General features: G+C 70.2%; 87 protein-coding genes (1 of these 87 running past the window's edge). 44 read left to right on the top strand and 43 right to left on the bottom strand.

All coding sequences use genetic code 11. The features are described from left to right. A partial coding sequence (locus tag BIU99_RS07230) for a hypothetical protein (protein WP_217634978.1) occupies positions 1 to 750 on the bottom strand: 750 nt, incomplete at its 3' end. Positions 751 to 1,014: 264 nt separating this feature from the next. Between BIU99_RS07230 and BIU99_RS07225 the strand changes: the two genes are divergently transcribed. Further along, on the top strand, positions 1,015 to 1,350 hold the full coding sequence (locus tag BIU99_RS07225) for a nuclear transport factor 2 family protein (protein ID WP_071260485.1): 336 nt from the start codon (positions 1,015 to 1,017) through the stop codon (positions 1,348 to 1,350). A 133-nt stretch (positions 1,351 to 1,483) separates the two neighbouring features. Next, positions 1,484 to 2,086 (top strand): hypothetical protein, encoded by a 603-nt coding sequence (locus tag BIU99_RS07220; protein ID WP_064294942.1) that lies wholly within the window; start codon positions 1,484 to 1,486, stop codon positions 2,084 to 2,086. A gap of 129 nt (positions 2,087 to 2,215) precedes the next feature. Here the strand turns inward: BIU99_RS07220 and BIU99_RS07215 are convergent, their stop codons facing one another. The 3 genes from BIU99_RS07215 to BIU99_RS07205 all read right to left on the bottom strand — a co-directional run bounded on the left by BIU99_RS07215 (position 2,216) and on the right by BIU99_RS07205 (position 7,818). Further along, positions 2,216 to 4,468: a leucine-rich repeat domain-containing protein gene (locus tag BIU99_RS07215; protein WP_064294941.1), complete on the bottom strand. Its 2,253-nt coding sequence runs from the start codon at positions 4,466 to 4,468 to the stop codon at positions 2,216 to 2,218. Positions 4,469 to 4,648: 180 nt separating this feature from the next. Further along, on the bottom strand, positions 4,649 to 5,314 hold the full coding sequence (locus BIU99_RS07210; RefSeq protein ID WP_071260484.1) for a hypothetical protein: 666 nt from the start codon (positions 5,312 to 5,314) through the stop codon (positions 4,649 to 4,651). Positions 5,315 to 5,430: 116 nt separating this feature from the next. After that, positions 5,431 to 7,818, bottom strand: coding sequence for an immunoglobulin-like domain-containing protein (locus BIU99_RS07205; protein ID WP_071260483.1), 2,388 nt, complete (start codon positions 7,816 to 7,818; stop codon positions 5,431 to 5,433). 242 nt (positions 7,819 to 8,060) lie between these two features. Between BIU99_RS07205 and BIU99_RS07200 the strand changes: the two genes are divergently transcribed. Continuing rightward, the gene (locus BIU99_RS07200) at positions 8,061 to 8,711 is read left to right on the top strand and encodes a GntR family transcriptional regulator (protein ID WP_064294938.1); all 651 of its coding nucleotides are present in this window, start codon (positions 8,061 to 8,063) and stop codon (positions 8,709 to 8,711) included. Positions 8,712 to 8,799: 88 nt separating this feature from the next. On the opposite strand, the gene BIU99_RS07195 is transcribed toward BIU99_RS07200, so the two are convergent. Beyond that, positions 8,800 to 10,047 carry an APC family permease gene (locus BIU99_RS07195; RefSeq protein WP_071260481.1) on the bottom strand — a complete coding sequence of 416 codons (1,248 nt, stop codon included), beginning with the start codon at positions 10,045 to 10,047 and terminating at the stop codon, positions 8,800 to 8,802. Between the two features lie 43 nt (positions 10,048 to 10,090). After that, positions 10,091 to 12,091, bottom strand: coding sequence for an AarF/ABC1/UbiB kinase family protein (locus tag BIU99_RS07190; RefSeq protein ID WP_071260480.1), 2,001 nt, complete (start codon positions 12,089 to 12,091; stop codon positions 10,091 to 10,093). Positions 12,092 to 12,249: 158 nt separating this feature from the next. Here BIU99_RS07190 and BIU99_RS07185 point away from each other — a divergent pair, with 158 nt between their 5' ends. Continuing rightward, complete coding sequence (locus tag BIU99_RS07185; protein ID WP_071260478.1) at positions 12,250 to 13,080, top strand: hypothetical protein; 831 nt, start codon at positions 12,250 to 12,252, stop codon at positions 13,078 to 13,080. Positions 13,081 to 13,114: 34 nt separating this feature from the next. On the opposite strand, the gene BIU99_RS07180 is transcribed toward BIU99_RS07185, so the two are convergent. From BIU99_RS07180 to BIU99_RS07165, 4 genes are read right to left on the bottom strand one after another with little or no spacing between them, the layout of a single operon-like run. After that, positions 13,115 to 13,609 carry an NUDIX domain-containing protein gene (locus BIU99_RS07180; protein WP_071260477.1) on the bottom strand — a complete coding sequence of 165 codons (495 nt, stop codon included), beginning with the start codon at positions 13,607 to 13,609 and terminating at the stop codon, positions 13,115 to 13,117. Between the two features lie 39 nt (positions 13,610 to 13,648). Further along, the gene (locus tag BIU99_RS07175; RefSeq protein WP_139205364.1) at positions 13,649 to 14,629 is read right to left on the bottom strand and encodes a hypothetical protein; all 981 of its coding nucleotides are present in this window, start codon (positions 14,627 to 14,629) and stop codon (positions 13,649 to 13,651) included. A gap of 54 nt (positions 14,630 to 14,683) precedes the next feature. Continuing rightward, the gene (locus BIU99_RS07170) at positions 14,684 to 15,910 is read right to left on the bottom strand and encodes an MFS transporter (RefSeq protein WP_254773592.1); all 1,227 of its coding nucleotides are present in this window, start codon (positions 15,908 to 15,910) and stop codon (positions 14,684 to 14,686) included. Beyond that, complete coding sequence (locus BIU99_RS07165) at positions 15,907 to 16,932, bottom strand: zinc-dependent alcohol dehydrogenase family protein (protein ID WP_071260475.1); 1,026 nt, start codon at positions 16,930 to 16,932, stop codon at positions 15,907 to 15,909. The genes BIU99_RS07170 and BIU99_RS07165 overlap by 4 nt, the downstream gene beginning before the upstream one ends. A 128-nt stretch (positions 16,933 to 17,060) precedes the next feature. Here BIU99_RS07165 and BIU99_RS07160 point away from each other — a divergent pair, with 128 nt between their 5' ends. Further along, a complete protein-coding gene (locus BIU99_RS07160) occupies positions 17,061 to 17,993 on the top strand; it encodes a helix-turn-helix transcriptional regulator (protein ID WP_071260473.1) in 933 nt (310 codons plus the stop codon). Beyond that, positions 17,993 to 18,715 (top strand): SDR family NAD(P)-dependent oxidoreductase, encoded by a 723-nt coding sequence (locus tag BIU99_RS07155; RefSeq protein ID WP_071260471.1) that lies wholly within the window; start codon positions 17,993 to 17,995, stop codon positions 18,713 to 18,715. The genes BIU99_RS07160 and BIU99_RS07155 overlap by 1 nt, the downstream gene beginning before the upstream one ends. A 78-nt stretch (positions 18,716 to 18,793) precedes the next feature. Here the strand turns inward: BIU99_RS07155 and BIU99_RS07150 are convergent, their stop codons facing one another. The 9 genes from BIU99_RS07150 to BIU99_RS07110 all read right to left on the bottom strand — a co-directional run bounded on the left by BIU99_RS07150 (position 18,794) and on the right by BIU99_RS07110 (position 28,046). Beyond that, positions 18,794 to 19,663: a MurR/RpiR family transcriptional regulator gene (locus tag BIU99_RS07150; RefSeq protein WP_071260469.1), complete on the bottom strand. Its 870-nt coding sequence runs from the start codon at positions 19,661 to 19,663 to the stop codon at positions 18,794 to 18,796. Continuing rightward, on the bottom strand, positions 19,653 to 20,666 hold the full coding sequence (gene murQ, locus BIU99_RS07145) for an N-acetylmuramic acid 6-phosphate etherase (RefSeq protein WP_083397235.1): 1,014 nt from the start codon (positions 20,664 to 20,666) through the stop codon (positions 19,653 to 19,655). Before murQ ends, BIU99_RS07150 begins: the two co-directional genes overlap by 11 nt. Then, entirely contained in the window at positions 20,650 to 21,591 is a 942-nt protein-coding gene (locus tag BIU99_RS07140) for an N-acetylglucosamine kinase (protein ID WP_071260468.1), read from the bottom strand. The genes murQ and BIU99_RS07140 overlap by 17 nt, the downstream gene beginning before the upstream one ends. Next, positions 21,588 to 23,216 carry a glycoside hydrolase family 3 protein gene (locus BIU99_RS07135; protein WP_071260466.1) on the bottom strand — a complete coding sequence of 543 codons (1,629 nt, stop codon included), beginning with the start codon at positions 23,214 to 23,216 and terminating at the stop codon, positions 21,588 to 21,590. The genes BIU99_RS07140 and BIU99_RS07135 overlap by 4 nt, the downstream gene beginning before the upstream one ends. After that, entirely contained in the window at positions 23,213 to 24,055 is an 843-nt protein-coding gene (locus BIU99_RS07130) for a carbohydrate ABC transporter permease (RefSeq protein WP_064294955.1), read from the bottom strand. The genes BIU99_RS07135 and BIU99_RS07130 overlap by 4 nt, the downstream gene beginning before the upstream one ends. Positions 24,056 to 24,138: 83 nt before the next feature. Then, positions 24,139 to 25,110 (bottom strand): carbohydrate ABC transporter permease, encoded by a 972-nt coding sequence (locus BIU99_RS07125; protein WP_369808448.1) that lies wholly within the window; start codon positions 25,108 to 25,110, stop codon positions 24,139 to 24,141. A gap of 6 nt (positions 25,111 to 25,116) precedes the next feature. After that, positions 25,117 to 26,403: a sugar ABC transporter substrate-binding protein gene (locus BIU99_RS07120; RefSeq protein WP_064294926.1), complete on the bottom strand. Its 1,287-nt coding sequence runs from the start codon at positions 26,401 to 26,403 to the stop codon at positions 25,117 to 25,119. Between the two features lie 240 nt (positions 26,404 to 26,643). After that, positions 26,644 to 27,321 (bottom strand): FadR/GntR family transcriptional regulator, encoded by a 678-nt coding sequence (locus tag BIU99_RS07115; RefSeq protein WP_064294925.1) that lies wholly within the window; start codon positions 27,319 to 27,321, stop codon positions 26,644 to 26,646. Continuing rightward, positions 27,318 to 28,046, bottom strand: coding sequence for an SDR family oxidoreductase (locus BIU99_RS07110; RefSeq protein ID WP_064294924.1), 729 nt, complete (start codon positions 28,044 to 28,046; stop codon positions 27,318 to 27,320). Before BIU99_RS07110 ends, BIU99_RS07115 begins: the two co-directional genes overlap by 4 nt. 116 nt (positions 28,047 to 28,162) lie before the next feature. On the opposite strand from BIU99_RS07110, the gene BIU99_RS07105 reads away from it, so the two are divergent. Together BIU99_RS07105 and BIU99_RS07100 are read left to right on the top strand one after the other, a co-directional pair. Further along, positions 28,163 to 28,933 carry an SDR family NAD(P)-dependent oxidoreductase gene (locus tag BIU99_RS07105; RefSeq protein WP_071260465.1) on the top strand — a complete coding sequence of 257 codons (771 nt, stop codon included), beginning with the start codon at positions 28,163 to 28,165 and terminating at the stop codon, positions 28,931 to 28,933. 268 nt (positions 28,934 to 29,201) lie between these two features. Beyond that, on the top strand, positions 29,202 to 30,107 hold the full coding sequence (locus tag BIU99_RS07100; protein ID WP_064294922.1) for a serine hydrolase: 906 nt from the start codon (positions 29,202 to 29,204) through the stop codon (positions 30,105 to 30,107). A 98-nt stretch (positions 30,108 to 30,205) separates the two neighbouring features. Here the strand turns inward: BIU99_RS07100 and BIU99_RS07095 are convergent, their stop codons facing one another. Together BIU99_RS07095 and BIU99_RS07090 are read right to left on the bottom strand one after the other, a co-directional pair. Then, on the bottom strand, positions 30,206 to 30,637 hold the full coding sequence (locus BIU99_RS07095) for an NUDIX domain-containing protein (RefSeq protein ID WP_071260463.1): 432 nt from the start codon (positions 30,635 to 30,637) through the stop codon (positions 30,206 to 30,208). Continuing rightward, on the bottom strand, positions 30,634 to 31,434 hold the full coding sequence (locus BIU99_RS07090; RefSeq protein ID WP_139205363.1) for a triacylglycerol lipase: 801 nt from the start codon (positions 31,432 to 31,434) through the stop codon (positions 30,634 to 30,636). The genes BIU99_RS07095 and BIU99_RS07090 overlap by 4 nt, the downstream gene beginning before the upstream one ends. Before the next feature lie 154 nt (positions 31,435 to 31,588). Here BIU99_RS07090 and BIU99_RS07085 point away from each other — a divergent pair, with 154 nt between their 5' ends. Continuing rightward, positions 31,589 to 32,182 (top strand): DUF4190 domain-containing protein, encoded by a 594-nt coding sequence (locus BIU99_RS07085; protein ID WP_064294920.1) that lies wholly within the window; start codon positions 31,589 to 31,591, stop codon positions 32,180 to 32,182. Between the two features lie 118 nt (positions 32,183 to 32,300). On the opposite strand, the gene BIU99_RS07080 is transcribed toward BIU99_RS07085, so the two are convergent. Beyond that, on the bottom strand, positions 32,301 to 33,761 hold the full coding sequence (locus BIU99_RS07080; RefSeq protein WP_071260461.1) for a glutamyl-tRNA reductase: 1,461 nt from the start codon (positions 33,759 to 33,761) through the stop codon (positions 32,301 to 32,303). 114 nt (positions 33,762 to 33,875) lie between these two features. Between BIU99_RS07080 and hemE the strand changes: the two genes are divergently transcribed. From hemE to BIU99_RS07055, 5 genes are all read left to right on the top strand, one after another. Next, positions 33,876 to 34,967 (top strand): uroporphyrinogen decarboxylase, encoded by a 1,092-nt coding sequence (gene hemE / locus BIU99_RS07075; RefSeq protein ID WP_064294918.1) that lies wholly within the window; start codon positions 33,876 to 33,878, stop codon positions 34,965 to 34,967. Next, positions 34,964 to 36,508: an NAD(P)/FAD-dependent oxidoreductase gene (locus BIU99_RS07070; protein WP_071260460.1), complete on the top strand. Its 1,545-nt coding sequence runs from the start codon at positions 34,964 to 34,966 to the stop codon at positions 36,506 to 36,508. The genes hemE and BIU99_RS07070 overlap by 4 nt, the downstream gene beginning before the upstream one ends. A gap of 132 nt (positions 36,509 to 36,640) precedes the next feature. Beyond that, on the top strand, positions 36,641 to 37,063 hold the full coding sequence (locus BIU99_RS07065; RefSeq protein ID WP_064294916.1) for a hypothetical protein: 423 nt from the start codon (positions 36,641 to 36,643) through the stop codon (positions 37,061 to 37,063). Positions 37,064 to 37,080: 17 nt separating this feature from the next. Continuing rightward, entirely contained in the window at positions 37,081 to 37,503 is a 423-nt protein-coding gene (locus BIU99_RS07060; protein WP_064294953.1) for a phage holin family protein, read from the top strand. Continuing rightward, complete coding sequence (locus BIU99_RS07055; protein ID WP_064294915.1) at positions 37,493 to 37,744, top strand: DUF3618 domain-containing protein; 252 nt, start codon at positions 37,493 to 37,495, stop codon at positions 37,742 to 37,744. Before BIU99_RS07060 ends, BIU99_RS07055 begins: the two co-directional genes overlap by 11 nt. A 16-nt stretch (positions 37,745 to 37,760) precedes the next feature. Here the strand turns inward: BIU99_RS07055 and BIU99_RS07050 are convergent, their stop codons facing one another. After that, the gene (locus BIU99_RS07050) at positions 37,761 to 38,222 is read right to left on the bottom strand and encodes a GNAT family N-acetyltransferase (protein ID WP_071260458.1); all 462 of its coding nucleotides are present in this window, start codon (positions 38,220 to 38,222) and stop codon (positions 37,761 to 37,763) included. Between the two features lie 91 nt (positions 38,223 to 38,313). On the opposite strand from BIU99_RS07050, the gene hemQ reads away from it, so the two are divergent. From hemQ to BIU99_RS07005, 9 genes are all read left to right on the top strand, one after another. After that, positions 38,314 to 39,036, top strand: coding sequence for a hydrogen peroxide-dependent heme synthase (hemQ, locus tag BIU99_RS07045; protein ID WP_064294913.1), 723 nt, complete (start codon positions 38,314 to 38,316; stop codon positions 39,034 to 39,036). Then, on the top strand, positions 39,036 to 40,286 hold the full coding sequence (locus BIU99_RS07040) for a ferrochelatase (protein ID WP_064294912.1): 1,251 nt from the start codon (positions 39,036 to 39,038) through the stop codon (positions 40,284 to 40,286). Before hemQ ends, BIU99_RS07040 begins: the two co-directional genes overlap by 1 nt. After that, positions 40,283 to 41,230: a hydroxymethylbilane synthase gene (gene hemC / locus BIU99_RS07035; RefSeq protein ID WP_071260456.1), complete on the top strand. Its 948-nt coding sequence runs from the start codon at positions 40,283 to 40,285 to the stop codon at positions 41,228 to 41,230. The genes BIU99_RS07040 and hemC overlap by 4 nt, the downstream gene beginning before the upstream one ends. Further along, a complete protein-coding gene (locus BIU99_RS07030) occupies positions 41,227 to 42,051 on the top strand; it encodes a uroporphyrinogen-III synthase (protein WP_071260454.1) in 825 nt (274 codons plus the stop codon). The genes hemC and BIU99_RS07030 overlap by 4 nt, the downstream gene beginning before the upstream one ends. 61 nt (positions 42,052 to 42,112) lie before the next feature. Continuing rightward, positions 42,113 to 43,120, top strand: coding sequence for a porphobilinogen synthase (gene hemB / locus BIU99_RS07025; RefSeq protein WP_071260453.1), 1,008 nt, complete (start codon positions 42,113 to 42,115; stop codon positions 43,118 to 43,120). Beyond that, positions 43,117 to 44,532: a glutamate-1-semialdehyde 2,1-aminomutase gene (locus tag BIU99_RS07020; RefSeq protein WP_071260452.1), complete on the top strand. Its 1,416-nt coding sequence runs from the start codon at positions 43,117 to 43,119 to the stop codon at positions 44,530 to 44,532. Before hemB ends, BIU99_RS07020 begins: the two co-directional genes overlap by 4 nt. 108 nt (positions 44,533 to 44,640) lie before the next feature. After that, on the top strand, positions 44,641 to 44,988 hold the full coding sequence (locus tag BIU99_RS07015) for a hypothetical protein (RefSeq protein WP_064294907.1): 348 nt from the start codon (positions 44,641 to 44,643) through the stop codon (positions 44,986 to 44,988). Between the two features lie 197 nt (positions 44,989 to 45,185). Then, positions 45,186 to 45,596 carry a DUF4190 domain-containing protein gene (locus BIU99_RS07010; RefSeq protein ID WP_071260451.1) on the top strand — a complete coding sequence of 137 codons (411 nt, stop codon included), beginning with the start codon at positions 45,186 to 45,188 and terminating at the stop codon, positions 45,594 to 45,596. A 111-nt stretch (positions 45,597 to 45,707) separates the two neighbouring features. Next, positions 45,708 to 45,998, top strand: a complete 291-nt coding sequence (locus BIU99_RS07005) for a hypothetical protein (RefSeq protein WP_064294905.1) — start codon at positions 45,708 to 45,710, stop codon at positions 45,996 to 45,998. 269 nt (positions 45,999 to 46,267) lie between these two features. Here BIU99_RS07005 and BIU99_RS07000 read toward each other — a convergent pair whose 3' ends face one another. From BIU99_RS07000 to BIU99_RS06975, 6 genes are all read right to left on the bottom strand, one after another. Next, positions 46,268 to 47,284: an MDR family oxidoreductase gene (locus tag BIU99_RS07000; protein ID WP_071260450.1), complete on the bottom strand. Its 1,017-nt coding sequence runs from the start codon at positions 47,282 to 47,284 to the stop codon at positions 46,268 to 46,270. Between the two features lie 100 nt (positions 47,285 to 47,384). Beyond that, positions 47,385 to 48,209, bottom strand: coding sequence for an ABC transporter permease subunit (locus BIU99_RS06995; protein ID WP_071260449.1), 825 nt, complete (start codon positions 48,207 to 48,209; stop codon positions 47,385 to 47,387). Next, positions 48,206 to 49,111 (bottom strand): ATP-binding cassette domain-containing protein, encoded by a 906-nt coding sequence (locus BIU99_RS06990; RefSeq protein WP_071260448.1) that lies wholly within the window; start codon positions 49,109 to 49,111, stop codon positions 48,206 to 48,208. Before BIU99_RS06990 ends, BIU99_RS06995 begins: the two co-directional genes overlap by 4 nt. 214 nt (positions 49,112 to 49,325) lie before the next feature. Then, positions 49,326 to 50,279 (bottom strand): L-lactate dehydrogenase, encoded by a 954-nt coding sequence (locus BIU99_RS06985; protein ID WP_064294901.1) that lies wholly within the window; start codon positions 50,277 to 50,279, stop codon positions 49,326 to 49,328. Between the two features lie 165 nt (positions 50,280 to 50,444). After that, positions 50,445 to 50,918: an SRPBCC family protein gene (locus BIU99_RS06980; protein ID WP_071260447.1), complete on the bottom strand. Its 474-nt coding sequence runs from the start codon at positions 50,916 to 50,918 to the stop codon at positions 50,445 to 50,447. Positions 50,919 to 50,930: 12 nt separating this feature from the next. Continuing rightward, positions 50,931 to 51,914, bottom strand: a complete 984-nt coding sequence (locus tag BIU99_RS06975) for a rhodanese-related sulfurtransferase (protein WP_082915982.1) — start codon at positions 51,912 to 51,914, stop codon at positions 50,931 to 50,933. Between the two features lie 150 nt (positions 51,915 to 52,064). On the opposite strand from BIU99_RS06975, the gene BIU99_RS06970 reads away from it, so the two are divergent. The 5 genes from BIU99_RS06970 to BIU99_RS06950 all read left to right on the top strand — a co-directional run bounded on the left by BIU99_RS06970 (position 52,065) and on the right by BIU99_RS06950 (position 56,214). Then, complete coding sequence (locus BIU99_RS06970) at positions 52,065 to 53,246, top strand: thiolase family protein (protein ID WP_175484363.1); 1,182 nt, start codon at positions 52,065 to 52,067, stop codon at positions 53,244 to 53,246. 33 nt (positions 53,247 to 53,279) lie between these two features. Further along, positions 53,280 to 54,059 carry a 3-hydroxyacyl-CoA dehydrogenase gene (locus BIU99_RS06965; protein WP_071260445.1) on the top strand — a complete coding sequence of 260 codons (780 nt, stop codon included), beginning with the start codon at positions 53,280 to 53,282 and terminating at the stop codon, positions 54,057 to 54,059. A gap of 49 nt (positions 54,060 to 54,108) precedes the next feature. Continuing rightward, entirely contained in the window at positions 54,109 to 54,942 is an 834-nt protein-coding gene (locus tag BIU99_RS06960; RefSeq protein WP_064294897.1) for an enoyl-CoA hydratase/isomerase family protein, read from the top strand. After that, the gene (locus tag BIU99_RS06955) at positions 54,939 to 55,763 is read left to right on the top strand and encodes an NAD(P)-dependent oxidoreductase (RefSeq protein ID WP_064294896.1); all 825 of its coding nucleotides are present in this window, start codon (positions 54,939 to 54,941) and stop codon (positions 55,761 to 55,763) included. The genes BIU99_RS06960 and BIU99_RS06955 overlap by 4 nt, the downstream gene beginning before the upstream one ends. A 118-nt stretch (positions 55,764 to 55,881) precedes the next feature. After that, entirely contained in the window at positions 55,882 to 56,214 is a 333-nt protein-coding gene (locus tag BIU99_RS06950) for a helix-turn-helix domain-containing protein (protein WP_064294895.1), read from the top strand. Between the two features lie 85 nt (positions 56,215 to 56,299). On the opposite strand, the gene BIU99_RS06945 is transcribed toward BIU99_RS06950, so the two are convergent. Beyond that, positions 56,300 to 56,761 carry a hypothetical protein gene (locus BIU99_RS06945; RefSeq protein WP_139205362.1) on the bottom strand — a complete coding sequence of 154 codons (462 nt, stop codon included), beginning with the start codon at positions 56,759 to 56,761 and terminating at the stop codon, positions 56,300 to 56,302. 270 nt (positions 56,762 to 57,031) lie between these two features. On the opposite strand from BIU99_RS06945, the gene BIU99_RS06940 reads away from it, so the two are divergent. From BIU99_RS06940 to BIU99_RS06905, 8 genes are all read left to right on the top strand, one after another. Then, positions 57,032 to 58,555: an MmgE/PrpD family protein gene (locus BIU99_RS06940; RefSeq protein ID WP_254773591.1), complete on the top strand. Its 1,524-nt coding sequence runs from the start codon at positions 57,032 to 57,034 to the stop codon at positions 58,553 to 58,555. Positions 58,556 to 58,586: 31 nt separating this feature from the next. Next, positions 58,587 to 59,486, top strand: coding sequence for a methylisocitrate lyase (prpB, locus tag BIU99_RS06935; protein ID WP_064294892.1), 900 nt, complete (start codon positions 58,587 to 58,589; stop codon positions 59,484 to 59,486). Positions 59,487 to 59,610: 124 nt separating this feature from the next. Continuing rightward, a complete protein-coding gene (locus BIU99_RS06930; protein WP_071260442.1) occupies positions 59,611 to 60,735 on the top strand; it encodes a bifunctional 2-methylcitrate synthase/citrate synthase in 1,125 nt (374 codons plus the stop codon). Between the two features lie 69 nt (positions 60,736 to 60,804). After that, positions 60,805 to 62,631, top strand: coding sequence for a hypothetical protein (locus BIU99_RS06925; protein WP_139205361.1), 1,827 nt, complete (start codon positions 60,805 to 60,807; stop codon positions 62,629 to 62,631). Between the two features lie 85 nt (positions 62,632 to 62,716). Then, on the top strand, positions 62,717 to 63,151 hold the full coding sequence (locus BIU99_RS06920) for a hypothetical protein (protein WP_071260440.1): 435 nt from the start codon (positions 62,717 to 62,719) through the stop codon (positions 63,149 to 63,151). A gap of 124 nt (positions 63,152 to 63,275) precedes the next feature. Then, the gene (locus BIU99_RS06915; RefSeq protein WP_071260439.1) at positions 63,276 to 63,827 is read left to right on the top strand and encodes a thioesterase family protein; all 552 of its coding nucleotides are present in this window, start codon (positions 63,276 to 63,278) and stop codon (positions 63,825 to 63,827) included. A 138-nt stretch (positions 63,828 to 63,965) separates the two neighbouring features. Continuing rightward, positions 63,966 to 65,915 carry a hypothetical protein gene (locus BIU99_RS06910; RefSeq protein WP_071260438.1) on the top strand — a complete coding sequence of 650 codons (1,950 nt, stop codon included), beginning with the start codon at positions 63,966 to 63,968 and terminating at the stop codon, positions 65,913 to 65,915. A 91-nt stretch (positions 65,916 to 66,006) separates the two neighbouring features. Continuing rightward, positions 66,007 to 67,002 (top strand): DNA-3-methyladenine glycosylase, encoded by a 996-nt coding sequence (locus tag BIU99_RS06905; protein WP_240555582.1) that lies wholly within the window; start codon positions 66,007 to 66,009, stop codon positions 67,000 to 67,002. A 29-nt stretch (positions 67,003 to 67,031) separates the two neighbouring features. Here the strand turns inward: BIU99_RS06905 and BIU99_RS06900 are convergent, their stop codons facing one another. Further along, on the bottom strand, positions 67,032 to 68,819 hold the full coding sequence (locus tag BIU99_RS06900; RefSeq protein ID WP_071260500.1) for an NAD(P)/FAD-dependent oxidoreductase: 1,788 nt from the start codon (positions 68,817 to 68,819) through the stop codon (positions 67,032 to 67,034). A 139-nt stretch (positions 68,820 to 68,958) separates the two neighbouring features. Here BIU99_RS06900 and BIU99_RS06895 point away from each other — a divergent pair, with 139 nt between their 5' ends. Continuing rightward, the gene (locus BIU99_RS06895) at positions 68,959 to 72,711 is read left to right on the top strand and encodes a bifunctional proline dehydrogenase/L-glutamate gamma-semialdehyde dehydrogenase (RefSeq protein WP_071260437.1); all 3,753 of its coding nucleotides are present in this window, start codon (positions 68,959 to 68,961) and stop codon (positions 72,709 to 72,711) included. Positions 72,712 to 72,780: 69 nt separating this feature from the next. Here BIU99_RS06895 and BIU99_RS06890 read toward each other — a convergent pair whose 3' ends face one another. Then, on the bottom strand, positions 72,781 to 73,131 hold the full coding sequence (locus tag BIU99_RS06890) for a GntR family transcriptional regulator (protein ID WP_071260436.1): 351 nt from the start codon (positions 73,129 to 73,131) through the stop codon (positions 72,781 to 72,783). Positions 73,132 to 73,220: 89 nt separating this feature from the next. Beyond that, positions 73,221 to 73,658: an Lrp/AsnC family transcriptional regulator gene (locus BIU99_RS06885; protein ID WP_064294884.1), complete on the bottom strand. Its 438-nt coding sequence runs from the start codon at positions 73,656 to 73,658 to the stop codon at positions 73,221 to 73,223. Between the two features lie 162 nt (positions 73,659 to 73,820). Between BIU99_RS06885 and ddaH the strand changes: the two genes are divergently transcribed. The 3 genes from ddaH (at position 73,821) to BIU99_RS06870 (ending at position 75,940) form a co-directional block, all read left to right on the top strand. Beyond that, a complete protein-coding gene (gene ddaH, locus BIU99_RS06880; protein ID WP_064294950.1) occupies positions 73,821 to 74,702 on the top strand; it encodes a dimethylargininase in 882 nt (293 codons plus the stop codon). Positions 74,703 to 74,833: 131 nt separating this feature from the next. After that, positions 74,834 to 75,067, top strand: a complete 234-nt coding sequence (locus tag BIU99_RS06875; protein WP_064294883.1) for a hypothetical protein — start codon at positions 74,834 to 74,836, stop codon at positions 75,065 to 75,067. Positions 75,068 to 75,181: 114 nt separating this feature from the next. Continuing rightward, on the top strand, positions 75,182 to 75,940 hold the full coding sequence (locus tag BIU99_RS06870; protein WP_071260435.1) for a polyprenol monophosphomannose synthase: 759 nt from the start codon (positions 75,182 to 75,184) through the stop codon (positions 75,938 to 75,940). Between the two features lie 32 nt (positions 75,941 to 75,972). Here BIU99_RS06870 and BIU99_RS06865 read toward each other — a convergent pair whose 3' ends face one another. Next, positions 75,973 to 76,641: an NAD(P)-dependent oxidoreductase gene (locus tag BIU99_RS06865; RefSeq protein ID WP_064294949.1), complete on the bottom strand. Its 669-nt coding sequence runs from the start codon at positions 76,639 to 76,641 to the stop codon at positions 75,973 to 75,975. 328 nt (positions 76,642 to 76,969) lie between these two features. On the opposite strand from BIU99_RS06865, the gene BIU99_RS06860 reads away from it, so the two are divergent. From BIU99_RS06860 to BIU99_RS06850, 3 genes are all read left to right on the top strand, one after another. Continuing rightward, positions 76,970 to 78,697 carry a putative Ig domain-containing protein gene (locus BIU99_RS06860; RefSeq protein WP_071260434.1) on the top strand — a complete coding sequence of 576 codons (1,728 nt, stop codon included), beginning with the start codon at positions 76,970 to 76,972 and terminating at the stop codon, positions 78,695 to 78,697. A gap of 182 nt (positions 78,698 to 78,879) precedes the next feature. Then, positions 78,880 to 79,254 carry a DUF3060 domain-containing protein gene (locus BIU99_RS06855; RefSeq protein ID WP_071260433.1) on the top strand — a complete coding sequence of 125 codons (375 nt, stop codon included), beginning with the start codon at positions 78,880 to 78,882 and terminating at the stop codon, positions 79,252 to 79,254. 67 nt (positions 79,255 to 79,321) lie between these two features. Further along, positions 79,322 to 84,532 carry an SdrD B-like domain-containing protein gene (locus BIU99_RS06850; protein WP_071260432.1) on the top strand — a complete coding sequence of 1,737 codons (5,211 nt, stop codon included), beginning with the start codon at positions 79,322 to 79,324 and terminating at the stop codon, positions 84,530 to 84,532. A 234-nt stretch (positions 84,533 to 84,766) separates the two neighbouring features. Here the strand turns inward: BIU99_RS06850 and BIU99_RS06845 are convergent, their stop codons facing one another. From BIU99_RS06845 to BIU99_RS06815, 7 genes are all read right to left on the bottom strand, one after another. Beyond that, positions 84,767 to 86,107 (bottom strand): alpha-hydroxy acid oxidase, encoded by a 1,341-nt coding sequence (locus BIU99_RS06845; protein WP_083397233.1) that lies wholly within the window; start codon positions 86,105 to 86,107, stop codon positions 84,767 to 84,769. After that, a complete protein-coding gene (locus BIU99_RS06840) occupies positions 86,100 to 86,936 on the bottom strand; it encodes a FadR/GntR family transcriptional regulator (protein WP_071260431.1) in 837 nt (278 codons plus the stop codon). The genes BIU99_RS06845 and BIU99_RS06840 overlap by 8 nt, the downstream gene beginning before the upstream one ends. A gap of 121 nt (positions 86,937 to 87,057) precedes the next feature. Beyond that, positions 87,058 to 87,990 (bottom strand): 2-hydroxyacid dehydrogenase, encoded by a 933-nt coding sequence (locus tag BIU99_RS06835; protein ID WP_071260430.1) that lies wholly within the window; start codon positions 87,988 to 87,990, stop codon positions 87,058 to 87,060. Positions 87,991 to 87,999: 9 nt separating this feature from the next. Further along, complete coding sequence (locus BIU99_RS06830) at positions 88,000 to 89,463, bottom strand: rhamnulokinase family protein (RefSeq protein ID WP_064294876.1); 1,464 nt, start codon at positions 89,461 to 89,463, stop codon at positions 88,000 to 88,002. Next, positions 89,460 to 91,499 (bottom strand): bifunctional rhamnulose-1-phosphate aldolase/short-chain dehydrogenase, encoded by a 2,040-nt coding sequence (locus BIU99_RS06825; RefSeq protein ID WP_064294875.1) that lies wholly within the window; start codon positions 91,497 to 91,499, stop codon positions 89,460 to 89,462. The genes BIU99_RS06830 and BIU99_RS06825 overlap by 4 nt, the downstream gene beginning before the upstream one ends. Positions 91,500 to 91,677: 178 nt before the next feature. Beyond that, the gene (locus BIU99_RS06820) at positions 91,678 to 92,436 is read right to left on the bottom strand and encodes a DeoR/GlpR family DNA-binding transcription regulator (protein ID WP_071260429.1); all 759 of its coding nucleotides are present in this window, start codon (positions 92,434 to 92,436) and stop codon (positions 91,678 to 91,680) included. Positions 92,437 to 92,631: 195 nt separating this feature from the next. Beyond that, on the bottom strand, positions 92,632 to 93,222 hold the full coding sequence (locus BIU99_RS06815; RefSeq protein ID WP_071260499.1) for a TetR/AcrR family transcriptional regulator: 591 nt from the start codon (positions 93,220 to 93,222) through the stop codon (positions 92,632 to 92,634). A 148-nt stretch (positions 93,223 to 93,370) separates the two neighbouring features. Here BIU99_RS06815 and BIU99_RS06810 point away from each other — a divergent pair, with 148 nt between their 5' ends. Then, positions 93,371 to 94,204, top strand: a complete 834-nt coding sequence (locus BIU99_RS06810; protein ID WP_071260428.1) for an alpha/beta fold hydrolase — start codon at positions 93,371 to 93,373, stop codon at positions 94,202 to 94,204. Positions 94,205 to 94,367: 163 nt separating this feature from the next. Here BIU99_RS06810 and rhaI read toward each other — a convergent pair whose 3' ends face one another. Both rhaI and BIU99_RS06800 read right to left on the bottom strand, forming a co-directional pair. Further along, entirely contained in the window at positions 94,368 to 95,534 is a 1,167-nt protein-coding gene (rhaI, locus tag BIU99_RS06805) for an L-rhamnose isomerase (RefSeq protein ID WP_175118044.1), read from the bottom strand. 82 nt (positions 95,535 to 95,616) lie between these two features. After that, positions 95,617 to 95,951, bottom strand: the 3' portion of a protein-coding gene (locus BIU99_RS06800) for an L-rhamnose mutarotase (protein WP_197479032.1). It continues 25 nt past the right edge of the window; only the last 335 of its 360 coding nucleotides appear in the window; its start codon lies beyond the right edge, outside the window; it ends in the stop codon at positions 95,617 to 95,619.

Raw genomic sequence — 95,951 nt, 5'->3', positions numbered from 1 at the left:
TTCGTGGATGGTGCAGCGTTCGGCGCGGCGGAGGAGTTCGTCGCGGGGTTCGCGGCCGTCTTGGTCGAGGCGGGTGCGGACGAGTTTCGCGATGCGGGTGACGTCCTGCAGGGGCGCGTGGGCGGCGTGCTCGATGGCGATGACCGACGCCGCCTCGAGTTCGCTTCTGGTGCAGATGCGGCCGGCGTTGCGGAGCTCCCGGACGATGACCGCGGCACCGTCGACGCTCAGGGGTGCTCTGGGTGTGCCGGTGCTGGTTGACGGGTTGGGGTCGTCCGAGACTACGTCGGGGTTCGATGACTCGAGACTGGCGGCCGGTTCGAGTGCTGCCGCGACTGCGGGGAACGGACATTCCTCCAGCTCGCCGAGCAACCCGCGCGGCCGCGTGATGGCGGCACCGACCTCCGCGATCACCGCGCCTCGGGCGCGCGCCACCCGCCACCGCTCGGACACCATGACACCCGGGTTCGCGTAACCGGCGGCGCGCACCAGGGTGCCGTCACGGCGGGAAGGCGACGGGCGCAACGCGATCGCGCCGGTGACGCGTGCGGCGAGGACCTCGACCGCATGCTGCACGGCACCGAGCTCGTCGAGGACGCGGAGGATCGCCTCGTCGTTCATGTTCTCGAGCTGCTCCGCGACACCGGAGCCTGGACGGATCGCATCGAGCGCGCTCTGCCAGACCGCATCGAACCCGACCGCGGCGGCGGTGAGCGGGTTCGGTGCGGTGCTGGTAACGGGTCCATCCAAACACGGACCACTGACATTCGAGCGGCGAAAGAATCAGCTCCTGATCTGGGAATTTATCTCACAGTTGATGCTTGCTCAGGGTGCCCTTCGACAAGCTCAGGGAACGAGTCTCCTCGGCGATCGAAGAGCGTTGCGGGAGGTTCAAGCGGGCCCCGCGACCGGCGCAGGGGTCGAAACGCCGGCAGCCGGTCCCTGAAAGTGTCGAAGGGCCCACGCGGACATCTTCCCCAACCGCCGCGCCAGCTCCGCGCGTAGGATCACCGCATGCGTTCATCGGCGATCGACACGGTTCTGGCGTTCATGCGGGCGTTCCGCGAGCAGGATCGGGATGCTGCCGAGGCGCTCATGCATGCGGACTTCGTCTTCACCAGCCCGCAGGACGACCACCTCGGCCGAGCGACCTGGCTCGAGCGTTGCTTCCCGACCGCCGACCATTTCGACACCCCGGGCGTGACGCTCCAGATCGTCGAGACCGACGGCATCGTCCTCCACCGCTACGAGTACGTCGTGCAAGGGAAGACGTATCGCAACCTGGAAGCGACTCGTGTCGTGGACGGAACCGTCCAGGAGGTCGAGGTCTATTTCGGTGGCGCTGTCTGAGGGGCTGGATCGAACGCGTGCATCGCGGTCGCACGGGACTGCAACGCCACATGGCCGTTCCGTGCGCCCGCGTCGCCCGCGCCCGACCATCCGGCGACGGATCGCACCTGGGCGTGTCTGACAGGATTGAGTCATGCGCATCAGTTCTCGTCGAACGACCCTGGCCGCAGCATTCGCGGTCGCCGCCCTCGCCCTCGCCGGTTGCTCCACCGGCTCCTCGTCGGATGCGGGCCGATCCTCCGCCTCGCCGACGCCGTCCGTGTCGCAGCCACCGAGCACTCCGCTGCAGGAGCACACCCTCACCGACGATGTCGACGGCACCACGGTGACCGCCCTCGCGATCGTCGACGACTTCCCGGCGCCTGCAGGCACCACCGACGGCCTGCGTCCGATGCTCGTCCAGGTCCGACTCGAAGCCGGCGACGAGTACGGCGGCAGCGTCTTCCCGCACCGGGTCTCCGTCACCACCCGTGCCGTCAACCTCGAGTACGTGACGCTCGGCCTCGGAACGCCCGAAGAGTTGAAGGCTCCGATGGCGTCGGCCGGGTACCCACTCCTGCAGGCGACACCGGCCGGTGAGACGGCGACCGGCTGGATCGGCGCCTGGGTGCGCACTGATGAGACCGAGTTCGACCTCGTCTACGACCGCCCGGAGGGCAAGGTCATCGGCGGCAGCAAGAGCGGCGAGGTCGTTCCGCCGAGCCGCGACGTCATCCCGCTCATCCCGAAGGCCTGATCCGAAGGCCTGATCGGGATTCGGGCTTGGGCGGCCGTTCGGCGATCATGCCGACGAGCGGGGTCGCTCCGGGAACACAGCGGAGGGCGGGTTGTCGACAACCCGCCCTCCGCTGCACCAGTGATGCGTCTACGCGTTCCGCTCAGCGCCTGCTGCGGCGCGTGACCGTCGGCGCGTTTCCGCGAGCACCGCGGCGCCGACGCCGAACAGGAGCAGTGCGCCGAGGGTGAGTCCGGTGAGCGCGCCGCTGTCGACGCCGGTCTTCGCCAGGTCGCCGGTGGTCGCGCCGGGTGCCGGGGCGACCGTTCCCGGAGCGGGCGACCGGGAGGGCTCCGGGGTCGGCGTGGGATCCGGGTCCGGGGTCGGTTCCGGGTCCGGCGTGACGATCGAGCTGCTCAGATCGGTTGACACCGAGGCGCTGCTGTCGACGCCGACGCCGTCGGGCCCGGTTCCGCTCGCGGTCGCCACGTTCCTGACCGACCCGAGCTCGATGTCCGTCGCCGTGATGGGGTACCCGGTCGTGACGCGGACCTGCTCGCCGGGAGCGAGGACGCCCGCCGCGCCCGGCCACTCGATGACGAACTCGGACAGCTCCGGGAGCGATGCGGTGACCGTTGTCCCGGTGAGGGTTCGCGTACCGGTGTTCGCCGCGATGATGGCGTAGCCGATGGGGTCGCCGACCGCCGCCGGTTCGCCGACGGACGTGGTGTCCGCCGTGATGGTCACGCTGATCTCGTTCAGTCCGTCGATCGGGAGGGTGGCTGCCGCTTCGTTCGAGACCACCGGCGAGGTCGCCGCGGCTCCAGTGGCGGTGGCGGAGCTGTCGAGGCGCATGGCATCGATGTCGGTCTGCGTCAGCGTGCTCGTCGCCGTCGCCGTCGCGACCTGTCCCGGCGCGAGGACACGCTCGGCCGCGGGCCAGTCGAAGCTGAATCCGGAGAGGCCGGGAGTGGTGTCGGTGATCGAGACGTCGGAGACCGTCGCCGTGCCCGTGTTCCGGAGGGTGTACGTGTGCGTCACCGTGTCGCCGGGGGCGGGGTGGGTGCCGGTCTCCTCGAGCGCCATGGACTGCTCGAGTTCGAGCGACCCGACCGTCGCGATCGAGCGCTGGGTGATCCGCCCCGAGAACGCGGAGTACGAGCCGATGCCGAGGTCGCGGACCGTCCATGCGAGGGAGTTGTTGCCGACCGCTGCGAACGTCCAGGTGTTGCTCGCTGAGTCGTACTGCGCGGTGGCCGAGGTGACGGGCGCCGGGGTTCCGTCGAGCGACCGGATCGGGTTCTCCTGTGGTGCGCCGACGGCGATCTCGGGGAGCGCGATCACCTGGCGGTCCAGGCGGACGTAGTTCGTCGCGACCAGGCCGGCGAGCGGTGCGATGGAGGAGATGTGGTTCCCGGACAACTCGAGGGTCTCGATGTGGACCAGTTCGCGGAGCGGTGTGACGTCCTCGATCAGGTTGTCGTTGATCGTGAGCACCTGGAGCGCGGTGAGCGGGATGAAGGGCGAGAGGTCGGTGATCCGGTTGTCGTCGAGCGCCAGGGAGGTCAACCTCGTCAGGGTGCTCAACGGGCCGGCGTCGGACACGCGGTTGAGTTGCAGGTTCAGGGTGCGGAGGTTCGTGAGGCCTTGGATCGGCGTGACGTCCTCGATCTGGTTGGAGAGCAGGTTCAGGTGCTGCAGCCTCGTCAAGCTCGCCACCGGCGAGACGTCGGAGATCTGGTTGGACGCCGCCTCGAGCGAGTGCAGCGCGGTGAGTGTCGACAGCGGCGCCAGCGTGGTCAGCCGGTTGCCCTTGACGGAGAGGGCTTCCAAGCCGGAGAGACCGCTGAGGGGGCTCAGATCGCTGGCCCCGACGTCGTTGAGTCCGAGGCTCGTGAGGTTCACCATCGAGGCGAGCGGCGACAGGTCGGTCAGCGGCGCGGACTGGATGTTGAGCGATGTGAGCTGTGTCATCCCGGCGATGACCGACAGGTCGAGACTCGATGTCCCGGTGAGCGACAGGCTCGTGATCGAAGCGAGGGACGCGAGCGGCTCGACGCCGGCGGAGAGCGGCGCACGGGTGAGCGAGAGTGACGTGAGGTTGGTGAGTGACTCGATGCCGACAAGCGACTGGACGGTCGTGCCGCAGCGGAGCGTGGTCACCGTCGCAGCCTGCTCCTCGGAGATGGGCGTCCCGGATGGGAGCCCGAGCGCCTGTTGGACACAGTAGTTGAGGTTGCCATCGGCGAACGTGACGTCTGCGGCGTGCGCTGGCGTGGCATTGGCGATCGCCGCGACGGCGCCGATCGCCAGCGCGGCGATGGAGCGGAGTACGGGTGCCCGTCTCCGCGGCGGAGCGGCACCGACGCCTGGGTCGGGTTGGACGAGTGAGGGAGGGGTCATGAGATTCCTTCGATGGGGGAGCTGGTCGAAGACCATGGCTCTCGCCACGGCGCGGACGGACTTCCGGCGAACGGAGCTCAGCTCACGATGAAGGATCAGTATATCAGTCTGATATGCAGGATATGTTCAGATCGAGTTTCTCGTATCACGAGGGGCGCCGCCCTCCACTGCCACTTTGGCTCACGACAGGACGAGCACCCCGCCCGTCGTGTCGGCGATCAGCGCCGCGAGGCCCGCCTGGAGCGCGTCGCCCGCATGCGCGACGACCCCCGGCAAGCCGTTCGGCACCGCGCGTGGCTCGTCGGCACGTCGCGCGGTCGCACCCGGCCAGACCACCGCGGTGACGTTCGCCGTCGGCTCCGGCAATTGTGCGCCGATGATGAGGAACTGCTGCCCGAGATTGGACGCCGAGGAGCGGTCGGCGACGTCGAGCAGCTCCAGGCCGAGCACGACCACGAGGTCGGGGGAGCCGGCGAGCACGTCCGTGAGGGGATCTCCCGTGTCGGCGCCCCCGGGAGGCACCACCGTCCTGCTGACGGCCGCGCCGGTTCGCGCGCCGATGGCGTCCACCGCGGCGTCGATCTCGGGGTCGGCGCCCTGGGGCACTGCGGTCACGACGGCGACCGTGAACCCCTCCGGTGCGACGGCGTCGGCCCATGAGGCGGGCTCGGGCGTGCTCGTCGCGCCCGGCACCGACGGCGCAGCGTCGGTCCGACCGGTCGGCGCCGTCAGGACCCCGTCGGTTCCACCGGTTCCGGAGCACCCGGTCAGTGCGAGTGCGAGCGCGAAGACGGCTGCGGAGTGGAAGCGGGCGACGCGCGATGGGCGCGTGCGGGTGGACGACATGTGGGATCCGATCGTGCAGGCGATGACGAGATGACCGACCGGGGCCGGACGCGGAAGCAGAGGTGCCCCGCCGTCGGGTCGCGGACGACCATGGACGACGGGGCACCCGCCCGAGGTCAGCCCTCGCGACGCGCGCGGGCCCGACGCTGCAGCAGTGTCAGCGCGCCACCCAACAGGAGCATGAACGCGATCGCGACGATCCCGCCGATCTCCGCACCCGTGTTCGCGAGCGGGTCGGAGCCGGACGCGACCGGCGTCGGGGAACCTGGACCCGTCCCGCTGCCGGCGCCCGGTGTGCCGGGAACGGCGGGGGCAGCGGTGACCGTGACCGAGCGGCTTGCCGTCGCTGTGTTGCCGGCGGCGTCGGACACCGCGTAGCTCAGGGCGTAGGTGCCCGGCGTCATCGTGTCGACCGATCCTGAGACGGTGATCGCCGCGGTCAGGTCGCCGTCGCGCGTATCCGTCGCCGTGACGCCGGCGAGCGCGTCGAACGCAGCGCCCTGCTCCACCGTGGTCTCGGTCTCAGGCAGCACGAGCTGCGGCGCGACGGTGTCCTCGCGCTGCAGGGTCACCTCGTCCACGACGCTGTTCACCGCCGCCCGGGCGGCAGAGTTGGCCTCGCTCCGGAGCGTCGTGATCGTGATGGAGTCGTCGGTCACCCGGATGTTCGAGTAGTTGCGCGTGTACTCCTGGTTGATGACCGAGGCGAACCAGGCGTCGGGCGCCTTGACGTCGTAGTACTTCGACCCGCTCGCGGAGTTTGCGGTGACGTAGAGAACCTCGCCTGGGCCCGCGGTGACGGTGCCCTGTGCGGCGGTCTCGTCCGGGTTCGCGAGCTCGCCGTCCTTGATGAGGTAGCTGCGCGTGTAGCTGTGGTCGTGTCCCTGGAGGACGAGGTCGACGCCGAGGTCGGAGATGATCGACGGCAGCTTCGCCCGCATGTCCACGATCTGCGTGTCGTTCGTGTGCGCCGCCACCGAGTAGATCGAGTGGTGGAACGCGAGCACCTTCCACTTCGCGGACGCACCCTGCTCGGCGACGACCTGCTCGAGGAACGCGGCGTGCGAGTCGTAGTCGCTGCTGTTCGAATTGATCACCATGAACAGGACGTCCTTGTAGGAGAACCAGTAGTCGCCGCCCGAGGAGGTACCGGAGGTCGCCGCGCCGGCGGTGGGGTCCAGGTTCGGCACGTTGTAGTGCTGCTCGTAGGCCTTCGAGCCGACGTCGTGGTTGCCGTTGACGGGCACGAGCGGCATGGTGCGGAGCTGCTCGGGGGCGAGGAAGGCGTTGTAGTGGTCCTCGTTGCCGGCGCGCTCGACCTGGTCACCCGCTGAGAACAGCAGTTCCGCATCGGGGTAGGCGGCCTGTGCGACGTCCAGGGTGTCGGCCCAGCCGGCCTGGTCGTTCGCCACGTTCCCGGAGGCTCCGATCTGCGGGTCCCCGACGAAGAGGAAGTCGTAGTCGCCGGAGAAGGACTTGGTCGTGAACGCCGAGACCTCCGACCATCCGTTGTCGTCACTGCCGACCCGGTAGACGTAACCGGTGCTCTCGGCGAGTCCCGTGATCGTCGCGAAGCGGTTGAACTCACCACTCGTCGTGACGCCGCCGACACCCGGCACGTTCACCGCCGACGCCTCGGGGAAGGCGTCACCGGTCATCGCGGACGCCGGTGCGACCTGAGCGACCTGGGCGACATCGCGGTCGCTGTACCAGGTGATGCCGCGTTCGCTCTCATCGGCGCCGATCGTGAGGACGACGTCGGAGATCGACACGGGTTCGTCGGCTGCGACCGGGGCGAGCGAGGTCAGGTCGAAGTAGATGTCCGAGCTCGTGGCCCGATCCTGGTGGAGCGCGACCGCGACGGTGTTCTCGCCGGCGACGAGTGCGCTCGCCGGGACGGTGAACGTGGAGGTGAGCGGATCGCCGTTGCTGGCGCCGGCGTACATCTGGTTGCGTGACGCCTCCGGCGCCGCCTCGACCTGCTCGTCGACGAAGCCGGCGACCTTGGTGCCGTTCACGAAGACCTGCACGGCGTCGTCGTACACGATGCTGCCTTGGAGGCTGTCGAGTCCGTCGAGCTGCTCACCGGTCAGCTCGAAGTCCGAACGGAAGTGATACGTCGGCACATCGGGTGCCGCGCTGCCGTCGATGTACTGGTTGAGCAGGGTCTTCGCGGTGTACGGGCCGATGCCGGTCGCGCGACCGTTCTTCGCGCCGAAGCTGCCGTTTGCGGTCTTCCATGCGCTGTCGTCGAAGCCGCCCTGCGTCCAGACCAGGCGATCGGCGGAACCGGCGGCCGGGTCGCTCGCGTCGTCGGAGTAGCTCCAGACGGTCGACGCGGTGTCGAGGAAGGTGTCGGGGTACGAGGCCGCCTGCGCCGGTGCGGCGGCGGTGGTGCCGACGCCCACGAGGAGCACGAGCGCTCCGAGGGTGCCGCCGGCGAGTCGCGTCGCGCGGTGTCGCGAGCGGTGGCGCGTGTCAGTCGCGCCGGTGATGTCGTTCACGCAGATCTCCAGTGTTCTTCCGAGGTGCAGGCATCGCCCGAACCGCCGAGCGAATCGCAACGCTCGGCAGCCGATCACGGTACGGAGACCGGATGAATGCGCGGTTGCGGGCGGGCGACCCTGCGGTGACCGCGCGGTGACCCCGCCCGTCAGGTGTCGTCGACTCTCCCGTCAACCCCGGGTGGATCCGCTGATATTCGGTACGCTGATGGCATAGCATTCGCCGACGAAGGAGATCCCGCATGCCCGTGCCCTCAGCCAACCCGCCCGTCGAGCGTCGGTCACTCCGCGAGGTCGCGGTCGAACGCATCCGCACGGCCATCTTCGACGGCACCCTCGAGCCCGGTGAGCACCTCAACGACGGCGAACTCCAGTCCTGGCTCGGGATCTCCCGCACGCCGATCCGCGAGGCCCTCAACGACCTCGCCCGCGTCGGCCTCATCGAGATGGCCGCACAGCGGTACACCCGAGTCGCCCTGCCCGACCCGGCACAGCGCACCGAGGTCATGCAGACACTGGGCGCGATGCTCGGCGGTGTCGTCCGCGTCACCGTGCCCGGTCTCGGCGCGACGCAGAAGAAGGCGCTCGTCCGCGCGATCAACCAGGTGATCGTGGTCGTCGAGCAGCGAGACATGGCCGAGCACGGGCGACTCAGCTGGGAGCTCTTCGACGCGTTCATCGCCGCGTGCCCGAACGCCACGCTCGTCGCGGCGACGAAGGACATCATCGACGGCCTCACCTACCGGTCCTCCGCGACCCGCACCGAGGAGAACACGGACTGGGCGGCCAAGGAGCAGGGCTATCCGGAGCTCCGTGAGGCGGTCGAGGCCGGTGACGCGATCGCCGCCGAACTGGCGGTCGAGAACATCTTCCGCCTCTCCACGCAGCTGTAGCCCCCTTTCGTCGGCCACCCTCCGACAGGCGGATCCTGAGCTTGTCGAAGGGCAGGGACCAGCATCCGGTCACTGAGCCGAATTCCGGTCACTGAGCCTGCCGAAGTGCCACCGCCCGCCCGGCGAACCCGACGAGGATGACGCCGCCGCCCACGAGCACCGACGTCGGCGGCAGTGTGAACATGAGGACGACGCAACCGACGGCGCCGAACACACTGACCGCGCGAGGGTACCGTCGGTGCTCGCGCGTCTGGCGGAACGCCGCGACGTTGGCGACCACGTAGTAGAGCAGCACGCCGAACGAGGAGAACCCGATCGCGCTCCGGAGGTCGATGAGCAGGACGAGGACGACGACGACCGCGCCGACGAGGAGCTCCGCCCGGTAGGGGGTCGCGAAGCGCGGGTGCACCGCGTCGAGCACCCGGGGCAGGTCGCCGGTCCTCGCCATCGCGAAGGCGGTCCGTCCGATGCCTGCGAACACGGCGAGGAGCGCCCCCAGACAGGCCGCCGCCGCACCGAGTCGCACCAGCGTCGCAGCCCACGGCCACCCGTTCGTCTCCACCACCGCGGCCAAGGGGCGCGCACTGGACGCGAGACCGTCTGCGCCGAGCGTGAGCAGCGACACGACCGCGACGGCCGCGTAGACGATCACCGCGACGGCGAACGCGATCCCGATGGCGCGCGGGATCGTCTTGGCTGGGTCGCGGACCTCCTCGCCGAGGGTCGCGATCCGCGCATACCCGGCGAAAGCGAAGAACAGCAACCCCGCGGACTGCAGCACGGCGAGCGGGCCGGCGTCGAACCCGAGCGACGCGAGCCCCGTCGAACCGGCGTCCGGTCCGACGAGGCCTGAGCCGACGACCACGGCGAGGACCAGGAGGACGGCCACCACGATCACCCGGGTCGCGGTCGCGGTGCGGGTGACCCCGAGGCAGTTGGTCACGACCACGAGGGCGACCGCGAGCGCGGCGACCGGACGACTCCACTCGGCCGGTGCAGCGTACGCGGCGAAGGCGACCGCCATGGCTGCGGCGCTCGCCGTCTTGCCCACCACGAAGCTCCATCCGGCCGCGAAGCCCCACCACGGCCCGATGAGTTCGCGGCCGTACAGGTAGGTGCCGCCGGCCGAGGGGAGTTGTGCGGCGAGTTGCGCGGAGGACATCGCGTTGCAGCAGGCGACGACCGCGGCGATCATGAGCCCGATGAGGAGTCCTGCGCCGGCGACCTCCGCCGCCGGCTGGAACACCGCGAAGACGCCGGCGCCCATCATCGACCCCAGGCCGATGAACACCGCGGCGCTCGTGCCCAGGCGTCGCTGCAGTCGGGGATCGCTCACCCGATCACGGTAGTGCCGTCAGGTGAACAGCAGGGTGCTCCGGTCACCGACCTCGGCGGACGACGGTCTGCCGCAGCACGCGCAACAGGCCCAGGAAGCCGAGGAACCCGATGAACGCCGCGATCAGGTCGAACACCCGGAGGCCGCCGGGGAGGACCGGGCCGGCACCGGTGACGACGAGGACCACGGCGATCACGAGGGCGGCGATCGAGATCAGGGTTCCCACGATCTCCGCGGTCACACCCTCCACGAGCCCCTTCGCCGGTTCATCGGCGAAGCCCTTCAGCGTCACGCCCACCGTCCCGTCCTCGAGGCCGGACAGCAGCGAGTCGAGTCGGCGCGGGAGGTTGCGGGCCAAGGCGGCGGTGACGGCGGCCTGCGCCTGCAGGGTGACCGCCGTCTGCCGGATGGACTGCGAGCGGCGGAGCAGGCGCGGGACCATCGGGAGGGCCTGTTCGAACATGTCGAAATCGGGGTCGAGCGCTTTGAGGCACCCTTCGAGGGTCGCGAAACTGCGGAACGCGGCGGCGAGGTCGCCGGGGAGCGCGATGTGGTGCTGCCGGATGACGTCGAGGAGTCGGCTGAAGATCGAGCCGTCGCCACCCGGGCGGTGACGTTCGGTCGTGATGACGATGCCCACGTCGTGGCGCAGGGCATCGAGGTCGGCGTCCTCGGGCAGGTCCACGATGAGGAGGAGGGCGTCGGTCGCCGCGATGTCGTCCTCGCTGACGGTGGCGAGCATCACCGCGGTGAGTCGCTGCCGCTGGCTGCGCTCGATGACGCCGACGGCCCCGAAGTCGATCAGTCCGAGCGATCCGTCCTCGCGGAGGATGACGTTGCCCGGGTGGAGGTCGGCGTGGAAGACGCCGTGCACGAGGATCTGTTCGAGCACGACCTCCATGAGGCCGGTCGCGAGGGTCTCGCGTTCCTCCTTGGGGATGGTCGCGATGCGGTCCCGCGCTCGACTGAGTGGCAGTCCGTCGACGAGGTCCATGGTGAGCAGGCGGGCACTGGAGGCCGCCGGATAGACGCGTGGGACCGTGATCCGGACGCCTTCGTCGCGCTCATCGCGACGCTTCAAGGTGCTGCGGATCATCTCCACGTTGCGGGCTTCGATCCGGTAGTCGAGTTCTTCGAGCAGGGTCGAGGTGAAGGCCCGCGCAACGGAGGCGAGGCGGAGGTCCTGCCCGAACTTGGTGTGCGTCTCGGCGCGCTCGGCGAGGCGGACGACGATGTCGGCGTCTGCCTCGACCTGCACGCGGGCGGCCGGTCGCTGGACCTTCACGACCACGGGGGTACCGTCGAGCAGCTCGGCGGTGTGCACCTGGGCGACGGATGCGGCCGCGAGCGGTTCGGAGTCGATCGACGCGAACACGGTGTCGATCGGTGCGCCGAGCTCGGTCTCGATGACGACCTGGACCTCGTGCCAGGGGAGGGTGGTCGCCTCGGACTGCAGGGACGCGAGGGCGCTGAGGTACGGCTCGGGCACGAGGTCCCGTCTCGTGGAGAGCACTTGTCCGAGCTTCACGAAGGTGACGCCGGAGTCGTTGATCGTCGCGATGATCGCGTTGGCGCGCTGCTCGCTCGTGGTGAGTTCGAGCTGGACGCGGGACCGGCCGTGCACGAGCCAGCCCGCGCCGTGTCGGGATGCGATGGCGAGGATCTGCAGGTATCGCCTCGTCCGTCGCCGTCGTTTGATCGCGGAGCGGACGACGTCGATCGGGTTCATCAGCGGCCGGGTCGGGATGATGACCTCGATGGCGACGAGGACACCGAGCCCGAGGGCGAAGATCCAGCCGATCGCGAGGAGGGCGACGGCGATCGCCGCGAAGGCCGCCCGAGCGTCCCCGGCCTCACCGGGCTGGACCAGGCCGGTCTGTTGCAGCAGCCAGTTCACGAACGGTGGGCCGGTGACGAACACGACGAGCCCGACCAGGATGCTGCGTGGCCAACCCACCGGGGCGTCGAGCACGCGTCGGGCGGCGAACCCGAGGAGCAGCGCCGACACGACCGCCAGCACGATGGTGAGTGCGTCAGTCAGCATCCGGCATCCCCTCGTCGGTCGAGCGGTCGTCTCGCCCCGCTCGCCAGCGTATCCGGCCCGGCTGAGCGAGCGCGAGCGCTGACCCTCCTCGGGATCCGGCGGAACGGTCCCTCTCCGCCCGGGGTTCGCTAGGGTGTCGGACGGGGACGGGGATATCTATGGGCGACCAGCGGGTTCAGAAACAGGCCGCGGCGGCGGACGGGGGCCGCCGGGAGACCTTTCGTCGCCATCAGCTCGTCGTCATCCGCGTCCTCTGCGGCGTGCTGGCGGTGCTCGCGTTCACCAGTGCGGCAGGGCTCACCCTCCCGGTCGTGCCGGCGGACGGGCCGGCGTTCAGCGCGCCCGACCGCATCACCGTGACCACCGCGGACGGAACCGAGGTCGAGCTCGAACGATTCCAGGGCCCGGTCGGTCGCTTCGGGTCGTACTCGCGTGATGATCGGACCTTCACGCTCATCGACGTCGACACCCGCTCCCGTGTCCCGGACCGCGTGTCGATCGTCGAGCCGTACGAGCTCATCCTGTCCGACGACCTTCCTGCACGGTTCATCGCCACGGTGAGCGGGCGGGATGGCGTGGAGGACCCGAACGAGCGTGAAGCGTCACTGGCCGACGAATGGCGCATGTACGTTCCGTTGAGCGCTGGGCTGCCCGAGTACACCGATGCGCAGATCAACCGGGGCGAGGTCGCCGCTGCCGGTGAGACGGTCACCACGGACGAACCCTCGGTCCTCGCGATGGCACCCTACTACACCGATGGAGTGCAGCGTCCACAGGAGTGGGTCGTCCTGTTCGACTTCGCCGCGCTGCATGCCGCGGGCAACACCAATCTCAGCTTCCCGCTCGCTTGGTACGAGGACGGCCCGGTGGTCCCCGCCATCCGTGCCGTGGCCCCCTGGCTCGGCGTCGCCCTCCTCGGGCTCGCGCTCTTCCTCCCCCGACTGGCCCGCTCGCCGAGATCGCACAAGCGGCGCTCATCCGCCGTCTGAGGCGACATCTACTGCGCTCTCGTGGAGCGCGGCGTCACCCCGCCTGAAACCTTCCCGACGCGGCGTAGGCGTCGAACAGGCGCAGGACTTCGAGGGTGGGACCATGCGTCGGTGAAGGCGGGGCGATGAGCGGGGCCCAACGGAATTCGACGACCTCGTCCGCCTCGGCGCGGAGCGAACCGGTCCACGTGTGTACCACGAAGCACATCGCGAACGCGTGGACCCGGTCGCCGTTCGGGTACTCGAGGACGTGGTGCTCAGCGGCCGAGAGACAGGCGAACGGTTCGAGGTCGCGCTCGTCCACTGACAGACCGGTCTCTTCGATCAGTTCGATGACTGCGGTCTGCGCGAAGCTACTTCCGGGCTCGCAGCTGCCGGCCGGGATCTCCCACAGGCCGGTGTCGACCCGCCGCTGGAAGAGTGCGTTCCCCTCGCTGTCCAGCACGATCACCTGCGCACCCGGGAGCGCGAGGAGCCGATGCCCCACGAGCTGCCGCAGCTCCCAGAGATCGCTTCCGACATAACCCATGCGCGGGAGTCTAGGTGTCTCAGGTGCTCGGGTGAAGGGTCACCCGAGGGCGTCGCGTTGCCGGATGAGTTCCTGCAGTTGCTCGTCACGACGGTCGGCGTCCGCCCTGACCATCGCGCGCAGTGAGGAGTCGTACACGGACGTCGCTTGCTCCGGCTCACAGTCCAGGACGGCTGCGATGCGCTCCAACGCCTCGTCGTCCGACACCGCGCTCCCGACCACCTCGGCGATCTCGGGCCAGGACCGGCGGGCACCGACTCGCAGCTGCTCTGCTTCGATCTGTCGATCGAAGGCTCGGCGCTCGCTCGCGGGGTCGGCCCGGTGGCGGTTCTGCTTGGAGACCTGACGCGCGATCAGCTCAGCGGTCAGCTCGACCCGGAGCGGCTCGGCGAGACGAAGCCCGAGTTCGACGACCACGACGTGCAGGTCGTAGGGGCCGGGCTCCAGTGAGGTGGGGTCGGACTGCAGCTGGAGTTGCACCGGGACTCGGGCGCACTCCTCGGGGTCGAGCGGGACGGCGCGGCCCGCCGCGGAACCCATCCATCCGAAGGAGAACGAGGTCTCGCCTGGAACGGTGAGCGCGCCGATGGCGAAGAACCTTTCATCGGTGGGCATCCATCTCGCTGTGCCCGCGTTGACGATGTCGATGACGAGCTCACTGGGGTCAGCCAGCTCGGCGACGAACGACGGCCATCGCAGCACCAAGCCCTGTCGGCGTTCTGCTCGGCTCGGTCGCACGTCCGACGTGTCCGGGTGCACGCGCACCACCGGAGGCTGCTCTCCCGTGTGGAGCTGTGCCAGGCGCCAGATCCGGTGGTCCGCATCGACCGGCGAACCGAGATACACCGCACCGCTCTCCAACCGGCGGAGCACCCGCCAACCAACCGACGGGGCCTCGGCGGTGGTGGTCTCGTCGACGCCACAGGCCAGTTCGTCCGCCAGCTCCGAGAGCGTCGTGCCGGCGCCGATGAGTGCGTCGCTCTCGACCTCGAGGTCCCCGATCCGGGGTGCATCATCCATGGAAGCCATGCCCGATGGTCTCACGCGAGCGGGGCCACCGGCTCGGCCTCCGCGTCACCCCGCGGCGAAGGCCGCACGGCGTCCCGCGATCGTGAGCAGCAGCGCAGCGAGCCCGAGGGCGATCATGACCACCGGGAGGATCAGGCCGTCGAAGGTGCCGAGGAGGAGCGCCCCGAGGACACCGCCGGCGAAGATCGCGAGGTTGAACGCGACGGGCAGGAAGGAGTTCGCGACGTCCGAGTGCTCGCGTCCCGATCGGGTGAGCGCCGACTGCAGCTGGGCCGAGGAGCCGCCGAACGCCAGGCCCCACAGGACGGTCGCAATGAGGACGGCGACCATCGACGCGTGGCCGATCAGGAGCAGCGCGCCCGCCGTGACGAACATCGCGACGCTCCCGTGGAGCAGCGCACGCGGAGCCCGGTCGATGAGCGCCGCCGTGAGACCGATGCCCGCGATGGACGCGACACCGTAGACCAGCAGCACGAGATCGGCTCCGAGTCCCGTGCCCGAGGACCGAAGGAACGGCGAGATGTAGGTGTAGACCGTGTTGTGCGCCAGCATCCAGACGACGATCACCGCGAGGACGACCGCGACACCCGGTAGGACGAGCACCCGTCGAAGCGGGAGCCGTGCCGAGCGAGGCTGTCCGGGCGCGTCGGGCACCACCACCGCGATGGACACGAGCACGACGAGCGCGAGCGCCGTGAGTCCTCCGAACGCCCAGCGCCAGTCGAACGCGGTGCCCAGCCAGGCGCCGAGCGGTGTCCCGAGCGCCAGCCCGGCGGGCGCTCCGACGGACACGATCGACAGTGCGAGGCCTCCACGGTCGGGCGGGCTGATGCGACGCCCATAGGCGGCGAGCATGCCCCAGATCACCCCGCAGAACGCACCGGCGACGAACCGCGACACCAGCGCGACGACGACGTCCCCGGCGACCGCGGTCACGGTGTTCGCGAGGATGAGCCCGACGATCGCGCCGAGGAGGAGCGGCTTGCGACGCAGCCCACGGGTGATGGCGAGCGCCGGGATCGTGACGATGACGGTCCCGAGCGCCCACACACTGATGAACTGACCGATCAGGCCCTCGCTCGTCTCGAGATCTCGGGCGATGACCGGGAGGAGCCCTGCCGGCATCGTCTCCGAGGCCACGAGGACGAACCCCATGGCGGCGAGGGCCGCGAGCGCGAACCAGGGCATCCGGGTGGGCGGCCCGGCTGTCGGGAGAGGCGACGCCCCGGCCGGAGCGCCCGGGGTCGAGGTGATCGGTTCCGCGGGGTTCACAGTGTCAGCAGCACCTTGATCGCACGACGCTCGTCCATGGCCCGGTAGCCCTCGGCGGCGTCCTCGAGCGGCAGCGTGAGGTCGAAGACCTTCCCCGGGTCGATCCTCCGCTCCCAGATCATCCGGATGAGCTCGGGGAGGAACCGTCGCACCGGCGCTGGCCCACCGTGGAGGTGCACCTCGGCGAAGAAGAGCTCGTCGAGCGGCAGCGAGACACCCTCGTGGGCGACGCCGACGAAGCCGACGTGGCCGCCACCGCGAGTCGAGCGGATCGCCTGCAGCATGGACTCCTCGGTGCCGACCGCCTCGATGACGCTGTGCGCGCCGAGACCGCCGGTCAGCTCCGTGATCCGTGCGACACCCTCGGCGCCGCGCTCCTCGACGATGTCGGTCGCGCCGAACTCGCGGGCGAGCGCCTGCCGGTCGGCGTGACGGGACATCGCGATGATGCGTTCCGCCCCGAGCTCCCGGGCCGCGAGGACGCCCATGAGTCCGACGGCCCCGTCGCCGACGACCACGACCGTCTTCCCCGGCCCCACCTCGGCGGCGACAGCGGCGAACCAGCCCGTCCCGAGTACGTCGGACGCGGCGAGCAGCGAGGGGATGAGCTCCGCGTCCGGCTGCCCCGGCGTCGCCACGAGCGTGCCGTCGGCGTGGGGGATACGGGCGAGCTGCGCCTGCGTGCCGGCGGCGACCGACACGAACTCGGCGTGCACGCACTTCGACTGGTACCCCGCCTGACAGATCTCACAGGTGTTGTCGGAGGTCACGAAGGAGCCCACGACGAAGTCGCCGACGGCGATCGTCCGAACGTCCTCGCCGACCTGCTCGACGACACCGACGTACTCGTGCCCCATGTTCGTGTGGTCGACGGGCTCGACCCCGCGGTACGGCCACAGGTCGGAACCGCAGATACAGGTCGCCGTGAGCCGGATGACGGCGTCGGTCGGGTCGATGACGGTGGGGTCCGGACGGTCCTCGACCCGGACGTCGCCGGGCGAGTGCATGACGACTGCGCGCATGTGTGCTCCTTCTGTCGGGTGGTGCAGGCGACCAGTCAACGCCCGGGGCGACGCGGGAGGGAGTCCCGCCTGAGAGGTGTACCGAGAGGGCACCTGTCGAGTCGCCTCGACGACGTATCGTCGGAGGCATGGACGATCGAGCAGACGTACGCGAGTTCCTCATGACGCGTCGGGCACGGCTGACCCCGGAACTCGCCGGCCTCACCGCGGGCCCCAACCGTCGGGTGACCGGGCTGCGGCGTTCCGAGGTGGCGGCGCTCGCCGGGGTCAGTGTCGAGTACTACGCGAAGCTGGAGCGCGGAGCCATCGCCGGAGCGTCCTCGACCGTCCTCGACGCCATCGCCCGGGCGCTCCAGCTCGACGAGGCGGAACGCACCCACTTGTTCGACCTCGCCCGCGCGGCCGACGGCGTCCCACTCTCCGGTCGACCGCGTCGCCGGGTGGCCAAGAACCCCCCGACCCGGGCGAGCCTGCACTGGATGCTCGATGCGATCACCGACGGCATCGCCTTCGTCCGCAACACCCACCAGGACCTCCTCGCGACCAACGAGCTCGGGCGCGCGTTCTACTCACCGGTCATCGGCGACGGCGGGCGCACCCCGAACCTCGCGCGGTTCCAGTTCCTCGACCCGGCCTCCCGTGACTTCTACCCCGACTGGGACGTCTTCGCCGAGATGTGCGTGTCGGTCATGCGTGCCGAGGCCGGCCGGGACCCGCACGACAAAGGACTGCACGACCTCGTCGGTGAGCTGTCGACCCGGAGCGACGCCTTCCGCACGCTCTGGGGAGCGCACAACGTGCGCACGCACGGCACGGGCACGAAGCGGTTCAACCACCCGATCGTCGGCGAGATGACCTTCGCCTACGAGGAGCTCGCGATCACGGCCGACCCCGGTCACGTCGTGCTCGTCTACACGGCGGAGCCCGGCTCGCCATCCGCCGAGCGACTGCAGTTGCTCGCGAACTGGGCGGCGTCCCAGCGGCAGGCTGCGCAGCGTGACGGTGCGGCGGTCACGAACGAGCCCGACACCAGCGAGGCCGGACGGGCAGGGGGTCGCTGATGCCGCGCATCCTGGTGACCGGTGCCGCCGTCGGCCTGGGGCTCGGCGCCGCGACCGAGCTGGTCGACCACGGGCACGAGGTGCTCGTCCACGCACGGAGCCTTGCCCGCGCCGACGGTGTCCGACTGCTCGACGAGCCCTCCGCGCACCTCGTCACCGGTGACCTCACCACCCTCGACGGCGTCCATGAGCTCGCGGAGCAGGTCGCCGCAGCCGGTCCCGTGGACGCGATCATCCACAACGCCGGCGTCCTCGACGGAACGGCCGTCCTGCCGGTCAACGTGGTCGCGCCCTACCTGCTCACCGCCCTCGTCCCCGCGCGGCGACTCGTGTTCCTCAGCAGCAGCATGCACCGCGGCGGTACCGCGACGCTCGACGGCCTCGACTGGTCGGGTTCCACGAGGACGGCGAGCTACTCCGACAGCAAACTCCTCGTGACCGTCCTCGCGGCGGCCATCGCGCGAGTGCGTCCCGGGGTGTTCAGCAACGCGGTCGACCCGGGGTGGGTGCCGACACGGATGGGCGGGCCGAACGCGCCCGACGATCTGGAACTCGGGCACCGGACCCAGGTGGCGCTCGCCGAAGGGCGCGGCGCCGACACCTCCGGATACTGGCACCACCAGCGACGCGAGGAGCCGCACCGCGCGGTCCGAGACGAAGCGTTCCAGGACGAGCTGCTGCTTGCGCTCGCCGAGCACACGGGCGTGCCGCTGCTGCCGTGACTCCCACGAGAGCGCAGTACACGCGCTCACGGGGCGAATTCGAGAGCATCGACTGCGCTCTCGCCGGCCGGGCCGGACTCAGGTGTCGATGCGGTGGTCCTGGATCGACTCGTAGGTGACGCGGAGGGACTCGGCCGCGGCGTCGTAACGACGTTGGGCGACACGGATGAAGAGCAGGTCGACGAGCGCGAGCTGGGCGATGCGCGACGACATCGCACCCGAACGGTAACGGCTCTCCCTCGCCTGCGTCGCGAGGACGAGGTCGCACCGGCCGGCGATGGGGGAGTCGGGGAAGTTCGTGATGCACACGGTCGTCGCGCCGGCGGCCCGCGCGAGCTGCATCGCCTGCTCGGTCTCGACCGTGAGCCCGGAGTGCGAGATGCCGATGGCCACCCCGCCGGGCCCGAGGAGGGCGGCCGAGGGCAGTGCGAGGTGGGCGTCGACGAAGGTGTTGGCCGGCATGCCGATCCGGTAGAGCTTCTGATGGAGGTCCTGCGCCGTGAGGTTCGAGGATCCGAAACCGATGACGTCGATCCGTGGGGCGACGAGGAGGGCGTCGACGACCGCGTCCAGGGCGTCGCGGTCGAGCGAGCGGGCGGTGAGCTCGATCGCCTGCACCTCCTGGTACGCGACCTTCGCGACGACCGTCTCGACCGAGTCGTCCGGGTCGATGTCGGCGTCGTCGACCTCGAACCGGTCACGCTCCGCCTGCTCGCGACTCGTCGAGGTCGCGACGGCCACCCGGAACTCACGGTAGCCGGTGTACCCGATGGTCTGGCAGAACCGCGCGACGGTCGCCTGGGAGGTGCCGCACGCCTTCGCGAGTTCGGTGATGGTCAGCTCGACGACGAGCGAGGGGGTGCCGATGATGGTCTCGGCGACGCGCGTCTCGGCGGCGCTCAGACGAGGGATCGCCTGGCGGAGCACGAGCAGCGCGTCAGTGGACATCCGGTGCGGCCCCCGTCGGGTCTTCGACGGCGTGCGCTGCGATGGCCGCGCTGAGGGAGCCGTCGCCACCACGGAGGCGGGCGACGGCTTCGTCTGCGGCGATGCCGGTCACGAGGACGAGGATAGCGGCCTTCACCCAGCCGTCCACGGATGCGAGCGTCTTCGCGGCCGTGGCGGCGTCGACGTCGGTCGCCAACATGACCGTGCGTTCCGCTCGCGCCCGCAGCTTCTCGTTCGTGGTGAGGAGGTCGACCATGAGGTTCCGGTACGTCTTCCCGAGCCGCACCATCGTGATCGTCGACAGCATGTTCAGCACGAGCTTCTGCGCCGTCCCCGCCTTCAGCCGGGTCGATCCCGTGAGGAGCTCCGGACCGACGACCGCCTCGATGCCGATGTCCGCGTCCCGGGCGAGCGGGGAGCCGGCGTTGCACGACAGGCCGATCGTGATCGCACCGATCGAGCGCGCGTACTCGAGGGCGCCCAGGACGTAGGGCGTGCGGCCGGACGCGGAGACCCCCACGACGGCGTCGTCCGCGGTGATCGACAGCGACTCCAGATCCGCCCGACCGAGGTCGTCGCGGTCCTCGGCGTTCTCCACCGCCTGCTGGATGGCGCCCGGACCACCCGCGATGAGTCCGACGATGAGGCCGGGGTCGGTCCCGAACGTGGGTGGTGCCTCACTCGCATCGAGGATGCCCATCCGTCCGGCGGTCCCGGCGCCCAGGTAGACGAGTCGTCCGCCCCGGCGGAGGCGCTCGACGATCGCTTCGACGGCCTCGGCGATCTCGGGTTCCACGGCCGCGATGGCGTCGGGGACGGAACGGTTGTCCTCGTTCATCGCGGAGACGAGTTCCCGGGTGGAGAGGGCGTCGAGGTCGGGGTGTCGTTCGTTCACCTGCTCCGTCGAGAGCGTGGCGAGCTCCGCGCGGATGATGTCGCGTTCACCGGTCCCTGAGCCTGTCGAACGGTGGGCGGCCGAAGCGTCCTCAGGCTGCGTGGACATCGTCGCGCACGACCCTTCCGTCGTAGGAGATCGCGGTGTCGAGTGCGACGAGTCTGGCTCCGTCGAGTGCGTCACCGCGGGGTGCGACGAGGTCGACGCCGACCTCGTGCAGGGCCGTCGCGAGATGTGCGGCGACGTAGGGGTGGGAGGCGATCCCGCCGACGACGCACACGGCACCCGTGCGGGCAGCGGCGGCGCTCACGGCGAGATGGGCGCAGGCGGCGTCGACGATGTCCGCGGCGACCGCGTCGCCCTCCTCGGCTCGGGTGATGACCGTGGGCGCGAAGGTGCCGAGTTGGCGGGCCGGTGCTCCGGTGCTCGAGACCCAGCGGGGGAGCGCGGGGATCGAGCCGATGAGCGCCTCGGCGTCGGCGAGCAAGGTGGTGGCGGGGCCGCGGCCGTCGAAGGCGCGCATGCAGGCCTCGAGGCCCTGCTGCCCGATCCATCGACCGCTGCCCTCGTCTCCGAGCCAAGGACCCCAACCGTCGATCTGCTTCACGGAGCCGTCGGCGTCGACGTCGAACACGACGGAGCCGGTGCCGGCGATGAGCACCGTGCCGGGACCACCGGCGAACGCACCGGCGTGGGCCGCGAGGGCGTCGTTCACGACGGCGATCGTCGCACCGAGCGCCAGGCGCAGTTCGGCGGTGAATGCGGCGACCTCGTGCGGTGCCGCCTCCACCCCGGCGGCGCCGATCCCGACGTGCTCCACCTCGGCGAGGAGGTCTGCGGGAAGGTGCGCGACCGTTTCGAGGACTGCGCGGGCCGACAGCTCCGCGCCCTCGTGGTCGGCGAGGCCCGGTGCCCCGTGGCCGCGCGCCTCCGCGAGGACGGTCAGGCCGTCGCCGGATCCGCTCGTGATGCGGGCGCGGCAGGAGGTCTTCCCGAGATCGATGGCGAGGACGGGTGCTGCGAGGTGGTTCATGATCCGTTCCGGTGGTGCTGGTCGTGCAGGTGGTGCGTCGGCGCCGCGGCGGAGGCCGCGGACAGGAGTTCGGTGACCCGGTCGGCGGACGCCCGGGAGGCTGCGAGCGTGTCGATCACCGGCAGGGGGAGGACGGCGTCCTCGGAGAGCGGCAGTCCAACGCTCACGACGACGGCGTCCGGCCGGACCAGCGCGACACGGTCCACCGCGAGCCGCTGCGGGGTGTCGCCGCCGAGGCGGTCCGCGAGGAGGACGACGCCGTCGTCGGCGGGGATCGTCTCGAGCAGCAGGGCCAGCTCGTCGGAGGCGGGCGCCTCGGCGTGCGGATCCGGTGTCCGGAGGCTCGGGCCGGCAGCGAGCCGGGCGACGGCGAACCGTGCGGCGAGCGATTCGGCGAACGGATCGTGGGCCGAGGCGACGGCGAAGGTCGGTCGGTCGCGGAGGTCGACGAGGGTGATCGCCGACACGTCGATCGCGACCTCGCCCCGGACGCGCACGACCCGGCGGATGGCGTCGGAGAAGGGCCCTTCGACAAGCTCAGGGGCCGTGGACCGCTCGGGGACCGGGGACTCCTCGGGGACCGATTCCCCGGTCCCTGAGTCTGTCGAAGGGCTGACGGACCGTGCGAGCCACGCCACCCGGGCGGCCGCGCGCTCGACGATCGTTCGATCGAGCTCACCGTCGGCCACCGCGGCGCAGACCGCCTCGAACACCTCGAGGTAGTCGTCCTCGTCGGTCGTCGCGCCCTGCTTCGGCCCGAGGTTGGACGGGTTGCCGATGCAGAGCAGATCGACCCCGGCCTGGAGGGCGAGGACCGCCCCGCGTCCGGAGCCGGTGGTGGAACGGATGGCGGCCATGTCGAGTGCATCGGAGATGATGACACCGTCGAAGCCGCTCTCGCGCAGCCGGCGGAGGGGGATCGGGTTGAGTGTCGCCGGGGCGTCGCCGAACGCCGGGACGACGATGTGGGCGGTCATGACACTCGCGACGCCGGCGGCGATCGCCGCGTCGAACGGTGGCAGATGCTCGGCTTCGAGCTCCGCCAGGTCCAGGTCGATGCGGGGCAGATCCAGGTGCGAGTCGCTCGCCGTGTCGCCGTGTCCGGGGTAGTGCTTGACGCACGCGGCGACCCCGCCGGTCTGCAATCCGTCGACCATCGCGGCGACGTGGCGGGAGACGAGGTCGGCGGTGGGTCCGAACGAGCGCACCCCGATGACCGGGTTCGCGGGGTTGGTGTTCACGTCGGCGACGGGCGCGAGTGCGACGTTCGCCCCGGCCGCGTGGAGCCGCTCGGCGAGTGCCGAACCCACCGCGCGCGTCGTCTCGACGTCGTCGAGTGCACCGAGCTGCGCATGCCCGGGCAGGGTGGAACCCGTCTGCGCCTCCAGGCGGGAGACGTTGCCGCCCTCCTCGTCGACGCCGATGAGGACCTCGGGCCGATGGACGCGGAGTTCGGCCGACAGCGCCGCGACCTCCGCCGGGTCCGAGGAGAGGTTCTGCCCGAAGTACACGACGCCCGCGAGGCCGCCGTCCAGTTCGCGCAGCAGCCAGTCCGGGGCGGTCCGGCCGAGGAACCCCGGCCAGAGGACGCCCCGGACGAGCCGCGCGACGTCTGGGTCGATCATCCCTTCACCGCTCCGGACACCAGTCCGCCGGAGAGGCGGCGCTGCACGAGGATGAAGAAGATCATGACCGGGATCGTGATGATGGTCGACGCCGCCATGACCGAACCCCAGTCGTTGGAGTTCAGGCCGAAGAACTGCTTGAGGCCGATGGCCACCGTGTAGTTCTCCGTCGAGCCGCCGAGCAGGGTCATCGCGAAGATGAACTCGTTCCAGGCCGTGATGAAGCTGAACACGCTCGTCGCGACGAGGCCCGGGGCCACGAGCGGGAGCATGATCGAGCGGAACATGCGCCACCAGCTGGCACCGTCGAGGAAGGCCGCCTCTTCGAGCTCCACCGGCACCGCCGCGACGAAGCCGCGGAGCATCCAGATGCCGAACGGCAGCGCGAGCGCGACGTACACGATGATGAGCCCGAGCAGGGTGTTGAGCAGCTGCAGGTCACGGATCTGCACGAACAGCGGGATCACGAGCGCCTCGAGCGGCACCATCTGCACGACGAGGATCATGAGCAGCACCGCGGTGCGGAACTTGAACCGGAAGCGGGCGACCGCGACCGAGGCGAGGAGCGCGACGGCCGCCGAGATGAGCACGGTGGCGGCTGCCACGATCGCGGAGTTGCGGAGGAAGACGCCGAAGCCGCCGTCGGTCAGGACCGACTGGAAGTTCGTGAGCGACAGTTCCTTCGGGAAGAACGACTGTCCGCCGCTCGACGCCTGTGCGTCGAACGCGCTCGACAGCATCCAGTACGCCGGGAACAGCGTGAAGACGAGCAGCAGGGTGACGAGGATCGCCTTGACGGTGTTCGAGCGGATCTTCCGACCGCTCGCCTTCCGGTGCATCGGGACCTGCGGCGTGGCGGACCGGTCGATGCCCGGCTTCTGAGCCGGTCGACGGTCTGCGGTGGGGGCCGGAGCCTGGGTGGTCACAGTTCGTCCTCCTTCATGAGGGCGCGGATGTAGACGATCGTGATGCCGAGCAGGACGAGCGTCAACAGCACCGCGATCGCGGAGCCGAAGCCGTAGCGGTTCTGTCCGAAGGACTCCACGTACGACCACACGCCGAGGTTCAACACCTCGCGGTTCGAGCCGGAACCACCCGGCATGAGGTAGATCTGCGCGAACACCTTGAAGTCCCAGATGGTCGACAGGATGATCACGACCGAGAACACCTGACGCAGCGATGGGAAGGTGATCTGGAAGAAGCGACGGAACGCGCCCGCCCCGTCCATCTCGGCGGCTTCCAGCATCTCCTTGGACACGCCGAGCAGGCCGGCGAGGACGGTGATGGCCACGAAGGGGAAGCCGTGGTGGATCACGTTCAGCAGCGCGATGCCGTAGAACGTGAACTGGTTCGTGAACCAGTTGAAGGGCTCGTCCATGAGCCCGAGCCCCATGAGCGTCTGGTTGACGATGCCGCGGTCGGCGTCGAAGATCCAGACCCAGACGTAGGTGCCGGTGACGGCGGGCATCGCCCAGGCGACCATGATGGCGCTGCCGACGATGGTGCGCCAGAAGGAGCCGAGGTTCGCCATGAGGAGGGCGACGAGGGTGCCCAGGACGACGGTACCGATGACGGCCGCGGCGGCGAAGAGGACGGTGTTCGGGAGGACGACGGTCCAGAGGGTCGGGTCGGCGAAGACCTCGGCGTAGTTCGCGCCGCCGTTGAAGTTGGTGTCGCCGCTGACGATCTCGCGCAGGCCGTAGTCCTGCAGGGAGAACAGGACGACGCGGATGAGCGGCCAGAGGAGGAGCACGGCGAGGATGAGGAGCGCCGGCGTGAGCAGCAGCCAGGGGCGGGTGCGCATCAGGAGGCGCAGCCGCTTGGGGGAAGGGCCCCCGGCCACCCGCGAAGCGGGGGCTTCGCGGGTGACCGTGGGCGGGGTGAGGGTCGACACGATCGGCTACTTGCCGTTCATGATGTCGTCCATCTCCTTGGCGGCGTCGGTCGTCGCCTGGTCGACCGACTTGCTCCCGGAGAGGATGGCCTGGATCATCGCGTTGGTGGTCTTCTTCGCCTGCACCGCACCGAACTTCGGGGTCACGGGGAGGGAAGCGCCGCCGTCGACGAACTGCTCGGCGAAGGGCTTCACCAGCGGGTCGTCGCTCTCGGTCGAGTCGCTGAGGAGCGAGGTCTGGCCGGGGAAGTACCCGGTCTGCTCGGCCCACTCGGAGGCGAACTTGCCGGTGGTCATCATCTCGATGAACTGGAACGCGAGGTCCTTGTTCTTCGAGGTGTTGAACATGCTGAGGTGCGAACCGCCGAGCACGGAGGGCGACATGCCGCCGTCTTCACCCGGGATCGGGATGGCGGCGAACTTGCCCTCGAGCTCCGGGTTCTTCTGGACGATCGTCGCCGGGGTCCAGGAGCCCATGATCGCCATGGCGACCTTGTCCTGCACGAAGTTGTCGAGGACGTCGGTCTCCTTCCAGGTGGTGGCACCCGAGGAGGAGAGGTCGTACTTGGTGGCCAGGTCGGTCCAGAACTGGATGCCCTTGCGCGAGTCGTCGCTCGCGAGACCCGACTTCCAGGTGTCGCCGTCGAGCTCGGAGACCTCGCCGCCGGCGCCCCAGACCCAGGGGTACGCCGTGAACTCGGCGTCACCGGGGACGGGGAACGGGATCATGTCGGGCTTGGCGGCCTTGATCGCGGTGCCGGCGTCGATGATCTCCTGCCAGGTGGTCGGCGCCTTGAGGCCGAGCTCCTCGAAGACGTCGGTGCGGTAGACGATCGAGCGGACGCCGGCGTACCACGGCATGCCGTAGAGCTCGCCGTCGTAGGTGCCGGAGTCGGCGAGGCCCTTGACGAGGTCGTCCTTCAGGCCGGCCTTGTCGACGTAGTCGCCGATGGGGGCGAGGGCGCCGGCATCGGCGAACTCGGCCGTCCAGGTGGTGCCCGTCTCGGCGACGTCGGGGGTGGTGTTCCCGGCGATCGACGTCACGAAGCGGTCGTGGGCGTCGGCCCACTGCACGTACTCGACCTTGAGGGTGGCGCCGGTCTCCTTCTTGAAGGCCGAGCCGACCTCCTTGAAGAAGGCCTCGGAGTCGGGGTTGGTGCCCTGCATGATCCAGACGGTGAGCGTCTGGCCGTCTGCCGAGACGTCGCCTGAGCCGGAACCGCCACCGGCACAGGCGGTGAGGCCGAGTGCCGCGGTGGCGAGGACGGCCAGCGGAAGGGTGCGCTTGCGCATGGTGCTGCTCCTCGATTCTGGGATCGGGAGTCCGGGCCGTCGTTGGCCCGGGATCCGTGATGACCGGGAAACCGCGGTCGATCCCTGCTGTTTTCAGTGGGTGTGGAAACAGTATTCAATAAGTACAGGAAGCTTGCAAATATTTTCCAGCACTGCAACACGGTCGTTACCTGCGTGACGGACGTGTTTCGCGAAGCTGCGAGAACCGTGTGTGTGGATGGCGGTCGGCCACCGCCGTCGTCAAGCCGTGCGGAGGATGATCACGCGCATCGTCGCGGCGGCCCGCTCGCCGTCCTGCGCCTCGATCGCCGACGCGAGGTCCGTGTGCAACGCCGCGTCGTGGTGGTCGATGCCGTCACCGGGCAGCTGGACCACACGATCCCGGAGGGCCTCGTCGACGGCGTCGCCGACCCGGTCGAGGATCGGGTTCCCCGCCGCCCGTCGGATGAGGCGATGCAGCAGGAGGTCGGCCTCGAGGAACGCGATCGGATCCTGGCGAGCCGCCGCCGCGCGGAGTGCCTCGCTCGTCTCGCGGAGCTCACGGGCGTCGCCGTCGCCGCGTCGCTCGGCCGCGAGCCGTGCCGACTCCGGCTCGGTCGCCGTACGGAGCTCGCGGATCGCGAGGAGGGTGGACTCCCGTCGCCCGCTCGCCAGTGCCCAGCGGAGCACCCGGGGCTGCAACCAGTCCCAGCTCGACGACGGCTGCACGGTGTGACCGACGTGGGCCTTGCTGGCGAGGAGTCCCATGCCGGCGAGCACACGGGTCGCCTCCCGGACCACCGACCGTGAGTGCCCGGCGCGGTCGACCAGCTCGTCCACCGTGCACACCGTGCCGGCGGGCAGTCCGCCGTCGACGATGTCGGTGCCGATCCGGTCGAGCGTGCGTTCGAAGGCCGATGTCCCCGGTGCGCGACTCACGCCCGTGCTGACGGACGGGTGGGGGAGATCACGAGTTCGTCGATCCGCACGTGCGGCGGGCCGTCGAGGATGAACCGCACGGCGCGGCCGATGTCCCCGGGCGTCAGCATCGTCTCGCGCGCCGACGCGTCCGGCACCTGCGGCCGCATGGAGAGGAACGGGGTGTCGACGTCGCCCGGGCAGAGGTGGGTGGCGCCGACGCCGTGGAGTCCCTCCTCCTCGTTGAGGGTCGCGCAGAGCGAGGCGAGCGCGGTCTTGCTCGCACTGTAGGCGACGCCACCCTTGGTCGAGAAGCGCCAGCCGGCGAAGGAGGAGATGACGACGATCCGTCCCTGCGCGTCGCGGATGGTGGGCAGCGCGAGGTCGATCGTGCGGGCGACCGAGGTGAGGTTGGTGTCGACGATCGCGGCGAACTCCGTCATCGTCTGGTCGTCCCACCGGCGCCGAGGTGCGTTCAGGCCCGCCGCGGTGACGAGGTCGTCGACCGGGCCGAGCTCGGCGACGATGCGTTCATGGGCTCGGGCGAGCGAAGCGGGGTCCGTCGCGTCGGCCTCCGCGTCGACGGCCACACCGCCGGCGGAGGTGACGGCTTCCACCGTCTCGAGGAGCGCCTCGCGCCGCCGCCCCGTCACGGCGACGCGCCATCCCGCCTCCGCGGCCGACACCGCCACGGCCTGTCCCATACCGCTGCCGCCACCCGTCACCCAGAGCACTCGATCCGTCATGGCGCCAGTGTAGCGAACCGACCGGCCATAAGTATGTTTTACTCGCCTGGTGCGTACGCGGCCGTCGGCACCGGGTCGACGCGTCGAGGGTTGCGCTCGGACGACGGGAGACACCGATGCTGCTGGACCTGACGGACCGACGGGTGATCGTGACCGGAGGTGCTCGGGGGATCGGGCTCGCCCTCGTGGAGTCCTTCCTCGCCGAGGGGTCCCGCGTCGCGGTGCTCGACCTCGACGTCTCCGCCCTCGACGCGCTCGTGGCAACCCACCACGGTGGCCTCGTCGCCATCACGTGTGACGTGCGATCCGAGGACTCCGTGTCGCGCGCGGTCGCGGCGGCTGCCGCCGAGCTCGGAGGGATCGACGTCCTCGTGAACAACGCCGGGATCAACGTGCAGTCGTTGCTCGAGGAGACGAGCGACGCCGCGTGGACCAGGTGCTTCGACGTCAACGTCGGCGGCGTGTTCCGGGTGTCGAAGGCGGTCATCCCGTATCTGAAGGGACAGCGTTCCGGGCGCATCATCAACGCCGCGAGCTTCGCCGCGGTCATCCCGAGCGTCGGCAGCGCGGCCTACGCGGCGTCGAAGTCCGCGGTGGTGCAGCTCACCAGGGTCCTCGCGAGCGAGCTGGGACCGTGGGACATCACGGTGAACGCCTACGCCCCCGGCATGGTGCCGACGGCGATGAACGGTTTCGCCGACCTCCCGACGGCGCAGCAGGACGAACTCCTCGACACACTCTCGGTGCGCCGTTGGGAGGAACCGGAGGACGTCGCGAACGTCGTCCGGTTCCTCGCGAGCGACCAGGCGGGCTACGTCACCGGTGCGCTGATCGACGTCAGTGGCGGCAAGTTCGCGACCCAGTTCCCAGCCCGCGCTCGCGTCTGATCAGGCTCTGGACCTGACGGGATCCGGGCGGTGGACCGGCCGGATTCACGGGTGGTGAAGCGACGGATGTCGGACCGACGCGCCCGGGAACGACGTTCCCAGGCCCGGATTCGCAGCCAGCGCGGAGGCCGCTTACGATACCGTGGACGGCACATCCGGAGGCCCGCTGCGCGGGTCGGCGGAGGGCCGTCGAGTGGGCTGACCGGGGCAGGTCCACAGCCGCAGGATCGTCGGGATCACCATCTGGAGCAGAGGAGTTCGGTCAGCCGTGGCTTCACGAGTGCACGAGTCGGAACGTCGCCGTTCGCGCGATGCGCGTCGAGGGCGCCACCGTGCCTCAGCCCAGATCGAACCCTTCACCCGCGGGTTCAGCGCCCTCGGTGAGCTGGCCGCGTCGGGCGCGCAGGTCAGCCTCCGGATCAACGACATCACCACCGGCGAGATGCTCATGTCGGCCGACGACCACGTCGTCGTGCCCACCGCCTCGATCGGCAAGGTCCTCCTCCTCATCGAGGTCGCGGCCCGCCTCGGCGACGCCGACTTCAGCGGCCTCACCATCCTCGACCGCGAGCCGCTCGACGCCGTCGCCGACTCCGGGATCTGGCAGCACCTCCAAGCGCCGTCCCTCCCGGTCGCCGACCTCGCGGCCCTCGTCGGCGCGACGAGCGACAACCTCGCCACGAACGTCCTGCTCCGCCACATCGGTCTCGACGCCGTCCGCCACCGTGCCGAGGAGATCGGGCTGAAGCGCACGGCTCTCCTCGACATCGTCCGCGACCACCGCGGCCCCGACAACGCACCGCAGCTCTCCGTCGGTTCCGCCCGCGAACTCGCCTGGCTGTTCCAGGCACTCGCGACCGGCGAGATCGTCGACGCCACCACGAGCCGCCGGGTCCTGGCCTGGTTGTCGCTCAACACGGACCTCTCGCTCGTCGCCTCGGGCTTCGGGCTCGATCCGCTGGCCCACCGTGAGCCCGACCACGGCATCCAACTCTTCAACAAGACCGGATCCGGGGTCGGTGTGCGAGCCGAGGCGGGCATCCTCCGAGGCCCGAACGGCGCCGTGAGCTACGCCGTGTGCACGAGCTACGACGACACGGAGCTCGGCACGCGCCTCGGGGTGGTCGACGCCGTCCGGATCCTCGGCCAGGACCTCCTCGAGTACGTGCACTGAGCCGGTCTCGCTCCTCCGGTCCCTGAGCGTGTCCAAGGGCTCACCTCCTCCGGTCCCTGAGCGTGTCGAAGGGCAGGATGCGGCTGTCGAACGCCCACTCAGTCGATGAGCCCCGCCGCCGCGAGGCGTTCGAGCACCTCACGCCCCGCGGGCGGGCAGCGGTCGAGTGACTCCGTGCCCACCCAGTGGACCGCGCTCACCTCGGCGGAGGGCATCGGTGTCTCGTCCGTCTCTGCCGCGAAGACGTGCATCCGCACCAACCGGCCGTCGGGCTCGCCGTGCGCCTGCGTGACCACCGTGAACAACGGCGAGACCCGCGCCGGATCGATCTCGACCGCGACCTCCTCGCGTGCCTCCCGGACGGCGGCCTCGGCCGGCGTCTCGCCCGCGTCGATCTTCCCGCCGGGCATGTACAGGACGTCGCGACCGCGAGCCGTCACCATGAGGACCCGCCGTCCGCGGACGATCGCGACCGCGGACACGAGGATGTCGGGGAGCGGGCTGCCCGAGCCCGCGGGTGCACGGCTCACCGGTCGGCCGGGCTCTCGGGGTCGAGCGCGGGCCGCACCCGATCGGCGAACCCGTCGACGGCGAGTTCCACGGCGTCCTTGAGCTCGTCCGTGCTGAGGATCACGAAGTGACCCGGAACCGGGAGGAGCACGTTCGTCGCTCCGGGCAGCACGCTGCTGGACGGCACGTGCGGGTCGAAGGTGCTGTAGATCGAGACGATGTCGGTGTTGACGTCGTGCGGGGCGCCGAGCGCGACGATGGTCTCGTCCGTCGGGAGGAACGCACGGAGGCTCGGGTCCACCACGTACTTCGCGAGCACCGATCCGGAGAACGGCGAGCAGATCGCGACGACCCCGAGCAGGCCCAGCCGCTCGCGTTCGGTGAGGAGCAGCTCCTTCCCGACGAGCCCTCCCTTGCTGTGCGCGACGATGACGCACCCGGCGGCGGGCTTCGGCAACCGCCCGAGCGCGCGAGCGAAGCGGGCCGCCGTGTCGCGGATGGGTTTGCGGTTGTAGCCGAGGCCGCGCGCGATGCGGATCCGGTAGCCGTCGGCGTTCAGGCGGTCGGCCACCGGCTTCAGGAACGCCCAGGTCTCGTACACGCCGGGGATGAGGACGACGACCGGTCGACTCGCGTCGCCACGGGCGTACTCCTTCGGGATGCGCCCGCTGAAGAAGGCCCGCGTGTGCCAGACGACCGAGTGGACCCAGTCGGCGGCGACGATCCCGGCGATGGCCAGCGCGCCAGGTCGCTCGGCGACCGGCGGGGCGTCGGCGAGCGAGACGTCCTCGGCTTCCGCCACCGATTCCTCGTCCATCCGCACCCCCTCGTCCATCTTGCCACCGCCTCCGGTGCGCGCCGCACGAGCCCAGTGAACATCAGGGATCGCGGGTTACCCTGTGTTGACAAGGCGACGGCACGCTGCAAGCATGAGTCCGTTCGTCGAACCCCTATGCGCGAGGTGCACCTTCATGACTGATCCGAACTCCGGCCAGCCGAACGACCCATACGGTCAGAGCCAGAACCCCCAGCAGCCGGCCTACGGCGAATCGCAGGTTCCGCCGGCTCCGCAGTACGGGGAACAGGCGCCGCAGTACGGTCAGCCCTCGCCCTACGGCGAGCAGTCGGGCCAGCAGGCTCCGCAGTACGGCGAGCAGCCCAAGTACGGCCAGCCGCAGGCTCCGTACGGCGAGCAGCAGAACCCCTACGGTCAGCCCGCCGCTCCCTACGGTCAGCAGCAGAACCCCTACGGTCAGCCCGCCGCTCCCTACGGTCAGCCCCAGGCTCCGTACGGCTACGCGCAGCCGACCGGCCCGAAGACGAACGTCATGGCGATCATCTCGCTCATCGCCCCGTTCGTCGGGTTCGGCGTCGTCGGCCTCGTGCTCGGCATCATCGCGCTCGGTCAGATCAAGCGCACCGGCGAGCAGGGCCGCGGCTTGGCCCTCGCCGGCACGATCGTGAGTGGCGTCTCGGTGCTCGTCGGTGTCATCTTCATCATCTTCTACGTCCTGCTCATCGCCGGCGCGATCGGTACCGCGAGCAGCTACAACTACGACTACTGATCCACGGCCTGCTCGGCAGGCGGATCATGACGGGCATCGGCATCGCGCCGGTGCCCGTTCGTCGTTCGAGCGCCCTTCGACAGGCTCAGGGGCCAGACGGCTCAGTGGGGCCGGAAACCTAGGAGGCGGAAGCTGCCGAATCGGTGTCGGCGACCGGAGCGATGACCGCCGGTGCCTGGGGGACCTCGATACCGAAGAGCGTCTGCAGCGCCGTCGTGTACGCGGCCTGCTCGCCGTTGCGGGCGAGGTTCCGCGCCCGCACCGTCGGTTCGTGCAGCAGCACGCCGGCGAGGTGCCGCAGTGCACGGGCGGTCGAGCCGTCGTCGTCGCCACGCGCGGTCGCACGGGCGACCTCGGCCTCGACGAGCGCGTGCACGTGGCTGCGGAGGGCGACGACGGCGGGCTCGAGGCTGCGCTCCTCGCCGACCGCAGCGAACTTCTGTGCGGCGCGGCTGACGATGGAGCGTGCGACCTCGGTGGCCTGCAGCTCCTCGAGCGGCGCGTGGATGCGGATGGTCTCGAGGTCGAGCAGGACGACACCGGACACCGTGGCGACGTCGGGGTCGACGTTACGCGGCAGGCCGAGGTCGATGACGAGCTGGGCCGAGGCGTGCGGCACGGGGCACTCGGCGGCGGCTTCGGTGATGACGTCGTGGACGAGTGCGGAGACCCCGGTGGGCTCGGGTGCCGCCGGTGCGTCGGCCGGGGTGATCAACGAGAGCGTCGGTGCGTCCGTGGCGGCCGCGGCTCGTGCGCGGTGGTCGGCGGCGACGGCCGTGCGACCCGCGCGGAGCAGTTCGGCGTCGACGACGTGGCCCTCGGCGGTGGTGCAGGTCACGATGATGTCGACCTCGCCGGTGGTGCGGGCGAGGTCGTCGTGTCCGATCCAACCGATCTCGTGCGAGCGCGCGAACTTCTCGGCGCGGCCGGACGGCGAGTACACGAGGACGTCGGTGACGCCGCGGTCGCGGAGGGCGGCGAGGCTCGCGCCGGCGTACGCGCCGGTGCCGACGAGCAACACTCGCTGCGTGGCCCAGTCGTCGATACGGCTCTCCGCGAGGTCGAGGGCGAGACGCACGATGGAGCGCCCGGCGCGCCCGAGCGGCGTGCGGTTCTTGATGCCGCGGGAGGTCTGAGACGCGCGCTGGAACAGACGCTCGAGCTCGGAGCTGGTGGTGCCACCGGCGCGAGCTGCCTCGAGGGAGCGCCGCACCTGGCCGGCGATCTCGCCCTCGCCGACGACGACGGACTCGAGTCCGGCCGACACGGCGAAGAGGTGCTCGGCTGCTGCGGTGCCGATGCTGAGGTCGAACACCTCCCGCAGCTGCTCGGCGGGGATGCCTGTGGTCTCGCTGACGGCCTCCGCAGCGGCCTCGAAGGCGACGGATGCGGCGGCGGTGACGGGCTCGTCGAGGTCGATGTACGCCTCGAACCGGTTGCAGGTGGCCACGACGACGGCACCCGAGACGCACTCGTGGTGCTCGACCAGGCGCGCGGCAACGCCCTCGGCACCGACTGAGAGTCGTTCGAGGAGGTCGAAGGTGGCGTTCTTATGGCTCGCCGTCACACACATGAGCACCCGATGAGTCTACCCGAGCGGGCACGTCGGCCTCTCCGGGAAGCCACCCAGGTGACCCTCACCCGATCGCACGCACGCCCCTCGCTCTCAGGGCGGAGATGGGAGGATGGAAGGGTGAGTCTCCCACCCGAACACCCCCTCGTCACCGGCGTGACCCGGTCGTCGCCGCTCATCACCGCGTACCGCGGCACCCGTCCCGAGCGGACGCCCGTCTGGTTCATGCGGCAGGCCGGCCGGTCGCTGCCCGAGTACCGCGAGTTGCGGATCGGGACGGCCATGCTCGACGCCTGCCTCGACCCGGCGATGGCGAGCGAGATCACCCTCCAGCCCATCCGACGGCACGGGACGGACGCGGCCATCTTCTTCAGTGACATCGTCGTGCCGTTGAAGCAGGCCGGCGTCGCGGTCGAGATCGTGCCGGGCCGTGGTCCCGTCATGGGGTCGGCGGTGCGGACGGCCGCCGAGGTCGACGCGCTCGTCGCGCTCGATCCCGCCGTCCTCGACGACACACTGGCGCCCATCCGCGAAGGCGTCGCGCTCACCGTCGCCGGGCTCGCGGGGATCGGCGACGGCCGCACGCCGCTCATCGGCTTCGCTGGCGCGCCCTTCACGCTCGCCGCCTACCTCGTCGAGGGCGGGCCGTCGAAGGACCACCTCGCCGCCCGCACCCTCATGCACGCCGACCCGGACTCGTGGGCGAAGCTCATGGCCTGGTGCGCGGACGTCACCGGTCGCTTCCTCCGCGCCCAGGTGCTCGCCGGCGCGTCGGCCGCGCAGCTCTTCGATTCGTGGGCGGGGGCGCTCTCCCTCGAGGACTACGAGCGTCACGTCGCCCCGGCCTCCCGGGCCGCGCTCGCGCACGTCGCCGACCTCGCCGTCCCGAAGGTGCACTTCGGCGTCGGGACCGGTGAACTGCTCGGCGCGATGCACCGGGTCGGCGCCGACGTGGTCGGGGTCGACTACCGGCTGGCGCTCGACGAGGGCATCCGACGTCTCGGTGGCGGCGTCCCCGTGCAGGGCAACATCGACCCGGCACTGCTCGCCGCCCCCTGGCCGGTCCTCGAGGCGCACGTCCTCGACATCCTCCAGCGCGGGACGGCGGCGCCGTCGCACGTCCTCAACCTCGGCCACGGGGTCCCGCCCGACACCGACCCGGACGTCCTGACCCGCATCGTCGCCCTCGCCCACGATTGGCAGCCCGCATGAGTCTCGAGCCGAAGCGTCTCGTCGTCATCGGCGGTGGTGTGGCCGGACTCGTCGGCGCGGTCGACTGCGCCAAGGTCGGCATCTCGGTCACGGTCGTCGATGCGCAGGAGTCGTTCGGTGGTGCGCTCGCGGCCGCCGAGGTCGCGGGTCTCCGCGTCGACGTCGGTGCCGAGAGCTTCGCGACGCGCGGTGGCTCGGTCGTCGAGCTCATCGAGCAGCTGGGCTTGACCGACCGCGTCGTGCGTCCCAACCGGGCGGGGGCTTGGTTGCACGTCGCCAAGCCCGGACAGCCGCAGCGGAGTGTCCCGCTCCCCAAGGCGGGACTGCTGGGCATCCCGACGAACCCCCTCGCGGACGACGTCCGTCGGGTCATCGGTTGGAAAGGTGCCCTGCGCGCCTACCTCGACCGCATCCGCCCGCCGCTCACGATCGGCACCGAGCACAACCTCGGTGCGCTCGTCAGGAAGCGCATGGGCGCGGCCGTCCACGACCTCCTCGTCGCACCGGTCACCTCGGGCGTCTACTCGGCGGCTCCGGACGACCTCGACGTCGACCGCGCGGCTCCTGGACTGAACGCCGCGCTGACCCGCACCGGGGCGCTGTCCCTCGCCGTCGCGGCCCTCCGGGAGAACGCGCCCGCCGGTGCCGCGGTCGGCGGCCTCGACGGTGGCATGACCGTCCTCGTCGAGGGATTGACCGCGGAGCTCGAGCGGTGGGGGTCGACGCTCATCACCGGCGTCGCCGTCACGGCGATCTCCCGGAACCCGTTCGACATCGACGTGGACGGACCGGGTGTCGGCCTCGGCGACGCCGGCCTCCCGCGGATGAGCGAGCGCCCCGCCGCCGCGGGTGCGTCGAAGGCCCCCTGGTACGTCGCCCTGACCGACGGTCGGGTGCTCGAGGCCGATCTCGTCCTCATCGCGACGCCCGAGCAGCCGGCCCGCAACCTGCTGGCCGACGTCGGGCCGGCGCTCCGCGATCTCCCCGCCGCCGGCGACGATGCGGGCGACCCGGTCCTGCCCGCGCCGATCGAACTCGTGACGATCGTGCTCGACGAACCGGCACTCGACGCCGCACCGCGCGGCTCCGGGCTGCTCGTCGCACCCGGCTCCACGCTCCACGCCAAGGCGCTCACCCACGCGACGGCGAAGTGGGCCTGGCTCGCCGACCGCGCGAAGGAGCATGGCGAGCACCGCCACGTCGTCCGCCTGTCCTTCGGCCGTCAGGGCGAGGCCGACGCGACGAGCGCGTTGACCGACGAGGAGCTGCTCTCGACGGCATTGCACGACGCGTCCGCGATGCTCGGCGTCCAGCTCGACCCGGGCAGCGTCCGCGGCTTCCACCGCATCTCCTGGACGGGGACGCAACCGACCGCCGCGCGCGGCCAGCGTGAACGCTCGACGGCCATCCGGGAAGCGGTGGCCGAGGTGCCCGACCTCGCGGTCACGGGTGCCTGGTTGTCGGGCACGGGGCTCGCCTCGGTGGTCCCCGACGCCCACGAGGCGGCGGCACGACTCCGCCATCAGGCGCTGCAGCGGTAGACGCGCCCATATGCCCGACCCGGCATCTTTTCCTGTCAACCCCCGACCGGATGGTGGCGTCGGAGTGACACCCGACTACGCTGGTCCCGTTGGATGCAGCATCACAGCACCACTCGAACAGACGGAGGCGCCATGAAGGGCAAGGTCATGTTCGTCGTCGGTGGGCTCACGGGCTACGTGCTCGGTACCCGCGCCGGACGCGAACGCTACGAGCAGATCAAGACGCAGTGGGTCAAGCTGTGGAACGCGAAGCCGGTGCGCGCGCAGCGCGGCAAGGTCGAGGACTTCGCCAAGGCACGCATCAGTGAGGTCCCCGCGGCTCTGTGGAGCGGCGTCAGCGCCGTCGCGAAGGTCGTCAGCCAGCAGGGTTCGACGCCCGGCCAGAAGCTCGACAAGGCCATCTCGAAGACCGAGGACACCGTCCAGGACGTGTCCGAGACGGTCAAGGACGCCCGCACGGCCTCCGGCACCTCGACGTCGTCGGCCTCGAAGCCCGCAGTGCGGAAGCCTGCCGCGCCCAAGACGACGGCACCGAAGCCCAAGAGCGGCGAGTAGCACCGACGATGCCGTTCATGAGTGACCGCAACCGCTCGGAGCCGCGCTACGACAAGCGCGACGAGTCCCTCCTGACCCTCGTCGGCCAGTTGCCCGGGGTCGTCTCGAACCTGGTCAAGGCCGAGATCGCCAACCTCAAGACGCAGCTCGCCCACAAGGGCAAGTACGCGGGTATCGGCGCGGCCTTCGTCGCCGGTGCCGCGGTGTTCCTCTTCTTCGCGGTCGGCGTGCTCGTCGCCGTGCTGATCCTCGCGCTCGCGCTCGTCATGCCCTCGTGGCTGGCGGCGCTCTGCGTCTTCGTGCTCTTCGTCCTCGTCGCTGCGGTCCTCGTACTGATCGCGCTGCGCTACTTCAAGAAGATCAACGAGGACCCGAGCCCGATGGACAACGTGAAGGAAGACATCAAGGCAGTGAAGGGACTCGGCGAGTATGACCGTTGACCAGTTCCCGGGGGCGACGCCCTCGCCCGAGCAGGCTCGTGCCGAGCTCGTCGCCACACTGAACGCGATCGAGGACAAGCTCAACGTCCCGAAGCAGGTGCACCGCGCCAAGCGTCGTGCCATCGTGCAGATCGCGACCGTCAAGGTCGAACGCCCGGCGGTCTTCTACGCCGGTGTCGCGGGCCTCGCCGGTGCGGCGGGGCTGGCCGTATGGGGCATCGTCCGCGCCATCGTGCGCTGACGCGTCCCGCCGCCGGTCAGTCGCTCGGCGTGGCGACGCGCGTCATCGGGACGTGCACGATGTCGTCCTCCACATAGTCGGGGCCGCTGATCTCGAACCCGAACCGGCCGTACCAGTCGGCGAGGCGTTTCTGGGCGCCCATGCGGAGTTCCCGATGCCCGTGGTCGGCGACCGCGCGGCGGATCAGTTCCGCGGCGAGACCTCGCCCGCGGGCGGTGAACGCCGTGGCCACCCGTCCGATCTCCGAGTGCTCGGCCTCGGTCAGGATCCGGATCGTCGCGAGCACCTCGTCGCCCTCCTGCGCCCAGGCGATGAGGGTCCCGTCCTCGATGTCGCGACCGTCGAGGTCGGCGAAGAGCGCCGTCTGCTCGACGACGAAGACGTCGACGCGGATCTTCAGCACGCGGTAGAGCGTCACCGGATCCATCTCGGCCGCTCGGGCGACGTGGTACTCGACGGGAGGTTGCTCGCTGGTCATCACCCGACTGTATCGGCGGTGAGGCTGGGCTCGGTGTCAATCGTGACCTGCCCCTTTTGCCCAATCGACCGAACTGGGTGAGGATAGGACTATGACTCACCCGGCCTCTGCCGAGGCATCGCACCACCCGACCGACTCAGCCACCCCGACTGGCCCCTCAGGATTCACCCTCTGGGCTGTCCTGCGCCGCGAGCCGGCGAGTGCGCTGCCGCTCGGCGAAGAGCATGTCTCCGAACTCGAAGCATCCATCGCGCTCGTCGAAGCCCAGGGCGTGACCCTGCGCGGCATCTATGACGTCTCCGGCCTCCGCGCCGACGCCGACCTCATGCTGTGGCTCCACGGCGACACCGCCGAGGGCCTGCAGGCCGGCCTCCGCGAGCTGCGCCGCACCGCCATCCTCGGTTCGCTCGCGCCCACCTGGAACGCCATGGGCGTCCACCGCGACGCCGAGTTCAACCGGCAGCACGTCCCCGGGTTCCTCCGCGGCATCGAGCCGAAGGGCTGGCTCTGCCTGTACCCCTTCGTGCGCAGCTACGAGTGGTACCTCCTGCCGGAGGAGGAGCGCCGCAAGATGCTCGCCGAGCACGGCCGTCAGGGTGCGGCGTTCACGGGTGTGCTCGCCAACACCGTCGCCTCCTTCGCCCTCGGCGACTACGAGTGGCTCCTGCCGCTCGAGGCCGACGACGTCGTCGAACTCGTCGACCTCATGCGCGACCTGCGCAACACCGAAGCGCGCCGCCACGTGCGCGAAGAGGTGCCGTTCTTCACGGGCCGCCGTATCACGCCCGCCGAGGCATTGGAGGTGGTGCGCTGATGGCAGCCATGAACCTGGGGAGCACCGGAGCCGAGGCCCCCGAGCGCATCGTCCGCGGCGCGACCGACGCCGCAGCGGCCGGTCCTGAGCACGTCTCCGAGCCGACGGACTACGACGCCATCCTCCTCGCCGGCTTCGGCGGGCCCGAGGGCCAGGACGACGTCATCCCGTTCCTCCGCAACGTCACACGCGGGCGCGGGATCCCCGAGGAGCGTCTCGAAGAGGTCGCGCACCACTACCGCCACTTCGGCGGCGTCAGCCCCATCAACGACCAGAACCGTGCGCTCAAGGCGGCCCTGGAGCTCGAACTCGCGTCCCGTGGCATCGACCTCCCGGTCCTCTGGGGCAACCGCAACTGGGATCCGTACCTGCGCGACGCGCTGACCGAGGCGCACGAGCGCGGCTTCACGAAGCTCATCGCGATCGCCACGAGCGCCTACTCCTCGTACTCGAGCTGTCGGCAGTACCGCGAGGACTTCGCGATCGCCGTCGACGAGACGAACCTCCAGGGCGAGATCCAGATCGACAAGGTGCGTCAGTTCTTCGACCACCCCGGCTTCGTGACCCCGTTCATCGACGGTGTCCGTGAGGCGATCGCCGAGTACCTGCGCGAACAGCCCGAGCTCTCCGCCGAGACGGAGATCGAGGTGCTCTTCGCGACGCACTCGATCCCCACCGGCGACGCCGCGCGCTCCGGCCCCGACTTCCGCGGCTTCGGCGACCACGGGGCGTACGAGGCCCAGCACCTCGCGGTGGCCGAGGTCGTCATGGCGAACGCCATCGACCAGCTCCGTGAGGCCGGTGTCCTCGGTGGCGCGGTCGGCAGCGGTGTCTCGGTGCCGTGGCAGCTCGTCTACCAGTCCCGGTCGGGCCCGCCCAGCATGCCGTGGCTCGAGCCCGACATCAACGACGCGATCGCCGAGCTGCCCGCCGCCGGCCGCAAGGCGATCGTCATCGTGCCGCTCGGCTTCGTGAGCGACCACATGGAGGTCATGTGGGACCTCGACAACGAGGCCATCGAGACGGCCGGCGAACACGGCCTGGCCGCCGTCCGCGTCCCGACGCCGGGCACCGCCGCCGCCTACGTCAAGGGACTCGTCGACCTCGTCCTCGAGCGCCGCGACGGCACGCCCGTCGAGGAACGACCGCACATGACCGACCTCGGCCCCTGGTACGACGTCTGCCGCCCCGGGTGCTGCGAGAACGCCCGGCTGGGCTTCAAACCGGCGTTCTCGGGGATCGCCCCATGACCCTTCGTATCGGAACCCGCGGCAGCGCCCTGGCGCTGGCGCAGACCGGTCATGTGGCCGACGCCCTCACGGCGGCCACCGGTGAGGGCGTCGAGATCGTCACCGTCACGACGCAGGGCGACACGAGTCGTGAGTCGCTCTCGACCATCGGCGGGACGGGCGTGTTCGTCAACGCGCTCCGCGACGCCCTGCTCGACGGCGCGTGCGATCTCGTCGTGCACTCCTTGAAGGACCTCCCGACGGCTCCGGCCGAGGGCTTCACGATCGCCGCCATGCCGATGCGCGAGGATCCACGCGACGCCCTGTGCGCCTCGGACGACCGCTCGCTCGACGACCTGCCGCAGGGGGCCAGGATCGGCACCGGCTCACCGCGACGGATCGCCCAGCTGAAGCGCATCCGGCCCGACCTCGAGGTCGTCGACATCCGCGGCAACATCGACACCCGCCTGCGCCGCATCGACGACGACCTCGACGCCGTCGTCCTCGCGGCCGCCGGTCTCACCCGCCTCGGACGGCTCGACGCCGTCACCGGGCTCTTCGACCTCGACACCTGGCCGACCGCGCCGGGGCAGGGGGCGCTCGCGATCGAGTGCCTCGACGACGACGAATCGTCCATCGCCGGTTCCATCGCGCTGCTCGACCACGCGCCGAGCCGATGGCAGGCCACGGCGGAACGGGCCGTGCTCCGTCGACTCGAGGCCGGTTGCTCGGCCCCCGTCGGCGCCGCAGCGTGGCTCGACGACGAGGACCTCGTGCTGCAGGCCGCCGTCTACTCGCTCGACGGCACCGAGATGATCCACCGGGAGAGCCGCGCGGAGGGGTTCTCCGGCGACGGACACGGGCGGGAGCTGCTGCAAGCGGCCGACGCGCTGGGAGTCTCGCTCGCGGACGAGCTCATCGAGGCCGGCGCAGCCGACCTCGCCCCGCTGGGAGGCGCTGCGTGAAGGACTGGACGAAGTCGAACACCGTTCCCACCGCCACCAAGCCGCTCGGCGGGTGGCGCGTCCTCGTGCCGCGCGGCGGTCCGTGGGGCGACTCGGTCGCCGGGACGGTCCGTGGCAAGGGCGGGTCGCCCGTCGTCGCCCCGATGATCAACTTCGCCAGCACCGACGACCCGGAGACCCTCGGGACCGCGCTCGCGGCGCTCGAGGCGGGCGAGTTCGACTGGCTCACCGTGACGAGCGCGACCACGGTCGACGTGCTGTCCTCGCAGCGGATCCGGATCCCCGAGACGACGAGGGTCGCCGCCGTCGGCGAGACCACCGCTGCCGCACTCACCGCCGTCGGCTACAGCGTCGACCTCGTGCCGGCGAAGGACAACTCCGCCAAGGGCATGGTGCAGGAGCTCACGGCGCTCGAACCGCACCCGAAGCGCATCCTCACGCTCCGCTCGGCCATCGCCAAGCCGCTCCTCACGGAGGGCCTGATCGCCGCCGGGCACGACGTCCAGTCCGTCGTCGCCTACCGCACGGTCGGTGTCCCGGTCGCCGAGAAGATCGTCGCCGACGTCGCCAGCGGCCGGGTGCGTGCCATCCTCGTCACCTCGGGCAGCGTGGCGGAGCAGGTCCGTTCGCAGTTCCCCGAGATCCCCGAGAGCACCGTCATCGCCGCGATCGGACCCCGCACGGCTCGTGACGCCCGAGGCTACGGGCTCCGGGTCGACGTCGTGGCGGAGCAGCAGACGGTCGACTCGCTGATCGAGGCGATCGTGTCCGTGGCGCTCAGCCAGAAGCGCGACGAGGACGCCGGCGACGAGAACCGCTGACCGGCTTCACGCCCTGCGCGAACCGGGAGGGCGGGTCGGTAGCGGCGCGTAGGCTGGACGGGTGAGCATTCCCGAGACCCGTCCCCGTCGTCTCCGGCAGCAGCCGGCCATCCGTCGCCTCGTCAGCGAGACGCGACTCGACCCGGCGGAGCTGGTGCTCCCCATGTTCGTTCGGGAGGGGGTCTCCGAGCCGGTCGAGATCTCCTCGATGCCGGGCGTCCGGCAGCACACCGTCGACAGCGCGAAGCGCGCCGCGGCCGAGGCGGCCGCGGCCGGCATCGGTGGGGTCATGCTCTTTGGCGTCCCGGCCGAGCGCGACGCCGCGGGTTCCGGCGCGACGGACCCCGACGGCATCCTCAACGTGGCCACCCGTGCGCTCGTCGCCGAGGTGGGCGACGCCCTGGTCGTGCAGACCGACCTCTGCCTCGACGAGTTCACCGATCACGGACACTGCGGCGTCCTCGACGACCGCGGGCGCGTCGACAACGACCGCACGCTCGACCGTTACCGCGACATGGCGCTGGCCCAGGCCGAGTCGGGTTCGGCCCTCCTCGGGCTCTCGGGCATGATGGACGGCCAGGTCGCCGCCGTCCGCGAGACGCTCGACGCCGCCGGGTTCGACGACACGATCATCCTCGCCTACTCGGCGAAGTTCGCATCCGCGCTCTACGGGCCGTTCCGCGAGGCCGTCGACTCGCAACTGCAGGGCGACCGCCGCACGTACCAGCTCGACCCCGCCAACCGTCGTGAGGGTCTGCGCGAGGCCCTCATCGACGAGGCCGAGGGCGCCGACATCGTCATGGTGAAGCCCGCGGGGAGCTTCCTCGACGTCCTGGCCGACGTGGCGGACACGGTGTCGATCCCGGTCTGGGCGTACCAGGTGTCCGGTGAGTACGCCATGATCGAGGCCGCCGCCCAGCAGGGCTGGATCGACCGTCGACGCGCGATCGAGGAGTCGGTGCTGTCCATCAAGCGCGCCGGAGCCGAGGTCGTCCTGAGCTACTGGGCCGTCGAACTCGCCGGTTGGTTGGATGAGGCGCGCGGCCTGCGCGCAGGAGGAACCCGATGAACGACGCAGCATTCGTCAGAGCCCAGCGATCGATCCCCGGCGGGGTGAACTCGCCCGTCCGAGCCTTCCGCTCCGTCGGCGGTACGCCGCGGTTCATGGTGTCCGCGACCGGCCCCTACATCACCGACTCCGAGGGCGTGCAGTACGTCGACCTCGTGAGCGCGTGGGGCCCCGCACTCCTGGGACACGCGCACCCGCAGGTCGTCGAGGCCGTGCAGGCCGCTGCGGCCCGCGGTCTCTCCTTCGGCGCGTCCACCCCGGCCGAGACCGAGCTCGCGGAGCTCGTCAAGGAGCGCGTCCAGGCGTCCGGTGTCGCGCCGATCGAGAAGCTGCGCATGGTCTCCACCGGCACCGAGGCGACTATGACGGCCATCCGCCTCGCGCGCGGTGCCACGGGTCGCAGTCTCATCGTGAAGTTCGCCGGCCACTACCACGGCCACTCCGACGGCCTGCTCGCCGAAGCGGGATCGGGCGTCGCGACCCTCGCCCTGCCGGGGTCCGCCGGGGTCACCGCCGAGACTGCCGCCCAGACGATCGTCGTCCCGTACAACGACCGGTCGGCACTCCGCGAGGTCTTCGCCGAGCGGGGCCAGGACATCGCCGCGATCATCATGGAGGCGGCCTCCGCCAACATGGGCGTCGTGCCGCCGGCTCCGGGGTTCAACGCGAGCGTCGTGAAGCTCGCGCACGAGTACGGCGCGCTGGTCATCATCGACGAGGTGCTCACCGGGTTCCGCGTCTCCTCCGCCGGTTGGTGGGGGCTCGACAACCGCGGACTCGCCGCCGTCGCACCGGGCACGGAGCCCGTGCCGGGCGCCGAGGCCTGGGAGGCCGGCAACCACGCCGTCGCCAACTCGACCGGTGCCATCAGCATCCCCGTCGGTGTGTACCAGCCCGACCTCTTCACCTTCGGCAAGGTCATCGGCGGCGGCATGCCCCTCGCCGCGCTGGGTGGACGCGCCGAGCTCATGGATCTGCTGGCGCCGACCGGCCCGGTCTACCAGGCCGGGACGCTCTCGGGGAACCCGGTGGCCCTCGCCGCCGGCATCGAGACGTTGCGCCTCGCCGACCAGGACGTCTACCGTCGGGTCGACGCGGCGGCCGCGATCGTGTCCGAGGCGACCTCGAACGCACTCACGGAGGCCGGGGTCGCGCACACCGTGCAACGCGCCGGGAACCTGTTCTCCTTCGCCTTCAGCGAGACGGCACCGACCGATTACGCCGCGGTCCTGCGGCAGGACGCCTTCCGGTACCCGGCCTTCTTCCACCGCATGCTCGACGCCGGGGTGTCGCTCCCGCCGAGCGTGTACGAGGCCTGGTTCGTCTCCGCGGCGCACGACGACGAAGCGATCGGGCGCATCGTCGACGCCCTGCCCGCGGCGGCCCGCGCGGCCGCGGCGGCCATCCGCTGAGTCGGACGGTCGCCCCGCCGCCGACGTCGGACGTCGCACAGGGCATGCGTTACCGCTTTGTGAACTTCCGGCAACGCGAACGTCGGTGGGGGTTGGCAGACTAGAGGCATGGCCTCCTTGCGTCTGCACCCCGACCGACTGGAGATCGAGCTGTCCGCGTACGACAAAGCGCTCTCGCTGCGTCGGAGCAACGTCGTCGTGCCACGGTCGAGCATCCGTTCCGCCACCATCACCGACGACCCGTGGATCTGGGTCCGGGGCATCCGTGCGCCGGGTACCGCGATCCCGTTGACGCTCGCCATCGGCCAGTGGAAGTTCCACGGTGGCATGGACTTCCTGGTCATCAAAGGCACCAAACCGTCGGTCGTCATCGATCTCGAAGACGCGGAGTACTCGCGGCTCATCATCACGACCCGTCGCAGCGCCGAGCTCATCGCGGCCCTCGACCTGCACTAGGCGAGCTGCCGGACGCACGGCGGTCTCGGCCGGATCCGTATCCGGATCCGGATCGAGGGCGCGGTGCCCGCGCATCCTGGCGCTGATCAGGGCCGTTCGCAACCATTTCCCTCGAACAGGGTACAAAACGACGTCTGACCGGTATTCTGGGCCCGCTCGAACCTCCGCAGATCCGCCTGTTCGAAAGGACCACAGCCATGTCGACTCCTCCTCCCGGTGAGTACCCCGGCCAGCCGCCGCAGGCTCCCCAGGCGCCGCAGCCCCCGAAGGATCAGTACGGCTCGGCTCCCGCGTACTCCGGCGGCTCAGCTCCCTCCGGCGACGCGACCGCCGGCAAGACGCTCGGCATCGTCGGCCTGATCCTCGCGTTCCTCGCCCCGCCGATCGGCCTCATCCTCAGCATCGTCGCACTGGTGCAGTCGAAGAACGCGGGTGTCAAGAACACGCTGGCGAAGGTCGGCCTCATCCTGTCGATCGTCTTCATCGTGCTGGCGATCATCATCACGATCGCCGCCGTCGCAATCGGAGCTGCGGCGTTCAACGAGGCGTGTGCGTCCCTCGGGAGCGGTGTCCACACCGACGGCACGACCACCATCACCTGCCCGTAATCCGATGACATCCGGGCGATTGGGGAGTTGTCCCCATCGCCTGTCGGGTACCTAACCCACTACTGTTGGCTCGCGCCCGTGGCGCATCTACCATCCTCGAGAGGAACCATCATGACCAACGCACCCCAGTACAACGCCCCGCAGCAGCCTGGCGGCGCCCTGCCCGCCGACTACCCGGGCAAGACGCTCGGCCTCGTCGGCCTCATCCTCGCGATCGTCGTGCCGCTCGTCGGCCTGATCATCAGCCTCGTCGCGCAGAAGCAGTCGAAGGACGCCGGCTACCCGAACCAGCTCGCCAAGATCGGTGTCATCATCGGCATCATCCTCGTCGTGCTCGGCATCATCGGCGGTATCTTCTACGCCGTCGCGCTCGGCTCGGTCATGTCGACCGCCGGCTACTGAGTCTCAGCAGTCCCGTCGGCAGCGGCCGGTCGCCTTCGGGCACCGGCCGCTGTCGCGTTCCTGGAGCGCTGCGCGGTGTCCCTGTCTCAGGAGTCGGCCGGTGTGTCGCCCGGGTGGGCGTGCGCCGCACCGCAACTCTCCTGAGTTGGGGACGGCGGGTCGGGTGATGTCCCTGTCTCAGGAGTCGGCCGGTGTGTCGCCGGGGTGGGCGTGCGCCGCGCCGCAACTCTCCTGAGTTGGGGACGGCCGGGCCTGTTCCTTGGGCCCGATCAGGCGCGGACGTCGACGACGATCCGGCCGTGGACCGAGCCTGCGAGGACCCGCTCCGCCGCATCCGTCGCGTCGGCGAGGGGGACCGTCTCGGTCAGGGTGTCGAGGACATCGAGGTCGAGCGCGGTGGTAGCGCGCTCCCAGGCGGCCTGCCGCAGGGGGAGCGGTGCCTCGACGGAGTTCACGCCCGCGAGCGTGACTCCGCGGAGGATGAACGGCATGACCGACGTCGGGAGATCGGACCCACCGGCGAGACCACAGGCGGCGACCGTCCCGCCGTACTCGACCTGCGACAGGACCGTCGCGAGCGTCTGACCGCCGACGGAGTCGACGGCTCCCGCCCAGCGCTGGCTGCCGAGCGGGCGACCGGCCTCGGCGAACTCGGCGCGATCGACGATCGACGTCGCACCGAGCCGCCGCAGGGCGTCACCCAGCTCGTCGACCCGCCCCGTCGAGGCGGTGACTTCGAAGCCGGCGGCGGCCAGCAGTGCGATCGCGATGCCTCCGACGCCGCCACCCGCTCCTGTGACGAGCACGGGGAGCCCGCCGACGCGGACGGCGCCGGAGGTCGCGCTGCCGTGCTCGAGCGCGAGCACGGCGAGGGCCGCGGTGTACCCGGCTGTGCCGATCGCGGCGGCCTGTGCGCTCGAGACGTGGTCGGGGACGCGGACGAGCGCCTCGGACCGCACCTTCGCACGCTCGGATAGCCCGCCGTACCGGGTCTCGCTCAGGCCGTCGCCGAACAGGGCCACGCGGTCGCCGGCCGTCCACGCGGGATCACTCGACGCCGCGACGACGCCGACGAGGTCGATGCCCGCGACCATGGGGAACGACCGCACGACGCCCGGCTTCCCCGTGAGGACGAGGGCGTCCTTGTAGTTGATGCTCGAGTACTCGACGTCGACGGTGACGGCGGCGTCGGGCAGTGAGGCGTCGGGGAGGTCGCGGAGGTCGACCGTCCGGGTGGGTTTGCCACCCTCGTGCTCGACCTGCTCGACGAGGTATGCGCGGCCCATGGTGCTCCTGTCTCCGGTGCGGTGACCGGTCGGTGGCTGTCCGTCGAGCCTACGCCTCCCCGCCGAGGGGCCGCCTGGCGCGAGCCATCGCGCGCCGTGCCTAGGTGACGTCGCGGCGCCAGGTCGTGGCGTAGCCGATGAGCGCGACGATCACTCCGATGCCGAGGAGGACGAGTCCGCCCTGCCACCAGGCCAGCGCGTCCTGCTGCGCCGACATCATCGAGTAGAAGCTCGGCCCGACGAGGGCGTCCGTCGCGGCACCCGGCAGGAACCGGCCGATGGACGCGGTGATCTCCGAGAACGAGGAGGCGAGGCGCAGCAGCGGCTCGACGAACTGCGTGAAGGCCAGTACGACGATGATCGCGCCCACCTGGCTCGGCAGCACCGCCCCGAGACCGACACCGATCGCACCCCACAGGGCCATCGCGAGCACCGCACGGCCGATGAGCGCCCAGGTGTCGGAGTCGGTCAGCATCGGATCGATGCCGCTGATCGCCAGGGCGCCGCCGCCGAGACCGACGGACGCAACAAGCGCGATCACGCCGTACAGTGCGCCGACCCCGGTCAGCGCCAGGACCTTGCCGACGAGGACGTGACCGCGGTTCGGGTTGGCAAGGAACGTCGGCGTCAGGCTCTGATGCCGGAACTCGCCGGTCGTGGCGAGCGCACCGAGCAGGACGGGGAAGACGTAGCCGATGCTCGTCGCGAAGCCGTAGATGAGACCGGGTTGGGTGAGCATCTCGCTCGTCGCCTGCGCTCCGGCCCCGCTGGACTCGGCCGCGCCCGGGATGTTGGCGAAGAGGAGTGCGGCCCCGGCCGCGGCGAAACCGACGTACACGAACAGGATGAGCGCGAGGCCCCACCACACGCGGGTGGTGAACACCTTGAGGAACTCGGAGCGGATGGCTGCCAGAAGTGAGGTCATGCGTGGTCCTCCCCACCGCTGACGAGCGCGAGGAACGAATCCTCGAGCCCTGATCGATGCCGCGACAACGCACTGAGTGGAATGCCGGCGGCGAGCGCGACCCGGCCGATGTCGATCGCCTCCACGTCGTGCACGACGAGCCCCGAGCGGGCCTGGTCGAAGGTGTACCCCGCGGCGGTCAGCGCTGTGGCGAGCCGCTCGTGCTCCGGGGAGTTCACGACGACGCGCAGGGTGTCGGCGGCGTCAAGGCTCGCGAGGGTGCCCACGTGCGCGAGCCGCCCCTTCGCGATGATCACGACCTCGTCGACGGACTGCTGCACCTCGCTGAGCAGGTGCGAGCTGATGAGGACGGTCCGGCCCTCGGCCGCGAGCGCGGTGAGGAAGCCGCGGATCCACTTGATCCCCTCGGGGTCGAGCCCGTTGATCGGCTCGTCGAGGACGAGCACACCGGGGTCGCCGAGGAGCGCGGTCGCGAGGCCGAGCCGTTGTCGCATGCCGAGTGAGTACCCGGCGACGCGTCGGTCCGCGACGTCGAGCAGCCCGACCTGCGCGAGCACGAGGTCCACCCGGTTCGCCGGCAGACGCGCTGCCGAGGCGTGCACGCGCAGGTGGTTGCGGGCGGTGCGGCCGGGGACGAAGCTCGCCGCCTCGAGAGCCGCGCCGACGGTCGCGGCAGGCACCGGCAGCTTGGCGTAGGGGACGCCGCCGAACGTCGCGCTCCCGGACGTCGGTTGCACGAGGCCGAGCAGCATGCGCAGGGTCGTGGTCTTCCCGGCGCCGTTCGGGCCGAGGAAACCGGTGACCTTGCCCGGTTCCACGTGGAACGTCAGGTCGTCGACCGCCTGCACCGCCCCGAAGGATTTCGAGAGTCCGTCGAACTCGATCGTCACGCCAGCGGTCATCCGGTACCTCCCCAGGGGCGCGGCCGGATCCGCGCCTCGTCCCGCAACGCTATCGGGGCCGAGACCGGTTGCGCATCGGCCGCTCGGGGGAGATCCCGGTGCAGGCGCCTGTGGCCCCGTCTCAGGAGATGCCCGGCGTGGCGGGCTCGCATCGGGGCGACGCGCCGCACCTTTCCTGAGACAGGGACGGCGGAGCCGAGGACGAGGTCGGCTGCTACAGCCCGAGCGAGTCGAGCGACGCGCGGACGGCGGCGGCCGAGTCGGCGAACTGCTGTTCCTCGCGCGGCGACATCGCGACCTCGACCACCGACCGCACGCCCGAGCGGTCGACGATGCTCGGCACCGACAGGGCGACCCCGCTGACACCGTGGTACCCGTCGAGCACGGTGCTCACCGGCAGGATGGCGTGCTCGTCGCCGAGGATGGCCTCGACGATGCGTGCACCGGAGAGCCCGATCGCGTAGTTCGTCGCGCCCTTGCCCTCGATGACGCGATAGGCGGCCGTCCGGACGTCGACCGCGATCTCGTCGAGCTGCTGCTCCGTGAAGCGCGATCCGTCGGGCAGCTCCCAGTCGAGGATCGGGACGGGGCCGATGGTCGCCTGCGACCACAGCGGCAGTTCGCTGTCGCCGTGCTCGCCGACGATGAGTGCGTGCACCGCCGAGGTCGCGACACCCGCGTGCTCAGCGAGCAACCAGCGCAGCCGGGAGGTGTCGAGGACGGTGCCGGAGGAGAAGACGCGTTCGCGCGGCAGCCCCGTGATCTGCTGGGCGGCGACGGTGAGGACGTCGCACGGGTTCGTGACGAGCATGTAGACGGCGTCCGGCGCCTGCTCGACGAGTTTCGGGAGCAGCTGCTCGAGGATGCGGATGTTCGTGCCCGCGAGGTCGAGTCGGGTCTGGCCGGGCTCCTGCTTCGCGCCGGCCGTGATCACGACGACGTCCGCATCGGCGACGACCGAGATGTCGTCACCGCCGGTGATGCTGCTCGACCCGGTGAACTGCGTCCCGTGGGCGAGGTCGAGGACCTCGGCCGAGGCCCGCTTGCCGTCGATGTCGTAGAGCGCCACCCGCCTGGCGCTGCCGCGGATGAGCGAGGCGTAGGCGAGGGACGAACCGACGCTCCCCGCCCCGATGATGGCCAGTTTCGACTTCGTGCGAGCACCCATGGCTCCATCTTGGCAGGGGCGGATGTGCGCGGTCAGGGCGCGGCACGACGGGTGTCGGGTTGTCTCGATGTCGAGGTATCCGCCCTTCGACAGGCTCAGGGACCGGACCGCCACACCCTCCGGTCACTGAGCCGCACCTTTCGGTCACTGAGCCGCACTTTTCCGTCACGGAGCCTGTCGAAGTGCCTCCGCCAACCACCGGTTCCGCGACTCGATGAGCCGTCGCAGGTGCCGGGTGAGCGCGACGTGTTCGGCCACGAGGCCGAGCGGACCGAACGGCGCCGAGAACGTGACGTCGTCGAGCATGATGGTCCGCGCCGTCCCCATCGGTCGCTCGAGTGGTTCGAAGAGGTGGACGTGGCGGAACGTCCGGAAGGGACCGGACACCTGTTCGTCGGTGAACCGGTGGGGTTCCTCGAACGCGGTGATCCGACTCGTCATCGTCCACGGCACACCGAAGTGCTTCGCCCGCCAGGTGACGGTCTCGCCGGGACCGATCAGCCCGGAGGTCACGCCGCCGACCGCCCGTTCACCGGTGTCCGCCATCGAGCCGAGGTGGGCGTCGATCGACCGCGAGAGGTCGAAGGCCTGCTGCATCGTCCCGTCGAGCTCGGTGCGGAGGCGGAAGTGGGCGGTCATGACGGTGGCGGATCAGGCGGGCTGGCCGGTGCGAGCATCGGTGGAGGCGTCGGACCCTGCGTGCACGGCGCATCGCGGGCCGCCGTCGGGCCCGTCCGCGTGCGCCTCGCACACGACCAACTGCGTCTTGCAGGAGGGGTCCGCGCAGTTCTGCAGGTGCTTCGTCGAGGCGTCGCAGACGACGCAGTGCCCGATGACGGCCGCGTGATCGCTGAACTCGAGCGAGCCACGCTTGTCGAACACGTACAGGGATCCCTCCCACAGGCCGTCGTCGCCGAACTGCTCGCCGTACCGGACGATGCCGCCGTCGAGCTGGTACACCTCGCCGAACCCTCGCGATCGCATGAGTCCCGAGAGCACCTCGCAGCGGATGCCGCCCGTGCAGTAGGTGACGACCGGCTTGTCCTTGAGGTGGTCGTACTTGCCGCTGTCGAGCTCGGCGACGAAGTCCCGGGTGGTCGCGACGTCGGGGACGACCGCGCCGGCGAACCGACCGATCTCGGCCTCGAACGCGTTCCGGCCGTCGAAGAACACGACGTCGTCGCCGCGCTCCGCGACGAGCTCATGCAGTTCCGTCGGCTGCAGGTGCACCCCGCCGCCGGTGACGCCGTGCTCGTCCACCACGAGCTCACCGGGGGCGCCGAAGGACACGATCTCCTCGCGCACCTTCACGCTGAGCTTCGGGAAGTCGCTACTCCGACGCCAGGGCGCGGGCCGGTGCCTGGCCGTGCGGACGGGGTCGTCCTCGTCGAAGCCGGAGCCGTCGCTCCACTTCACATCGAGGTCGCGGAACGCGGGGTGCTCCTTCGTCTTCCGGACGTAAAGCTTGCAGGCGTCGAGCTCGCCGCCGACGGTGCCGTTGATGCCGTCTTTCGAGATGAGGATGCGACCACGGAGACCGAGCGACTCGCAGAGGTCGCGCTGCCACAGCCGGATCGCCTCCGGGTCCGCCAGGGGAGCGAACGCGTAGTAGAGGAGGATCTTCGGGTCGGCCACCGCTCAATCGTACGTGGCGCCGACCGCGGATCGTCGGGCCGGTCCAGCGGACACGGACGTTCCGGCCCCTCGCTTGTCGAAGGGCGACAACCGCCGCCTTCCGCGCAGGTGCCAGGCCTAGGGTGGACGCAGACCTCGAAGGAGATGGCTATGCGCACTGCAGTGATCGTCGACGCGATCCGGACGCCGTCCGGCCGGGGCAAACCGGGCGGTGCGCTGAACGCCGTGCACCCGACGGACCTCCTCGCCGGCACGATCCTCGCGCTCGTGGAGCGGACCGGCATCGATCCCGCGGTCGTCGAGGACGTCTACGCCGGCTGCGTCACCCAGTCCGGCGAGCAGGGGCAGAACATCGCGCGGAACGCGGCGCTCGCCGCAGGCCTCCCGCAGGAGACGCCCGGCACCACCATCGACCGGCAGTGCGGCTCCAGCCAGCAGGCCACCACCTTCGCCGCACAGAGCGTCATGTCGGCGGGCAACGACGTCGTCATCGCCTGCGGGGTCGAATCGATGAGTCGAGCGCCGATGGGCTCCAACGTGCAGGGCGCAGACCCCTTCGGCTCCGCCCTCCGAGCCCGCTTCCCCGATGGCCTCGTCGGCCAGGGCGTCTCCGCCGAACTCATCGCCGCCCGCTGGAACCTCAGCCGCGATGAACTCGACGCCTTCGCCGCCCGCTCCCATGAGCGCGCCGCCGCGACCTGGGCGTCCGGCGGGTTCGACGGCGAGGTCGTCGCCGTCACCCTCCCCGACGGTTCCGTCGTCACGACCGACGAGACGGTCCGTGCCGGGACGACCCCCGAGGCGCTCGCCGGACTCCCTGCCGTCTTCCGCGACGAGCGGCTCGCGGCGCGCTTCCCCGAGATCGCCTGGCGGATCACGCCGGGGAACGCCTCACCGCTCACCGACGGCGCCTCCGCCGCGCTCATCATGAGCGAGGTACGGGCGCTCGAGCTGGGGCTGACGCCGCGTGCGCGTTTCGTCTCCTTCGCCGCGGTCGGGAGCGACCCGATCGAGATGCTCACCGGCATTCTCCCCGCGACCCGCCGCATCCTGGAGCGCAGCGGGCTCGACATCGACGACATCGACGCGTTCGAGGTCAACGAGGCGTTCGCCTCCGTCCCGCTCGCGTGGCAACGCGAGTTCGGGGTGGACGACGACCGGCTCAACCCGCGTGGCGGGGCGATCGCCCTCGGGCACCCGCTCGGCGCCTCCGGGACGAAGCTCCTCGCCACCCTCCTCGGCCAGCTCGAGGCGACCGGCGGCCGCTACGGTCTGCAGACGATGTGCGAGGGCGGCGGTATGGCCAACGCGACGATCATCGAGCGCCTCTGATGGGCGCGCCCACCAGGTGAAGGGAACCACGACATGGATGTGACCGGCAGCTCGGCGATCGTCACCGGCGGCGCCTCGGGACTCGGATTCGCGACCGCGACGCGGCTGGCCGGCGCCGGCGCGCGCGTCGTGCTCGTCGACCTCCCCGGCTCACCCGGGGCAGAGCGGGCCGAGGAACTCGGCGGGTTCGCGACCTTCGTGCCCGCCGACGTCACCGACGGTGAGCAGGTGCAGGCGGCGGTCGAAGCGGCGGTGTCGCGTGGACCGCTGCGGGTCGTCGTGAACTGTGCCGGCATCGCGCCACCGGCGAAGGTGCTCGGCCGCGACGGCCCGGCGGACCTCGGGGCCTTCGAACGCGTCCTGCGCGTCAACGTCCTCGGCACCTTCAACGTCATCCGGCTCACCGCCGACGCGATGCAGCACAACGACCCGGACGGCGATCCCGTCGACGGCGCCGGAGACCGCGGCGTCATCATCAACACCGCGTCCGTCGCAGCCTTCGACGGACAGATCGGCCAGCCCGCCTACGCCGCGTCCAAGGGGGCGGTGCATTCGATGACGTTGCCGATCGCCCGCGAGCTGGCGCGCTTCGGGATCCGGGTCGTGACGATCGCACCCGGCATCATGGAGACGCCCATGCTCGCCGGACTGCCCGAGGCGGCGCAGGAGTCGCTCGGGCACCAGGTGCCGTACCCGGCCCGCCTCGGCCGTCCCGACGAGTACGCCGCACTCGCGCTGCACATCGTCGAGAACGGCTACCTCAATGGTGAGACGATCCGCCTCGACGGCGCGATCCGGATGGCGCCGAAATGACCGGCTCTCCGATGCCGACGAACCCATCCACCGACCAGGGAGCCACTCCGTGACCAGCGACGACACCATCCTCTTCGAGGTGAGCGACGGCCTCGCGCACCTCACGCTCAACCGGCCCGCGAGCCTCAACGCGATCGACGACCGTGCGGCCAGACGGTGGCGCGACCTCGCCCTCGAGATCGCGGAGCGCGACGACGTCCGGGCCGTCCTGTTCGACGCCAACGGACCCGCGTTCTGCGCGGGCGGCGACGTCCTCGCGATGTCGCGGATGGGTGACGGCAGCGCAGGATCGACGGGCGCCTTCGTCACCGAGCTCGCCGACATCATCCACGAGGGCCATCGGACGCTGCAATCGGTCGCGAAGCCGATCGTCGCCGCCGTCCAGGGCGCCGTCGCCGGCGGCGGACTGGGGTTCATGCTCGTCGCCGACGTGATCATCGCATCCGACCGGGCGAAGTTCGTCAGTAAGTACGCCGACATCGGCCTCACGCCCGACTGCGGCGTGAGCACCCTGTTGCCCGAGGCGGTCGGCATGCGTCGGGCGCTCGAGCTCACCCTCGGGCCGCGGATGCTGAGCGCGGACGAAGCACTCGACTGGGGGCTCGTGACCGAGGTGGTCCCCGCCGAGCAGCTCGACGCCCGTGCCCGCGAGGTGGCCGCGTTCTGGTTGGCCGGAGCCACGGCCGCGTTCGGTCAGGCGCGGCGGCTGCTGCGCGAGAGCGTCGGCCGCGGCTATCAGGACGCCCTCGACGACGAAGCCCGCACGATCGGTGCGGCGATCGAGACACCCGAGTCGGTCGCGCGCGTCGCGGCGTTCGCCGCCGCGTCGGCGAAACGCTCGGCTGCGTCGACCACCACCACCCCGAAGGAGCCCACCGCATGACCACCCTCGCCGGCAAGACCATCCTCATGTCGGGCGGCAGCCGTGGCATCGGCCTCGCGATCGCCCTGCGTGCCGCCCGCGACGGCGCGAACGTCGCGATCCTCGCGAAGACCGACACCCCCGATCCCCGCCTCGAGGGGACGATCCACACCGCAGCGGACGCGATCCGCGAGGCCGGTGGGCAGGCGCTCCCGATCCTCGGCGACGTCCGGAACGACGACGACATCACACGGGCCGTGTTCGAGACCGCCGGTGAGTTCGGCGGCATCGACATCGTCGTCAACAACGCGAGCGTCATCAGCCTTGCTCGGACCCTCGACCTCGACGCGAAGCGGTACGACCTCATGCAGGACGTGAACGTGCGTGGCACGTTCATGCTGTCGCGGGCGGCCATCCCCATGCTGAAGGACGCGGAGAACCCGCACATCCTGTCGCTGTCGCCGCCGCTCAACCTCGACCCGAAGTGGCTCGGCGCGCACACCGGCTACACGCTCGCGAAGTACGGCATGTCGATGGTGACGCTCGGTCTCGCTGCCGAGTTCGGGCGCGACGGCATCGCCGCGAACACGCTCTGGCCGAAGACGACGATCAAGACGGCGGCGGTCGGCAACATCCTCGGCGGCGAGGCCCTCCTGGCGAAGAGTCGCACCCCCGAGATCTACGCCGACGCCGCCTACGAGGTCCTGACGGCATCGGCTCGTGAGCTCACGGGTCGGTCGCTCATCGTGGAGGACGTCCTCGCGGAGGCCGGGGTCACCGACCTCGCGAAGTACTCACCGGGCGTCGACGAGTCGGAGCTCTACCCCGACATCTTCCTGTAGCGGACGGCTCGCCCTGTCCGCTGACGGCAGAACGCGTGCTCCCCGAGCCTGGCCGACCCGCGCCTACAGTGAGAACACGCGGTCACGGAGCCCGCGCCCGCAGCCGGAAGGAGTCGCCATGTTGTACCGCGAAGCCCTCGGCGCGGCCCTGCGCACGCGTCGACTCGAACAGGGGCGCACCCTGCAGGACGTCGCGACCGCCGCAGCCGTCTCGACGCCCTACCTGTCGGAGATCGAACGCGGCCGGAAGGACGCCTCCTCCGAGGTGGTGGTGACCATCGCCGACGCGCTCCGCACCCGCCTCGACGCGCTCATGTTCGACATCGCGGACCGCTTCGAGACTGCGGCGGCTCCGATCGTCGTCGACCTGCCGCTGGCTGAGGATGTGCTCGCCCATGCGACGATCACTCCGCTGCGCCCGGCGGCCGACCCGCAGCTGCTCGCCGCCTGACCCCGACCGTCGGCGGTCGTCCGGACACGGTGCTTCGTCCCGTCCGGTGACGGCCTGCCGCTCGCTCGGCCCACCGCTCCCTCCGTCAGCCGCGGGCGAGTGCCTTGAAGGACTCGCGGAGGAGCGGCTCGGCCGTCTCCCACGTCGTGTCCACATCCCAGGCACCGAGGTCGGTGACCTCGGTGTGGCGGCCGGCCTGGTGCTTCGGCTCGGGATCGCCCGGGAGTCGCAGCCGCTGGGTGAACCCTCCGGTCGTCCGGTCGAAGTCGAGCACGTGGAAGGCGACGTTCCGGTTCCAGTCCTCGGACGGCCACGAGATGAAGTTCACGCGCACCCGCTCAGCGGACAGCGGCCCCTCGGCGACGTAACTGCCGGGGTGGTCCTCGCCCGGCGACAGGATGCGGTACGCGCCGTTCGAGCAGTACAGCAGCAGGGCCGGCACGAACGGCTTCTCCGCGAACAGTTCGGTGTAGTGGAGCGCCTCGGCTCGAACCACGTCGCCGAACAGGTGCGGGGTCTGCGGTGCCCCAAGGGTGTGCATCGGCACGGTCGTCTCCTTCGGTTCGTCAGGGGTCGGTATGCGTGTCACTCTGGCCGCGGCCGCCGTATGCGCGGTGTACGCGGGCTGGGTGGATGCGGAGAACGACGCTGGTATTCCACGGTGCCAGGAGATCGGCGCGACAGCAGGACCGTTCCACGCGAAATGTCCTGTTCCCAGGCGGTTCTCCTGCTGCGGCGCGACGGACCCGCGGGCGTAGGCTGGAGGATGCGACGCCCCGCAGCACACTCGGACGGGCCGCACCCGAAAGGAACACCCGTGATCCAGCACCACCTGCGCGTCCATCGCAGCGACGAGAACCTCGCCCGCGAAGGACAGCTCGCCTGGCAGCTCGCCCGAGTCGCGACCGATCCGGTGGAGGTGACGCCCGAGGTCGTCGACATGATCATCAACCGGGTGATCGACAACGCCGCCGTCGCAGCCGCCTCGCTCACGCGCCGGCCCGTCTCCTCGGCTCGCGCCCAGGCGCTCAGCCACCCCGTCAGCACCGGCGGCGACGGTGCCACGGTGTTCGGGCCCGACCTCGCCCGCCGCGTCTCCCCGGAATGGGCCGCCTGGGCCAACGGCGTCGCCGTGCGCGAGCTCGACTTCCACGACACCTTCCTCGCCGCCGAGTACTCGCACCCGGGCGACAACATCCCGCCCATCGTCGCGGTGGCCCAGCACGTCGGCTGCACGGGCGCCGACCTCGTCCGAGGGATCGCGACCGGCTACGAGATCCAGATCGACCTCGCGAAGGCGATCAGCCTGCACCGACACAAGATCGACCACGTCGCACACCTCGGCCCGAGCGCCGCCGCCGGCATCGGCACGATGCTCGGCCTCGACCAGGCCACCATCCACCAGGCGATCGGCCAGGCACTCCACACCACGACGGCCACTCGCCAGTCGCGCAAGGGCGAGATCTCCACCTGGAAGGCGCACGCTCCCGCATTCGCCGGCAAGATGGCGGTCGAGGCCGTCGACCGGGCCATGCGCGGCGAGACCAGCCCGTCACCGATCTACGAGGGCGAGGACGGCGTGGTCGCCTGGCTGCTCGACGGCCCCGACGCCTCCTACGACGTCCCGTTGCCCGGCGCCGGTGAGCCGAAGCTCGCGATCCTCGACTCCTTCACGAAGGAGCACTCGGCGGAGTACCAGGCGCAGGCGTGGATCGACCTCGCCCGCAAGCTGCACCACGAGCACCCGGAAGTCCTCGTGCCCGGAGCCGTGGACCGCATCGTCCTCCACACCTCGCACCACACGCACTACGTCATCGGCTCCGGCGCGAACGACCCGCAGAAGTACGACCCGACGGCGTCGCGCGAGACGCTCGACCACTCCATCCCCTACATCGTCGCGGTGGCGCTGCAGGACGGCGCGTGGCACCACGTCGACTCCTACCGTCCCGAACGCGCCACCCGCGCTGACACCGTCGAGCTGTGGCACCGGATCTCGACGGCGGAGGACCCTGAGTGGACGCGCCGCTACCACTCGCTCGACCCGGCCGAACAGGCGTTCGGCGGGCGCATCGAGATCACGCTCACGGACGGGTCGACCATCGTCGACGAGATCGCCGTCGCCGACGCCCACCCGCTCGGAGCCCGGCCGTTCGCGCGCGCCGACTACGTCCACAAGTTCCGCACGCTCGCCGCCGACGTCCTCGATGCGGAGGAGATCGAGCGTTTCCTCGCGCTCGCCGAACGCCTCCCGGAGCTCGACGCCGACGAGGTCAAGCAGCTGAGCATCCAGGCCGCCTCCGGGGTCCTCGCCTCGGCACCCCACCCGACCGGCCTGTTCTGATGCCGGCCGACCTCCAGAAGGGACCGTGCTGATGCTGTACAGCGAGACCACGCCGGCAGAGAAGCGCCGGCTGTTCCGGGAGCGACTCGCCACCGGTGAGCTGCTGCGCTTCCCGGGCGCGTTCAACCCGCTCTCGGCGAGGCTCATCGAGCAGAAGGGCTTCGACGGCGTCTACATCTCCGGCGCGGTGCTCTCCGCCGACCTCGGGCTGCCCGACATCGGACTGACGACCCTCACCGAGGTCGCCGGTCGCGCCAAGCAGATCGCCCGGATGACCGAGCTGCCCGCGATCGTCGACGCCGACACCGGCTTCGGGGAGCCGATGAACGTCGCGCGCACCGTCCAGGAGATCGAGGACGCCGGGCTCGCCGGGCTCCACATCGAAGACCAGGTCAACCCGAAGCGCTGCGGCCACCTCGACGGCAAGCAGGTCGTCGACACCTCCACCGCACTCGGCCGGATCCGTGCCGCCGTCGACGCCCGGCGCGATGCGAACCTGCTCATCATGGCGCGCACCGACATCGCCGCCGTCGACGGGCTCGACGCCGCGATCGACCGGGCCAAGCAGCTCGTCGACGCCGGAGCCGACGCGATCTTCCCCGAGGCGATGCGGTCGCTCGAGGAGTTCGCCGCCGTCCGCGACGCGGTCGACGTGCCGATCCTCGCCAACATGACGGAGTTCGGCAAGAGCGAGCTGTTCACGAGTCAGCAGCTCGCCGATGTGGGCGTGAACCTCGTCATCTGGCCGGTGTCGCTCCTCCGCATCGCGATGGGTGCCGCGGGTCGTGCGCTCGACACGCTGAACGACGAGGGCTCGCTCACGAGCAAGCTCGGTGAGATGCAGCACCGTGCCGACCTCTACGAACTGATCGACTACGAGGGCTACAACCGCTTCGACACCTCGGTCTTCAACTTCACCATCGACCGGTAGGCGTCCCCTCACCGGTGAACACCACCTGGGTCTCCGCTCCCCGAGCTTGTCGAGGGGCGAGCCGGGTGCCAAGCTCGACCGACGCGCGCAGGACGCGCGCAGGCAGTACGCAAAGGAGCAACGCATGACCGAAGCGACCAGTGACATCAAGAAGGGTCTCGCCGGCGTCGTCGTCGACGTGACGAGCGTCTCGAAGGTGAACCCGGAGACGAACTCGCTGCTCTACCGCGGGTATCCGGTCCAGGAGCTCGCCGAGCACTGCAGCTTCGAGCAGGTCGCGTACCTGCTCTGGAACGGTGAACTGCCCACGGGGGCCGAACTCGCGGAGTTCACGTCGTCGGAGCGGGGCCAGCGCGCACTCGACGACAACGTCAAGGCGGCCATCGACCTCCTCCCGACGACGAGCCACCCGATGGACGCCCTCCGGACGGCGGTCAGCGTGATCGGTGCGAACGATCCGACCGCCGAGACGAACACCCCTGAGGCCAACGCGGTGAAGGCCGCGAGCCTGTACGCGAAGCTGCCCGCGATCGTCGCGTACGACCAGCGCCGCCGCCACGGCCTCGAGCTCGTCCCGCCGCGCGACGACCTCGGCTACAGCGCCAACTTCCTCTTCATGACCTTCGGCGAAGAGGCCGATCCGGTCGTCGTCGACGCGTTCGACGTGTCGATGATCCTCTACGCGGAGCACTCCTTCAACGCGTCGACGTTCACCGCCCGGGTCATCACCTCGACCCTCAGCGACCTGTACTCGGCGGTCACCGGAGCGATCGGCGCGCTCAAGGGCGCCCTGCACGGTGGGGCGAACGAGGCCGTCATGCACGTCTTCGACGAGATCGGGACGGCTGACCAGGCCAGCGCCTGGCTCGACGCGGCGCTCGCCGAGAAGCGCAAGATCATGGGCTTCGGACACCGGGTCTACAAGAACGGCGACTCGCGCGTGCCGACGATGCTCAAGGCGCTCGAGCGGCTCGCCGAGCACTACGGCAAGCCCGAGATCCTCGAGCTGTACACGACGCTCGAAGCGGACATGGTCGCGCGGAAGAACATCAAGCCGAACCTCGACTACCCCTCGGGCCCGGCGTACAACCTGATCGGGTTCGACACGGCCACGTTCACGCCGCTGTTCGTCGCCGCTCGGATCGTCGGGTGGACGGCGCACATCGCCGAGCAGCTCGCGTCGAACGCGCTCATCCGTCCGCTGTCCGAGTACGTCGGGCCCGACGAGCGGCACGTGCCGACCGACTGAGGGACGAGTTCTCCACAGATTCGGCGGCAGCCCCCATGGCGATATTCCAGATGAGTAGCCTCGGTCCTCGTGACTGCTCTGATTCGTGCTCCGCGCTCCTTGCTCCTGCGATCCACGCTCTCGGCCCTGGCCGCTGCGACCATCCTGCTCACCGCGGTGGGAGTCCCGGTCCCGGCGTCCGCCGCTCCGCCCGTCGGTTCCATCGCCGACCCCCAGGAGCACGACGACGGACCCCGTGACGCGTTCGGCACCGGGGACGTCCCCGGTGCGCCGGACGCCGTGGCCCCTTCGGCAGGCACCTCGAGGGTGATCGGCAAGCTCGTCCTGCAGAACCGGTCCAGTGGATCCTCGGCGTACGTCGGGCTCTCCGCGCCGGAGTCGGGTCGGAACGTCCAGCGGCTGTACTCGTCCTCGGTGGGCGGAGCAGCGTCGCTCGCGGGAACGTATTCCCTCCCTTCCGTCGGTGCGGCCGGGCCGATCACCGGCGTGGGAGCCTCCTCGACGCTCTGCCTGACGCCCGCCGGCGACGGCTCCCGGGCGTTCGTCGCAGCCCGGACGTGCACCGGTTCCCCGTCGCAGGACTTCGAGTGGCGCTACGTCTCGAACACGTGGGTCGCCGGCTACGCGCTGTACCCGGTGTCGAGTCGGTACTCCCTGGGTGGGACCGACACCGACACCTTCGTCGAGCTCACGATGGACGCGCTCACCGACGTCGTCGTGGAGTCGCAGCTGGCCCCGATCGAGCCGTTCGAACTGCGTACGCCGGCGATCGGCGCCACGGTGGACACGCCGTCCCCCACGTTCAGCGGTATCGGGCAGCCCGGATCGTCCATCTCGATCCGCACCGACGCGCAGGCCCTGCTCGCGAGCACCAGTGTCCCCCTGGACTCGACGTCCTGGTCGGTTCCGTCGATCCAGCTCGAGCCCGGCCGCTACACGGGCACCGCGACCCAGAGCGGGACCGGTTCGGATGTCCAGGTGCGTTTCGACTTCACGGTCCCGTCGCCGCTCGCGCCCGGCGCCTCGATCCCCACGCCGACGCTCGCCCCCGGTCGGTCCGTGGAGGTGGAGGCGACGTTCAACGCCGATGCCGGTGGTCAGCGCATCGACGTCTACCACCCGGCGAACACGCGGATCACTGCGGTCGACCACCCGGCCTTCACACTCGACGCGTTGGGCATCGGGGGTGTCTTGCCGGTCGGCGCGACCACGCTGAGGTTCACGCTGCGGGCGAACGACGACGCTCCCGTCGGCGAGGCCACGGGCGGCAAGGTCACCTACGGTTCCTCCCGCATCACGATCGCCGACTTCACGGCGAACATCGTCCGGGCGCCGGACGAGCCGATCGCCCCCTTGGTGGTCGAGTCGCCGAGGCGCGGCGAGACGATCAGTGAGACGACCCCCGTGTTCAGTGGGACCGGCGAGCCGGGGTCGCGCATCGAGATCCGCGGCGCGTGGGGCGACGTCCTCGGCTCAGTGGAGCGGGTCGACGCGAGCGGTGCTTGGTCGATCACATGGAACAAGAGCCTTTTGCCGAGCCGGTATGCCGGAGGCACCGTGAAGCAGTTCGTGGACGGGGTACCGACGCACACCTTCGTCTACGACTTCACGATCGTCCAGCCTCGACTCGTCGTCACCTCGCCGAGAGTCGGCGACACCCTCACCGGCACCAGGCCGGTGTTCACCGGTACGGCGAACCCGGGGGCGCGGGTGCAGATCACGGGCGCGTGGGGCACCGACCTCGGCTCCGCGATCGCCGACCCACGGACCAGGGAGTGGACCATCACCTGGCCGCGTGACTATCTCCCGGCGCGGTACTTCGGCGGCACCGTGACCGAGACCGTCGGCGGCAAGGTCATCGCCTCGTCCGGGTACGACTTCACCCTCACCCAGTGAGCTGACCATCGGGCCGCCGGCCCGGTGTCACTGCACCGGGCCGGCGGCTCCTGCCTCCCCCTACCGAGCCTCCGAAGGAGCACCCATGCCCAAGCAACCCACCCTCCTCGCCGCCGCGGGCCTCGCCGTCATCGCCCTCACCGGATGCACCGACGCGGATGCGACGTCGACGACGAGCGCGTCACCGACGGTCGCCGCCGAGTCCACCACCGGTTCCGAGTACACGATCCCCGACGTCACCGATGAGTGCGTCGACGGCACGGCGACCATCGTCGACGACAGCTCGAACGTGACCATCGACGGCGACTGCGAGAACGTCGTCGTGGAGGCCTCCAACAGCATCGTGACCGTGACGGGAGCCGTCGTGAACCTCTCGTTCAACAGCTCCATCACCCTCGTGAACGTCTCGACCGTCGACAACGTCACGTTCGTCGAGGGAGCCAACGGCAACAAGGTCGCGACCTCGTCGGCGCCGGTGGTCACCGACAGTGGGGAGGGCAACACCGTCGCCGCTGACTGACCGTCGGCGATCCGGCCCAGGTGTGTCGGACGCCACACGTCGCCAGGCGTCCCAGGACCCGGGTGTTGTCGAGTCGGGACAACCGTGGTGCACGACGCCGCGCCGGCGGGATACGGTCGCATCCGTGCACCTCATCTTCCGCACCATCGCCATGTTCCTGCAGTCCCGCCGTCGAGCCCGCCGCGGCGAGCGCCTCGACACCTGGGACGTCGGACGGATCCGGTTGAGCGTGCTGCCGACCGACCTCGACGTCCTCGGCCACATGAACAACGGTGTCTACCTGTCGATCTTCGACCTCGGCCGGTGCGACCTCCTGATCCGGAACGGACTCTGGGATCGCTTCAAGCACCTGGGCTGGTACCCGGTGGTGTCGAGTGAGAGCATCACGTTCCGGAAATCGCTGCAGCCCTGGCAGCGCTTCACCGTCGAGACCCGCGTGACGGGCTACGACGACAAGGGCGTGTTCATCGAACACCGCGTCGTCGTCGGTGGCGAGATCTACACGCAGGCCATCGTCCGAGGGCGCTTCCTGAAACGGTCGGGCGGCGTGGTCCCGCTCGCGGAGCTCCTTGAGCTCACCGGCCCGGCTCCAGCAGACCTCCCTGCGTGGCAGGCGCAGTGGGCGAGAGATGTCGCTCTGCCGCCCACGAAGGCACCGGCTCCCAGTGACTGGTGATTCCCAGTCGGTCGACATACTGGATTAAGCAACTGGAATACTTGTAGGCTGACCGCGTTCGTTCGCGAACGCTCCGCCGGTGCGTCCGGACGGCCCTCCCTCGGGTCGTCTCGGGCGCACCCTTGCGAAAGGTCGCCCATGAAACTCCCCATCCCCATTGCCATCGTCAGTCTGCTCGGCATGACGGTGAGTCTGCTCACCGGTCCGGCCGCCCGGGCCACCGAGCCGGCGCCTGACACGACCCCGGTGGTGTCCTCGGTCGAGGGCAGGTTCGTCGGCCAGGCGTTCCCCTCCGGCTCGGACGCCTTCTTTGCGGTCGGTGGCTCGACGGACGTCCTGAACCCGGCCAGGGTGACGCTGCACGCCACGCTCGACCAGGCGCTCGCCGCATCCGGCCGCTGGACGTTCCCGTCGGTGGACGCGTCCGGTCCGGTCACGACCACGGTCGGAGGCGTCACGAGGTGCCTCCAGCCTGATCCGTCGCAGGCCTACAAGTACGTGTACCCGGCGGTCTGCACCGGCTCGACCGCGCAGCAATGGGGCTGGGAGGTCTTCGCGAACGACCGTGTCAGCGGATACGGCCTCGTCTCGAACGGCGGAGCAGGTGGCTTCCTCCGTCAGTTCGACGGCAGGCTGGCCGTGGGCGGGTTCGGCTCGGTCGTGGACGCCGACCGGGTCACCCCGGAGGGACTCGATCCCGTCCCCGTCGCCATCCCGGTCACCCTCGAAGCGCCGACGCCCGGGTCCGTCGTCCGGGAGCCACGTCCCGTGTTCAGCGGGCGAGGCACGCCCGATGCGGTCGTCGAGGTCCTCGACTCGTCCGCCGGACCACTCGCCACGGCGACCGTCACCGCAGAGGGCACCTGGTCTGCCGTTCCGACCCGCGATCTCGCGCCCGGAGCGCAGTCCGGCACCGTTCGTCAACGCTCTGACGACTCGACCGCGAACTGGTCGCTGACCTACCGCGTCGTCACAGCGGTGACGGTCCGAACGCCCGCACTCGACGCCACGGTGGACGATCCGCGTCCGGTGTTCTCCGGTCTCGGAGAACCGGGCGCGCGGGTGACCGTCCTCGATGACACGACGGGTGTGACGCTGGTCGACGTCGAGGTGGACGGAAGCGGCGCCTGGAGTCAGCAGTCACTCCGGACGCTCGAGCCGCGCGCGTACACCGCGACCGCGACGCAGGTCTTCGGGGAACAGCGCACCACGGCACCGCTCCGGTTCACCTATCGGGAGCCCACGCCCGAGCCGGGCCCGGTCGAGGACGTCACCCTGCTCTCGCCCGCCATTGGGGAGACCATCGAGACCGCAGACCCGGTGTTCAGCGGTCGTGGAGAGCCGGGCGCGACCATCCGGGTGATCGGTGCCTGGGGTACGGAGATCGCTGCAGCCGAGGTCGGAGACGACCATCGCTGGGCGGCGCCGATCAACAAGAGCCTGACCCCCGGTCGGTACAGCGGCGGCTCCGTGCGCCAGGAGATCGACGGGGTGGAGCAGTCTCGCGCGCCGTACGACTTCACCGTGGCCGCCCGCGCGGTCGTCGCACCGCTTGTCGTGGAGTCGCCCGCGAGCGGTGGCGTCATCTCCTCGTCGGTGCCCGTGTTCAGCGGCACGGCACAGCCCGGTGCGAGGCTCGAGATCTGGAGCGCATGGGGCGATCTCGTCGGCACCACCGAGGCCGTCGCTGCGAGTGGACGCTGGACGATCAGCTGGAACAAGTCGCTGCTCCCCGCCCGGTACGCGGGTGGCACCGTCCGACAGATCATCGGCGGCGTCGAGACGCACCGCTCCGTCTACGACTTCACCGTCGCATCCGTCCTCAGGGTGACGTCGCCGAGGATCGGCGACACCCTCACCGGTACGCGGCCCGTGTTCACCGGCACGGCGACACCGCTGGCCGACATCGAGATCATCGGAGCCTGGGGCACCCGACTCGGGACGACGAAGGCCGACTCCTCGGGCTCGTGGACCGTCGAATGGAGTCGGGACTACCTCCCGGGCCGCTACCAGGGCGGACGCGTCGAGCAACGCGTGAACGGAACGTTCATCGATCAGGCCGGGTATGACTTCCGCCTGGTGCGATAGCGGATCGTCGGCGGCTGGTGAGGCATCCTCACGCCCCTCAGCCGCCGTCGGCGTCGCCGGATGTCGGTGGTCACCACGTAGGGTGACCACCATGTCCGCCTCTGCATCGTTCGCCGCTCCATCACTGTCCTCCGTCGAGGCCGCGCTGCAGCCGACCGGATCGGTGTCGCGCGAGGCGGAGCCGATGCGGACGGTGTACCGCCCGAGCGGTCCACTCGACGTCCACGGCACCCTGCGGCTGATCGCCCGGGGAGGCGACGGACCCTGCTACCGCCGCACGCCTGGCGGGGTCTGGCTGACGGCGCGGACACCGCACGGTGGCGCGACGCTGTACGTCTCGACGGTCCGCGACGGCAGGGTCGAGGCGACCGCCTGGGGTCCGGGAGCCGAGTGGATGATCGCCGGCGTGCCTGAGCTGCTGGGGCGCGACGACGACTGGTCGGAGCTCGACGTGAGCCGGAGCCCGCTCCTCACCGAGGTGTCCCGACGGAACCCGGGGTTGCGGTTGAGCCGCAACCGGCTCGTGTTCGAGATGCTCGTGCCGTCGATCCTCGAGCAGAAGGTGACCGCACTCGAAGCGTGGCGTGCGTGGCGCCTGCTCGTGCGGCGACACGGTGACCCGGCACCAGGGCCGGCACCCGAGGGCATGGTCGTCGCGCCGTCCGCCGAGACCTGGCGGATGGTTCCGAGCTGGGAGTGGCACACGGCGGGTGTCGGGCCGCAACGGTCGGAGACGGTCGTGCGGTCGTCGCGACTTGCCGCCGCGATCGAGCGGACGATCGACGAGCACCCCGATGACGCGTCACGGCGCCTCCAGAGCCTGCCGGGCATCGGCGCATGGACGGCCGCCGAGGTGACGCTCCGAGCGCACGGCGACCCCGACGCCGTGAGTGTCGGCGACTACCACCTCGCAGCCTCGGTGGGTCAGGCGCTCACCGGCTCACCCGTGGACGACGACGGCATGCTCGAGCTGCTCGCACCCTGGGCTGGTCACCGGCAGCGGGTGCTGCGGCTCATCGGCCGGAGCGGCATCCACAAGCCGCGTCGCGGCCCGAAGATCACCATCCAGGACCACCGCCACCACTGAGCGCGGCAGCGTGCTCCACGGCGTGCGGGTCAGGCGTCCAGGACGGCCATCGCCGCGTTGTGCCCGCCGAGCCCGCTGACCGCGCCACCGCGTCGGGCCCCGGCGCCGCAGAGCAGGACGCGCGGGTGCGCCGTCGCGACGCCCCACCGCTCGGCCGCCGTCGACCGAGGGGCGTCGTCCTCCAGGAACGGCCACGACAGCGGGCCGTGGAAGATGTTCCCGCCCGGCATCGCCAGGGAGCGCTCGAGGTCGAGCGTCGTCCGCGTCTCGATGCAGGGCCGCCCCTCGGCGTCGAGCAGCAGCAGGTCCTCGATCGGCTCCGCGATCACCGAGTCCAACGATCGCAGCACCGCGGCCTGCAGTGCGTCACGGAAGGCGTCGTGGCCGCCGGGGACCGCGTCCGCAGCGACCGCGAGCCGATGCGGCACATGGAGGCCGAACACGGTGAGCGTCTGCGCCCCCGAGGCCTGCAGCTCCGTTGACAGGATGCTCGGGTCGCTCAGGGTGTGGCAGTAGATCTCACACGGCAGCGGGTCGGGGATCCGGCCGGCATCCGCCTCGAGGTAGGCGTGCTCCAGCTGCGCCCAGCCCTCGTTGATGTGGAAGGTGCCGCCGAACGCCGCCGCCGGATCGACGGCCGGGTCGAGGAGCTTGGGGAGTCTCCGCAGCAACAGGTTCACCTTGACCTGGGCGCCCTCGGGATGCGGGACACCGTCCTTCGGCGCTGGCGCCGTGCCGAGGATCGAGTCGGCATCACGCCACTGCACCGGCGTCCCCCGCGCTGCCGACCACGCGGCGTACGAGGCCGCGGCCGCCCGCTGCTCCGCCGCCGGGTCGAGGAGGCGCTCCAGCACCGCCGGAGCCGCGCCCGACAGGATCCACTCGCCGCGGACGACGACCCCGGGGCGAGGCCGGAACCGATCCTGCGCCGCCGCCGGTTCGGGCGCCTCGAGCTCCGCTTCCGCGGCGAGGTCCACATACGTGACGAGCCCGTGCTCCGGTTGGATGGACGTCACCTCGGCGAGCGTCCGGATCTCTGCACCGGCCTCTTCGGCGGCTCGGCGCAGTGCGTCCGTGACCGCGCCCATGCCGCCGACCGGGACGTCCCAGTCGCCCGTCCCGCCGCCGATCAGGTGGTAGAGGAAGCAGATGTTCTGCTGCAAGGTCGGGTCGTCGGCGCGGGCGAAGGTGCCGATGAGCGCATCCGTGAAGACGACACCTCGGACGAGGTCGGAACGCGCGGCGTCCTCGATGGCACGGCCGATCGGCTCGTCGAACACCGCCGACCAGATCGACGCGACCTCTGCGGCCGGCACCCCGAGGTCCGCGGCGGCGGCGATCGCCGCGTCACGCGCATCGGAACGGCTGCGGAGCGGCTCGAGCACCGTCGGCCAGAGCACCGAGGCCAGGTGACCGATCCGACGGTGCAGTTCGGCGATGCCCGCGGCGTCCTCCGGATGCCCGATGGACGCGAACGACGCGACGGTGGCGTCGTCGTCACGGTTGTCGATCAGGAGACCCGTACCGGGGTTCGCGGGGTCGGGCGTGTACGAGGAGAAGCGGCGCCGGACGAGCCGGACGTCGAGCCCGAGGTCGTCGATGATCCGCTGGGGCAGCAGGCTGACGAGGTACGAGTACCGGGACAGACGTGCGTCCACGCCGGGGAACGGACGTTCCGAGACGGCTGCTCCACCCGTATGGTCGAGGCGTTCGAGGAGCAGGACGCGCTTGCCCGCGCGTGCGAGGTAGGCGGCGGCGGTGAGGCCGTTGTGCCCGCCGCCGACGATGACGGCGTCGTACTGCTCGACGGAATGCATGACCACACCCTATTCGCAGCCGCACTTCGACAGGCTCAGTGACCGGGGGAGGGCGCTCGGCGACCGGGCTCCTCAGCCGCCAGGCGTGTACTCGCGAGCCTCAGCTGGGATCACCGGATCGGAGCATAGGCTGAGCAGCATGGCGAACGTTGCGAACGAGGGTCCCACCGAAGCGGTCGGACTCGCGGATCGTGCGATCGCCCTCGCGTCGAAGTGGGTCGACGAAGGGGCGGAAGCTCCGACCGATCCCGCCGCCGAGCGGCTCGCCGGCGTGCTGCGCGACCCCAACGGTCTCGAATTCACCGTCGGGTTCGTCGACGGCGTCATGCGCCCGGAGGACCCGCTCGTCGCCGGCAACGCCCTCGCCGCCCTCGCGGGTCGGACGCCGCGGTTCCTGCCCTGGTATGAGCAGGCCGCCGTCCGCACGGGTGGTCTGGTCGGTCCGGTCCTGCCCTGGGTCGTCGTACCCGCCGCGCGACGCGTCCTCCGGGGCATGGTCGGCCACCTCATCGTCGACAGCCGTCCTCGCGAGCTCGGCAACGCGATCGCGAAGCTGCGCGCCGACGGTTCACGGCTCAATCTGAACCTCCTCGGGGAGGCCGTCCTCGGCGAGGGCGAGGCGGCGAGACGGCTCGCCGGCACCCGCGAGCTCCTGCAGCGCCCCGACGTCGACTACGTGTCCATCAAGGTCTCGTCGATCGCCAGTCAGCTGTCCATGTGGTCGTTCGAGCAGGTCGTCGACCGCATCGTCCGTCGCCTCGTGCCGCTCTACGAGGAGGGGCTCGCGACCGGCACCTTCATCAACCTCGACATGGAGGAGTACCGCGACCTCGACCTCACCATCGCGGTCTTCACCCGACTCCTCGACCAGCCGCAGCTGCTGCACTACCAGGCCGGCATCGTCATCCAGTCCTATCTGCCCGACGCCCTCGAGGCGATGATGCAGCTCACCGCCTGGTCGAAGCAGCGCGTGGCCGCCGGTGGCGCGCCCATCAAGGTGCGGCTCGTGAAGGGCGCGAACCTCGCGATGGAGCGGGTCGACGCGGCGATCCACGGCTGGCCGCTCGCGACGACCGGATCGAAGCGCGAGACCGACACCAACTACAAACGCGTGCTCGACTGGGCGCTCACGCCGGCGCACACGGACGTCGTGCGGGTCGGGGTCGCCGGACACAACCTCTTCGACATCGCCTACGCGTGGCTCCTCGCGGGCGACCGCGGTGTACGTGAGCGGGTGGACTTCGAGATGCTCCTGGGGATGGCGACCGGTCAGGTCGAGGCCATCAAGCGGGACGTCGGGGCGGTGCTGCTGTACACGCCCGTCGTGAACCCGAAGGAGTTCGACGTCGCGATCTCCTACCTGGTCCGCCGTCTGGAGGAGAACGCCAGCGAGGAGAACTTCATGTCGGCGGTGTTCGAGCTCGCCGAGAAGCCGACCCTGTTCGCGCGCGAGCGACGTCGGTTCCTCGCCTCCGTCGACGCCCTCGGAGAGACCGCCGGGCAGGTGCCGACCCCCAACCGGACGCAGGACCGCGCTGCGGAGGCACCGCTGGCCGACAACGACGGGGACGACCGCTTCCGCGATCCTGCGCAGGCGCCCGACGCCGGACTCACGCAGCAGGTCCTCGGGCTGGAACGCGGATCGAGCGGCGGCGAGGACCGCTTCCACGCCGACCCCTCCTCCGCGTACGTCGAGACGGCGGTCTTCTCCCGCTCGGAGCGTGGTGGTGTCGTCGACGGCGCCCCGGGCTTCGAGAACACTGCAGACACCGACCCCTCGCTCGCGGCGAACCGGGCGTGGGGAGCGTCGATCCTGGCGCGCGTCCCGCAGTCGACCCTCGGTGGCTCCGCGGTCGCGGCCGCAGCCATCGACGACCCACGTGTCCTCGAACGCACGATCACGATGGTCCGCACCGCCGGTGAGCGATGGGGAGCCCGCCCGGCCGCCGAACGGGCCGCCGTCCTGCACGCTGCAGCTCGGGTCCTCGCCTCCCGTCGGGCGGACCTCATCGAGGTCATGGCGAGCGAGACCGGCAAGACGATCGCCGAGGCCGATCCCGAGGTGAGCGAGGCCGTCGACTTCGCGCACTACTACGCGGCCAACGCGCCCCTGCTCGAGAGCGTGCACGGGGCGAGCTTCGTCCCCTCCGCGCTCACGGTCGTGACGCCGCCCTGGAACTTCCCCGTCGCCATTCCGGCCGGAGGCGTCCTCGCGGCCCTCGCCGCCGGCAGCGGCGTGATCATCAAGCCCGCTCCACAGGCGAAGCGATGCGCGGCCGTGGTCGTCGAGGCGCTCTGGGACGCCGGGGTGCCGCGCGACCTCCTCGTGCTCGCCGATGTGGCGGAGGGTGACCTCGGTCGTCGGCTCGTCTCCCACCCGGCCGTCGACCGGGTGATCCTGACCGGCTCCTTCGAGACGGCGCAGCTGTTCCGTGGGTGGCGTGCCGACCTGCCGCTGCTGGCGGAGACGAGCGGGAAGAACGCGATCATCGTCACGCCCAGTGCCGACCTCGACCTCGCCGTCGCCGACATCGTGAAGAGCGCCTTCGGGCACGCCGGGCAGAAGTGCTCGGCCGCGTCGCTCGTGATCCTCGTCGGCTCGGTGGCACGATCCGACCGCTTCCTGCGGCAGCTCGAGGACGCCGTCCGCTCGCTCCGGGTCGGCTGGCCGTCCGATGCGCGGACGCAGATGGGGCCGATCGTCGAGCCGGCGGGGGAGAAGCTCCTCGCCGGGCTCACCGAGCTGCGCCTCGGCGAGAAGTGGCTCGTCGAGCCGAAGCTGCTCGACGACTCTTCGGTCAACTTCGGCCGGCCGAGCGAGCGCCTCTGGTCGCCGGGGGTCCGCACCGGTGTCCAGCCCGGCTCGCCCTTCCACGTGACCGAGTACTTCGGACCGGTCCTCGGTGTCATGCAGGCCGCGAACCTCGCCGAGGCGATCGCCCTGCAGAACGCGACCCATTACGGACTGACCGCGGGCCTGCACACCCTGGACCCGGTCGATCTCGGGGAGTGGCTCGACACCGTCGAGGCGGGCAACCTGTACGTCAACCGGGGCATCACCGGTGCGATCGTGCAGCGCCAGCCCTTCGGCGGGTGGAAGCGTTCGTCGGTCGGGACCGGTACGAAGGCCGGCGGCCCCAACTACCTGTTCGGGCTCGGCGAGTGGCGCCCTGATCCGGGATCGGCGAGCCGCAGCCTGCATCTCCGCGGGCTCGACACCCGCATCGTGAAGCTCATCGAGTCCGCCCAGCCGTCGCTCACCTACGAAGCCTTCGACGTGCTGCGACGGTCGGCGCTCAGTGATGCGATCGCGTGGGGGAACGAGTTCGGCGAGGTGAAGGACGTCTCGCAGCTCGGCGTGGAACGGAACCTGCTGCGCTACCGGCCGGTTCCGGTCGCGGTGCGGGTCGCGTCGGGGGCCGACCTGGGCGACGCGCTGCGGGTCCTCATCGCCGCGGTGCGGTCGCGTTCGCGGTTCACCGTCAGCCTCGGTGGGCGGCTGCCGCGCGAGGTGCGCGACTGGCTGTCGGAGCTCAGCATCCCCGTTTCGCTCGAGACGGACGAGCAGTGGCTGACCCGGATGGCGGCCCGCGGGTCGATCGACACGGGCGAGCTGGGCCAGGAGCCACCGGTCGCGACCCGGGTGCGGATCGTCGGTCCGCGTCCCGAGACGGTTGCGGAGGCTGAACCCGGGACGGAGGCCTCCGAGCCTGAGCCGCTCGCGAAGCGACTCGCTGAGGTGCTCGGCGGCGATCCCGAGATCGCGATCTGGGGTGGACCGGTCACCCAGGCCGGACGGGTGGAGCTCCTGCCGTTCCTGCGTGAACAGGCGATCTCGATCACCGCGCATCGGTTCGGCAACCCCGATGCGTGGTCCCAGAGCGTCATCTGACCCTGAACCCGTTCCCCGGTCCCTGAGTCCGTTCCCCGGTCCCTGAGCTTGTCGAAGGGCGAGCCGCCGTCAGGCGCGGAGCGCGGCCTCCACGAGCGCCACGGCGTCCTCCGGCGAGACGCCGAGGTCCCGGATGCGGACCGCGTACGCCGCCGCCGCCAGCTGCGCTTGCCGGTCGATCGCGTCGCCGTGCGCTGACACGAACGTCCCCGCGCGTCCCCGGGTCTCGATGACCCCGTCGGTCTCGAGCAGCCGGTACGCCTTCGCGACGGTGTTCGGTGCGATCCCCAGCTCGTCGGCCAGACCGCGCACCGTCGGGAGCTTCGCGCCGGTCGCCAACCGCCCGTCGCGGACGGCCTCGATCACCTGCGTCCGCAGCTGCTCGAACACACTGGTCCCCGCCTGAATCGTCCACTCCATTCGCCCATCCTGCCCGCGAACGGTCACGAATGGCGACTTCGGACGAGCCGCACTGTGCGTTGGTGACCGTTCGCGGGCCGGGGGAGGGGTCAGTCGATGTGGCGGTGGATGAGGCGGGTGAGGACGATCGCACTGCGGGTGTGGTCGACGTTGGGGGCGATCCGCACCTTCTCCAAGGCGTCCTCGAGGGCTGGGATGTTCCGGGCCCGCATGTGCACGATGGCGTCGGCGCTCCCGGTGACGGTGCCGGCGTCGACGACCTCCGGGACGCCCGACAGGATCCGCAGCAGCTCGTTGGGGGACACGGTGCCGCGGCAGAAGAGTTCGACGTAGGCTTCTGTCTGCATGCCGTCGACCGTGGGGTCGACCTGGATCGTGAACGACTGGATGACCCCGTCGGCGACGAGGCGGTCGACGCGTCGCTTCACCGCTGAGGCCGACAGGCCCACGACCGCGCCGATGTCGCCGTAGCCGGCGCGTGAGTTCTGTCGGAGCAGGTCGATGATGCCGCGGTCGAGGTTGTCCATGAGACTCAGTGTAAGCGCAATCATTGCGCGAAAAGCTGCCACTTCGCAGTATTCCTGCGCCAAACTCCGTGAAAACGCTGCGAATCGCATGCGATGATGAACGTGGCGTGCCCCCGGGCCCCTGGACCTCGTCCGCCGACCCTCGCTCGTTTGGAGGCCGACGTGTCGTCGACGCTCAACCACCCCACCCCCACCACGCAGGACGCCACGACCGGCACCCGCGTCGCGAACCGTCGCCGGTACCTCATGTGCCGGCCGGACCGCTTCACGGTCAGCTACCGGATCAACCCCTGGATGAACCCGGACGACCCGACCGACACCTCGCTCGCGGTGTCGCAGTGGGAGCAGCTGCACCAGGCCTACCTCGATCTCGGCCACCGGATCGACCTCATCGACCCGCTCGACGGCCTGCCGGACATGGTGTTCGCGGCGAACGGCGGCTTCACGCTCGACGGCACCGCCTACGGGGCGAAGTTCACCTACCGGGAGCGCATCCCCGAGGGGCCGGCCTACATGGACTGGTTCGAGGCGAACGGCTTCCGCGTCGAGCGCCCCGAGTTCGTGAACGAGGGCGAGGGCGACATCATGCTCGTCGGCGACACCATCCTCGCCGGGACCGGCTTCCGCACCGATCCCCGCAGCCACGACGAGGTGCGGCGCATCTTCGACCGCGAGGTCGTGACCCTCAACCTCGTGAACCCGAGCTTCTACCACCTCGACACCGCGATCGCCGTGCTCGACCCGGTGGCTCCCGCCGACGGCTCGCCCGCGAACATCGCCTACCTGCCGACCGCGTTCGACGAGGCGAGCAACCGCATCCTCGAGCAGCGCTACCCCGACGCGATCCACGTGAGCACCGAGGATGCAGCCGTCCTGGGCCTCAACTCGATCTCGAACGGTCGTGAGGTCGTCATCGCCGCCCGGGCCGTCGGGTTCGAGCGTCAACTGCGCGAGCGCGGCTACACGCCGATCGGCGTCGACCTGTCCGAGCTGCTCCTCGGCGGCGGCGGCGTGAAGTGCTGCACGCTGGAGCTGCGCGGCTAGCCCCTCGACAAGCTGAGGGACCGGACCGGGGCTGTGCGGTCTCAGGGGCCGGGGTCGATGTCGAGGGGTTGCGGGTGCCGGTGGCGCGGCGTATACCTGCACTGACCGCTTGAACCTGAGGAAGGGCACCCATGGACGCCGGAGAACGACGTGACCACGAACGCGCCGACGCAGGACGCTCCGGCACCCTGAGTGATGCGACGGGGTTCTGGGTCGTGATCGCCTTCGCCCTGTTCGCCGGCGGCATGTGGGCGTTCGGCGAGGCGTTCCGCACGGACGTCCTGCAGGCCGTCTGGTTCATGGGTGGCATCCTCATGATCGCGCTCGCGATCTTCATCCCGGCGCATTTCGCCAGCAACAACTGATCCCCAGCCGGACGTTCGCCGACCGTTTCCTGAGCGTCCGGACGTCCGGTCGGAGGCCGCCGATACGGTCCTGTTCAGCGCGCTACGCTGGCTGAGCAGACACGAGGACGGCACATGGATTCCACGGTGGTCATCATCCCCACCTACAACGAACGCGAGAACCTGGAGAGGATCGTCGCGCGCGTCCGTACCGCTGCACCATCCGTCGAGGTGCTCGTGGTCGACGACAACTCACCCGACGGCACCGGAGCGATCGCCGACCGTCTCGCCGCCGAGGACGACGCGGTACACGTGCTGCACCGCACCGGCAAGGAAGGGCTCGGCGCCGCCTACAAGGCCGGTTTCGCCTGGGCGATCGGCCGCGGATTCGGCAACGTGGTCGAGATGGACGCCGACGGATCCCATGCCCCCGAGCAGTTGCCGGCACTTCTCGCGGCCACCGCGGAGGCGGACGTCGTCCTCGGGTCGCGCTGGGTCCCGGGCGGCACCGTCGTCAACTGGCCCAAGCATCGCGAGGCCATCTCGCGGGTCGGCAGTGCCTACGCCCGGTTCGCGCTCCGGCTTCCCGCGCGGGACGTGACCGGCGGCTACCGCGTGTTCAGTGCTGACGCACTGCGGCGGCTGATGCTCGACGAGGTCCACAGCCACGGCTACGGCTTCCAGGTCGACATGCTCTGGCACGCGAACCGCGCCGGTCTGCGGATCGTCGAAGTGCCGATCACCTTCACCGAGCGGACGCTCGGGGCGTCCAAGATGACGAGCGGCATCGTCGTCGAAGCCATGCTCCGCGTCACCTGGTGGGGCGTCTGCGAACTGACGGACCGCATCATCGGGCGTCGTCCTGCAGCATCACGGGCGGCCGCCGGCTCCTGAGTCGCGATGGCGCCCCGTCGGCGGGTTCGTCGTCAGCTGCGGCGCGGCCCTGACGAGATGACCGGGGCAGAGCCGATGAGGTCCTCGTCGTCGACCGCATCCACGAGGTATGCGGCGACGTCGCAGCGAGGGATGCGGAGCGAGCTCGGCCAGCTCCCCGGTGGTGAGGACACGACCGGGCGACGGGCGTCACTGGCGGAGAGCACGGTCGGGTGCACGATGGTCCAGTCGAGTTCCGAGCGGCGGAGGAACGCGTCCGCCTGCTCGTGATCGGCGTAGACGGTGCCGAGTCGGAGGAAGTGCGTCGCCCACCGCAAGCCGGCGGGGACGCTCCGGACCGACTCGCCGGCGCCGAGCGCGGAGAGGAGGACGACTCGACGCAGCCCACGCGAGCGCATCGCGTCCGTGACGACTCGCACGGCGTTCGAGATGAGGTCGGGAGGGCTGACCTGGCGCGCCCACGGCCAGTCGGACGAGCCGATGTTGCTGAGGGCGATGATGACGGCCTGCGCGCCACGCATGGCCTCCTCGACGTCCTCACTCCGCAGTGGAGACCCCTGGACGACCGTCAGGCGGTCGCCGGGGACGACGGCGGCGGGGTCGCGGACGAGCGCGGTGACCGAGTGGCCGCGGCGAAGTGCCTCGCCGATGATGAGCCGCCCGGTGCGGCCGCTCCCACCGATCACGAGGAGGTGTGCCACCGTCGCCTCCCGATCGTCGAACACCGGCCCGACGGCGCAGGTGCTGCGACCGTCCGGACGGATCCATCGTCCCCGACGGAGCGACGGAGGGCATCGGGGACAACCCGGGGAGGGCGGTGTGATGGTGTGAGCGCGCGAGTCCGGCCCGAGCGACCGGCGCTGGCCGATTTCCGCGACCGGTTGTCGGTGCGGTCCCGTGACCGCTATCCTCACCAACAACTGTCGCGAAGTCGCCGCAGAACTGATCCTCGCTCAGGTGATCGGTCGGTGCGGTCCGGACTCCTCGACGATCTCGGTGGGGGGAGTGGCTCGAGCGATGGGGTGGCGTATGCCCGTGATTCAGAAGGTCGTCGCCGCGGTGATCGCGGTTGCGGCGATGACCATGTCGGTCGGCCTGCCGCAAGCGGCGTCGGCGGCCGCGCCGGAGTATCAGGCGAGCCGCGTCCTGACACTCGACGCTCGACCGTACGGGGTCGCCGTCGATCCGAACCGTGGGCTCGTCTACGTGTCGGGCCGGACGTCGAACGTCGTCTGGGTCTACGACGCCGACACGCTGGAGCGGGTGACGACGGTCGCCGTCCCGAACCTGCCATCACAGATCGCGGTCGACCCGGCGAGCGGCTACGTCTACGTGTCGCAATACACCGGCAACCTGCTGCAGGGGTCCCTCGCGGTCATCGATCCCGTGTCCGCGTCGGTCGTGGCCAGCGTGCCTGTCGGAAACGCGCCGACGGGCGTCAGCCTGAACCTCTCGACGAAGCAGATCTACGTGGTGAACTCCGCCTCGGCCTACCTCTCGGTGCTCGACGCTTCGGATCCGGCGGCTCCGGTCCCGGTCACCACCTGGTCGGCTGTGACCGGGATGCAGGAGGTCACCGTCGACGCCGCAGGAACCACCGCGTACGCCGTCGCGCCGAACAACGACCAGGTGCTCGTGTTCGACACCGCGGACGGGACGCTGCGGACGAGCTGGTCGACGAACCGCGTGCCGCAGAGCCTCCTCCTCTCCTCGGACGAGACGAGCGCCTTCGTCACGGCGCAGCTCGGCCCGACCGCGACCGTCCACGACACCTCGACCGGGGCGGTGTCCGGGTCCATCGACGTCACGAACACCTACTTCACCTCCGCCGACCGTGCGCTCGAGTCGGCCTTCCTCACGTCCCCGCAGGCGAACGGCGGAACGGTCGTGGTGGTCGATGCGGCCACCGGCGCCCGCGTCCAGGACGTGCCCGCGATCGGCGCGTTCCAGATCGCGACCGACCCGACCCGCCATCGGACCTTCGTGACGAGCATCCGGAGCAACAACCTGACGGTGATCGATCCCATCGCCACGGCACCGTCCATCGTCTCCGATCCGATCGATCAGCGCGTGGCTGCCGGCGGTGATGCGACCTTCGAGGCCCAGGCCTCGAGCGTCGAGGCGACCACCGTGGTCTGGCAGGTCAGTACCGACGGGGGCGCGACCTGGAGTGATCTCGCCGGTGAGACCGCACCGTCGCTGACGATCGAGGCGGCGACCGTCGATCAGTCGGGCCAGCGATACCGTGCGGTCTTCACGAACTCGGTCGGGTCGACGCCGACTGCGGCAGCGACCCTGACGGTGGATCCACCGGCACCGACGATCGCACTGGATCCCTTGGCTGATCGGAGCGACCGGTCGGGGGATGCGGTCTCCGTCGCCGCGAACGCGACGACGTCGGACGGCTCGGCCGTCACCTACTCGGCGGTGGGATTGCCCGGCGGCATCGGTCTGGACCCGTCGACGGGCGTGCTGCAGGGGATCCCGACCACCGTCGGGGTCTTCGCCGTGACCGTCTCGGCGACCGCAGGCGAACTGGTCGCTTCCACGACCTTCACCTGGACGATCACCGCGGCGACGGTCGTCGTTCCGCCTCCGAGCCCGATCGATCCCTCGTCCGAGGACGGTTCGCTGGTCCGGACGGGGGCCGACGCCGCGCCGTTCGCACTGGCGGCGATCCTGATCCTCGCCGGGCTCGGGTCCTCCGCGATTGCGATTGCGATCGCGATCGCGTGCGCGCGGAGGAGGGTGGGGTAGGGGCGGAGCCCCAGGCACCGACGCGCACGCAGCGCATCCGACGGAACGCGCGGCCCTGAGGGGTCGCGCGTTCCGTCGTCGTGTCGGCTTGCGCTCTTGGGACCGCTTGTATATCACTCATTCGTCGGCTAGTATTCCACGTGTAGAATCAGACATTCGGAAACCGACCGGAGATCTTCCCCATGAAACCAGCCGTCCTCGCCGCCGTGACCCTTGCGCTCGTCGGCACCCTCGTCGCCTGTACGTCCGCACCGATCGCCAGCGTGGCCGAACCTGCCGTCACCCAGTGCACCGGCCGTGATGTCACCATCGGCTCGGACGGCGCGAACGTGCGCCTCATCGGCGACTGCGGTGCCGTGACGGTGCGAGCCGACGCCATCACGCTGCATGCGGACTCGGCGACCTCGCTCACGGTCGACGGCGACGACAACACGATCAGCATCGACTTCGTCGAGCGTGTCGACGTCGTCGGATCCGGCAACGACCTCACCTGGCTCGACGGCGCCGAGCTCGCCGAGGACGCCTTCCCCGGCAACACCCTGGCGCCGGCTCAGTGACCACCCTCCCCGACATCCCGTCCCCGTGCGGCCGCCCGGCCGCAATCGTTCTCTCGAAGGAAACAGCATGAAACCCCCTCGCTGGCGTTCGCGCCTGCAACTCATGGCCGGCACCCTGGCCATCACGACCGCGCTCGGTGGTGTGCTCTCGGCGCCGGCTGCGGCGACCACCGACCTCCAAGCCGTCGGCTCGTTCACCGAGTTCAAGCTCTCGATCACGGACGACGGCATCGTCGGCACGCTCGACCCGGCTGCCGACAACGGACTCATCGCGACCGGCTCCTCGGCGATGTTCGCCTGGTCGCTCGGAAGCGACGGACTCACCGACGGTGTCGCCTCGCAGACCCTGCCCGAGGGGTGGGTCTGGGACGAATCGTCCCTCATCAAGTTGAACAACGACTCTCCGACGTTCACCTCCCGCTACGTGCTCGAGGACGGTGGGCGCACGCTCCGTGCGACGATGTCGATCCCCTCGGGGTCGCTCGTGACGGTCGACGGTCTCACCGCGACGATGAACGGATTCACGACGGCCCCCGGCACGGTGTACGACGCGACAGTCGTCTACGAGGACGGCACGGGCGCTCGAGAGGCGTCCGGCGGGACGCTCACGACCGTGGGTGAGTACCGCTCGGACCTCACGCCGGTCGGTGGCCAGTCCAACGCGCTCGGCCAGTACGACTTCGGGAACGGTCTGGAGGACGCGATTCCGCTGTCCATCGGCGTACAGCTGACCTCGTTGCTCGAAGCCGGACAGCGGCGGCCCATGGAGATCGACCTCCCGATCGACGTCACCCTGACGTACGACGGTCCCACCGCCGGTGGCGTCGAACTCGAGAGCGACCTTGCGGAAATCGTCTCCGTCGACGGCAAGGAGATCACCCTACGGATCACCTCCCTCCCGATCAGCGACGTGGCTCCCACCCGCCTGGCCATCCGGCCGACCCTCTGGTACCCGAAGGACGACGTCCCTGAGAAGGCGGCCGATGCCATCGTGATCCCCTACACCCTGACGGGTCCCGATTGGACCACCAACGGTGGCTCGACCATCGTCGGTGCGATCGGTGGTCAGTCCTCAGCGCGTCTTACGCAGAACCTGAAGGACGACGAAGAGGGCGGCTGGGTCCTCGCTCCGCCGACGGCGGGCATCTCCGCAGCACGCTACATCTCCGGAACGCCGAGCTATCCGCCGCTCAACGCGTCCCGCTGGACGAGCGTGAGCAACAGTCTGGTGTCGCCGGACGCCGAGCTCTTCTCCGAGGGGACGGTCACCCCGCCGACCCGCGCGGAGTCCGGCCAGACCCGCAGCCAGGGGCTGACGAACCTGGTCACCCACCAGTTCTGGAATCCCGAGGAGGCTCAGTTCGTCCTCGACACCCCGGCCGTGGCCTTCGGTGTCGTCCGCGACAGCACCCTCCAGCAGCAGCCGGCCGACCGGTTCCTCGTCCAGTACACGAACGGAACCGATCAGCAGGACCCCGAGAGCAACGCCTGGTTCGACACGCCGCAGGAGGCCGGAGGCCCCACGGCGATCACCGGGGTGCGCGTGCAGTACCTCGGAGAGAGTTGGCAGAAGGACGTGCTCGGGCGCGTCGCCGACTTCAAGCTGTCCGTCCGTGTCCCGTTGGAGGCGCGTGCGCCGGTCGGGTCCTGCATCACGATCAACCACACCTGGACGGCGGACGAGACCGGTGCCCGCGGCCAGCGGACGAGCACCTGCGTCGAGCTGTTCACCACGAACCACTCGCTGGCAGCGGGTTCGGCGTCGGTCGTCGGTGGCAACTCCGTCGACCAGATCGCGCAGACCAGCCTGGTTCGACCGGCCGGCGCACGCCTCGACGCTGCGCCCATCACCTTCGACGCGGTCCGCACCGAGGTGCGACTCGACTCCGCGGTGACGGCCTTCGACGTGTCGCGTCTCGACCCGGCGTGGCGAGTCGTCGGCGTGCGCGAGGCCGACCTCGGCCCCGATGGCCTCCCCGGCACCCGCGACGACCGCGCTCCCGCGTACGTCACGCTCGAAAGCACGGCCCCGGTCGTGCTCGATGCGTCGTCCACGTCGCTCAAGCCCGTTCGCATCGGCACGACGGTGTCGGTCCAGCGGCCGGTCAAGCCGAACGCTTGGACCGGCGGGACCAACGGCACCCTGTCCACCTTGAGCACCCTCTCCGGCATCGGCGACACGGCGCTCCAGGCGTCCTCGCGTGTCAACGTCGTGCAGGTGGACACCCTCTCGCTGAGCGGCGCCGCGGGGAAGCCGCAGATCGAGTCCGACGACACGTCGATCGACTTCACGACCTATTGGTACAACTTCACCCGGAGCAACTACGAGGGCAACGTCGTGTTCCTCGACGTCCTGCCGTACAACGGCGACGCCCGCGGCTCCAGCTTCTCGGGGACCGCCACGCTCCAGAGCCTTCGCCTGTTGGGCGTCGAGCCGGCGACCGTGCAGATCACGACCGCCGATCCTCGCCTCATCGGCGATGCACCCGGCGACGAGGTCGAGTGGGTCGATCTCGCCGAGGACGCCGATCTCTCGTCCGTCACCGCTGTGCGTGTCGTCTACGTCGGGTTCAACTCCACGGCCGCGGGTGGCCTCCGTCTCGACCTCTCGGTGGAGGGGCAGGAGGCGGGAGACGTCTACCAGAACAGCGCCGACGCCTTCTTCGGATCGAACTCGGTCCGTCTCCGGACGCCGAACCAGACGTCCGAGGTCGTCGGCTCCACGGTCGGCGGTGTCGTCTTCGACGACCGGAACGGCGACGGCGTGCAGCAGGCCGACGAGCCCGGCCTGGCCGACGTGAGGCTCGACCTCCGTCCGGCCGGCGGCGATGCGATCGAGCAGAGCTCGACCGCATCGGACGGGACGTTCTCGATCGACGGGCTCGTCTCCAGCCAGGAGTACGAGGTGGTCGTCGACGGCACGACGCTCCCGGCGTCACACCTGCAGACCGCCGGTTGGCAGGATCGCCGAGACGATGTCGCCGGTCCGTTCACGGTCCCGATGGGAAGTGGTCGCGACGACCTCGTGTTCGGGTACCAGACCGTCGACTCGAGCATCGTGCTCGACAAGCGTGCGACGTTGCCCGAGGGGGATCTCGAGGTCGGCTCGGTCATCGACTACACCTTCGTCGCCACGAACAGCGGGCAAGGAACCCTCAGTGACGTCCAGTTGGACGACGACCTCCGGGGCCTGAGCGAACTCGCCTTCGACTGGCCCGCCGAATCCGGTGTGCTGGCTGCCGGGGCGACCGTGCAGGCGACGGCGAGCTACACCGTGACGCAGTCCGACATCGACCGTGGTCGCCTGACCAACGATGCGACCGTCGCCGGGACCGACGCGCTCGGAAGCGCTGTCAGCGATGACGACAGCATCACCGTCGATCTCGTCACGGGGGCTGCGGTGAAGGTGTCGATCGTGGGCAGCGTGCGCGACGAGGTCGCGGCCGGTGCCGCGGTGGACTGGACCGTCACCGTCGAGAACGCCGGCTTGCCGACGCTGCGTGATGTCGAGGTTCGCGATGGCGAACAGTCGATCGGCAGCTGGGACACCCTCGCGCCCGCGGCGATCGAGATCACCACGTTCGAGACTTCCCTGACCCAGTCCGACATCGATGCCGGCCTGGTATCCCGATCGGTGGAGGTGGAAGGGTTCCACGCTGCGGACGGTTCGTCGGTGACCGATGAGGACACTGCGGAGGTACCGCTCGACGTGGCTGGTGCGGTGTCGATCGAGGTGCTGTTGAACGGAGAGGATGTCGTTTCGGCTCCTGGTCCTGAGGTGACGGTCGGTGAGTCGATCGAGTGGACGTACGTGGTCACGAACACCGGTATCCGCACCCTTGCCGACCTGTCCGTCTCGGATTCGTTCGGGTCGGAGCTGGCGGTCATCGAGACGCTGGCCCCTGGCGAGAGCACGGACATCACGGTGTCAGCCGACGCGGTGTTCGCTGAGCAGCTCGTTCGTGCCGTGGTCTCCGGTGTTGAGGCGGGCGATCGGCCGGTGGGTCCGGTGCGTGCTGAGGACGTCAGCTGGTATCAGGGTGTGATCGACTCCGTGATCACGTTGAACGAGCGGGCGATCCTGCCTGACGGCGACCTGGTCGTCGGCTCGGTGATCGAGTTCGAGCTCACCGCGACGAACACGAGCGCCGGCACCGCATTGACGGAGGTCCAGGTCCGCGACCGGTTCGCGGGCATGGGTGAGCCGGAGGTGGTGTGGCCGGGCGAGCCCGGGACGTTGCAGCTCGGCGAGTCCGCGGTCGCGACGGTGGAGTACACGTTGACGCAGGCTGACATCGATCGAGGGTCCTTGACCACGGATGCGGTCGCGTCCGGCGTCGACCTCGCCGGCGACACGGTCGAGGCCGGTGACTCGGTCACCATCGATCTGGCAACGGGTGCTGCGGTGACGGTGTCGATCGTGGGCAGTGTCCGTGACGAGGTCGCGGTCGGTGCCACGGTGGACTGGACCGTCGCCGTCGAGAACGCCGGGCTGCCGACGCTGCGGAACGTCGAGGTCCACGACGACGAGCAGACGATCGGGACCTGGGAGTCCCTGGCCCCCGGCTCGATCGAAGTGACCACGTTCGAGACCACGATCACGCAGTCGGACATCGACGCGGGCTTCGTCTCGCGCGAGGTGTCGGCGTCGGGAGCACATGCTGCCGATGGATCGCGCGTCTCCGACGACGATCTGGCCGAAGTCCAGCTGGCGACCGCCGGTGAGATCAGCGTCGAGGTGCTGCTGAACGGCGAAATCGTCGAGGAGGCTCCCGGGCCGGAGATCCTGGCTGCTGACGGCATCACGTGGACGTACATCGTGACGAACACCGGTCCGCGGACACTCACGGACGTCGTCCTCGACGACGGCATGGAGCCCCGGTCAGCCTTGTCCGTCGACGGTGCGCTGGCACCAGGTGCGTCGGTCAGCGTCGATCTCGAGGAGCGCGCCGAGCTCGGCGCACACCACCGGATCGTCACGGCGACCGCGGAAGACGGGTCTGGATCGTTCGACGACGGCGTGCAGCCTCGCTCGCTGGTATCCGCCTCCACCGAGTCCTGGTACGTCGGAATCGTCGTACCGGAGACGCCCGAACCGAACACGCCGGCACCCGTCGTCTCGTCCGGATCGACGGACGGTCCGCTCGCGAAGACCGGAGCCGAGGGCGCCTTCCTCGGAGGCGCAGCGGCACTCGCGCTGCTCGGGATCGCCCTGGGCTTCGGCCTCATCGTGCGCCGCCGTCAGCGTGAGGAGGTCGGCTCGGACCTGACGGAATGACGAGACGGTCCTGCCCGGGGTTCGGGCAGGACTGATCGGCCCAGGCCGGCGGCGGGGTCGTCTCATGCGGAAGCGTGAGGCGGCCCCGCGCTCGCGTCGTGCGGCGTGCCGTCTGGCGAGAGCTCGGGACGGAACTGTGCGCCTGCGAGGACGTCCAAGGCCCCGGTCACCAAGCCTGTCGACAAGGATCCTTCGACGCGCGCGGTGACCGGGGCCGGTCGAGTGAGGAGACGGTTACGCCTTCGCGGCTGCGGGCTTCCGCGCAGGAGCCTTGCGGGCGGGCGACGTCGCGGGCTTCGCTGTTGTGGAGCGTCCGGCACTCAGTGTCGACTGCTCGGGCAGCGGCTGCAGGGTCGTGAACCGCGACAGCTGCGTCACGTGGTGAGGCTGCAGCTCGTCGAGCGAGGCGACACCCAGCAGCTTCATCGTGCGCACGATCTCACCCGAGAGGATCTGGATCGCACGATCGACGCCCTCGCGTCCACCGGCCATGAGCCCGTACAGGTAGGCGCGGCCGATGAAGGTGAAGCGCGCACCGAGCGCGACGGAGGCCACGATGTCGGCGCCGTTCATGATGCCGGTGTCGAGGTGCACCTCTGCGTCCTTGCCCACCTCGCGCACGACGCTCGGCAGGAGGTGGAACGGGATCGGCGCGCGGTCGAGCTGGCGGCCGCCGTGGTTGGAGAGCTGGACGGCGTCCGCACCGAGGTCGACGGCGAGCTTCGCATCGGCGACCGACTGGACGCCCTTGACGATGAGCTTGCCCTTCCACTGCTCGCGGATGTATTTGACCTCGTCCGGGCCGACGGTCGGGTCGAACATCGTGTCGATGAGCGCCGCGACGGTTCCCGACCAGCGGTCGAGGCTCGCGAAAGCCAGTGGCTCCGTGGTGAGGAAGTTGATCCACCATGCCGGGCGGGGGAGCGCGTCGACGATGGTCTTCGGGGTGAGCGACGGCGGGATCGTCATGCCGTTGCGGACGTCGCGCAGGCGGGCGCCGCCGACCGGGGTGTCGACCGTCACGACGAGGGTGTCGTAGCCGGCCGCGGCCGCGCGATCGACGAGCGCCATCGACCGTTCGCGCTCGCTCCACATGTACAGCTGGAACCAGTTGCGCCCACCGGGTGCCGCCGCCTTGACGTCCTCGATCGAGGTCGTGCCCATGGTCGACAGGGTGAAGGGGATCCCCGCGGCCGCGGCGGCGGAGGCCCCCGCCCGTTCGCCCTCAGTCTGCATCATGCGGGTGAAGCCGGTCGGCGCGATGCCGAAGGGGAACGCGACACGCTCGCCGAGGACGTCCCAGCCGGTGTCGACGTTCGCGACGTTCTTCAGGACGGCCGGGTGGAACTCGATGTCCTGGAACGCCTGCCGTGCCCGAGCCAGTGAGATCTCGCCCTCGGCGGCGCCGTCGGTGTAATCGAAGGGCGCCGTCGGCGTGACCCTCTTCGCGATCGCCCGGAGGTCGCTGATGGTGGTGGCGGCCGCCAGCCGTCGCCGGCGAGCGTTGAACTCCGGCTTCTTGAACTGCATGAGCGGCAGGAGGTCATGGGGCTTGGGGATGCGGCGTTCAACCATGGTCTGTCTCTTCTTTCCGCGAACTGTCGCTTGAGGTGGGTGTCGAGGGGTGCGGACTGTCGTCTTCTGACCGTTCGCGAGCCTGGTAGTAGTTGGTGATGTGGGAGCGGACGGAATCGCGGGCCAGCGGGGCGTCGGCGTGACGGATCGCCTCCACGATGCCCCGGTGCTCGGCGCGCAGGCGGTCGGCGGTGGCTGACCACGACGCCAGTTGTGGGACACCGGCCAGGACGTAGCGCTCGATGGAGTCGCGGAGGCCTGACATCGTGGCGACGAGGACCTGATTGCCCTCCGCCTCGGCGAGCGACAGGTGGAACTGCGCGTCGAGGGCGAGGAACTCGGCCTCCGTGAGCGTCGACTGGTCCATCGCGTCGAGCAGGGACTCGGGGTGCGTGAGATCGGGGACGGTCGTTCCGGCGCGCGACGCGAGACTGTGGACGACCGCGGTCTCGATCACGAGCCGGGTGTCGACCACGTCCTGGACGGCGAACCCTTGCGCGGCCACCTGGAGCCGCATGAGGGTGGCCATGCCACCGGACGGCGTGGCGACGATGATCGCGCCGGCGGTGGGGCCGGATCCCGTGTGGGTGCGGATGAGTCCCAGAACCTCGAGGACGCGGATCGCCTCGCGGACGCTGGACCGACCGACGCCGAGGTCGATCGCGAGCTGTCGTTCACCGGGCAGGCGGTCACCGGGGGTGAGGACACCGCTGAGGAGGTCCGACTCGATGCGGGCGAGCACGACCTCCCAGGCCCGGGGCTCCGCCGCTGGGGTGGCGGGCTGCGTCGCCGGGGCCGCGGCCGTCGCGGCCGTCGCTGGTGCGTTCATCGATCCTCCTTCGACACTGCGGTGTGGTCAGACCACAAACCCTACCTCTTGAACCGATTCAACGCGAGCCCTGGTCTCAGATTTTTCTGCGAGGGGGTTTCGACGGATATCGACGCCCGTCTCAGGTGCGGAGGACGATGTTCTCCGGCTCCTCGTCGGCCAACAGATGTTCGATCTGCCGACGCAGGAGACGCGCCATCCGCGGCAGCATGGCGCTCGTCGCACCCCCGATGTGCGGGGAGACGAGCACGTTCGGCAGGGACCACAGCGGGTGGTCGGCGGGCAGTGGTTCGGGGTCGGTCACGTCGAGCGCCAGTCGGATGCGACCGCTCGTCGCGTGCTCCACCAGGGCGTCGGTGTCGGCGACGGGGCCGCGGGCGACGTTCACGACCAGGGCGTCGTCGGGCAGTGCCGCCAGGAAGTCGTCTCCGATCAAGCCGCGGGTGCTGTCGGTCAGCGGGACGACGACGATGACGATCTCCGCGTGCGGCAGGAGTTCGGGCAGTTCGTCGATGCCGTGGATCGGCCCCCGCTCGTCCTCCCGCGCGCTCGACGCCACCCGGGTGACCTCCACCTCGAACGGGAGCAGGCGCTCCTCGATGGCCGCACCGACCCCGCCGTACCCGATGAGGAGCACGCGGCGGTCGGCGAGGCTCGGGCGCTGGCTCTGCAGCCATTCGCCCGTCCGCTCGGCCCGCACGAAGTCGGGGATGCCGCGCTGCGAGGCGAGGATGAGCCCGACCGTGAGCTCCGCCGTCGAGGCCTCGTGGACGGTCGCCGCGTTGGCGAGGGTGATGCCCTCCGGGAGGAGGTCCGCGAGGCCGTCGTAACCGATCGACTGCACCTGGACGAGCTTCGGCGTCACCGCACCGACGTTCGCGAGCGGTTTGTTCGAGCCGAGGTACACGGGCACGACGAGGTCGATGTGCTCGACCGGCGGTTCGGTGCGCAGATCCCATTCGACGAACTCGACGCCCTCGGGGAGGGGTCCCTGCGACAGCACCTCCTCGCGCAGGTCGGCGGGCAGGCTGACGATGAGTGGAGAAGCGGTCATGCTGCGACGCTACCGGCTGACGGTCGTGGAGCCGGCAGGCTTGCGCGGCTCGTAGCGGGTCGGCTCGAAGGAACGGGCGACGAGGGCGCGCAGGGACTCGAGGTCGCCGTCGATGATCCCCACCGCCCTCGCCTGGACGAGGACGTTCCCCAGTGCCGTCGCCTCGACCGGGCCGGCGATGACGGGGATCCCCGCACGGTCGGCCGTCAGCTGGCAGAGGAGCGTGTTCTGGGATCCGCCGCCGACGACGTGGATCGCGCGCACCTGGACCCCGGACAGCTCTGAGGCCGTGTGGACGGCGTCCGCGAACGCCTGCGCCAGGCTCTCGATGATGCACCGGACGAACTCGGCACGGGACTGCGGGACCGCCCGCCCGTGCTCGGTGAGGAACCCGGCGATGCGCGCCGGCAGGTCACCGGGGGCGAGGAACCGGGCGTCGTTCGCATCGAACACCGAGACGGGTGCGTCGACCGCGGCGGCCTGGGCGATGAGCCCGGGGAGGTCGATCGTCTCGCCCCCGCGCTCCCAGGTGCGCACCGACTCGCTCAGGAGCCAGAGTCCCATCACGTTGTGCAGGAAGCGGGTGCGTCCGTCGACGCCGCCCTCGTTCGTGAAGTTCGCCGCTCGACTCGCCTCGGTGAGGACCGGGCGTTCGAGCTCGACCCCGACGAGTCCCCAGGTGCCGCAGGAGATGTAGGCGGCATCCGGGGTCGTCATCGGGACGGCGACGACCGCTGACGCCGTGTCGTGCGAGCCGATGGCGGTGACGGGGGTGGAGGAGGCCAGGCCGACCTCGGCGGCGACCGCTTCGAGGAGCGTCCCGATGCGATCGCCCGGCTGGACGATGGGCGGGAGGATCGTCGCCGGGATGTGGAGCCGGCCGAGGAGCTCGGTGTCCCAGGCGGTCGGTTCGCCAGCGCGGACGAGGCCGGTGGTCGACGCGTTGGTGGCCTCGGCGACACGGGCACCCGTCAGCCAGTGCGCGATGAGGTCGGGCACCAGGAGCGCGGTGTCGGCGACGTCGAGCATGCCGGCGTCGCGATCGGTCGCGAGCTGGTAGACGGTGTTGAACGGCAGGAACTGCAGGCCGTTCACGCGGTAGAGGTCGGCGAAGGGGACCGTTCCGTGGACCGCCTCGACACCTGCAGCCGTCCGTTCGTCGCGGTAGTGGAACGGTGCGCCGAGGAGGCGCCCCTGCCGGAGGAGGCCGTAGTCGACCGCCCATGAGTCGATGCCGATGCTCGCCAGGTGCGGCTCCTGCTTCGCTGCGCCCGACAGCCCCGCGATGATCGAGCGGTACAGCTCGAGGATGTTCCAGTGCAGGCCGTCCGGCGTGCGGACGGGCGTGTTCGGGAACCGCGCTACCGGTACGAGGCGCAGCTCGCCGGGGCCGACGTAGCCGAGCATGACCCGCCCGCTCGTGGCCCCGAGGTCGACCGCCGCGACGGTGCCGCTCCGGCCTGCCGCGCTCATCGCAGGAAGGCCGCGGCCACGCCCGCGTCGACGGGGATGTGCAGTCCGGTCGTGTGGCTGAAGTCGCTCGTGCAGATCGCGAAGACCGCATTCGCGACGTTCTCCGGGACGACCTCGCGCTTGAGGATGGTGCGCTGCGCGTAGAACTTGCCGAGGTCCTGCTCGTCGATGCCGTACGTCTTCGCGCGGTTCGCACCCCAGCCCGAGGCGAAGATACCGGAGCCGCGGACGACCCCGTCGGGGTTGATGCCGTTCACCTTCACACCGTACTCGCCGAGCTCTGCGGCGAGGAGACGGACCTGGTGGGCCTGGTCGGCCTTCGTCGCGGAGTAGGCGATGTTGTTCGGGCCGGCGAACACGGAGTTCTTCGACGAGATGTAGACGATGTCGCCGCCGAGCTTCTGGTCGATGAGCACGCGTGCGGCGGCCTTCGAAACGAGGAACGAGCCCTTCGCCATGACGTTGTGCTGGAGGTCCCAATCGGCCTCGGTGGTCTCGAGGAGCGACTTCGACAGCGAGAGACCGGCGTTGTTGACGACGAGGTCGAGCCCGCCGAAGGCCAGGACCGTCTCGTCGATCGCGGCCTGGACGGCTGCCTCGTTCGAGACGTCGGCGGCGATGCCGATCGCGACGTCCGTGGTGCCGAGCTCGGCTGCCGCGGCCTGCGCCTTCTCCAGTGAGAGGTCGGCGATCGCGACGACCGCGCCCTCCGCGACGAGACGCGTGGCGATGGCCTTGCCGATGCCGGATGCGGCACCGGTGACGAGCGCGATGCGGGTCGCGAGCGGCTTCGGTTTCGGCATCCGCTGCAGCTTCGCCTCCTCGAGCGCCCAGTACTCGATCGCGAACTTCTCGGCCTCGTCGATCGGCGCGTAGGTCGAGAGTCCCTCGGCGCCGCGCATGACGTTGATGGCGTTGACGTAGAACTCGCCGGCGACGCGGGCGGTCTGCTTGTCCTTGCCGAAGCTGAACATGCCGACGCCCGGGACGAGGACGATGAGCGGGTCGACACCGCGGATCGCCGGGCTGTCGGCCGTGGCGTGGCGGTCGTAGTAGGCCTGGTAGTCCTCGCGGTACGCCTCGTGCAGGGTGCCGAGGCGCTCGATGACGTCTTCGACGCTCGCCGTGGCGGGCAGGTCGACCGTGAGCGGCTTCACCTTGGTGCGGAGGAAGTGGTCGGGGCAGCTCGTGCCCAGTGCGGTGAGGCGCGGGTGCTCCGCCGAGGCCAGGAAGTCGAGGACCTCGGGGCTGTCGGTGAAGTGGCCGACGACGGGACGGTCGGCGGAGGCGAGCCCGCGGATGGTGGGCGCGAGGGCCGCCGCCTTCGCACGACGCTCGGCCTCGGGGAGGGCCGCGTAGCCGTCGAGCGCCGGACCGAAGGGCTCGGGGCGGGAGTTCGCCTCGATGTAGGCGGCCGCGGTGTCGATGATCCACAGCGAGTTCGCCTCGGCCTCCTCGGAGGTGTCGCCCCAGGCGGTGATGCCGTGCCCGCCGAGGATGGTGCCGACCGCCTGCGGGTTGTCGGCCTTGATGGCGGCGATGTCGAGGCCGAGCTGGAAGCCGGGGCGACGCCATGGGACCCACACGACCTTGTCGCCGAAGATCTTCGCGGTGAGTTCGGGGCCGTCGGCGGCGGTCGCGATGGCGATGCCGGAGTCGGGGTGCAGGTGGTCGACGTGGGCCGCGTCGACGAGGCCGTGCATGGCGGTGTCGATCGATGGAGCCGCGCCGCCCTTGCCGTGCAGGGTGTAGTCGAAGGCGGCGACCATCTCGTCCTCGCGGTCGAGGCCGGGGTAGACGTCCTGCAGGGCGCGCATGCGGTCGAGGCGAAGGACCGCGAGACCCTCGGGCTTGAGCGTGCCGAGGTCGCCGCCGGACCCCTTGACCCAGAGGAGCTCGACCGGCTCGCCCGTGACGGGGTCGATCTCGGTGCCCTTGGCCGAGGTGTTGCCGCCGGCGTAGTTGGTGTTCTTCGGGTCGCTCCCGAGGCGGTTGCTGCGGGCGATGAGCTCGGCAGCGGTTGGGTTCACGGACATTCGCACTCCTTCGTCGGGGCACGTCCGTGCCCAGTGTTCGATCGTGTTAAGTGTCACACGAAGTGACAGATCTTGCAATGGCGGCTGTCCCGATCTCAGGAGGGCTGTGGCGCGTCGCGGTCGTCGCGGAGCGACGCGCGGGGTGACTCCTGAGAACGGGACGTGCGGGGCCGGGTGCTCAGAGGAGTTCGACGGCGTCGCGGTAGGCGTCGAGCGCGGGGTCGGTGGGGTCGAGTTCCGTGACGAGGAGGTCGACGTCCGCCAGGGCGAAGCCGACCGCCATCGCGCGCTGTCCCAGCTTCGAGGACGCGGCGACGAGGATCGTCTCGTCCGAGGCACGGGCGAACGCCTGCTTGACCTGCGCCTCCTCGAGGGTGACCTCCGAACTGCCGACGGTCGAGTCGATCGCGGCGGCCGACAGGAAGAAGCGCCGGTAGAGCACCGACGACGCCGCCTGGCAGGCGATGGGGCCGATGAAGCTGTCAGTGCGCGGCTCGGCCTGGCCGCCGACGAGGATGGCCGTGATCTCGCGGTTCGCGCCGGCGAGGAGGAAGTTCGGGTAGGAGTTGGTCGCCACCGTGAGCGTCGACTCGCCGAGCAGTCGACTGATGCCGCCGGCCGTGCTGGAGGCGTCGATCGCGATCGCGCCGTCCGTCGGGATGAGTGACCGGAGCTTCTCGACGATCGCGCCCTTCTCGCGGACGCCCGTCGCGGACCGCTCGGTGAAGGTCCTCGGTCGCAGGGTCGGGATGGCACCACCCCGGACTCGCCGCACCAGGCCGAGCTGCTCCAGGTCGGCGAGGTCGCGTCGCACGGTCATCGAGGACACGTCGAGCTCCGCAGCCGCATCGTCGAGGCGGATGCTGCCGTCGCGTTCGAGGATCGCCGTCAGTCGGGTCCGTCGTTCCTCGGCGCCGAGCGTGCCGGTCGTGGCCATGCCGCCCCCTGTCCATCGGTGTCGGACGTGTCCGTTCGTGTCCGTCTCAACAGGATGTCACAGCGGGGGATGTCGGTCTGGTTCAGAACTCAGGAGGCCTCCGGCGCGTTGGTCGCGTGTTGCGGCGTGGCGCGCGCGCCGCGCTGCAAGCGTCCTGAGTTGTGAACCAGCGTGCGGCACGGACGCGGGGGTACCTCAGGGGGCGGCGTCGATGAGCGTCTCGGCGGCGCGACGAGCGTGCAGCGCAGCCTCGGGGGAGCCCGTGATGGCGGCGGTGGTCTGGGCGCCCTCGGCGAGGATCGCGAGCTGGGGTGCGAGTGATGCCGGCGCGCCGGCGTCGGCGACGAGGTCGGCGACGTAGTCCTGGAAGGACGCCTTGTGTTCGCGGGTGATGGTGGCGACCGCCGGCGAGACGCCCCCGAGCTCCCCGAAGGTGTTGATGAATCCGCAGCCGCGGAACGAGTCGTCACTGAACCAGCCGGCCAGGTAGTCGTAGATCGCGAGGAGGCGGTCTCGGGGCGTTTCGGCGTCGTCCACGAGGGCGCTGACGCCGGTGGTCCAGATCGCGTGCCGGTACTCCATGACCGCGAGGACGATGTCCTCCTTGCTCGGGAACTCCGAGTACAGGCGCTTCAGCGATACGCCTGCCGCCGAGCGCAGCTCGTCCATGCCGACGGACTGGATGCCCTTCGCGTAGTACAGGCGGTCGGCGGCGTCGACGATGATGTCGCGCACGGAGGCCGGTGCCGCGGGTGCGCCCGCCGGGCTCGGCGACGCGATGGTCATCGTCTGTTCGCTGGTCATTCCATCAGTGTACTTGCATTGAGAACGATCGTTCCCTATGCTGATGGACACCGAGGAGAACGCTCGTTCTCAATTCGGGGCGTGGAACCGGGCGACGAGCCCGGACGCTGAAGACGAAAGGAATCGAACCATGTCGTTCATCACCGTCGGAACCGAGAACAGCACCTCCGTGGAGCTCTACGTCGAGGATCACGGCAGCGGCCAGCCCGTCGTCCTCATCCACGGCTACCCCCTCGACGGCTCGTCGTGGGAGAAGCAGACCGCGGCGCTCCTCGACGCCGGCTACCGCGTCATCACCTACGACCGCCGCGGTTTCGGCAAATCCTCCAAGCCCGCCGAGGGCTACGACTACGACACCTTCGCCGCCGATCTCAAGGCCGTCGTCGACGGGCTCGATCTCCACGACGCGGTCCTGGTCGGCTTCTCGATGGGCACCGGCGAGGTCGGCCGCTACCTCGGCACCTACGGCTCGGAGCGCGTCGCGAAGGCCGTCTTCCTCGGATCGCTCGAGCCGTACCTGCTGCAGACCGATGACAACCCGACGGGCGTCCCGCAGGACGTGTTCGACGGGCTCCTCGCCGCCGTCACCGACGACCGCTACGCGTTCTTCACGAGCTTCTTCGAGAACTTCTTCAACACGGACGAGAACCTCGGCTCGCGCCTGAGCGAGGAGGCGCTGCGGGCCAACACGCAGCTCGCTTACAACGCGTCGCCGTACGCGTCGGTCGCGGCGCAGCCGACCTGGCTGACCGACTTCCGGGCCGACGTCGCGAAGATCGACGTCCCGGCGCTCATCGTCCACGGCACCGGCGACCGCGTCCTGCCGATCGACTCCACCGGTCGCGTGTTCGCGAAGGCGCTGCCCTCTGCCGAGTATGTGGAGATCGAGGGCGCCCCGCACGGCATGCTCTGGACCCACTACCGCGAGGTCAATGAGCAGCTGCTCGCCTTCCTCGCGAAGTAGTCGGCTCGGTCGGTTCGCAATTCAGGTCCGTTCCGGCGCGTCGGCGAACTCGGCCGGCGCACCCGGGGTGACACGCCGCGCGCGTCCTGACTTGTGAACGTCCGGATGTGGATGAAGCCCCGCGACCGGGTCGGTCGCGGGGCTTCCTCGTGCTCGGGTGTGCCTAAGCGCCCCAGCTCGCCTGCGTCCCGCCGACGCGCTCCTCGGCGATGTGCTGCTGGTAGCCCGAGGCCAGGTAGGCGCCGAACGGGTCGGCGGGCAGGCCGCGGCTCTCGCGCCAGGCGGCGAGCGGCCCGCGGACGTCGGTGTAGAACGCGTCCATGAGGATGCCGTTCGCGCCGAGCACGTCGCCGGCCTCCTGTGCCGCCGTCAGTGCGTCGCGGTCGACGAGCAGTGCGCGCGCGGTCATCTCCTGCACGTTCAGCACCGAGCGGATCTGACCGGGGATCTTGTCCTCCACGTTGTGGCACTGGTCGAGCATGAACGCGACCGGCGAGTCGTCGTCGAGGCCGCCGCCGCGGACGACCTCGTAGAGGATCCGGAACAGCTGGAACGGGTCGGCTGCACCCACGATGAGGTCGTCGTCGGCGTAGAAGCGCGAGTTGAAGTCGAACGAGCCGAGCTTCCCGAGACGCAGGAGCTGGGCGACGATGAACTCGATGTTCGTGCCAGGCGCGTGGTGGCCGGTGTCGAGACAGACGAGGGCCTGGTCGCCGAGCTGGGCCACCTGGGCGTAGGACGTTCCCCAGTCGGGGACGTCGGTGTGATAGAACGCCGGCTCGAAGAACTTGTACTCGAGCACGAGTCGCTGCTCCTCGCCGAGGCGGGCGTAGATCTGCTGGAGCGAGTCGGCCAGGCGGTCCTGCCGGCCGCGGATGTCCTGCTGGCCCGGGTAGTTGCTGCCGTCGGCGAGCCAGATCTTGAGGTCCTGCGAGCCGGTCGCGTGCATGACGTCGATGCAGGCGAAGTGGTGGTCGATCGCCTTCTGACGGATCACCGGGTTGCTGTGGGTCAGGCTGCCGAACTTGTAGTCCTCGTCCTGGAAGGTGTTCGAGTTGATGGTGCCGAGCGCGACGCCGTGGTCCTCGGCGTAGCGACGGAGTGCGCTGAAGTCGTCCACGAGGTCCCACGGGATGTGGAGTGCGACCTTCGGGGCGAGGGCGGTGAACTCGTGCACCTTGGCGGCGTCGGCGATCTTCTCCTCGGGCGTCCGCGGGGTGCCGGGCGTCGTGAACACCTTGAAGCGGGTGCCGGAGTTCCCGAACGCCCAGGAGGGGAGTTCGATGGCCTGCTTCTCGAGCAGGGGGGTGATGGTGTCGAAACTGGTCATGGTCACTTCTCTGTGCGTGTTCCGGTGGTCTGGTGCGCGTTCACGGCGCTGGTTGCAGCATACGTGAATCGTTTCAATGATGCTACTCGTGCAGGGCGGCGAGCTGGTCCTCGAGGTGGAACACCTCGGTGAGCTGGAGGAAGCCCTGGTCGGGCGGGAGGTCGAGGTCGACGAAGAACTCACCCATCTCGGCCTGCCAGCGCGCGTTGACCTCGGTCTCAGCCATGCCGGCCTGGGCGGCTTCGAGGGACGCCGTCTCGAAGTACCCGATGAGGAGGCCGTCGTCGCGGACGAAGAGCGAGTAGTTGTGCCAGCCGGTGTCGGCGAGGGCCCGCAGCATGTCCGGCCAGACGGCGGCATGGCGTTCGCGGTACTCCGCGAGGCGCTCGGGTTTGACCTGGAGCTGGAAGCACACGC

This window comes from Plantibacter sp. MMLR14_011 (assembly GCF_001865025.1).
In the GTDB taxonomy this organism is placed as follows: domain Bacteria; phylum Actinomycetota; class Actinomycetes; order Actinomycetales; family Microbacteriaceae; genus Plantibacter; species Plantibacter flavus_A.
The sequence above is the reverse complement of the archived record's forward strand: the minus strand, read 5'-3'. Positions and strand labels throughout refer to the sequence as shown.

Bases quoted from the DNA above. Each gene is read 5' to 3' on its own strand.
- BIU99_RS06910 (WP_071260438.1), top strand. From the start codon at position 63,966: ATGAAACTCCCCATCCCCATTGCCATCGTCAGTCTGCTCGGCATGACG.
- BIU99_RS07005 (WP_064294905.1), top strand. From the start codon at position 45,708: ATGACCAACGCACCCCAGTACAACGCCCCGCAGCAGCCTGGCGGCGCC.
- prpB (WP_064294892.1), top strand. From the start codon at position 58,587: ATGCTGTACAGCGAGACCACGCCGGCAGAGAAGCGCCGGCTGTTCCGG.
- BIU99_RS07165 (WP_071260475.1), bottom strand. From the start codon at position 16,932: ATGCGCGCAGTCGTCATGCACTCGCCCGGCGACGTCCGGGTCGAGGAC.
- BIU99_RS06895 (WP_071260437.1), top strand. From the start codon at position 68,959: ATGGCGAACGTTGCGAACGAGGGTCCCACCGAAGCGGTCGGACTCGCG.
- BIU99_RS06830 (WP_064294876.1), bottom strand. From the start codon at position 89,463: ATGAGCGCGGCAGGCCGGAGCGGCACCGTCGCGGCGGTCGACCTCGGG.
- BIU99_RS07215 (WP_064294941.1), bottom strand. From the start codon at position 4,468: ATGACCCCTCCCTCACTCGTCCAACCCGACCCAGGCGTCGGTGCCGCT.
- BIU99_RS07190 (WP_071260480.1), bottom strand. From the start codon at position 12,091: ATGCTGACTGACGCACTCACCATCGTGCTGGCGGTCGTGTCGGCGCTG.
- BIU99_RS06845 (WP_083397233.1), bottom strand. From the start codon at position 86,107: ATGGTTGAACGCCGCATCCCCAAGCCCCATGACCTCCTGCCGCTCATG.
- BIU99_RS07225 (WP_071260485.1), top strand. From the start codon at position 1,015: ATGCGTTCATCGGCGATCGACACGGTTCTGGCGTTCATGCGGGCGTTC.
- BIU99_RS07050 (WP_071260458.1), bottom strand. From the start codon at position 38,222: ATGACCAGCGAGCAACCTCCCGTCGAGTACCACGTCGCCCGAGCGGCC.
- BIU99_RS06820 (WP_071260429.1), bottom strand. From the start codon at position 92,436: ATGGCCACGACCGGCACGCTCGGCGCCGAGGAACGACGGACCCGACTG.
- BIU99_RS07105 (WP_071260465.1), top strand. From the start codon at position 28,163: ATGCTGCTGGACCTGACGGACCGACGGGTGATCGTGACCGGAGGTGCT.
- BIU99_RS07070 (WP_071260460.1), top strand. From the start codon at position 34,964: ATGAGTCTCGAGCCGAAGCGTCTCGTCGTCATCGGCGGTGGTGTGGCC.
- BIU99_RS06900 (WP_071260500.1), bottom strand. From the start codon at position 68,819: ATGCATTCCGTCGAGCAGTACGACGCCGTCATCGTCGGCGGCGGGCAC.
- BIU99_RS07175 (WP_139205364.1), bottom strand. From the start codon at position 14,629: ATGGATGATGCACCCCGGATCGGGGACCTCGAGGTCGAGAGCGACGCA.
- BIU99_RS06950 (WP_064294895.1), top strand. From the start codon at position 55,882: ATGTTGTACCGCGAAGCCCTCGGCGCGGCCCTGCGCACGCGTCGACTC.
- hemC (WP_071260456.1), top strand. From the start codon at position 40,283: ATGACCCTTCGTATCGGAACCCGCGGCAGCGCCCTGGCGCTGGCGCAG.
- BIU99_RS07220 (WP_064294942.1), top strand. From the start codon at position 1,484: ATGCGCATCAGTTCTCGTCGAACGACCCTGGCCGCAGCATTCGCGGTC.
- BIU99_RS06850 (WP_071260432.1), top strand. From the start codon at position 79,322: ATGAAACCCCCTCGCTGGCGTTCGCGCCTGCAACTCATGGCCGGCACC.
- BIU99_RS06955 (WP_064294896.1), top strand. From the start codon at position 54,939: ATGACCACCCTCGCCGGCAAGACCATCCTCATGTCGGGCGGCAGCCGT.
- BIU99_RS06875 (WP_064294883.1), top strand. From the start codon at position 74,834: ATGGACGCCGGAGAACGACGTGACCACGAACGCGCCGACGCAGGACGC.
- BIU99_RS06885 (WP_064294884.1), bottom strand. From the start codon at position 73,658: ATGGACAACCTCGACCGCGGCATCATCGACCTGCTCCGACAGAACTCA.
- BIU99_RS06860 (WP_071260434.1), top strand. From the start codon at position 76,970: ATGCCCGTGATTCAGAAGGTCGTCGCCGCGGTGATCGCGGTTGCGGCG.
- BIU99_RS06835 (WP_071260430.1), bottom strand. From the start codon at position 87,990: ATGACCGCTTCTCCACTCATCGTCAGCCTGCCCGCCGACCTGCGCGAG.
- BIU99_RS06825 (WP_064294875.1), bottom strand. From the start codon at position 91,499: ATGTCCGTGAACCCAACCGCTGCCGAGCTCATCGCCCGCAGCAACCGC.
- rhaI (WP_175118044.1), bottom strand. From the start codon at position 95,534: ATGACCAGTTTCGACACCATCACCCCCCTGCTCGAGAAGCAGGCCATC.
- BIU99_RS07180 (WP_071260477.1), bottom strand. From the start codon at position 13,609: ATGGGTTATGTCGGAAGCGATCTCTGGGAGCTGCGGCAGCTCGTGGGG.
- BIU99_RS07000 (WP_071260450.1), bottom strand. From the start codon at position 47,284: ATGGGCCGCGCATACCTCGTCGAGCAGGTCGAGCACGAGGGTGGCAAA.
- BIU99_RS07210 (WP_071260484.1), bottom strand. From the start codon at position 5,314: ATGTCGTCCACCCGCACGCGCCCATCGCGCGTCGCCCGCTTCCACTCC.
- BIU99_RS07185 (WP_071260478.1), top strand. From the start codon at position 12,250: ATGGGCGACCAGCGGGTTCAGAAACAGGCCGCGGCGGCGGACGGGGGC.
- BIU99_RS06890 (WP_071260436.1), bottom strand. From the start codon at position 73,131: ATGGAGTGGACGATTCAGGCGGGGACCAGTGTGTTCGAGCAGCTGCGG.
- BIU99_RS07200 (WP_064294938.1), top strand. From the start codon at position 8,061: ATGCCCGTGCCCTCAGCCAACCCGCCCGTCGAGCGTCGGTCACTCCGC.
- BIU99_RS07160 (WP_071260473.1), top strand. From the start codon at position 17,061: ATGGACGATCGAGCAGACGTACGCGAGTTCCTCATGACGCGTCGGGCA.
- BIU99_RS06970 (WP_175484363.1), top strand. From the start codon at position 52,065: ATGCGCACTGCAGTGATCGTCGACGCGATCCGGACGCCGTCCGGCCGG.
- BIU99_RS06905 (WP_240555582.1), top strand. From the start codon at position 66,007: ATGTCCGCCTCTGCATCGTTCGCCGCTCCATCACTGTCCTCCGTCGAG.
- BIU99_RS06815 (WP_071260499.1), bottom strand. From the start codon at position 93,222: ATGACCATCGCGTCGCCGAGCCCGGCGGGCGCACCCGCGGCACCGGCC.
- BIU99_RS06990 (WP_071260448.1), bottom strand. From the start codon at position 49,111: ATGACCGCTGGCGTGACGATCGAGTTCGACGGACTCTCGAAATCCTTC.
- BIU99_RS06870 (WP_071260435.1), top strand. From the start codon at position 75,182: ATGGATTCCACGGTGGTCATCATCCCCACCTACAACGAACGCGAGAAC.
- BIU99_RS07090 (WP_139205363.1), bottom strand. From the start codon at position 31,434: ATGGACGAGGAATCGGTGGCGGAAGCCGAGGACGTCTCGCTCGCCGAC.
- BIU99_RS06995 (WP_071260449.1), bottom strand. From the start codon at position 48,209: ATGACCTCACTTCTGGCAGCCATCCGCTCCGAGTTCCTCAAGGTGTTC.
- BIU99_RS06855 (WP_071260433.1), top strand. From the start codon at position 78,880: ATGAAACCAGCCGTCCTCGCCGCCGTGACCCTTGCGCTCGTCGGCACC.
- BIU99_RS07020 (WP_071260452.1), top strand. From the start codon at position 43,117: ATGAACGACGCAGCATTCGTCAGAGCCCAGCGATCGATCCCCGGCGGG.
- BIU99_RS07150 (WP_071260469.1), bottom strand. From the start codon at position 19,663: ATGTCCACTGACGCGCTGCTCGTGCTCCGCCAGGCGATCCCTCGTCTG.
- BIU99_RS07085 (WP_064294920.1), top strand. From the start codon at position 31,589: ATGACTGATCCGAACTCCGGCCAGCCGAACGACCCATACGGTCAGAGC.
- BIU99_RS07060 (WP_064294953.1), top strand. From the start codon at position 37,081: ATGAGTGACCGCAACCGCTCGGAGCCGCGCTACGACAAGCGCGACGAG.
- hemQ (WP_064294913.1), top strand. From the start codon at position 38,314: ATGACTCACCCGGCCTCTGCCGAGGCATCGCACCACCCGACCGACTCA.
- BIU99_RS06840 (WP_071260431.1), bottom strand. From the start codon at position 86,936: ATGAACGCACCAGCGACGGCCGCGACGGCCGCGGCCCCGGCGACGCAG.
- BIU99_RS06980 (WP_071260447.1), bottom strand. From the start codon at position 50,918: ATGACCGCCCACTTCCGCCTCCGCACCGAGCTCGACGGGACGATGCAG.
- BIU99_RS06810 (WP_071260428.1), top strand. From the start codon at position 93,371: ATGTCGTTCATCACCGTCGGAACCGAGAACAGCACCTCCGTGGAGCTC.
- BIU99_RS07055 (WP_064294915.1), top strand. From the start codon at position 37,493: ATGACCGTTGACCAGTTCCCGGGGGCGACGCCCTCGCCCGAGCAGGCT.
- BIU99_RS07120 (WP_064294926.1), bottom strand. From the start codon at position 26,403: ATGCGCAAGCGCACCCTTCCGCTGGCCGTCCTCGCCACCGCGGCACTC.
- BIU99_RS06985 (WP_064294901.1), bottom strand. From the start codon at position 50,279: ATGGGTGCTCGCACGAAGTCGAAACTGGCCATCATCGGGGCGGGGAGC.
- BIU99_RS07015 (WP_064294907.1), top strand. From the start codon at position 44,641: ATGGCCTCCTTGCGTCTGCACCCCGACCGACTGGAGATCGAGCTGTCC.
- murQ (WP_083397235.1), bottom strand. From the start codon at position 20,666: ATGTCCACGCAGCCTGAGGACGCTTCGGCCGCCCACCGTTCGACAGGC.
- BIU99_RS07140 (WP_071260468.1), bottom strand. From the start codon at position 21,591: ATGAACCACCTCGCAGCACCCGTCCTCGCCATCGATCTCGGGAAGACC.
- BIU99_RS07040 (WP_064294912.1), top strand. From the start codon at position 39,036: ATGGCAGCCATGAACCTGGGGAGCACCGGAGCCGAGGCCCCCGAGCGC.
- BIU99_RS06920 (WP_071260440.1), top strand. From the start codon at position 62,717: ATGCCCAAGCAACCCACCCTCCTCGCCGCCGCGGGCCTCGCCGTCATC.
- BIU99_RS07110 (WP_064294924.1), bottom strand. From the start codon at position 28,046: ATGACGGATCGAGTGCTCTGGGTGACGGGTGGCGGCAGCGGTATGGGA.
- BIU99_RS07130 (WP_064294955.1), bottom strand. From the start codon at position 24,055: ATGCACCGGAAGGCGAGCGGTCGGAAGATCCGCTCGAACACCGTCAAG.
- BIU99_RS07065 (WP_064294916.1), top strand. From the start codon at position 36,641: ATGAAGGGCAAGGTCATGTTCGTCGTCGGTGGGCTCACGGGCTACGTG.
- BIU99_RS07135 (WP_071260466.1), bottom strand. From the start codon at position 23,216: ATGATCGACCCAGACGTCGCGCGGCTCGTCCGGGGCGTCCTCTGGCCG.
- BIU99_RS06930 (WP_071260442.1), top strand. From the start codon at position 59,611: ATGACCGAAGCGACCAGTGACATCAAGAAGGGTCTCGCCGGCGTCGTC.
- BIU99_RS07155 (WP_071260471.1), top strand. From the start codon at position 17,993: ATGCCGCGCATCCTGGTGACCGGTGCCGCCGTCGGCCTGGGGCTCGGC.
- BIU99_RS07010 (WP_071260451.1), top strand. From the start codon at position 45,186: ATGTCGACTCCTCCTCCCGGTGAGTACCCCGGCCAGCCGCCGCAGGCT.
- BIU99_RS06965 (WP_071260445.1), top strand. From the start codon at position 53,280: ATGGATGTGACCGGCAGCTCGGCGATCGTCACCGGCGGCGCCTCGGGA.